103 protein-coding genes (2 of these 103 only partly in view) are annotated in these 114,109 nt (G+C 71.8%); 34 read left to right on the top strand and 69 right to left on the bottom strand.

Features of this window, described 5'->3' with window-relative positions; genetic code table 11:
• A protein-coding gene (locus tag BJ971_RS26835; RefSeq protein WP_184995972.1) for an amidohydrolase family protein crosses the window boundary here: on the top strand, positions 1-978 show its end. It extends 1,062 nt beyond the left edge of the window; 978 of the gene's 2,040 nt are visible here — the last part of the coding sequence; its start codon lies beyond the left edge, outside the window; the stop codon is at positions 976-978.
• Positions 979-1,367: 389 nt separating this feature from the next.
• Here the strand turns inward: BJ971_RS26835 and BJ971_RS26830 are convergent, their stop codons facing one another.
• Positions 1,368-1,640: a hypothetical protein gene (locus BJ971_RS26830; protein WP_184995971.1), complete on the bottom strand. Its 273-nt coding sequence runs from the start codon at positions 1,638-1,640 to the stop codon at positions 1,368-1,370.
• Positions 1,641-1,999: 359 nt separating this feature from the next.
• On the opposite strand from BJ971_RS26830, the gene BJ971_RS26825 reads away from it, so the two are divergent.
• Positions 2,000-2,449, top strand: coding sequence for a DoxX family protein (locus BJ971_RS26825; RefSeq protein ID WP_184995970.1), 450 nt, complete (start codon positions 2,000-2,002; stop codon positions 2,447-2,449).
• A gap of 342 nt (positions 2,450-2,791) precedes the next feature.
• On the opposite strand, the gene BJ971_RS26820 is transcribed toward BJ971_RS26825, so the two are convergent.
• From BJ971_RS26820 to BJ971_RS26790, 7 genes are all read right to left on the bottom strand, one after another.
• Positions 2,792-3,532 (bottom strand): ZIP family metal transporter, encoded by a 741-nt coding sequence (locus BJ971_RS26820; protein WP_203709089.1) that lies wholly within the window; start codon positions 3,530-3,532, stop codon positions 2,792-2,794.
• A gap of 43 nt (positions 3,533-3,575) precedes the next feature.
• Positions 3,576-4,760, bottom strand: coding sequence for a 3-hydroxybenzoate 6-monooxygenase (locus BJ971_RS26815; RefSeq protein WP_184995969.1), 1,185 nt, complete (start codon positions 4,758-4,760; stop codon positions 3,576-3,578).
• Positions 4,761-4,777: 17 nt separating this feature from the next.
• Complete coding sequence (locus BJ971_RS26810) at positions 4,778-6,694, bottom strand: anthranilate synthase family protein (RefSeq protein WP_184995968.1); 1,917 nt, start codon at positions 6,692-6,694, stop codon at positions 4,778-4,780.
• Positions 6,691-7,335: an isochorismatase family protein gene (locus BJ971_RS26805; RefSeq protein ID WP_184995967.1), complete on the bottom strand. Its 645-nt coding sequence runs from the start codon at positions 7,333-7,335 to the stop codon at positions 6,691-6,693. Before BJ971_RS26805 ends, BJ971_RS26810 begins: the two co-directional genes overlap by 4 nt.
• Positions 7,336-7,403: 68 nt before the next feature.
• Positions 7,404-8,189 (bottom strand): 2,3-dihydro-2,3-dihydroxybenzoate dehydrogenase, encoded by a 786-nt coding sequence (locus tag BJ971_RS26800; RefSeq protein WP_184995966.1) that lies wholly within the window; start codon positions 8,187-8,189, stop codon positions 7,404-7,406.
• A 25-nt stretch (positions 8,190-8,214) separates the two neighbouring features.
• On the bottom strand, positions 8,215-9,093 hold the full coding sequence (locus tag BJ971_RS26795) for an arylamine N-acetyltransferase family protein (protein WP_184995965.1): 879 nt from the start codon (positions 9,091-9,093) through the stop codon (positions 8,215-8,217).
• A gap of 380 nt (positions 9,094-9,473) precedes the next feature.
• Positions 9,474-10,019, bottom strand: coding sequence for a hypothetical protein (locus BJ971_RS26790; protein ID WP_184995964.1), 546 nt, complete (start codon positions 10,017-10,019; stop codon positions 9,474-9,476).
• Between the two features lie 192 nt (positions 10,020-10,211).
• Here BJ971_RS26790 and BJ971_RS26785 point away from each other — a divergent pair, with 192 nt between their 5' ends.
• Positions 10,212-12,344 (top strand): sensor histidine kinase, encoded by a 2,133-nt coding sequence (locus tag BJ971_RS26785; RefSeq protein WP_184995963.1) that lies wholly within the window; start codon positions 10,212-10,214, stop codon positions 12,342-12,344.
• Here the strand turns inward: BJ971_RS26785 and BJ971_RS26780 are convergent.
• Positions 12,319-13,281, bottom strand: coding sequence for a DUF808 domain-containing protein (locus BJ971_RS26780; protein ID WP_184995962.1), 963 nt, complete (start codon positions 13,279-13,281; stop codon positions 12,319-12,321). The genes BJ971_RS26785 and BJ971_RS26780 overlap by 26 nt on opposite strands.
• Positions 13,282-13,416: 135 nt before the next feature.
• On the opposite strand from BJ971_RS26780, the gene BJ971_RS26775 reads away from it, so the two are divergent.
• From BJ971_RS26775 to BJ971_RS26755, 5 genes are all read left to right on the top strand, one after another.
• Positions 13,417-13,794 carry a VOC family protein gene (locus tag BJ971_RS26775; RefSeq protein WP_184995961.1) on the top strand — a complete coding sequence of 126 codons (378 nt, stop codon included), beginning with the start codon at positions 13,417-13,419 and terminating at the stop codon, positions 13,792-13,794.
• A gap of 45 nt (positions 13,795-13,839) precedes the next feature.
• On the top strand, positions 13,840-15,012 hold the full coding sequence (locus BJ971_RS26770) for a calcium-binding protein (protein WP_184995960.1): 1,173 nt from the start codon (positions 13,840-13,842) through the stop codon (positions 15,010-15,012).
• 244 nt (positions 15,013-15,256) lie between these two features.
• A complete protein-coding gene (locus tag BJ971_RS26765) occupies positions 15,257-15,859 on the top strand; it encodes a carboxymuconolactone decarboxylase family protein (protein ID WP_203709091.1) in 603 nt (200 codons plus the stop codon).
• Positions 15,856-16,269, top strand: coding sequence for a VOC family protein (locus tag BJ971_RS26760; protein ID WP_184995959.1), 414 nt, complete (start codon positions 15,856-15,858; stop codon positions 16,267-16,269). Before BJ971_RS26765 ends, BJ971_RS26760 begins: the two co-directional genes overlap by 4 nt.
• Before the next feature lie 53 nt (positions 16,270-16,322).
• Entirely contained in the window at positions 16,323-17,261 is a 939-nt protein-coding gene (locus BJ971_RS26755) for an alpha/beta fold hydrolase (protein ID WP_184995958.1), read from the top strand.
• A gap of 44 nt (positions 17,262-17,305) precedes the next feature.
• Here BJ971_RS26755 and BJ971_RS26750 read toward each other — a convergent pair whose 3' ends face one another.
• Entirely contained in the window at positions 17,306-19,195 is a 1,890-nt protein-coding gene (locus BJ971_RS26750) for a WD40 repeat domain-containing protein (protein ID WP_184995957.1), read from the bottom strand.
• Positions 19,196-19,310: 115 nt separating this feature from the next.
• On the opposite strand from BJ971_RS26750, the gene BJ971_RS26745 reads away from it, so the two are divergent.
• Complete coding sequence (locus BJ971_RS26745) at positions 19,311-19,742, top strand: hypothetical protein (RefSeq protein WP_184995956.1); 432 nt, start codon at positions 19,311-19,313, stop codon at positions 19,740-19,742.
• Here the strand turns inward: BJ971_RS26745 and BJ971_RS26740 are convergent.
• Positions 19,737-20,303 (bottom strand): hypothetical protein, encoded by a 567-nt coding sequence (locus tag BJ971_RS26740; protein WP_184995955.1) that lies wholly within the window; start codon positions 20,301-20,303, stop codon positions 19,737-19,739. The genes BJ971_RS26745 and BJ971_RS26740 overlap by 6 nt on opposite strands.
• Before the next feature lie 88 nt (positions 20,304-20,391).
• On the opposite strand from BJ971_RS26740, the gene BJ971_RS26735 reads away from it, so the two are divergent.
• Entirely contained in the window at positions 20,392-21,054 is a 663-nt protein-coding gene (locus tag BJ971_RS26735; protein WP_184995954.1) for a tetratricopeptide repeat protein, read from the top strand.
• A 57-nt stretch (positions 21,055-21,111) separates the two neighbouring features.
• Here the strand turns inward: BJ971_RS26735 and BJ971_RS26730 are convergent, their stop codons facing one another.
• The 3 genes from BJ971_RS26730 to BJ971_RS26720 are packed head-to-tail and all read right to left on the bottom strand — an operon-like array spanning position 21,112 to position 22,681.
• On the bottom strand, positions 21,112-21,474 hold the full coding sequence (locus tag BJ971_RS26730; protein ID WP_184995953.1) for a hypothetical protein: 363 nt from the start codon (positions 21,472-21,474) through the stop codon (positions 21,112-21,114).
• Positions 21,474-22,388 (bottom strand): methyltransferase domain-containing protein, encoded by a 915-nt coding sequence (locus BJ971_RS26725; protein WP_184995952.1) that lies wholly within the window; start codon positions 22,386-22,388, stop codon positions 21,474-21,476. Before BJ971_RS26725 ends, BJ971_RS26730 begins: the two co-directional genes overlap by 1 nt.
• Complete coding sequence (locus BJ971_RS26720; protein WP_184995951.1) at positions 22,388-22,681, bottom strand: hypothetical protein; 294 nt, start codon at positions 22,679-22,681, stop codon at positions 22,388-22,390. Before BJ971_RS26720 ends, BJ971_RS26725 begins: the two co-directional genes overlap by 1 nt.
• Before the next feature lie 65 nt (positions 22,682-22,746).
• On the opposite strand from BJ971_RS26720, the gene BJ971_RS26715 reads away from it, so the two are divergent.
• Complete coding sequence (locus BJ971_RS26715) at positions 22,747-23,382, top strand: TetR/AcrR family transcriptional regulator (protein WP_184995950.1); 636 nt, start codon at positions 22,747-22,749, stop codon at positions 23,380-23,382.
• 8 nt (positions 23,383-23,390) lie between these two features.
• On the opposite strand, the gene BJ971_RS26710 is transcribed toward BJ971_RS26715, so the two are convergent.
• Both BJ971_RS26710 and BJ971_RS26705 read right to left on the bottom strand, forming a co-directional pair.
• Positions 23,391-24,545 (bottom strand): alpha/beta hydrolase-fold protein, encoded by a 1,155-nt coding sequence (locus tag BJ971_RS26710; protein ID WP_184995949.1) that lies wholly within the window; start codon positions 24,543-24,545, stop codon positions 23,391-23,393.
• On the bottom strand, positions 24,542-25,768 hold the full coding sequence (locus BJ971_RS26705; protein WP_184995948.1) for an ATP-grasp domain-containing protein: 1,227 nt from the start codon (positions 25,766-25,768) through the stop codon (positions 24,542-24,544). Before BJ971_RS26705 ends, BJ971_RS26710 begins: the two co-directional genes overlap by 4 nt.
• 73 nt (positions 25,769-25,841) lie before the next feature.
• Here BJ971_RS26705 and BJ971_RS26700 point away from each other — a divergent pair, with 73 nt between their 5' ends.
• The 3 genes from BJ971_RS26700 to BJ971_RS26690 are packed head-to-tail and all read left to right on the top strand — an operon-like array spanning position 25,842 to position 29,625.
• Complete coding sequence (locus tag BJ971_RS26700) at positions 25,842-27,071, top strand: hypothetical protein (RefSeq protein ID WP_184995947.1); 1,230 nt, start codon at positions 25,842-25,844, stop codon at positions 27,069-27,071.
• The gene (locus BJ971_RS26695) at positions 27,068-28,282 is read left to right on the top strand and encodes an ATP-grasp domain-containing protein (RefSeq protein WP_184995946.1); all 1,215 of its coding nucleotides are present in this window, start codon (positions 27,068-27,070) and stop codon (positions 28,280-28,282) included. Before BJ971_RS26700 ends, BJ971_RS26695 begins: the two co-directional genes overlap by 4 nt.
• Complete coding sequence (locus BJ971_RS26690) at positions 28,282-29,625, top strand: dipeptidase (RefSeq protein ID WP_184995945.1); 1,344 nt, start codon at positions 28,282-28,284, stop codon at positions 29,623-29,625. Before BJ971_RS26695 ends, BJ971_RS26690 begins: the two co-directional genes overlap by 1 nt.
• On the opposite strand, the gene BJ971_RS26685 is transcribed toward BJ971_RS26690, so the two are convergent.
• The 5 genes from BJ971_RS26685 to BJ971_RS26665 form a co-directional block, all read right to left on the bottom strand.
• On the bottom strand, positions 29,601-30,344 hold the full coding sequence (locus BJ971_RS26685; protein WP_203709092.1) for an esterase family protein: 744 nt from the start codon (positions 30,342-30,344) through the stop codon (positions 29,601-29,603). The genes BJ971_RS26690 and BJ971_RS26685 overlap by 25 nt on opposite strands.
• A 146-nt stretch (positions 30,345-30,490) precedes the next feature.
• Entirely contained in the window at positions 30,491-31,936 is a 1,446-nt protein-coding gene (locus BJ971_RS26680; RefSeq protein ID WP_184995944.1) for a peptide MFS transporter, read from the bottom strand.
• Between the two features lie 87 nt (positions 31,937-32,023).
• Complete coding sequence (locus BJ971_RS26675; RefSeq protein WP_184995943.1) at positions 32,024-33,274, bottom strand: prolyl oligopeptidase family serine peptidase; 1,251 nt, start codon at positions 33,272-33,274, stop codon at positions 32,024-32,026.
• A gap of 121 nt (positions 33,275-33,395) precedes the next feature.
• The gene (locus tag BJ971_RS26670) at positions 33,396-34,613 is read right to left on the bottom strand and encodes a carbohydrate-binding protein (protein WP_203709094.1); all 1,218 of its coding nucleotides are present in this window, start codon (positions 34,611-34,613) and stop codon (positions 33,396-33,398) included.
• Between the two features lie 69 nt (positions 34,614-34,682).
• A complete protein-coding gene (locus BJ971_RS26665) occupies positions 34,683-35,399 on the bottom strand; it encodes a DUF4386 domain-containing protein (protein ID WP_184995942.1) in 717 nt (238 codons plus the stop codon).
• A gap of 96 nt (positions 35,400-35,495) precedes the next feature.
• On the opposite strand from BJ971_RS26665, the gene BJ971_RS26660 reads away from it, so the two are divergent.
• Positions 35,496-36,224, top strand: coding sequence for a TetR/AcrR family transcriptional regulator (locus tag BJ971_RS26660; RefSeq protein ID WP_184995941.1), 729 nt, complete (start codon positions 35,496-35,498; stop codon positions 36,222-36,224).
• Positions 36,225-36,258: 34 nt separating this feature from the next.
• Positions 36,259-36,648 carry a DUF805 domain-containing protein gene (locus tag BJ971_RS26655; protein WP_184995940.1) on the top strand — a complete coding sequence of 130 codons (390 nt, stop codon included), beginning with the start codon at positions 36,259-36,261 and terminating at the stop codon, positions 36,646-36,648.
• A 22-nt stretch (positions 36,649-36,670) separates the two neighbouring features.
• Here BJ971_RS26655 and BJ971_RS26650 read toward each other — a convergent pair whose 3' ends face one another.
• Both BJ971_RS26650 and BJ971_RS26645 read right to left on the bottom strand, forming a co-directional pair.
• Positions 36,671-38,260: a glycoside hydrolase domain-containing protein gene (locus BJ971_RS26650; protein WP_184995939.1), complete on the bottom strand. Its 1,590-nt coding sequence runs from the start codon at positions 38,258-38,260 to the stop codon at positions 36,671-36,673.
• 240 nt (positions 38,261-38,500) lie between these two features.
• Positions 38,501-38,746: an SHOCT domain-containing protein gene (locus tag BJ971_RS26645; RefSeq protein WP_184995938.1), complete on the bottom strand. Its 246-nt coding sequence runs from the start codon at positions 38,744-38,746 to the stop codon at positions 38,501-38,503.
• A 185-nt stretch (positions 38,747-38,931) separates the two neighbouring features.
• Here BJ971_RS26645 and BJ971_RS26640 point away from each other — a divergent pair, with 185 nt between their 5' ends.
• Positions 38,932-39,621 (top strand): CBS domain-containing protein, encoded by a 690-nt coding sequence (locus BJ971_RS26640; protein WP_184995937.1) that lies wholly within the window; start codon positions 38,932-38,934, stop codon positions 39,619-39,621.
• A 103-nt stretch (positions 39,622-39,724) separates the two neighbouring features.
• Complete coding sequence (locus BJ971_RS26635; RefSeq protein ID WP_184995936.1) at positions 39,725-40,723, top strand: Acg family FMN-binding oxidoreductase; 999 nt, start codon at positions 39,725-39,727, stop codon at positions 40,721-40,723.
• A gap of 1 nt (position 40,724) precedes the next feature.
• On the opposite strand, the gene BJ971_RS26630 is transcribed toward BJ971_RS26635, so the two are convergent.
• Positions 40,725-42,341: a sensor histidine kinase gene (locus BJ971_RS26630; protein WP_184995935.1), complete on the bottom strand. Its 1,617-nt coding sequence runs from the start codon at positions 42,339-42,341 to the stop codon at positions 40,725-40,727.
• 217 nt (positions 42,342-42,558) lie between these two features.
• Between BJ971_RS26630 and BJ971_RS26625 the strand changes: the two genes are divergently transcribed.
• Positions 42,559-43,524: an Acg family FMN-binding oxidoreductase gene (locus BJ971_RS26625; RefSeq protein WP_184995934.1), complete on the top strand. Its 966-nt coding sequence runs from the start codon at positions 42,559-42,561 to the stop codon at positions 43,522-43,524.
• Positions 43,525-43,618: 94 nt separating this feature from the next.
• Entirely contained in the window at positions 43,619-44,233 is a 615-nt protein-coding gene (locus BJ971_RS26620; protein ID WP_184995933.1) for a CBS domain-containing protein, read from the top strand.
• Between the two features lie 26 nt (positions 44,234-44,259).
• On the opposite strand, the gene BJ971_RS26615 is transcribed toward BJ971_RS26620, so the two are convergent.
• From BJ971_RS26615 to BJ971_RS26500, 24 genes are all read right to left on the bottom strand, one after another.
• Entirely contained in the window at positions 44,260-46,050 is a 1,791-nt protein-coding gene (locus tag BJ971_RS26615) for an AfsR/SARP family transcriptional regulator (RefSeq protein ID WP_184995932.1), read from the bottom strand.
• 43 nt (positions 46,051-46,093) lie between these two features.
• Entirely contained in the window at positions 46,094-46,627 is a 534-nt protein-coding gene (locus BJ971_RS26610) for a GNAT family N-acetyltransferase (protein ID WP_203709095.1), read from the bottom strand.
• A 24-nt stretch (positions 46,628-46,651) separates the two neighbouring features.
• Positions 46,652-48,553, bottom strand: coding sequence for a RiPP maturation radical SAM C-methyltransferase (locus tag BJ971_RS26605; RefSeq protein WP_239087144.1), 1,902 nt, complete (start codon positions 48,551-48,553; stop codon positions 46,652-46,654).
• A 4-nt stretch (positions 48,554-48,557) separates the two neighbouring features.
• Positions 48,558-48,773 carry a hypothetical protein gene (locus tag BJ971_RS26600; RefSeq protein ID WP_184995931.1) on the bottom strand — a complete coding sequence of 72 codons (216 nt, stop codon included), beginning with the start codon at positions 48,771-48,773 and terminating at the stop codon, positions 48,558-48,560.
• On the bottom strand, positions 48,766-51,642 hold the full coding sequence (locus tag BJ971_RS26595) for an AfsR/SARP family transcriptional regulator (protein ID WP_203709096.1): 2,877 nt from the start codon (positions 51,640-51,642) through the stop codon (positions 48,766-48,768). The genes BJ971_RS26600 and BJ971_RS26595 overlap by 8 nt, the downstream gene beginning before the upstream one ends.
• Positions 51,643-51,815: 173 nt before the next feature.
• Entirely contained in the window at positions 51,816-52,667 is an 852-nt protein-coding gene (gene purU / locus BJ971_RS26590; RefSeq protein ID WP_184995929.1) for a formyltetrahydrofolate deformylase, read from the bottom strand.
• A gap of 13 nt (positions 52,668-52,680) precedes the next feature.
• Positions 52,681-53,442: a thioesterase II family protein gene (locus tag BJ971_RS26585; RefSeq protein WP_184995928.1), complete on the bottom strand. Its 762-nt coding sequence runs from the start codon at positions 53,440-53,442 to the stop codon at positions 52,681-52,683.
• Positions 53,439-54,290: a thioesterase domain-containing protein gene (locus BJ971_RS26580; protein ID WP_184995927.1), complete on the bottom strand. Its 852-nt coding sequence runs from the start codon at positions 54,288-54,290 to the stop codon at positions 53,439-53,441. The genes BJ971_RS26585 and BJ971_RS26580 overlap by 4 nt, the downstream gene beginning before the upstream one ends.
• A 13-nt stretch (positions 54,291-54,303) precedes the next feature.
• Positions 54,304-57,546 carry a non-ribosomal peptide synthetase gene (locus BJ971_RS26575; RefSeq protein WP_184995926.1) on the bottom strand — a complete coding sequence of 1,081 codons (3,243 nt, stop codon included), beginning with the start codon at positions 57,544-57,546 and terminating at the stop codon, positions 54,304-54,306.
• A gap of 25 nt (positions 57,547-57,571) precedes the next feature.
• Positions 57,572-58,873 (bottom strand): MFS transporter, encoded by a 1,302-nt coding sequence (locus BJ971_RS26570; RefSeq protein ID WP_184995925.1) that lies wholly within the window; start codon positions 58,871-58,873, stop codon positions 57,572-57,574.
• Positions 58,873-60,030, bottom strand: a complete 1,158-nt coding sequence (locus tag BJ971_RS26565) for a saccharopine dehydrogenase family protein (protein WP_184995924.1) — start codon at positions 60,028-60,030, stop codon at positions 58,873-58,875. The genes BJ971_RS26570 and BJ971_RS26565 overlap by 1 nt, the downstream gene beginning before the upstream one ends.
• Positions 60,023-61,066 (bottom strand): saccharopine dehydrogenase, encoded by a 1,044-nt coding sequence (locus BJ971_RS26560; RefSeq protein WP_184995923.1) that lies wholly within the window; start codon positions 61,064-61,066, stop codon positions 60,023-60,025. The genes BJ971_RS26565 and BJ971_RS26560 overlap by 8 nt, the downstream gene beginning before the upstream one ends.
• Before the next feature lie 28 nt (positions 61,067-61,094).
• Positions 61,095-62,210, bottom strand: coding sequence for a cytochrome P450 (locus BJ971_RS26555; RefSeq protein ID WP_184995922.1), 1,116 nt, complete (start codon positions 62,208-62,210; stop codon positions 61,095-61,097).
• An 11-nt stretch (positions 62,211-62,221) separates the two neighbouring features.
• Complete coding sequence (locus tag BJ971_RS26550; RefSeq protein WP_239087145.1) at positions 62,222-63,463, bottom strand: acyl-CoA dehydrogenase family protein; 1,242 nt, start codon at positions 63,461-63,463, stop codon at positions 62,222-62,224.
• Positions 63,464-63,546: 83 nt separating this feature from the next.
• The gene (locus BJ971_RS26545; RefSeq protein WP_203709097.1) at positions 63,547-65,721 is read right to left on the bottom strand and encodes an iron-containing redox enzyme family protein; all 2,175 of its coding nucleotides are present in this window, start codon (positions 65,719-65,721) and stop codon (positions 63,547-63,549) included.
• 23 nt (positions 65,722-65,744) lie between these two features.
• Positions 65,745-66,671: a beta-ketoacyl-[acyl-carrier-protein] synthase family protein gene (locus tag BJ971_RS26540; RefSeq protein WP_184995921.1), complete on the bottom strand. Its 927-nt coding sequence runs from the start codon at positions 66,669-66,671 to the stop codon at positions 65,745-65,747.
• Entirely contained in the window at positions 66,668-67,684 is a 1,017-nt protein-coding gene (locus BJ971_RS26535; RefSeq protein ID WP_184995920.1) for a C45 family autoproteolytic acyltransferase/hydrolase, read from the bottom strand. The genes BJ971_RS26540 and BJ971_RS26535 overlap by 4 nt, the downstream gene beginning before the upstream one ends.
• Positions 67,681-68,286 (bottom strand): GNAT family N-acetyltransferase, encoded by a 606-nt coding sequence (locus BJ971_RS26530; protein ID WP_184995919.1) that lies wholly within the window; start codon positions 68,284-68,286, stop codon positions 67,681-67,683. Before BJ971_RS26530 ends, BJ971_RS26535 begins: the two co-directional genes overlap by 4 nt.
• Complete coding sequence (locus tag BJ971_RS26525) at positions 68,283-68,543, bottom strand: acyl carrier protein (RefSeq protein ID WP_184995918.1); 261 nt, start codon at positions 68,541-68,543, stop codon at positions 68,283-68,285. Before BJ971_RS26525 ends, BJ971_RS26530 begins: the two co-directional genes overlap by 4 nt.
• Positions 68,533-70,038, bottom strand: a complete 1,506-nt coding sequence (locus BJ971_RS26520; protein WP_184995917.1) for an AMP-binding protein — start codon at positions 70,036-70,038, stop codon at positions 68,533-68,535. Before BJ971_RS26520 ends, BJ971_RS26525 begins: the two co-directional genes overlap by 11 nt.
• On the bottom strand, positions 70,035-73,286 hold the full coding sequence (locus BJ971_RS26515; RefSeq protein WP_184995916.1) for a non-ribosomal peptide synthetase: 3,252 nt from the start codon (positions 73,284-73,286) through the stop codon (positions 70,035-70,037). The genes BJ971_RS26520 and BJ971_RS26515 overlap by 4 nt, the downstream gene beginning before the upstream one ends.
• On the bottom strand, positions 73,283-75,499 hold the full coding sequence (locus BJ971_RS26510; protein ID WP_184995915.1) for a class I tRNA ligase family protein: 2,217 nt from the start codon (positions 75,497-75,499) through the stop codon (positions 73,283-73,285). The genes BJ971_RS26515 and BJ971_RS26510 overlap by 4 nt, the downstream gene beginning before the upstream one ends.
• Positions 75,499-76,530, bottom strand: a complete 1,032-nt coding sequence (locus BJ971_RS26505) for an NAD(P)/FAD-dependent oxidoreductase (protein WP_184995914.1) — start codon at positions 76,528-76,530, stop codon at positions 75,499-75,501. Before BJ971_RS26505 ends, BJ971_RS26510 begins: the two co-directional genes overlap by 1 nt.
• Positions 76,527-77,825 carry a lysine N(6)-hydroxylase/L-ornithine N(5)-oxygenase family protein gene (locus BJ971_RS26500; protein ID WP_184995913.1) on the bottom strand — a complete coding sequence of 433 codons (1,299 nt, stop codon included), beginning with the start codon at positions 77,823-77,825 and terminating at the stop codon, positions 76,527-76,529. The genes BJ971_RS26505 and BJ971_RS26500 overlap by 4 nt, the downstream gene beginning before the upstream one ends.
• A gap of 674 nt (positions 77,826-78,499) precedes the next feature.
• On the opposite strand from BJ971_RS26500, the gene BJ971_RS26495 reads away from it, so the two are divergent.
• The 3 genes from BJ971_RS26495 (at position 78,500) to BJ971_RS26485 (ending at position 81,679) form a co-directional block, all read left to right on the top strand.
• Positions 78,500-78,976: a polyphosphate kinase 2 family protein gene (locus BJ971_RS26495; protein ID WP_184995912.1), complete on the top strand. Its 477-nt coding sequence runs from the start codon at positions 78,500-78,502 to the stop codon at positions 78,974-78,976.
• 25 nt (positions 78,977-79,001) lie between these two features.
• Complete coding sequence (gene corA / locus BJ971_RS26490; RefSeq protein WP_221478846.1) at positions 79,002-80,036, top strand: magnesium/cobalt transporter CorA; 1,035 nt, start codon at positions 79,002-79,004, stop codon at positions 80,034-80,036.
• Between the two features lie 122 nt (positions 80,037-80,158).
• Positions 80,159-81,679 carry a PstS family phosphate ABC transporter substrate-binding protein gene (locus tag BJ971_RS26485; protein WP_239087148.1) on the top strand — a complete coding sequence of 507 codons (1,521 nt, stop codon included), beginning with the start codon at positions 80,159-80,161 and terminating at the stop codon, positions 81,677-81,679.
• On the opposite strand, the gene BJ971_RS26480 is transcribed toward BJ971_RS26485, so the two are convergent.
• Genes BJ971_RS26480 through BJ971_RS26470 form a run of 3 tightly spaced genes read right to left on the bottom strand, consistent with a single transcriptional unit; the run spans position 81,658 to position 84,459 of the window.
• A complete protein-coding gene (locus BJ971_RS26480) occupies positions 81,658-81,984 on the bottom strand; it encodes an arginase family protein (protein ID WP_184995910.1) in 327 nt (108 codons plus the stop codon). The two genes, BJ971_RS26485 and BJ971_RS26480, sit on opposite strands and share 22 nt — an antisense overlap.
• Positions 81,981-83,825, bottom strand: a complete 1,845-nt coding sequence (locus tag BJ971_RS26475; RefSeq protein WP_184995909.1) for a sensor histidine kinase — start codon at positions 83,823-83,825, stop codon at positions 81,981-81,983. The genes BJ971_RS26480 and BJ971_RS26475 overlap by 4 nt, the downstream gene beginning before the upstream one ends.
• A gap of 28 nt (positions 83,826-83,853) precedes the next feature.
• On the bottom strand, positions 83,854-84,459 hold the full coding sequence (locus BJ971_RS26470) for a response regulator transcription factor (RefSeq protein ID WP_184995908.1): 606 nt from the start codon (positions 84,457-84,459) through the stop codon (positions 83,854-83,856).
• 117 nt (positions 84,460-84,576) lie between these two features.
• Between BJ971_RS26470 and BJ971_RS26465 the strand changes: the two genes are divergently transcribed.
• The 3 genes from BJ971_RS26465 to BJ971_RS26455 are packed head-to-tail and all read left to right on the top strand — an operon-like array spanning position 84,577 to position 87,386.
• Positions 84,577-85,992 carry an MFS transporter gene (locus BJ971_RS26465; protein WP_203709099.1) on the top strand — a complete coding sequence of 472 codons (1,416 nt, stop codon included), beginning with the start codon at positions 84,577-84,579 and terminating at the stop codon, positions 85,990-85,992.
• Positions 85,989-86,825 carry an NAD(P)H-binding protein gene (locus tag BJ971_RS26460; RefSeq protein WP_184995906.1) on the top strand — a complete coding sequence of 279 codons (837 nt, stop codon included), beginning with the start codon at positions 85,989-85,991 and terminating at the stop codon, positions 86,823-86,825. Before BJ971_RS26465 ends, BJ971_RS26460 begins: the two co-directional genes overlap by 4 nt.
• 51 nt (positions 86,826-86,876) lie before the next feature.
• Positions 86,877-87,386, top strand: a complete 510-nt coding sequence (locus tag BJ971_RS26455) for a PadR family transcriptional regulator (protein WP_184995905.1) — start codon at positions 86,877-86,879, stop codon at positions 87,384-87,386.
• A gap of 50 nt (positions 87,387-87,436) precedes the next feature.
• Here the strand turns inward: BJ971_RS26455 and BJ971_RS26450 are convergent, their stop codons facing one another.
• Positions 87,437-88,042 carry a phosphatase PAP2 family protein gene (locus tag BJ971_RS26450; protein WP_184995904.1) on the bottom strand — a complete coding sequence of 202 codons (606 nt, stop codon included), beginning with the start codon at positions 88,040-88,042 and terminating at the stop codon, positions 87,437-87,439.
• Here BJ971_RS26450 and BJ971_RS26445 point away from each other — a divergent pair.
• From BJ971_RS26445 to BJ971_RS26435, 3 genes are read left to right on the top strand one after another with little or no spacing between them, the layout of a single operon-like run.
• Entirely contained in the window at positions 88,041-88,331 is a 291-nt protein-coding gene (locus BJ971_RS26445; RefSeq protein WP_184995903.1) for a GlsB/YeaQ/YmgE family stress response membrane protein, read from the top strand. The genes BJ971_RS26450 and BJ971_RS26445 overlap by 2 nt on opposite strands.
• Before the next feature lie 20 nt (positions 88,332-88,351).
• Positions 88,352-88,759, top strand: a complete 408-nt coding sequence (locus BJ971_RS26440; RefSeq protein WP_184995902.1) for a hypothetical protein — start codon at positions 88,352-88,354, stop codon at positions 88,757-88,759.
• Positions 88,760-88,800: 41 nt separating this feature from the next.
• Positions 88,801-89,283 carry a DUF1877 family protein gene (locus BJ971_RS26435; RefSeq protein WP_184995901.1) on the top strand — a complete coding sequence of 161 codons (483 nt, stop codon included), beginning with the start codon at positions 88,801-88,803 and terminating at the stop codon, positions 89,281-89,283.
• On the opposite strand, the gene BJ971_RS26430 is transcribed toward BJ971_RS26435, so the two are convergent.
• On the bottom strand, positions 89,277-90,056 hold the full coding sequence (locus BJ971_RS26430) for an SDR family NAD(P)-dependent oxidoreductase (RefSeq protein ID WP_184995900.1): 780 nt from the start codon (positions 90,054-90,056) through the stop codon (positions 89,277-89,279). The genes BJ971_RS26435 and BJ971_RS26430 overlap by 7 nt on opposite strands.
• Positions 90,057-90,060: 4 nt before the next feature.
• Positions 90,061-92,331, bottom strand: a complete 2,271-nt coding sequence (locus BJ971_RS42300; RefSeq protein WP_184995899.1) for a putative bifunctional diguanylate cyclase/phosphodiesterase — start codon at positions 92,329-92,331, stop codon at positions 90,061-90,063.
• A gap of 107 nt (positions 92,332-92,438) precedes the next feature.
• On the opposite strand from BJ971_RS42300, the gene BJ971_RS26420 reads away from it, so the two are divergent.
• Entirely contained in the window at positions 92,439-93,449 is a 1,011-nt protein-coding gene (locus BJ971_RS26420; RefSeq protein WP_184995898.1) for a hypothetical protein, read from the top strand.
• An 11-nt stretch (positions 93,450-93,460) separates the two neighbouring features.
• Here BJ971_RS26420 and BJ971_RS26415 read toward each other — a convergent pair whose 3' ends face one another.
• The 6 genes from BJ971_RS26415 to BJ971_RS26390 form a co-directional block, all read right to left on the bottom strand.
• Positions 93,461-94,651: a GNAT family N-acetyltransferase gene (locus tag BJ971_RS26415; RefSeq protein ID WP_184995897.1), complete on the bottom strand. Its 1,191-nt coding sequence runs from the start codon at positions 94,649-94,651 to the stop codon at positions 93,461-93,463.
• Positions 94,590-95,498, bottom strand: a complete 909-nt coding sequence (locus BJ971_RS26410) for a YhjD/YihY/BrkB family envelope integrity protein (protein WP_184995896.1) — start codon at positions 95,496-95,498, stop codon at positions 94,590-94,592. Before BJ971_RS26410 ends, BJ971_RS26415 begins: the two co-directional genes overlap by 62 nt.
• A gap of 162 nt (positions 95,499-95,660) precedes the next feature.
• Complete coding sequence (locus BJ971_RS26405) at positions 95,661-96,788, bottom strand: glycoside hydrolase family 12 protein (protein ID WP_221478845.1); 1,128 nt, start codon at positions 96,786-96,788, stop codon at positions 95,661-95,663.
• Positions 96,789-96,977: 189 nt separating this feature from the next.
• Complete coding sequence (locus tag BJ971_RS26400) at positions 96,978-97,508, bottom strand: hypothetical protein (RefSeq protein WP_184995895.1); 531 nt, start codon at positions 97,506-97,508, stop codon at positions 96,978-96,980.
• Between the two features lie 145 nt (positions 97,509-97,653).
• On the bottom strand, positions 97,654-99,927 hold the full coding sequence (locus BJ971_RS26395; RefSeq protein WP_184995894.1) for a beta-glucosidase: 2,274 nt from the start codon (positions 99,925-99,927) through the stop codon (positions 97,654-97,656).
• 148 nt (positions 99,928-100,075) lie between these two features.
• Complete coding sequence (locus BJ971_RS26390) at positions 100,076-100,531, bottom strand: hypothetical protein (RefSeq protein ID WP_184995893.1); 456 nt, start codon at positions 100,529-100,531, stop codon at positions 100,076-100,078.
• A 171-nt stretch (positions 100,532-100,702) separates the two neighbouring features.
• Here BJ971_RS26390 and BJ971_RS26385 point away from each other — a divergent pair, with 171 nt between their 5' ends.
• Together BJ971_RS26385 and BJ971_RS26380 are read left to right on the top strand one after the other, a co-directional pair.
• Positions 100,703-102,916 carry a hypothetical protein gene (locus BJ971_RS26385; protein WP_184995892.1) on the top strand — a complete coding sequence of 738 codons (2,214 nt, stop codon included), beginning with the start codon at positions 100,703-100,705 and terminating at the stop codon, positions 102,914-102,916.
• A gap of 90 nt (positions 102,917-103,006) precedes the next feature.
• Entirely contained in the window at positions 103,007-103,375 is a 369-nt protein-coding gene (locus tag BJ971_RS26380; protein ID WP_184995891.1) for an iron chaperone, read from the top strand.
• Between the two features lie 9 nt (positions 103,376-103,384).
• On the opposite strand, the gene BJ971_RS26375 is transcribed toward BJ971_RS26380, so the two are convergent.
• The 4 genes from BJ971_RS26375 to BJ971_RS26360 all read right to left on the bottom strand — a co-directional run bounded on the left by BJ971_RS26375 (position 103,385) and on the right by BJ971_RS26360 (position 107,766).
• Complete coding sequence (locus tag BJ971_RS26375; RefSeq protein ID WP_184995890.1) at positions 103,385-103,972, bottom strand: hypothetical protein; 588 nt, start codon at positions 103,970-103,972, stop codon at positions 103,385-103,387.
• Positions 103,973-104,204: 232 nt separating this feature from the next.
• Positions 104,205-105,218 (bottom strand): acetamidase/formamidase family protein, encoded by a 1,014-nt coding sequence (locus BJ971_RS26370; RefSeq protein WP_203709100.1) that lies wholly within the window; start codon positions 105,216-105,218, stop codon positions 104,205-104,207.
• Positions 105,215-106,606: an APC family permease gene (locus BJ971_RS26365; RefSeq protein ID WP_184995889.1), complete on the bottom strand. Its 1,392-nt coding sequence runs from the start codon at positions 106,604-106,606 to the stop codon at positions 105,215-105,217. The genes BJ971_RS26370 and BJ971_RS26365 overlap by 4 nt, the downstream gene beginning before the upstream one ends.
• A gap of 53 nt (positions 106,607-106,659) precedes the next feature.
• The gene (locus BJ971_RS26360; protein WP_184995888.1) at positions 106,660-107,766 is read right to left on the bottom strand and encodes a substrate-binding domain-containing protein; all 1,107 of its coding nucleotides are present in this window, start codon (positions 107,764-107,766) and stop codon (positions 106,660-106,662) included.
• Positions 107,767-107,814: 48 nt separating this feature from the next.
• Between BJ971_RS26360 and BJ971_RS26355 the strand changes: the two genes are divergently transcribed.
• Together BJ971_RS26355 and BJ971_RS26350 are read left to right on the top strand one after the other, a co-directional pair.
• Positions 107,815-108,252, top strand: coding sequence for a MarR family winged helix-turn-helix transcriptional regulator (locus BJ971_RS26355; protein ID WP_184995887.1), 438 nt, complete (start codon positions 107,815-107,817; stop codon positions 108,250-108,252).
• A gap of 9 nt (positions 108,253-108,261) precedes the next feature.
• On the top strand, positions 108,262-109,125 hold the full coding sequence (locus BJ971_RS26350) for a dioxygenase family protein (protein ID WP_184995886.1): 864 nt from the start codon (positions 108,262-108,264) through the stop codon (positions 109,123-109,125).
• On the opposite strand, the gene BJ971_RS26345 is transcribed toward BJ971_RS26350, so the two are convergent.
• The 5 genes from BJ971_RS26345 to BJ971_RS26325 form a co-directional block, all read right to left on the bottom strand.
• Positions 109,112-111,229 carry a CHAT domain-containing WD40 repeat protein gene (locus tag BJ971_RS26345; protein ID WP_184995885.1) on the bottom strand — a complete coding sequence of 706 codons (2,118 nt, stop codon included), beginning with the start codon at positions 111,227-111,229 and terminating at the stop codon, positions 109,112-109,114. The two genes, BJ971_RS26350 and BJ971_RS26345, sit on opposite strands and share 14 nt — an antisense overlap.
• A gap of 99 nt (positions 111,230-111,328) precedes the next feature.
• Positions 111,329-111,766: a tetratricopeptide repeat protein gene (locus tag BJ971_RS26340; RefSeq protein ID WP_184995884.1), complete on the bottom strand. Its 438-nt coding sequence runs from the start codon at positions 111,764-111,766 to the stop codon at positions 111,329-111,331.
• Between the two features lie 31 nt (positions 111,767-111,797).
• The gene (locus BJ971_RS26335; protein ID WP_184995883.1) at positions 111,798-112,439 is read right to left on the bottom strand and encodes a response regulator transcription factor; all 642 of its coding nucleotides are present in this window, start codon (positions 112,437-112,439) and stop codon (positions 111,798-111,800) included.
• A gap of 14 nt (positions 112,440-112,453) precedes the next feature.
• A complete protein-coding gene (locus BJ971_RS26330; protein ID WP_184995882.1) occupies positions 112,454-113,779 on the bottom strand; it encodes a sensor histidine kinase in 1,326 nt (441 codons plus the stop codon).
• A gap of 109 nt (positions 113,780-113,888) precedes the next feature.
• A protein-coding gene (locus tag BJ971_RS26325; RefSeq protein WP_184995881.1) for an ABC-2 transporter permease crosses the window boundary here: on the bottom strand, positions 113,889-114,109 show its final stretch. Its footprint extends 550 nt past the window's final position; the window shows 221 of its 771 coding nt (coding positions 551-771); its start codon lies beyond the right edge, outside the window; the stop codon is at positions 113,889-113,891.

The following is a 114,109-nucleotide window of genomic DNA, read 5'->3' as shown; positions in this document are numbered from 1 at the left end:
ACCATCGGGGTGGAGAACTCCGAGATCTTCGGGTGCCGGGAGGTCGGCGACGTGCCGCAGTGCACCCGGGCACAGGTCGACGCCGGCCTCGACGAACTGGCGGGCATGGGCGTCAGCGGCTTCTACCCGGTGCACAAGTTCGACAACGCGTTCGGCGGCACCCGCTTCGACAGCGGCGTCACCGGCGCCGCGGTCAACGTCGGCAACCTGATCTCCACCGGCCACTGGTGGCAGGCGACCTCCTGCACCGGCCCGTCCGACAACGAGCAGCCCCTGGTCAGCGACGACCTCGCCCGGCTGCTGCAACTCGGGGTCGGCCTGCCGGCCGGCGCGATCCTGCCGGTCTACCCGAGCGGCAAGATCTGCAACGTGCGCGGCCTCACCGATCTCGGCCGGTACCTGATCGAGCGGATGATGGACCGCGGCATGATCATTCACATCGACCACATGAGCGTGCGGACCGCGTCCGCCGTGCTCGACATGGCCGAGTCGGCCGGATACCCCGGCGTCGCCTCGGTGCACAGCTGGTCCGATCCGTCCCTGGTCAACCGGACGCTCGGGGTCGGCGGCTTCGTCGCCGGCTACGCGTTCTCGGCACACGACGACGGCCAGGGCACGCCCACCTTCCTCGACCAGTGGCGGGCCAACAAGGGCCTGGCCAACGGCTCGAAGATCACCGGGTACGGCGTGGGCACCGACGTGAACGGCCTGGGCTCGCAGCCCGCGCCGCGTCTGGACGCCGGCTCCAGCCCGCTCACGTACCCGTTCACCGCGACCAACGGCACCCGGGTCGCCAAGCAGGTCTACGGGTCACGCACGTTCGACCTGAACACCGACGGCGTCGCCCAGTACGGGCTCTACGCGGACTGGATCGTCGACCTGATCAACCAGGCCGGGCCTGACGCGGCGCCGCTGCGCCGGGATCTGCTCAACGGAGCGGAGGCATACACCGTGATGTGGGAGAGGGCGCGCGGCTAGGCAGCACCGCCTGTCGGCGGGTCCGCACGGGTGGTGCCCGTGCGGACCCGCCGTTGTCGTCGGGTCAATTCGGGGCGTGGATCTGATCGGCGAAGTTCGCCGCGTAGTCCTTTGTGGCGCCCTGGACGTTGACCACGTAGAACAGCGGCGCGAGGCGGAAGTTCAGGCCGGAACCGGCCACCTGGACGGCACCGGGTTGGGATACAGCGGGTCGTTCTGTGTGCGGCCTTCGCGGATCGCCTGGATGCAACCCGGCTCGGTGATCAGCCGGCCCAGCGATCTGGTGTCCGACGGCGAGTCCGCGGGCACCGGGGGCTGGACGTTGATGAACTGGCCGCCGAAACCGGGGCATTCGCTCGGACTGAATCCGCCTGCTCGGCCGAGTGCGATCAACGCGTGGTACCGGGCCTCGGTGACATGGCCGCTGGGCGTGGTGCACAGCGCTGGTTGAGGAGCAACTCGTGGTTGTTGCTGAACGCGTCCGGCGAGTGGGTGCCCTGGTGGAACTTGAGCAGGATGTCGCAGGTCGCGAGGGTGGGGCCGGACGGCGGGAAGAAGCTGGTGCCGTTGTCACCCTGGATCACGTTCGAGTTGTTCACGGCGAGAACCTTGTGCCCGACGTGGTCCTCGTGGCGGTGGCTGGCAATCGGCTGGCTGTCCATCAACACCTGGCTGGTGTATCCGAAGGGTGCCCAGCCATCGCCGTTGCAGGCGGTGACGTGTAGGCATGGGCTGCCCTCCGAGGGATCGACGGGGGAGGAGGGGCCGGTGCTGAAGGCACTGCGAGGCTGGCCCCCCCAGGGGACGTGAACCGGATCTGGGCTGGCGCGTAAAGAATGGATGCCCGGATGTTACGGCTGCGTTCCGGCATATTCAAGTCCATCCATGTCTTATTCTCGCCTGGTAGAAGATCTGCACGGAGGCGAAAATCGACTGCGGGTGGCCTGCTGAGGGCGACTATGCGCGAAAATCGAGCCCGGTAATTTCGGGTTCCTTCCGGAACATGAGTAGAGGAGCTTCCATGTCGTCCAGCCGCTTCGCCGCCCCGGTGTGGTCCGCCTTCCGCTTCGTCATCGGCCTGCTCTTCGCCTGCCACGGTCTGGCCGGCGTCTTCGGCGTCCTCGGCGGCAGCCGCGGCAGCGGCGAGCCCATCCCGGTCGGCACCTGGCCCTACTGGTACGCCGCCGTCATCCAGCTCGTCTGCGGGATCCTGGTGCTCGCCGGCCTGTTCACCCGTCCCGCGGCCGCGCTCGCGTCGGGCTCGATGGCGTACGCCTACTTCGTCGTGCACCAGAAGTCCGGCCTCATGCCGATCGAGAACGGCGGCGTGACGGCGGCACTTTACGCGTGGTCATTCCTGCTCATCGCGGTCCTCGGCGCGGGGCCCTGGTCGATGGACACCCTGCTCGCCAGGCGCGGAAACCGCGCCTCGTCGACCCCGGCCGCCACCGCGGCCCCGGCAAACGCCTGAGGATGGCGGGTCCGGGCGGTGGACGCCGCCCGGACCCCCGGCTTACGCCGCGGTCCAGGTGCCGGATCCGGTGACGGTGACCGAGGTGTTGTAGCGATCGCCCCAGACGGTGCCGGGTGTGATCGACGCCGTGCGGGTGCCGGCCGGCGGGGTCGTGGGGGTTGCGATGTCGGAGGGGAAGGGTCGCCGATGCTGCCGCCGAGTTGAAGGCTCGGAACATTGATGCATGTCAACCCCTTCTCATTTCCGCGGGGCGCTCCGATTTCGACGGTTGAGTGACCGACATTGCGGTTCCGGGCAGCGGGAATTTGCCGAGAAGTGCCGGAACTTCCGAGTGGCTACCTAGCCGACCGTGGTCAGCCACGCGGCGACGGAGAACCCGAGAACGGCGAGGAGGCCGGCCGCCTTGCCGCTCTTGCGGGCCGCCTCGGGAATCATCGAGTCGATCAGCATGACCAGCAGCGCGCCGGCGGCGAACCCGTTGATCACCCCTCGCCACCACCCGGACGTGACGTCGGCGATCGCGTAGCCGCCCACCGTCGACAGCGCGCAGATTCCCGCGATCGCCACCCACAACACCAAGATGTCGCGCCGCGACCGTCCGGCGGCGCGCATCTCGGTCGCCGACCCCACCGCCTCGGGCAGGTTCGAGACGAACACGGCCGTCAGCAGCCCCACGCTGACACCGCCGCCCATGGCGAGCCCGATGCCCAGTACCGCCTGCTCCGGGATGCCGTCGAGGCAGGCGCCCAGCGCCAGCGCGGTTCCCGAACCCGACTCGGCCGACGACGGACCCGCACCCGCCGGCCGGCCCTTGCGCTCGAGCCGGGAGTCGGCACCGAAGTAGGTGAGCGCACCAACGGCCAGCCCGACGGCGACGGCCGCCTCGCCACCGGCCTCGACGCCCTCGGCGGCGAGATCGAAACTGACTGCGCTGATCAACGCGCCGGAGCCGAAGGCGAGCACGGCACCGACCAGGCGACGCGGCCACCGGTGCACGAACGCCAGCAGCGCACCGATGATCAGGGACGACGACGCCAGCGCGCCCCAACCCAGCGCGGCAAACACTTCGCCCGGACTCAAACCTCACGCACCCTTCGCCACGGCCACCAGGTGCGGACCGAGCCTACCGGTCCCGGCTGAAGGTCCGGTCGCCGTGCAGCCAGCCGAGCGCATCGAGAAGACCCTCCTCGGTGAAGGCGGAGAGCATCGCGTTCCTCGCCCGGGCCTCGGCACCGGCCGGATGGTAGAGGCCGCTGCCGATCTCGCGGGACAACCGCTGGACCCGGGCGGTGCGCGCCCGGCGCAGCGCGCCGTACTTCGCGAACATCTGCGGGAACTCGTCGCCGGAGCAGTCGAGGAGGTCGCCGAGGACCACGGCGTCCTCGAGCGCCATGCAGGCGCCCTGTGCCGCGTACTGGAGCATGGCGTGGGCGGCGTCCCCCAGCAGGACCACCCGCCGGTCTGTCCATGTGTCCACCGGGTCCCGGTCGCACAGCACCCACCGCCTCCAGTTCGCACCCAGCTCGAGCAGTTCCCGCGCGATGGGTGCCAGCCCGTCGAACGCGCCGAGGACCTCGTCGCGGCCGGCGGGGCGATCGGCGACGGCCTCGCCTGCCGCGTCGTCGCGGGTGGCGGCGAGGTTGAGGCTGGCGCCCTCGTCGATCGGGTAGTGCACGAAGTGCCACATGGGCCCGGCCCACAGGGTCACGTGGTTCCACCGCAGATGTTCGGGTACCCGGTCCATCCCGATCACCGACCGGTAGATGGTGTGCCCCGACACCCGCGGATCACCGTCGCCGACGAGTTGCCGGCGAACCGCCGAACGGATCCCGTCCGCGCCGATCAGCGCCGCGCCCCGCAGGCGCTGCCCGGAATGCAGAACGGCGGTGACGGAGGCCGGATCCTGCTCGAAGGAGATGACGCCGCTGCCGGCGCGCAGCTCGATGGAGTGCGATGCCCGGCACGCCGCCAGCAGCGGCGCGTACAGGTCCGCCCGGCGTACGACGGCGTACGGGTTGCCGAAGCGCTCACGGTAGCTCCCCGTCAGGCGCAGGCTCTGCACGCGTTCGCCGGTGGCGCCGTCCATGAACCGCAGCTCGTCGATGTAGACCGCCCTGGCCCGTACGGCGCCGCCGACGCCGAGCCGGTCGAGGGCGTCGAATCCGTTGGGTCCGATCTGGATGCCCGCGCCGAGCTCGCCGAAGGCGTCGCGGCGCTCCAGGACGACCGCGCGGTGACCGTGGCGGGTCAGGCTCAGCGCGGCGGCGAGCCCACCTATGCCGCCGCCGGCGATCAGTACTGTCGACATCGAGGACCCTCCAGCGCTCATGTGCCGAGCAGGGACGGAACCGGGCGCACACCGGCGGTCAGCCGGACCAGCGCGTCGCGGATGACGCACAGGCCGTCCTCGGTCAGCACGGACTCGGCGTGGAACTGCATGGAGCCGAAGAGCGGCCCGCGCAGCGCGTGGACCTCGCCGGTCGCCGCGTCCCGGCTGACCTCGACTTCGCCGAACGCGGTGTACAGCTCCGTGGTCACCGGCGGGCAGCGCAGGGCGAAGGTGTTGTAGAAGCCGGCCCGGATGCGCCGGCCGAAGAGGTCGATCTCCCGTTGGGTGCCCTGGTTGGGGACCTGGCACCGGACGAGCTCGAGCCCCAGCAGCGAACCGAGGACCTGATGGCTCAGGCAGACCGCGAGGAAGGGCTTGCTCGTGCTGAGCAGTTCCCGTACGTCGTCGCGCAGCCGGGCGATCTTGGGATGGCCGATGTGCTGCGGGTCGCCCGGCCCCGGCCCCATGATGACCAGATCGTGCTCCGCGAACGTGTAGATCTGGTCGAAGCGGCGTACCTGCACGGTCAGGCCCAGCGAGCGCAGCAACTGGTCGAGCATCGCCGTGAAGGTGTCCTCGGCGTCCACGACGAGGACGCTGCGGCCGGCCAGTTCCGGTGCGAGCGGGCGTACGGCCGGGCCCGCCGACGTCGGGTGCAGCCAGTGCGCGGCGAGGTTCTCGTTGCGCCGCGCCAGCGCGCGGCGCACCTCGGGGTTCTCGGCGAACCGGCGCCCCGATCCGAGCGCGGCCAGCAGTCCCTCGGCCTTCGCGCGGGTCTCGGCGACTTCCGCCTGCGGATCGGAGTGACGGACCAGGGTCGCGCCGACCCCGATCCGCAGGTGGCCGGCGGAGCTGATGTCGGCGGTGCGGATCAGGATCGAGGAGTCCAGCCGCCGGCCACCCGTCGAGTCCCGGCCGATGAGGGCGGCCACTCCGCCGTAATATCCCCGGCCCTGCGGCTCGTAGCGGTCGATGACCCGGCAGGCGCTCTCCAGGGGACTGCCGGTCACCGTCGGGGCGAACAGGGTCTCGCGCAGGATCTCCCGTACGTCGCGCCTGGTGCGGCCCTCGATGTGATATTCGGTGTGCGCGAGCCGCGCCATCTCCTTCAGGCCGGGCCCGACCGCCCGCACCCCGTCGCAGATCCGGGCCATCATCTTCAGCTCCTCGTCCAGCACCATGTACAGCTCGTCGGTCTCCTTGCGGTCGGCGAGGAAGTCCAGCAGCGACACCAGGCTCGCGCCCGACGCCGGGTACCGGTAGGTGCCGCTGATGGGGTTCATCACCGCGACCCCGTCGGCGAGGCTGATGTGGCGCTCGGGGGTCGCGCCGACGAATGTCCGATCCGGCGTGTGGACGAGGAACGTCCAGTACGAGCCCTGTTCCTGCTCCACCAGCCGGCGGAAGAAGGCCAGGACCGCGCCGGGAGTGCAGTGGCCGATGTCGGCGAGGAACGAGCGCTTGATGACGAAGTTCGACCCCTCTCCCCGGCCGATCTCGTCGCCGATGACCTTCCGCACGATCTCGGCGTAGCCGGCGTCATCGGGCTCGAATCGTGCGCCGTGCAGGGTGACGGGTACGTCCTCGATCCGGCACAGCGCCTCCGCCAGCGGGAGTGAGGCCTGCGCGCGTACCGTCATCGCGAGCAGCGGGGTGCCGTCGTCGGGGGCGCGGTAGCCGCGTTCCCGGATCTGCCGGTAGGGAATGAGCGCCAGCACCTCGTGCCCGCGGCCGGGCGTGCCGCCCGCCTCCGGCGATTCCGGTATCGGCAGGTCGTCGAGGGTGTTCACCTGAGCCAGATCGCCCACCAGCATCTCCAGGCGGCCGGCCGCCTCCGACTCCGGCCGATGAAGCAGCGCGTACGCCGGGTGCTCTCCCGCCAGGACCCGGCGCAGAAGCTCGTGCCCGGTCATGTGTGCCTCCCGATGCCGGCCGCGACCGCGCTGTCCGCTTCCAGGCCGGTGAGCAGCCGGTCGGTGGTGGCTACCACGGCGCACCGTCCGGCGGCGTACTCCAGCGCCATCCGGTGGTGCTCCGGCCTGAAGTCGGCGACCGCGTCGGCCGCCAGGAAGGCCTGGATGTCGTTGGTGAAGGCCTCGCAGGCCGTCATGAGGACTCCCACGTGTGCGTACACGCCGCAGACGAGAAGTTGATCGCGCCCGGCCCGCCGCATCCGCTCCAGCAGGTCGGTCTTGTGGAAGGCGCTGTAGCGCCACTTGGTGAAGATCCAATCGTCCGGCTCCGGGGTGAGGCCGTCGGTGACCTCGCGGTGCGCCGCGTCGATGGTCATCCCCGGCCCCCAGAAGTCCACGAGCAGTCCGCGTTGTCGCGGAGTCATGCCGCCGGGCTGCATCGTGTACGCCACGGGCGTACCCGTGCGCGTGCACGCCCGCCGCAGCCGGATGATGTTGCTGGTCATTTCGGTGAGCGGCGAGCCGCCCTGTGGAAAGGGCCGGAGGAAGTACTTCTGCATGTCGTGGATCAACAAGACCGCCCGTGCGGGGTCGGGTTGCCACGTCGCGATCTGCTCGGGGAGCTCATCGGCGCCCGGCATGGGATACGACTCGATAATGGGTAGGCCTGCCACTGCCTCTTCCTTACTTCCTCTCACCTGATCCGGGCTCAGACGCCGAGCGACGCGCCGCCGTCCACCGTGAGGGTCTGTAGCGTGATGTGCCCGGCCCGGTCCGACAGCAGGAAGGCCGTCGCCTCGGCGATGTCCTCGGGGGTCGCTATCTTCCGCAGCGGGATGCCGACGCGGTACTCCGAGGGCGTCCCCTCGATGGAAGTCTCCGGACCCTGGTCCGCGCTCCACAACTGGCTGAGCATCGGCGTGTCGGTCGAGCCCGGAGCGATCACATTGCACCGGATGCCGTGACCGGAGACCTCCAGCCCGAGTGACTTGGTGAACATCGCGGCCGCGGCCTTGGACGCGGCGTAGGCGGACATGCCGGTACGTGGTGTTCCGGCGGCGTTGGAGATGATGGTCACCACCGTTCCCGAACGGCGTCGCACCATCTTGGCCACCACGGCACGGGATACGAAGAAGACGCCGTTGACGTTGGTGGCGAAGGTGTCGGTCCAGTCGCCGTCCGACAGCGAGATCCCCTCACCGGTACGCAGAATGCCCGCCGCGTTCACCAGCAGCTCGATGGGGCCGACGGTCCGTTCGGCCGCGGCGACCGCCGCATCGACCTCGGCGCCCGATGAGACGTCCGCCGCGAAGGCGTAGACGGGAAGCCCGTCCTCCGCCTGGCGTTTGACGGTCAGCCGGAGCGCTTCCTCGTCCTTGTCCATCGCCGCGACCGAAGCGCCCCGAGTGGCGAGGGTCCGGGTCACCGAAGCGCCGATACCACCCGCGGCGCCGGTCACCAGGGCGGCCTTCCCCGCGAATTCCAATATGGTCATATGTGGTCCCCCGTCGTATGTGGTGTTATGGCGTGCAACCTCGGCCGGCACCCGCGGGCACCGGTTCCGCCGGCCAGGCCGGCCACCGTGCGCCGTCCGGGACATCGATGGCGAATTCATCCGCCAGAACCCGGGCGAGCTCCTCCTGGCTGCCGAGTACGCGCTGCTCGCGCGTTCCGTCCGCGTTGAACTTGAACAGCTTCCGGCCGGCGAGGCCGAGATGTCCGTCGGGCCGGGCGATGCCTACATACAGGTCCTGCCGCGCCGGCGAGACGGGATTGGTCGCGACGTGCCAGTTGATGACGGAGATGTCGATCTCCTCGAACGGTTCCAGGGTGAACTCGTACTGTTCGACCCAGGCGCTGGGCCTCAGGGTCTGCAACACCCACGCGTCGGCGAGCCCGGTGCGCGGCGTGCGGTACAGACGGAAACGCCGGCCGTCCTGCACCGACTCGACACCGTCCAGCAGCGGAACCGCTTGCAGCAGCGCGGTCGGCAGTCCGAAGCCGACGTCGGCGAGGTACGGAACCTGCTCACCGGGCACGTGCACCAGCAACAGCATGTGGGTACGGGGCAGCCTGCTCTGGCCGAGCGCGAGGGCCAGTACCCGGCCGGTCAGGTAGGTGACCCGAAAGCCGATGCTCCGCAACGCCGCGGCGAGCAGGGTGTTGTGCTCGTAGCAGGAGCCGCCGCGGCGACCGCGCAGAACCTTCTCCTCCAAGGCGGACAGCGCCAGGGGCGGGACACTGTGAAAGAGAAAGACGTCCATGTTCTCAAAGGGAATGCTCAGGGCGTGTGCGCGATGCACCGCCCGCAACGTGGCACTGTCGGCGGCATATGCCCCGCGCCAACCGATGCGCCGGAGATAGCCGTCGAGATCAAAGTCATGGTTCTTTTCGGTCATGCCGCCCCCTCGTAGGATCCGGCCACAGGCCGACCGACACCCCAGGCCCTTGACGTGTCGCACCACAGGTCAGGGCATACGCCGGCCAGTGCGAAATCGAGCCTTGCCGCGAAGTCGTCGTTTCGAGAATCGGGGATGTCGGGTCTGTGGAATTGACGAACTGCAACGCAGGAACCGCGCTCCAAGCCACCATCAGCGTCGCGGTTCTACCGCGGCTGAATCGCGCCGCCGACCCGCCCAAGTCGGCCGCAGGCGATCCGCCACCAGGTAGACAACGCTGCCCCGCCGACGATAGCGGGGCAGCCTCGATCTGCAGTTGATCGACATGCCCGAAATGCTCAAAAAAAGACCTGTCTGGCGTTAATGGGGTATTCGATGCGTCAGGAACGGGCGATGCTGTCGTAGGCGGCCGTTGCCGAAGCGGCGTGCCGCACCATTGCGGAGATGGCGCGCTCCCGGACGAGGAAGACGACCCTGCCGCGCGGAACCACGGCGACGAAGGGGATGTTCCCGGCGCCGTCCTTGACGGCGACGGCTCCGGCCGGCAGGCCCTTCACGCGGATCCGGTTGACTCCGCTGTCGCAGGTACCGGTTCTGACCCCGTCCGCGTACGCCACCGGGCTCACCCCCGGGGTCTGGTTGACGATGACTACCGCCCGGTCCGCGCCGTCGGCGTTCTCGACGAGGTGGTACGCGGCCTGCCCGGCGGGGAACGCGGCGCCGCAGATCGCACCCACGCCCAGGTCGCCGGCGCGCGCGGTTGCCAGCACCTCGGTCTTGCTGCTGTCCGGGAACGCGACCGCGGCGACGACCTTCTTCAGCTTCGCGGCGGTCAGCGACCGGTACCCCGATGCGGCCTGAGCCGGCACGGAGAAGGCCACGGCGCACGCCGCTGCCGACGCGGCGCAGGCAAACCGAAAGGTCATGGTGGAGGTTCGCATGACGTCGTTCTCCCTTCAGTAGTCGGTGCTCTCGTTGTTGACCTTGGCGTACCTGAGGAGACCCGAACGCCGGGTGACGCCGGTCGTCGTTCGAACGAGTGATCGGACGCATGCCGGGCGATCACGCCCATCGCTCGGGTTCCGTCTCAGCGCCGGTGGAAACCGGCCGATAGGGATATGAAGACTGTCGAGCGGGGGATAGCGGTGGCACCTGGTTACGGGCGTTCGCTGGTCCGTACCACGTTGTTCGCCCTCGCCTACGCCGGCGCGTGCTACGTAGGCCGACGGTTCTGGCTGGGCTACGAGGTCAACCTGGTCTGGCCCGCCGCGGGCGTCGCCGTTGTCTGGTTCTGCGCACACCGCCGGGCGCCGACCCGCCGCCTCGACATGCTGCTGCTCACCGTGATCCTGGGCGGAATGGACTGGCTGACCGGATACGCCCCGGCGGGCGCCGTCGTCGCCGGGTTCGTCGGACTGATCCAGGTCACGATCTTCCTCTGGCTGTTTCACCGTTGGGGCCCGCACCTCTGGGGCGCGGGCGGCAACGCGCCGCTGCGCTCGCCGCGGGACCTGTGGATCCTGCTCGGGGCCGCCCTCGCGGCGACCGTCGCGGCCAAATCCCTCAACGTGCTGGGCCAGGGGTCGGTGACCGACGGGTTCCCGATCCTCGTCTCGGCCATGTCGGTGGCCCGGCACATGGCCAGCATCCTGATCATCGGTTCCGCCGGGATCTGCGCGGGCGCCGCGCTCACCCGGCTCCGGGCCGAGGGCCGTTCGATCGCCGATCGGTGGCGTGATCGCGGCCCCGCCTCGCCCTGGCGGGTCGCCGAGATCGCCGGGATCTACGCACTCGGCATCGCCGGGTATGTGGCCGTGTTCGCGTCCGAGAACCACTTCCCGCTGGCGTTCGCCCTCATCGGCGTCACCGTCCTGGTGGGCACCCGCCTGAGCACCCCGTGGGTGCTGGCGTACAACGCGCTGGTCTGGGTCGTCGCGTTGTGGTACACCGTGGCCGGTTTCGGCCCGTTCGCCCTGATCGATGACGTGGTCCTGCGCGCGGCCGTCGTGCAGCTCTTCGCCGTCATGGTCGCCCTGGTCGGGCTGGCTCTGGCGCTGGGCCGCGACGAACGGCGTGCGCTGCTGGGCGCCCTGGCCCAGGAGAAGGCCGAACTGGCCGCCCAGAAGATCGAACTGGCCACGCAGAAGGCGGAGATCACGCACCACGCCGACCTGCTCGCCGCGATCATCGACTCGATGGGCGACGGCCTCGCGGTGATCGGCCCGGACCGTCGCGTGACGCTGACCAACCCGGCCATCACCGAGCTCTTCGGCGGGCGGGCCGGCACGGACTGGTCCGGCCTCTGCCACGTCGACGGCACCAGGTACGCCGAGGGCGAGCTGGCGTACCTACAGGCGCTCGCCGGCGAGGACGCCCCCGGAGTCGACGTGCTGGTCCACCACCAGGGAGCGTCGGACGGCCGGGTGGTTCGGGTGACCGCCACCGCGCTGCCGCACCCCGACGGCACGTTCAGCACGGTGGTGCTCTTCCACGACGTGACCGCGGAACGCCGGCACCGCGACGAGCTGACCAACTTCGCCGGCGTGGTGGCCCACGACCTGCTCAACCCGCTCGCCAGCGTGGACGGGTGGACGATGGCGGCGCGGGACTCACTGGGGGACGTACCGGATCATCCCGACCTGGACCAGGCCCGCGACGACCTGGCCCGCCTGGCCCGCGCCTCCGCGCGGATGCGCGGCCTGATCGACGGCCTGCTGTCCTACGCGACGGTGCGGGAGGCGACGGTCGCGCCGGCCCGGGTGAGCCTGGCCGAGACGATCGCCGACATCGCCCTCGCCCGCACGGACGCGGCGGTGGCATCCGGTACGCCGGTGCCGCGCTTCGTCATCGGCGAGCTGCCCTCGGTACAGGCGGACCCGGTGCTGGTCCGGCAACTGATCGACAACCTGGTCGGTAACGCCGTCAAATACACCGCACCGGGGGTGGTACCGACCCTGCGCATCAGCGCCACGCAGGACGAGGCGACGGTCACCGTGAACATCGTGGACAACGGCATCGGCATTCCCGAAGGCCAGCATGAAGCGATCTTCGGCAACTTCTACCGGGCGCATGTCGACAGCGGCTATCTGGGCACCGGGCTCGGGCTGGCGATCTGCCGGCGCATCGTGGAACGGCACGGCGGCACCATCACGGCCACCGACGACCCCGGCGGCGGCACCCGCGTCACCTTCACCCTGCCGAACGGCGTCGTCGCCGATCGCCCGGTCAGTCGCGGGGTGCGTCGGGGGTGACAGCCTCGGTTTCGGTCCTGGACCTGCGGTGCAGCGTGAACGTCATGACCAGCACGATCAGCGCGCCGACGAGCAGGCCGAGCAGCGCGCTGGCCACCGTGTTGACGAGCCAGCCGGCGACGCCGCCGAGGGCGCCCGTCGCGTCGTGGACGGCCTCCTCCAGGTGGTGCACGGTCTCGTACATGAAGTGCAGGCCGAGTTCGTCGGTGCCGGCCAGCAGGATGTGACCGCCCACCCACAGCATCGCGGCGGTGCCGACCACCGTGAGCACGGTGAGCACCCGCGGCATCGCCTTCACCAGGCCGCGGCCGAGGGCGGCGGTGGCGCCGGAGCGCTGTGCCAGGCGCAGCCCGGCGTCGTCCATCTTCACGATGAGGCCCACCACGCCGTAGACCAGGACGGTCATGGCGACGGCGACGAGCGCCAGGATCGCCAGGCGCGACCAGAACGGCTCGTCGATCACCTCGTTCAGCGTGATGACCATGATCTCGGCCGAGAGGATCAGGTCCGTGCGCACCGCACCGGCGATCAGGACCTTCTCGTCCTTGGCGGTCTCGTCGTCCGCACCGTGTGCGTCCTGGTGTGCGATCCGGGCCCACACCTTCTCGGCGCCCTCGTAGCACAGGTAGGCGCCGCCGAGCATGAGGATCGGGGTGAGCAGCCAGGGCGCGAACTGGCTGAGCAGCAGGATGGCCGGCAGGATGACCAGGAACTTGTTGCGCAGCGAGCCGAGGGCGATGCGCTTGACGATCGGGATCTCGCGCTCGGCGGCCAGGCCCCGCACATATTGCGGCGTGACGGCGGTGTCGTCGATGACGACGCCCGCGGCCTTGGTGCCGGCCTTCGCGGCGGCCGCCCCGACATCATCGATGGACGCCGCGGCGGCGCGAACCAGCACCGCGACGTCATCCAGCAGGGCTACGAGTCCACCGGCCAAGGGATGGTCCTTCCAGGCATGAGCAACGTTCGTACCAGCTCATTGTCGCCTAGACAGGCTTCACGGCCGGGGCCCGGTCGGCGCCGGAGGCTGGTATCGTCCGCGATCCGGTCTTTTCCCTACAGGGAGACGAGCATGTCCGATCCCATCCGGCTCGCCTCGGTCACGCTGGACTGCCCCGATCCGAAGCTTCTGGCCGTTTTCTATGCCGAGATCACCGGTGGCACGGTAACGAATTCGGACGAGCACTGGGCCACGGTCATCAGCGGAAGCGGCCGCATGGACTTCCAGCGGGCGGCCGGCTACACACCACCGATCTGGCCCGGCCCCGCCTCGTCCATCCAGATGCACCTCGAGTTCTACGTCGACGACCGCGCCGCCGCGGAGGAACGCGTGCTGAGGGCAGGAGCGACGAAATACGAGTTCCAGCCCAACAGCGAGCAATGCTTCGTGTACGCGGATCCGGCCGGCCACCCGTTCTGCCTCACGACCTGGAGCGACATGAGGCCCTGAACGTATGCTGCGGGCACATGTGAAACGTCAGTGGGAAGGATCGATATGCCACAGGCTCTTTGGCGGGTGCGTGCCGTCGTGACCCTGGCCGCGGCCGTGGCTGTCTCCGCGCCGCTCTCCGTGGCCGCCTCGCCGGCGCAGGCCGTCGGCAAGGCCGGTCTGCTGGCCGTCGTCGACGGCACCGTCATCGAGTACAAGACGGCCAAGGGGAAGCAGAGCAGGATCACGCTGACCCGCAACGGCGACACCGTCACGGTCGACGACCGCGTCGCCATCAAGGTCGGCGCCGGCTGCAAGCGGGTCAAGGGCGACAAGACCAGGGCGCGCTGCACGCCGGCCACGCCGCCGACCCGGCTGCGCGTCTACGCATACGACCGAAACGACACGATCGTCGACAACACCGACCTTCCGATCACCGCCGACGGCGGCACCGGCCACGACAAGCTCACCGGCGGCCCGGGCCACGACCGGCTGTACGGCCGCTCCGGCAACGACGTCCTCAAGGGCCGCGGCGGCAACGACGCCCTCTACGGCGAGGCGGGCAACGACAAGCTCTACGGCGCCGCCGGCGACGACGGGCTCGACGACGGCCCCGGCACGGACGCGGCCTGGGGCGGAACGGGCAGCGACAGCTTCACCAACGGCGCCGGCAACGACAGGTTCTACGGCGAGTCCGGCGACGACTACTACAACTCGCGGCAGCACGCCGGCAGGGACGCCGACCGCTACCTGGGCGGCCCGGGCGTCGACTCGGCCGGATACACCCACTACAAGAGCGCGGTGAGCCTCGACCTCGACGGCAGGAAGGGCGACGACGGCCGCAAGGGCGAGGGCGACACCATCGGCGCCGACGTGGAGAACCTGCTCGGCGGTCTCGGCAAGGACCGGCTCGTCGGCAACGGCAAGGCGAACGTCCTCGACGGCCGCGAGGGCAACGACAAGCTCTACGGCGGCGGCGGGAACGACACCCTGCTGGGCCACCAGGGCGTCGACATGCTCTACGGCGGCGCCGGGAACGACACCCTGCTGGGCCACCAGGGCGTCGACAAGATCTACGGCGAGGCCGGCGACGACTGGCTCGACGGCAACGCCACACCCGGCGTCTACGACGAGTACGACGAGGTGACCGACCTGCTCGACGGCGGAACGAACACCGCCGTCGGCGACACCTGCGTAAGGCTCAACCTGGACCGGACCAAGGGTTGCGAGAAAGACTGACGACCCTGGTAAGGAAGATCGGAATGTCGGTGCCGTTGATGCCGCGGTGCCCGCCGCAGTTCGCGTTTCATAAGTTCCCCCGTACGAACATGGCTGCCCCTGGACGGGACCTGTGGCGCACAGTCTCGTTCGCGGCTGCCGTGCCGCATACCTGTAACGTCCCAGGTAGCGCGCGGGTTGTATCGGCGCTAAGAGACACCCCCGCCCGATGTCACATCCGTGGCCCGGCCGGTGTCTCCATGGCATGACGACCTACCTGGAGCACACGACCCGTATCGCCCCGGCCGAGATCACCGGCGTCAAGGGTGCGCTGATCAAGTGGATGATCGAGAAGAAGCTGGGCAAGGTGCCGACGGCGGTCGGTGTCTACTGGCACAACCCCAAGGTGCTGTTCGCCAGCTTCGGCCTCGGCGGCAAGTTGCAGAAGTGGGACGCCTGCGACGAGGGCCTGAAGTCGTTCGCCCACATGGCGGTCGCGTCGCTTGTCGGCTGCACGTGGTGCCTGGACTTCAACTACTTCGAGGCACGCAACAAGGGGCTCGACGTGGAGAAGGCGCGCGAGATCCCGCGATGGCGGGAGGCGGACGTCTTCACCGCGCTGGAGCGCGACGTACTGGAGTACGCCGAGGCGATGAGCCAAACACCGCCGACCGTGACCGACGAGCTGGTGCAGCGCCTCCACGCCGAGCTGGGAGCTCCCGCCGTCGTCGAACTCACCTCGGTGATCGCATTCGCGAACATGAGCACGCGTGGCAACGTGGCGCTCGGCATCGAATCCGACGGCTTCGCCGCTGCGTGCGGTTTGAGGCCGCTGGCCGAGCGACCGGAGGTAGCGTCCGCGTCATGAGTGAGGAGGCCGACAAGCCTGTACTAATGCACACCGTCCTCGACGCCACGGACGTCAGGGGCCTCGCCGAGTTCTATCGCGAGCTCCTCGGACTGCGATACCGGCCCGGCGACGAGCCTCCATCCGGCGAGGACTGGCTCGTCCTGGTCGACGGTGACGGCAACCGCAAGCTCGCCTTCCAGCGGGTTCCCACGTTGGCGCGTCCCACCTGGCCGTCGCACGACGTTCCGAAGCAGATGCATCTGGACTTCCGGGTGCCCACCGTCGAGGAGCTGGAGCGACACCGTCGACGAGCCGAGCGGCTCGGCGCCGGCCTGCTCCACGACCGCAGCGAGGATCCGGAGGAGCCTCTCTACGTTCTCGCCGACCCGGCGGGACATCCGTTCTGCATCCTCGTCGGCGCGAAATAGGCCGACGAGCGGACGGTTACGGCGGCGAAACGTCGGCTATCTATGCTTCGCGGATGGACGAGCGGCGGACGGTCGAGCTGCACGGGCACGCTCGCGCGTTCCGGTTGCTGGGCACCGGCCCGACCGTCCTGCTGCTCGTGCACGGCATCGGATCCGACGGCCTGACCTGGGACGCGGTCGCGCCGGCGTTCGCCGAGCGTTACACGGTGCTCGTGCCCGACCTACTCGGACACGGCCGGTCGGCGAAGCCGCGGGCGGACTACAGCATCGGCGGGTACGCCAACGGCATGCGGGATCTGCTCGGCGCGCTCGACATCGACCGGGTGACGGTGGTCGGCCACAGCTTCGGCGGCGGCGTGGCGATGCAGTTCGCGTACCAGTTCCCGGAGCGGACCGACCGGCTGGTCGTGGTCGCGGGTGGCGGGCTCGGCCCGCAGGTGAGCGTGGCCTTTCGCGCGCTGACCCTGCCGGGCGCCTCGGTCGCGCTGGGCCTGAGCCACCTGCCGCCGTCCCGCCTGGCCCTCGGCGCGCTGCGCGCGGCCGCCGGGCTGGTCGCGCCGGCCGCGCTCGCGGCCGACCTGAACGAGGCGTACACCGTGCACACCGGGCTGCGTGACCCCGCCGCCCGGTCCGCGTTCCTGCATGTGTTGCGGCACGTCGCGGACTGGCGCGGACAGCTGATCACCATGCGGGACCGCGCCTACCTGGCGCAGGGCCTGCCGGCGCTGGTCGTCTGGGGCGACCAGGACCACGTCCTCCCGGTCGGGCACGCCGAGGCCGCCGCCGAGCTGCTGCCCGGTGCGCGGTCGGTGGTTCTGCCCGGCGTCGGGCACTTCCCGCACCGGGAGGCGGCCGAGGAGTTCGTCCGCGCGGTGACCGACTTCATCGAGGAAACCCAACCGAAGAGCTGGGACGCCCGCCGCTGGCGCCACCTGCTTCAGACACACTCCGGAGTCGCCCGGGCCGTGGCTGTCGAGGACGCGGTTCAGTAGACCGATCGGCTCCTGCCGGCAAGCCATCCGGTGCCGGTCGGCGCTCATCTCCAGAACTCGTCGTTCGGTGATCCGTCCACGACGGGCTCCCCGCCCGCCGGCACGGTCGCCGATCCGCCGTCGTCGAGCGCGATCAGCATGGCCAGCCGCTGCCGGGATGCGGCGTCCCACAGGTGCACGGTCCCGTTGTCGCAGCCCACGGCCAGCAGCCGGCCGTCGGGGGAGTAGGCCAGCGACCGGATCAGGCCGGTGTGGCCCTCGAACGCCGCGTCCCAGTCGGCCGAGCCGGCGTCCGCGTGCACCCGCACGGCGCTCTCGTCGCTGCCGACGGCGAGCGCCCCGCCGGGCGAGTACGCCAGCGCGCCGATCGTGTGCGTGTACGGCCGGGCCGGTTCGGTGCCGGCGCTCCGATAGAGCGACAGGGTGGCACTGCCGTACTCGTCGGAGGAGCCGATCGCGAAGCCGTGGCCGTCGGGCGCGATGGCGACCGCGTCCACCCGGCCGGCGACCTCGGCGAGCGGAAGGACGAGCGCCCCGGTCGTGACGTCCCACAGGCAGACGGTCTCGTCGTCGGCGACCACCAGGTGCCGGCCGCCGGGGTGGAAGGCCGCGTACCAGGCGGGCCGGCCCTGTCCACTCAGGACGCCGACCGAAGTCCCGTCGGCGGCCCACAGATGGATGACGCCGTCCGCGCCGGCGGTCGCGAGCATCGCGCCGTCGGGCGAGTACGCCAGCGCCAGGACGGGTGACCCGGTCACCGCCAGGGCGCCGGCGGGCGCGGCGGTCGCGGCGTCCCAAAACCGCACGGTCTCGTCGTCGGCGACGGCGAGCGGGCCGCCGGGGCGGTACGCCACCGCGTGGACCTCACCCCGGTGCGCCGGCAGCCGGTACGCCGGCCGTGCCGCGCCGATCTCCCAGACGCGGACCTCGTTGTCGGTGACCGTGCTGAGCCGCCGCCCGTCGGCGCTGAACGCGAGCGCGTGCACCTCCCGGGTCACGCCGCTCAGCTCGTACGCGAGCCGGCCGGTGACGCTGTCCCACACCCGGATGATCGAGTCGTCGTCGTGGCCGGTGGCGACGTGCGTGCCGTCCGGGCTGAAGGCCAGCACACCCACCGAGCCGGTTTCCTCGAGCGTGACGACCGGCTTCCAGGTCGCCGTCGAGTAGATCACCACGTCCGAGCCCTCGTCCTCGTCCGCCTCGTCGAAGCCGAAGTCGAGGTCGTCTCCGCCGGTGACGGCGAGCCGGGTGCCGTCGCCCGACAGCGCGATCGTGGCCCCGTCGAGCCGGGCGACCACCTTCCCGGTGCCGAGATCAAACACCCGGGTGGTGTCGTCCCCGGCGACGGCGCACCGCCCGCCGCCCGGCAGGAACACCACCTCGGACACGTCGCCGCCGGGGAGCGTCAGGCGCTCGACCCCGTCCGCCGTGCTCCAGATCCGCACCGGCTCCTCCCGGTCCGAGAAGCTGTACGTCGCCAGCCAGACCCCGTCGGACGACAGCACGCCCCGGCCGATGCGCTCGCCCGCCCCCGACAGGGTGCAGCGCACGGCCCCGGTGCCGACGTCGACAAGCACCTTCTCGGCCTTGCTCGCGGTGACCAGGAACTCCGGCCGGCCGTCCAGGCCGGACATCCGGCACCCGAACTCGTACGGCCAGGGCTGCGACCGCGTCCGGCCGGTCCGCACGTCGGTGCGGTGCACGAGCCCGCCGGCGAAGTCCACGACGGTGCCGGGCTCGACGTCGAAGACGGGCTCGTCGCCACCCGCCCACTCCGCCAGGGGCGCCCGCGTCGCCAGGTCCCAGACCCGATGCCGGCCGCCGGCGTGCGAGCTCAGCAGGTACCGCCCGTCGGGGCTGAACTGGATCACGAAGGTGTCGCCGCCGGTCGACGGCCGCACCTGCGGCCGGCCGCCGTCGCTGTCGGTGAACATCGCTCTTCTCCACTCCGCCGCCGGGCACCGTACCGAAGCCGCGCATCGACCCGATCACCGCCATTGATCGTAGTGATTAGCATCGGCGCGGCACGCCGGATGGAGGGAGAGGCCGTTGGTGCGCAAGCACTGGCGTACGAAGGCACCGGACGCGCCGGCCGCCGGCCGCCGTACCGGGGGAGCGTTCGGCGTCCCGCAGGCCGCGGGCTACGCGGCGTTCCTGACGGCACTGGCCGTCTTCTTCGTCTCGACGGCCGGGGTGCCGGGCGAGCTCAGCGTCCGGGGGCACGTGGACGCCGCCTACACCCGTTCTCCCGCCGACGACATCGGGCGGGACGCTGTCGCGTACACGTCACCGCTGACACCGGCCCGGGTCGCCGGCGCCATCACCGACCGGTGGCAGCCGGGCCGCGCGCCCGCTGCCGACGGTCGGGTCCGACTTCTGGCGCGGGCGCCGCGACCTGCTACGGCTCGCGCTGCCGGTGTCGTTCCTCGCCCTCGCGTCGTACGTGGTGCTGGCACTCGCGCTCCGCCGCCGCCGTCATGATCGGGTGTCGGCGGTGTGACCCGCGAAATGGCCGCCCTCATCGAAGGTCCACGCTGGGAAGTTCTCGGTCAGGTATGAACGATGACCATCCCAGTCGGCCGGCCCCAGCAACCGTGGCGGCGAGACCCGCGGTCCGTCGGCCGCCGACTGCTGGTGATAGCCCCAAGCGAACCCGGCCAGGGGAACGACGAGTCGCCGGTCGACATCCCACGGCCCGATCGTCAAGAAGCTGTGTGCCTCCCACCGCACCGCTCCTTCATGCCGGCGGGAGGGCGCGTCGAACAGCACCGGCTGGATCCCGTACCAGGCGAACGGCGCGGTGGAATCCTCGAACAGATCGAAAGGGTCGACACTGAACCGCGCTTCAGGGTCCGGCTCGCGTACCAACTGCACCCAGCCCAACAGCGCCCGGTATCCCAGCGCGCTGAACTCGACGGACGCCGTGCACATCGGCATGCCGAGCTCCCGCTCGGACTTGCCGACGCTCACCGGGTCGGCATTGGCAGCCACCTCGACGAGGACGCGCCCCTGCTCGCCACCGAAACTGAAGGGAATCTCCACCAGGCCAGTCTTTCATCCCGTCAGCAGTCCCACGCTGTCCTATATAGGCTGCATCACCAGCACATAGAGGCTATGCCAGCGGGGGGCGATGGTCATCGAGGACCGGATCGAACAAGCCAGAGAAGCGTATGAGCGAACGGTATACATGGGCGACATCAGCGCGCTCGTGGACGCCGAAAAGGCATTGGACGCGGTCGAGGCGGATGTGGCGCTGGCGCGCGGGAAGATCCTGCATGCGCGATTTCAGAACGCTACCGGCGACGCCGGGCCCCCGCCCGCTGAGAATCCCGCCGAGCTGCCGTTGTTCGAACGCGCCCTCGAGCTCTACCGGGCACTGGGCGACACACGAGGCGAGGCCGAGGCCCTGTTCTGGATCGGCTGCCTGCATCAGTTCATCCGGCGTGACAACGAGACCGCCGTACCGCACCTGGAGCGGTCGTGCCGGCTGGCGGCCGAGACCGGCGACAAGTGGACACAGTCCGAGGCGCTGCGGCACCTCGGCATCGCGGCCCACGCGGCCAACCGGCTCGACGAAGCTCACGAACAGCTCGAAGAGTCATCTCGCCTGCGCCGGGATACCGGCAACCTCCCGGGCGTGGCCTCCAACATGATCGGGCTGGCCTACATCGCCGCAGCCCAGAACCGTCGCACGGAGGCGCTGGCAACACTCGACGAGGCGCGAGCCATCGCCCTCGCGCACGAAGCCCACGCCATCGTGCGGCACATCGAACAGGCGCGAACAACGATCTGAGCGATGTCCGCGAGTTCGACACGCTGCCCCTGCGGCCCGGCCTCGGCGTCGTCCGGGCTAGAAAGCGCTGAAGCTGTCCACGTCGATCAAGGTGAGCACCTCGGTGCGTACGACCGGGCATTCCGCTTTGGTCGCCGCGTCCAGGACGGCGCCGTTCTCCGGCTTGCCGTGGGACTCGAAGAAGGTGGCCAGCTTGCCGGCCAGGTTGGCGTGCCGCCCGACCGGGCTGCCGACCTCCCTCAGCGCGGGGATCTCGCCCTTCAGATAGGCGCAGACGTCCTTTGCCGAATAGGAGCCGGCTGCCGCCGCGGGTGGATTGCCGTTCGCCGGGGTTGCGCCGTCGGCCGAATCGGTGCCGCCGCATCCGGTCACGGCCAGCAGGACCGTGGCCGACAGGGTGAGCAAAAACGGTCTGGTCATCATGCCTCGTTCTCGTCGTTCGTACCGATGCCGGACGCCGTCGTCCGGCTGCTTCCGTCTGAGCGGGCGGTGATCAACCAAAGTCCGGTCGGCAGCCGGTAACCGGTGCCGGTCGTGCGGAATCGTTCGAGCAGGCGTGCCGCGCCGGCCCGGGCGTACCCCTGGGTGGTGGGTACGGCGTCCCGGTAGGCCGCACCGGCGGGGCCGATCTCGATGAGCCATTCGGTGACCGCTTCCGGATCGTCCGGCGCGTCCAGCGTGACGTCGTACGGATGGATGTCGATGTCGGCGAAGCCGGCGGCGGTGAGCAGGCGGGTCACCCGGGTCGCGTCGGCGAACGCGAAGGGCCCCGGCTCGTCGCCGATCGGCAGCGGCGGCAGCGGTCCCAGATGTGCCGCCGCGCCGAGCATCGCCGCGGGCAGCCAGGGGTTCGCGCGGCCGTCGCGGAACGCCGTCGCGGCCAGCCGGGCGCCGGCACGCATCGACCGCCGGACCGTGGTCAGGCCGGCGACCGGGTCGGCGAGCAGCATCAACGTCATCCGGGAGTAGACGGCGTCGAACGGCGCCCCGGGCACGGCATCGAGCGTCTCGACGTCACCGGCGACGAACCGCGGCCCCGCGCCGCCCGGCCCGCTGAACCGGTCCCGCGCCGTCGCCACCATCGCCTCGGCGAGGTCGAGTCCGACCGCGCTGCCCGACGGGGCGACGGCCCGCGCGATCTCGGCGGTCGTGCCGCCACACCCGCAGCCGACATCCAGCACCCGTTCACCGGGCTGGGGTCGCAGCCAGTCCAGCGCCACGGCGCCCAGCGGGCGGCCGATCTCGTCGTGCCGGTCGGCCTGGTTGACCCACCCCGGCGCCATCCGGGCCCAGAAGTCGGCGTTGCGGGCGCGCTGCGTGGCGGTGTCGGCCATCAGAACGGCATCTCGGCGCCGTCGACGGTCGCCGACCGGAAGGAGGCGGCCTTCGCCGGATCGAAGCCCTCCTCCTGGGCGGCCAGCCCCGCGGCTCGGACCAGGCGTTCCGACTGGAACCTGCGGAACGCGGCCTCGTCGGCCCAGACGTTGATGATCCGCCAGCCCTCGTCGGACGGGCCTGCCACGTGTGCCAGCAGGCCCGGCGGCCGGTCCGGGCCGAGGTGCTTCTCCACCTGCCGGTATTCCTGCTCGCTGACTCCGGGCATGTCCTGCACGACGCCGTACGGCATAGCCGCCCCCTTGATGCTTAGTCGATAGAGTGAAGCTCTATCGAATAGTGGACTACGCTGCACGCGTGACTGTCAACCGGCGTTACGTCTCACCCCGGCGTCAGGAACAGGCCCGACAGACCAGGCGAGCGATCCTCGACGCGGCCGCCAAACTGTTCGTGGACCCGGGTTACGCCGCGACGCCGCTGACCGCCGTCGCCGCCGAGGCCGGCGTCGCCGTGCAGACCGTGTACGCGGTGTTCGGCAACAAACGCCAGCTGCTCTCCGATCTCGTCGACGTCACCCTGGCCGGCGACGACGAGCGGGTGGCGATGGCGGACCGGTCGTTCGTGGCCGACATCCGCGCGCTGACCGGGCTGCGGGCGAGGCTCACCCGGTTTGCCCGGCACCTCGCCGAGACCCATGCCCGGCAGGTGCCCGTGATGCTGGCGCTGGCCGGTGCCGCGACCGCCGACGCCGACGCCGCGGCGATCTGGCGCAAGAACCTCGAGGACCGGCGCCGCGGCATGGTGATGTTCGCCGCCGACCTCGCGGCAACCGGCGAGGTGCTGATAAGCCAGGAGCGGGCCGCCGACGTGCTGTGGCTCGCGCAGGACATCCGCAACTACGACTGGCTGGTCCGCGAGCGCGGGTGGCCGGTCGAGCGCTTCGAGCGCTGGTTCGTGGACGGCGTCACCGCCGTGCTCTGCGCGCCGGACTGAGCAGGCTCTCAGCCGGGCGGGAGTGCCCAGGACAGTGCGTCGCAGAGGCGGTCGCGCCAGTTCACCCAGGTGTGGCCGTCGTGCGACTCGACGTAGCGTACGTGCATTCCGGTGGATCGGAAGGCCGCCAGCATCGAGGGTTGCCGGACGATCAACGGCTCGAAGGCGCCGCAGCCGACGAACACCCGGTCGGCCACCCGGGTGGGCCGCCGGCGGTAGTCGTCGACGAACGCGACCACCGGGTCGAACGTCGGGCCGCCGCCGTGCGGGGCGCCGTCGGGGCGCGAGGACACGAACGAGCCGGACAGCAGCGCCAGCGACCCGTACGTGCCGGGGTAGCGGCGCGCCATCGACAGCGACGCGACCGCCCCGAAGCTGGAGCCGAGCAGGCACCGGGTCGACGGGTCGCCGGCGAGCGGGAAGTCGTTCTCCAGCAGCGGGAGCAGCTCGCGAGTGACGAACTCGGCGTGCTCGGCCGAGTCGGCGTACTCGTTCAGCCGGTCCTTCGGATGCAGGAACGCGACCACCGTCTCGGCCATCAGCCGGCGGTGGATCAGGTTGTCCAGCACCGTCCGCGCGGCGGCGTACCGGAGGAAGTCGCCGCCGTCGTGCACGATCAGGAGCCGGTAGTTCCCGGTCGGGCAGCAGCCGGCCGGCCGGTACAGCGTCACCGGGTAGTCGCGGGTCAGCGTGTCGCTGTGCACCACCAGGTCGTCGAGCTGACCGGGCGGCGCCTCGGGATCCGGCACCGTCCAGTCCGGAACGACGTAGTCGGGTCCGGAGCAGACCGACGAGCTGCCGACCGGGCTGTGCGCCAGCCTGGGGTTGAGCGGGTCGTTGTGACACTCGGTCCGGCCGGCCCGGCCCACCTCGATCTGGTACTCGACCCGCGAGTCCGTGGGCATCTCGACGATCACGTACCACAGGTCCGTGCCGGGCAGCCGGTGCATCGGCAGGCGGTCGGGCAGGTCGATGATCCGCTGGGCCAGGCGTACGGTGTCGGCCTCACCGCGGTAGAGAAACGTGCAGAACCTGCCCTCCGACACCGGCGCACCGTGCCGGGCCAGGAACCGGTCGACGGTGGTGCCGTCGACGTCGGTCTGCCTCCGCAGGCGGTTGATCGCGAGATCCGGGTCGCCCTCCGCGACGGCGCGGACGTTCACCCGGCGTGCACCTGGACGGTGCGGCCCACGTCGTCGAGGAGTTCCCGCAGCGTGTCGTAGTCCGGGTGGCGCATCCGGACGTACGCGTTCGCCCAGTAGCCGGCCTCGACCGGCTGGGTCGGTGTGCCGGGCGGCGGCAGGTGCGCGTCGATCACCCACTGGCCGGAGCGGGCCTGCACGTCGTCGACGCCGGAGTAGCCGGTGATATTGCCGTCGCGGTCCGGGCGCAGCGCGACGATCCCGGTGGCGAACTGTCGCGACGGACGGGTGGCGATGTGCCCGTGCACCACCGCGTTCGCCCACTCCCGGTAGATGTCGAGGTCGTTGCCCGCCGAGTAGAGGTCCCAGGCACCGACGCCGGGCGGCCGGCAGCCGATCTCGGAGAACCGCAGGCCCTTCGGCCCGAAGAACCATTCCATGTGGGTGGCGCTGGTCCCGATCCCCAGTGCCTCGTTGACGCGGGCGCCCATCTCCCGCAGTTCGGCGTAGTCCGACGACGGCGAGTCGACCCGGTTGGTGGAGACGAACTGGGGCGAGATCCATCGCGTACGCATCGCCTCCAGCACGTTCGGGTAGTAGTGCGAGACGAAGTCCAGGGCGGCGTGCCCGTCGATCGACACGGTGTCGTAGAAGCCCTCGTGGCCCTCGACGAACTCCTCGACCGCGATCGACGACACGTGCTGGCCGCCGAAGCGGCCGAGCGCCTCGTCGAGCTGCTCCCTGTTGTCGACCCGGATGGTGTCCTGCGCGCCGGCGCCGGTGCGCGGCTTGAGGATCAGCGGGTACCCGATCGCGTCGGCGAACTCGTGCACCTGCTCGGCGGTCGACGCGGCGGTCGACGCCGCCGTCGGCACCCCGGCGGAGCGCAGCACCTCCTTCATCGACGGCTTGTCGCGGCACAGCCAGGCCGTGCGCGCCGACGTGCCGGGGATCGTGCAGTTCTCCCGCACCTGGGCGGCCGCGAGGGTGTGCGCCTCGATGGTGGCCTCGAGCCGGTCGACCCAGACCTTGTCCTGTATCCACCGGACGGTGTCGGTCAGGGCGCCGACGTCGGTCACGTTCGGCACCTGGTGATAGTGCGTCATCCAGCTCTTGAGCTGGTCGTCGAGGGCATCGACGTGGCGCTCGCCGACGCCGATCACCGTCGCACCGACCTCCGCCAGGGCGCGGGCGAAGTGGCGCTGCGTCGGGGGGAACGCCGGCTCGATGAGGACGATGTTCACCATGCGGATGCTACCCGTGGCACCCGGTGGTCGCTCGCGGGCGAAAACCGTCGAGGACCGGTAGCGTCCAATCGTGGTTGTCGCTGCGTTCGTCGCACCGTTCCTGCTGGAGGCCACGACCCGGTTCGTGGCCACCGCCGCCGCGCTGCCCGGAGTCCGGCTCGCGGTCATCACCTCCGAGCCGGCCGAACGCCTGCCGCCCGTCCTCAAGGAACGCCTCGACGGCCACTGGCGGGTCGACGACGCGTTCGATCCGCGCCAGCTCGCCGAGGCGGTCACCGGCCTCGGCCGTCAGATGGGACGGGTGGAACGCCTGGTCGGCGCCCTGGAGCAGCTTCAGGTGCCGCTCGCACACGTGCGCGAGGCGCTGGGCATCGAGGGCATGGACGTGCGGACCGCGCTCAACGTACGGGACAAGGCCCGGATGAAGTCGGTGCTGCACGCGGCCGGTGTGCCGTGCGCCCGGCACCAGCTCGTGACGAACCCGGGCGAGGCGCTGAGCTTCGCGGACGCGGTCGGCTTCCCGCTGGTGGCCAAGCCGCCGGCCGGCGCGGGCGCGCAGGCGACGTACCGGCTGGACGACCCGGCCGCGCTGCGGAGCTGGCTCGCGGCGATCCCGCCCGGCCCGGACGCGCCCGGCCTGCTGGAGGAGTTCCTGGTCGGCGAGGAGCACACCTTCGACAGCATCACGATCGGCGGGCAGACGGTGTGGTCGTCGGTGTCCGACTATCTGCCACCGCCGCTGGAGGTGCTCCGCAACCCCTGGATCCAGTGGACGGTGCTGCTGCCGCGGGCGATGACCTCCCCCGCGTACGAGGGAATCTGGTCGGCCGGGCCGGCCGCGCTGCGCGCGCTCGGCGTCCGTGACGCACTCACCCACATGGAGTGGTTCCGCCGCCCTGACGGGTCGGTCGCGATCTCCGAGGTCGGTGCCCGGCCGCCCGGCGCCCAGATCACGTCGATGCTGGGTTATGTCCACAATGTGGATTTCTATCAGGTCTGGGCGGAGCTGGTGTTGCTCGGCCGGTTCGATCCGCCGGAGCGCAGCTTCGCCGCCGGCACCGCCTACCTTCGCGGCCAGGGCCGCGGCCGGGTGCGCGCCGTGCACGGCGCCGAGAAGCTGCAGGCCGAGCTCGGCCACCTCGTCGTGGAGGCCCGGCTGCCGCAGCCCGGCCAGCCGGCGTCGTCGAGCTACGAGGGCGAGGGGTACGTGATCGTCCGCGATCCGGACACGGGGGTGGTCCAGGAGGCGCTGCGCCGCATCGTCACCGGAATCCGCGTCGAACTGGTGGAGCAGGAATGAACGTCGTGATGCTGTCGCCCGGATATCCGGCCGAGATGGCCTACTTCACCCGGGCGCTGGCCGCGGTCGGCGCGACCGTGATCGGCGTCGGTGATCAGCCGCCGTCCGAGCTGCCGGCGGCGGCCCGGGACGCCCTCGCACACTACGAGCACGTGTCGCTCGCCGACGACGACGCGGTGCTGGCGGCCCTGCACGGTCTCGCCCGGAACGCGCGGATCGAGCAGGTGGAGTGCCTCTGGGAGCCGTACATGGTGCTCGCCGCGCGGATCCGGGAGTCGTTCGGCCTGCCCGGCCTGACGGTCGCGCAGACCGTGCCGTTCCGGGACAAGGAACGCATGAAGCAGGCGATCGACGCCGCCGGCATCCGCACACCCCGGCACGCCGCCGCGACGAGCGTGCACGGGGTGTGGGAGGCCGCCGAGCGCATCGGCTACCCGATGATCGTCAAGCCGATCGCCGGCGCCGGCTCGGCGGACACCTACCGGATCGACGGCCCCGAGGAGCTGTCCACCGTGCTGCCGCTGCTGCGGCACGTCGCCGAGGTCAGCGTCGAGGAGTTCATCGACGGCGAGGAATTCACGTACGACACCATCTGCGCGAACGGCAGCGTGCTCTTCGAGAACATGCTGTGGTACCGCCCCCGCCCGTTGCAGATGAAGCAGCACGAGTGGATCAGCCCGGTGTCCATCTCGCTGCGCGACCTGGAGGTCCCGGACCTGCGGGCGGGGCGGGAGATGGGCGCGGCGGTCATCGCGGCGCTGGGCTTCACCACCGGCTTCACCCACATGGAGTGGTACCGCAAGGACGACGGCGAGGCCGTCTTCGGCGAGATCGGGGCGCGGGTGGCCGGCGCCCGGGTCGCCGACCTGATGAACTACGCGACCGCCGGCGACGTCTACGTCGCGTGGGCCGAGGCGGTCGTGCACGGCCGGCTCTCCCGGCCGCTGGAACGCCGGTACAACGCCGGCGCGGTCTTCAAACGGGCCCGGGGCGCCGGCGCGATCACCCGCGTGGAGGGCCTGGAGAAGCTGCTCACCGAGTACGGCGACGCGGTGGCGATGATCGATCTGCTGCCCGTCGGCGCGCAGCGGCGGGACTGGCAGGCCACCGTGACCAGCGACGGCACGGTCATCGTGCGGCACACCGAGCTGCAACCGGTGATCGAGATGACCGAGCGGTTCGCCGCCGACCTGCAGCTGTACGCCGGCTGATGCCGGATCTCCGCGCCGCGGTCGCACGGGTGCTGCCCGGCATCCGCGCCGACCTGGAGTCGCTGGTGCGCATCCGGTCCGTCTCGGCCGACCCCACGATGTCCGCCGCGATGGACGCGAGCGCGCGGGCCGTGTCCGGGTTGCTTGCCTCGGCCGGCCTGGACGTCGACGTGGTCCGGGCCGAGGGCGGGCAGCCGGCCGTGATCGGCCGCCGACCCGCGCCGGCCGGAGCACCGACCGTGCTGCTCTACGCCCATCACGACGTCCAGCCGATCGGCGACCCGGCGGACTGGGACAGCGACCCGTTCGAGCCGGTGGAGCGCGGCGGCCGGCTGTTCGGCCGGGGCGCGGCCGACGACAAGGCCGGCATCGCGCTGCACCTGGCCGCGCTGCGCGCGCTCGGCGACGACCTCCGCATCGGGGTGACCGTGCTCGTCGACGGCGAGGAGGAGATCGGCTCGCCGACCCTGCGCCGGATCCTCGACGATCACCGCGACCGGCTCGCCGCCGACGTCGTCGTGATCGCCGACTCGACGAACTGGCGGGTGGGCGTGCCGGCGCTGACCACCACGCTGCGCGGCGGCGTCGCGGCCGTGGTGGAGGTGCGGACGCTGCGGCACGCGGTCCACAACGGCGTATACGGCGGCCCGGTGCCGGACGCGCTGACCACCCTCGTGCGGCTGCTCGCCACGCTGCACGACGGGCGCGGCGACGTGGCCGTCGCCGGCCTGCACCGGGGTACGGCGGACCCGCTCGACCTGACCGACGAGCGGCTGCGGTCCGACGCGGGCCTGGTCGACGGCGTACGCCTGATCGGCACCGGAGCCCTGACCTCCCGCCTGTGGGCCGGCCCCGCGATCTCGATCGTCGGCATCGACGCGCCGGCCGTGGACTCCGCCGCGCTGACGCTGGTCCCGGTCGCCCGCGCCAAGGTCTCGCTGCGCACCGCACCCGGCGACGACGGCCCGGCGGCGCGCGCCGCCCTGGTCACGCACCTGCGCGCGCACGCGCCCTGGGGCGCAACGGTCACCGTGTCCGCGGGAGCCGCGGTCGAGTCGTTCGCCGCCCGCACCGACGGCCCGGCCTACGCGGCGGCGCGGGCGGCGCTCACCGAAGCGTGGGAGGTGCCCGCGGTCGAGATCGGCGTCGGTGGTTCGATCTCGTTCGTCACGACGATGGCCGAGGCGTTCCCGGCCGCCGAGATCCTCATCACCGGCGTCGAGGATCCCGACACCCGGGCGCACGGCGCCAACGAGAGCCTGCACCTGGCCGACTTCGAACGCGCCTGCCTCGCCGAGGCGCTGCTCCTGACCTTCATTCAGCAGAACCGCGGCAGGTGGTGAGCGAACTCCCGCCTCCACCACGGCCAGTCGTGCGCCACGTCGTGACCCCACACGTCCAGCTCGTGCGGGATGCCCTTTGCGGCCAGCACCGCGGCGAACGCGCGGGTGCTCTCCAGCGTGCCGGTGGTGTCCTCCCACATGCCCTGTCCGCAGACCAGGGTCAGGGACACCGTCGACCGCAGCCAGTCCAGGTGGTCGCCGTCCATGTTCGGCACGTAGTCCATCGGGTTGTTGAAGTACGCCGCCTCGCCCCGCTCACCCCAGCCGCTCCAGCGACTCGGGTCGTAGTTGCCGGACAGGCACAGGGCCCGCGACGCCAGGTGGCCGTGCTTGAGGGTGAAGTTGGCCGCGTGAAAGGCGCCCATGCTGCACCCGGTGGTCAGGACGTCGACCGGCCCGCCGCAGTCGCCGTGTATCCACGGCACCACCTGGTCGAGCAGCCACGACTCGTACGCGTTGTGCCGTCGCGCCCGCTCCTCTATCGGTGCTCCCTTGTTCGACCAGGACTGCGAGTCGATGCTGTCCACGCAGTACACCTTCGCCCGCCCGGCGTCGATCAGATCGGCGACCGCGTCGACCATGCCCCACGACTCGAAGTCGTGCGCCCCGCCCGCCTCGGCCGGGAACACCAGCACCGGCCGCCCCCAGTGCCCGTACGCGATCACCGTCCCGGCGGCTCCGATTGCCGGCGAGTGCAGGTGCTCGACACGCCGATTCACGACCCGACTCCCGTGTCCACGTCCCTAGTCTCCGACAGGTCGCGCGGATCTGCTCGGCCGCCTCGTTTCGCCCGCCCGGGCGGGCGCCGACGGCCGGCCTGATCGTTGGCCGTCGTGGCGTAGTCACCGTGCTGCCCGGTAGCAGGTCAGCGCACCTCGCCCATGAGCCGCTGGAGGGGGCGGCTGATCAGCCACAGGAGCACGCCGATCGCGATCGCGAGGATGCCGAGCACGCCGAAGTAGACGACCTCGTCATCGGCGCTGTAGTAGCCGGCCAGCGTGCCCGACATGGCGGTGCCCAGGGCGACGGAGAGGAAGAACAGCGCGACCATCTGGGTGCGGAAGGCCGCCGGGGCCAGCTTCGTCGACAGCGACAGCCCGACCGGTGACAGCAGGAGCTCGGCGATCGTGAAGACGAGGATGATGCCGACGAGTCCCAGCAGCGGGACGCCGTTGGCGCCGGTGCCCGCGAACGGCAGGAACAGCAGAAACGCGACACCCATGATGATCGTTCCGGCGGCGAACTTGACCGGTGTCGACGGCTGGCGGTCGCCGAGGCGCATCCAGAGCGCGGCGAAGACTCCGGACAGGATGATGACGAAGACCGGATTGATCGACTGCACCCAGGAGACCGGCATGGTCCAGCCGAACACTTCGCGGTCCAGGCGCGTGTCGGAGTAGATCGTGACCACGGTGAACTGTTGCTGATACAGCGACCAGAAGGCGGCGCTGGCGATGAACATGGGTATGAAGGCGAGGACCCGGCGGCGCTCGGTGCCGTCGACCCGACGGCTGGACAGAATCACGGCGAAGTAGGCGAGCGCCGTGAGGATGCTCAGTACGACGACGATGGTGGAGAGCCGGTCGGGGCGCAGCAGGCCGGCCAGCGCGAAGATGCCGACCAGGACGATCGCGGCGACCGCGATCAGGGCGACCAGGGGCCGGCGGTTGCGGGGGAGCGGATTGGGAACCGCGCGCGCCGCGCCGGTCAGTGCCCGCCGGCCGATCGCGTACTGGATCAGTCCGATCGCCATACCGATCGCCGCCGCGGCGAAGCCGTAGTGGAAGCCGAGTTCCTCCTGAAGCAGGCCGGTGAGCAGCGGGCCCAGCAGGGCACCCAGGTTGATGCCGAGGTAGAAGATCGAGAAGCCGGCGTCGCGCCGCTGGTCGCCGGGTGCGTAGAGGGTGCCGACGATCGCGGTGGCGGTGGACTTGACGCCGCCGCTGCCGAGCGCGATGAGGATGAGCCCGATGGTGACGCCGGCCAGCTGGGGAATCACGGCGAGTGCGACATGCCCGCACATGACCAGAATCGCGCTGCCGAACAGGACACGCTCCGGCCCGAACAGCCGGTCGGCCAGCCACGCCCCGATCACCGTGGCGAGGTACACGGACCCGCCGTACGCGCCGACGATGCTGGTCGCGGCGTGCTGATCGATGCCGAGGCCACCCTGGTCGGCCTCGTAGTACAGGTACAACAGCAGGATTCCCTGCATGCCGTAGAACGAGAACCGCTCCCACAGCTCGACCCCGAACACGTTGGCGAGCACCCGCGGCTGCCCGAAGAAGGTCGGCTCTCGCGTCCGCGTCATGGTCATCATTGAAGGCGATCGCGCCGCGTCGCGCCGCGAAACCCTGACATCGGGCCTCAGCCGATCACCTTGCCGCCGGGGAGGGAGCTAGCGTCGTCGGTGCGCCATCCACTGCCAGATGTGGGTTCCGCCGACGCTCGGATCGTTGCGGGCGACGTAGATCCATGACCAGTGTCCGGGGAACTGATGGCCGTTCCAGACGACGTGGTCGTACAGCGTCAACAGTGAGCCGGGGATGAGGTCGTGCGCGTGCACGGCGTTGGGCTCCGGCGGGACCGTGGTGTCGTCGCGGGAGGCGACGAGCCAGGTCGGCGTCTCGATGCTCCGCAGCTCGGCGTCGGTGATCATGGGCGGGCCGCCCGGGGTCCGGGGCGCGACGACAGGGCAGATCGACACGGACGCGGCGAACAGGCGGGGATATGTCGTGGTCATCTTCAGGCTCATGTAGCCGCCGTTGCTGGCGCCGGTCACGTAGATCCGGTCACGGTCGATGCGGTGCCGGCGTACGAGATCGCTGACGATCTCGAGGATGAGCGGGGCGAATCGGGGGCCGTCCTCCAGCCAGAACGAGGTGCTCTGCGGCGCGACGACGTAGGCGCCGGAGAAGATTCGTTGCGCCTGCGGGGTGGCGAAGCCGAGCGCACCGCGGTTGGCGCGCAGCGTGGTCTCGTTGTCGTAGTAGTTGTCCGGCAGCGAGGCGCCCTCACCCCCGCCGTGCAGCCAGACGACGAGGGGCCGCCGGCCCCGGGCGTCGTGGCCGGGCGTGAACAGCCGGTACTTCATGCCCGAGCCGGAGGTGTGGTAGCTGAACGCGTCCACCTCGGGGTCCGACAGCCGGCCCTGCGCGAAGCTCGAGATGGTGATCGAGCCGCCGCCGCGCAAGGCGATCGGGGCGGTCTGCGTGACGGTGTAGACCAGGTCGAGCTGCACGTTGCGGCTCCGGCTGACGACGTAGCCCAGGGTGTTGCTGCCGGCCTGGCCCTCGCCGTGGCTCAGCTCGAGCACGACGTTGCCACGGCGATCGAGCCGGACGGCGGTCACCGTGCGGTCGAGGTCGTAACCGACCTGGTCGCCGGGGGCCAGAGCGATCGGGCTGGTCGCCGTGGCGTGCACGCGGAAGGTATCGGTCGTCAGGCCGGCCGCATCGATCCGGCCCAGCCGGGCGGTGAAAATGGTGATCGAGGTTATCTGCTCGCCACCGTCCAGAACCTCCGCGTCCAGTCGGAATCCCACCCGAGTGGACGCGGAGGCATCGGCGGCGGCGCCGGGCAACGACAGGCCGGCGGCGGTGCTCGCCCCGGCGATCAGAAGGGTACGACGGCTGACGGAGTTAGCCATGCGGACTCCTTGATTCGGCCCCGTTCACATCGATCGCAGCGAATCCGGTCTATCACAGTCCAGGAGGAACCGCGCGCCGGGCGGGTCCGGGACGGAGCCCGCCCGGCGCCTCGAAACGGGATCAGCCGTTGTAGGCGGCGAAGATGCGGCTGAACTCGTACGGCTGCTGTGGGATGTTCGTGCACATGTACAGCGCGCCGGTGCAGGCGTTCTTGTCCCGGCCGAGCTCCCAGAAGCTCAGCATGCCGAGGTGCCGGCCCTGCGCGAAGGCGACCAGCTGGCGTGCGTCCGCCTGGTCGTAGACGCGGCCGTCGTCGTTCACGCCCAGCATCGGCGTCACGCCGACCATCTTCCAGACCTGTGCATCGGTACGGCCGGGGTACAGCGACTTCAGCTGGTTGAACGTCGCGTTAGCGGCGTCGACGGCGAAGTTGCCGTAGTCGCCGTTGCGGTAGTAGTCCATCGCCATGACGTTGACCAGGTCGACGGCGACGCCGGCGTCGCGTGCCGAGCGGATCACGTTCAGGCCGTCCGCGGTCAGGCCCTCGGGCAGCACCGGCAGGGTGAACGACACCCGCAGGCCGGGGTTGGCCCGTTGCAGGGCGGCCAGCGCCTGCGAGCGCCGGGCCACCGAGGCGGGTTCGGCGGTCGCGCTGCCCTCGATGTCCAGGTCGATGTACTTCAGCTGGTACGCGGTGACCACGGCCTGGTACTCGGCCTGGAGCGCGGCCACGCTGGTGCACGCCTGCGCCAGCTCGATGCCGGTCGCGCCGCCGAACGAGATCTTCACGTCGCCGCCGCGGGCGCGGACCGCGTCGATCTGGTCGCGGGCCCAGCCCTGCCGCGGGTCGTACGCGTTGAACCACATGGCCTTGCAGGCGGACGCCGTGATGAACGCCAGCGTCACGTGCTTGAGGTTCCCGCTGGTCACCATCGTGGGCAGGCTCGGCGACGGCCACGCGCCCATGTCGACGTACGGGGCATGCGGCAGCCCGGCCGTCGTCGGCGGCGGCGGCGAGGTGGGCGGGGTCGTCGGCGGGGTGGTCGGCGGGGTGGTGGTGTCGCAGGCGCCGAGGTCCTCCCAGAGGGAGGCCGCGGCGACGGGATTCCAGCCGGCGCCCACCGGCGGGGTGTGCGCCACCCGGGCCCGGTAGAGGCGCCCGGCGTAGGTCACCTGGGCGCCGGCGGCGTAGCTGGTGCCCTCGGCCCAGGCGGGGGCCGCGCAGGCCACCATGATCGCGCCGGTCGGCGCGGCGAGGACGGCGGGGGACGTCACGACTCCCGCGGCGATGGTCAGGGCGGCGGCGGCCAGTGCCGCCCAGCGGTACGAATGCCTCATCGCATCTCCTTGCTCGAAAATTAAATCGAGCGTGATGGATGTTACGTCAACTGTCAACACTCCTAATAGTTATTGCCGTCGAGCGCGTACCAGGAGAACGACGCCGACGACCAGGAGCCAGACGTACCAGATGGTGTAGGTCAGGGTTCCGATCGTGGCGACGGCGCCGACATGTGAACCGGTGAAGCCGCTCGCCGCGGTGAACGGCAGCCAGACCGCGGCGAGCGCGGCGCCGGCCATGCCGAGCCATCGCGGCAGGAACGTGGAGCGCGCGAGCAGGACGCCGATGCCGACGGCCCAGATGCCCTGGAGCAGCCAGCCGAGGTGCTCGCCGACGGCGCCGCCCGCGTACGCGTTGATGAGGTCGTAGGACGCGCCGACGGCGGCGCGTTCCGCGGAGCCCGGCGCCGCGGCGAGGTAGGCGTCGGCGAGCCGCGGTACGGCCAGCGGCCAGCGCACCCAGCCGAGGGTCTGTGCCAGCGCGCCGGCCACGCCGAACGCCGTGAGCGACCGGACCGCGATCGAGGCGGGGCCGAGCGCGGCCGAGAAGGCGATCGCCACCGGTATCAGCACCAGGCTGCTCAGCAGGTTGAGATAGAAGCCGAGCCTGATCGCGGTGGCGTGCGCGGCGAACGCGGGAAGCGCGTCGGCGGCACCGTGGTCGAGGCTGGCGGGCCAGTCGAAGGCGTCGCCCAGGATCGTGCTGCCCGCGGCGGCGAGCACCCCGGCGGCGACCAGCAACAGGCCGGTGACGGGCATTCGGCGGGCGGTGTCGACAGCTTGCATGTTCTCTCCTTGAGAGCGGTGTTCACGTCGAGAACAGTGTTCTCGAAAACTCCCGAACCGTCAAGAGCAGTGCTCTCGTTGTGTACGGTGTTCTGCATGACGGGCAAGGGGCTGCGCGAACGCCGGAGAGAGGAGCTGCTCGGCGATCTGCGCGCCATCGCGCAGCGGCACCTCACCGAGAACGGCGCGGCCGCCCTGTCGCTGCGGGCCGTGGCGCGCGAGGCGGGCATCGCCGTCTCGGCCCTCTACCGCTACTTCCCCGACCGCGACGGGCTGCTCACCGACCTGCTCGTACGCGCCTTCGACCAGCAGGCCGACGCGGTGGAGCAGGCCGGGGCCGCGGCGGCCGGCCCCGCCGTCGCGCTGACGGACGGGCTACACGCGTACCGACGCTGGTCGGTGGCGCATCCGGCCGAGTTCGGGCTGGCATACGGCACGCCGGTGCCGGGCTACCGCGCGCCCGGCGAGCAGACCATCCGTGCCGGTGCCCGGGTCGGCGACTTCCTGCACCACCTGCTCGTCACGGCGTACGACCAGGATCTGGTCGATCGCGCGGCGGTGGCACGACGGGAGGCGCGGCTGCGGCCGGAGACGGTCGAGCAGCTGACCGTGCTGCGCCGGCGGCGCGGGTACGGCGGGCCGGTCGCGTTGACGGCGCTGGCGATGGACACGTTCGTGACGGTGCACGGCTTCGTCGCCATGGAGGTCTTCGGCCAACTGCGCCCGGTCACGCCGGACGCCGCCGGGTATTTCGACGAGATCGTCGAGGCTCAGCTGCGCGCCATCGGCCTGACCGGGGCAGCGGCGACGCCGGTCGAGCCCTAGTGTCAACGATCTCGGAGTATCCAAGGAGGACACCGTGACCGTCGACACCCGGACCAGCGTCGGGCCGCTGGGCTACTGGGCGGGCTGCTACCGCAGGTACGCCACGTTCACCGGCCGGGCGACCCGCGCCGAGTACTGGTGGTTCACCCTCATCAACGGGATCATCTTCGCCGCGCTGATCGGGCTCGGCATCCTCGTCGAGGACTCCGGCGAGAGCAGTCCCGCCCTCGGCCTGCTGATCCTGGTGTTCTTCGTCGCCGGGTTCCTGCCGACCCTGGCGGTCACCTGCCGGCGGCTGCACGACGCCGGCCTGAGCGGCTGGTGGCAGCTGCTCGGATTCATCCCGCTCGGCAGCTTCGTCGTTCTCATCATGACGGTCCTGGCCAGCGACGGCCCCAACCAGTACGACCCGGATCTGCTCTGACCCCGCGACGTGCCAGGGCGGGTCATGCCATCGGGGTGCGGCCGGTGAAGCCGGTGGCAAGCCGGATCCGGGCCTGCAGGGTGGTGCCGTTGCCGGGGTAGAGGAACACGTAACCGGTGGACGTCTGCACCGCGGCGAGGTCCGTGCGGCCGTCGCGGTTGAAGTCGCCGGCGCCGACGAGGTCGCGCATGCCGTTCCAGCCGCTGATGCCGATCTGCCGGCGGGCCGCGAACCCACCGGTCCGGCCCGGGTAGAGATACAGCGCACCGGTCGAGGTGAGGCGTGCGGCGAAGTCCTGGTAGCCGTCCGCGTTGAAGTCACCGACTCCGGCGAGTTCGCTCATGGTGTTCCAGCCGCCGGTGCCGACCACCACCCGCGGGCCGAGCGTCACTCCCGCGGCACCCGGATACAGGTAGAGCTTCCCGTCGCTGGTCTTCGCGGCGAGCAGGTCCGGGTAGCCGTCGCGGTTGAAGTCACCGATCGCGGTGAGCTCCCGCATGCCGTTCCAGCCGCCGATGCCGATCCGCTTGCGGGTGCCGAAGCCGGACCCGGTTCCGGGGTAGAACCACAGGTCGCCGGTCGCGCTCTCGCGCGCGACGACGTCCTCACGCCCGTCACGGTTCAGATCACCGATGCGGATGATCGCGCTCATCGCGGACCAGCCGCCGCTGAGCGTACGGGCGGCTGCGGTGTCCAGCAGGGTGCCGTTGCCGGGGTAGAGCACGAGGGCGCCGCCGCTCGTCGTGCGTGCCAGCAGGTCCGACCAGCCGCTGGCGTCGAAGTCGGCGAAACCGGTCCGCGGCAACGGTGCGACGTCGAGGTAGTCGTTGTCGATGTTGATCGTGACCCCGCCCCACGTCTCGTCGTGGTCACCGCGGTACTGCTTGATCCGCCGACGCGGTGACCAGTACCCGGCGGGCAGCGCGGCATCCGTCACGGTGGCGACCTGGTCCCAGCGGGCGAAGTCGAGATAGTCCGGTCGTACGTAACCCGCGCGGTTGTATGCGTTCACCTGGTCGGCCACGCCCGAGCTCATGCTGCTGTAAAAGCCGGACAGGTAGCCGTTGTCGTGCAACCGGGCCGTCCACGCGCTCATGAACGACAGCACGCCTTCGCGGCAGGCGGCGTCGTCGGTGCGGTACGCCTCCATGTCGTAGATCAGCACACTGTCGGCCGGCAGACCGAGGGACCGCGCCTGCGTCACCGCGTCCTCCGCGGTGGCCCGTCCCTGCGCGGCGGCCTGCGTGTCGTCGATGCGGTACCGCTTGTTCGACGTGGTGCAGGACGCCTGCGGCCCGACGTACAGGGGAATCAGGTGCCAGCCGGCGGCCTGCTGCTCGGCGACCCAGGCGGCGGTCAGATTCGGCTGGGCGCATCCCCGGTTGTTCCCGCCGAAGTAGACGCCGACGGCCCGGTAGGGCGAGGACAGCCAGGCCTGCATGGCGGCGCTCGACGGCGCGGTGCAGGCGTCGAAGCCGTACCCGGTGAAGCTGCCGGGCTGCGCGGAGGGCGCCGCGGCCGCCGCCGGCGCCGCCCATCCGGCGGAGGCCGTCACCAGAACCAGTACGGACGACACGGTCAGCAGGGCACGTCGGCCGGGGCGCACAACCATGGCGGGATCCCCCTCTGTGGATGTCTTACGAGCGCAGCAGCCGGCGATGGGTCTGACCAGGGGCCGAATGGCTCATCGTGTGCACCTTCCGGGCTGGATCACCAGCCGGTGCGCCCGCGGCAGCCGCGCCCACCACGGGCGCGGGGCCGCGGCGGCGAGGCGGTCGACGTCGATCACGGGCCGACGGGACGCTCGCCATCCCGTACGGGGAGGACGGTGATCTGCCCGGGTGTCTGCGTGTCAGGGACGCGCCGCGCGCAGGGTTCGCAGCCGCTGTTCGTAGTCGTCGGAGTCGATCTCGCCGCGCGCGAACCGTTCGGCGAGGACGTCCTCGGCCGCGGCGCTGCGTGCCCCGGTCGTGGTCGGTACCCGCAGGGACCGCGCCACGAGCACGATCGCCGCGATCAGCAGTGCCCACAGCGCCGACGTCGACAGCAACATCAGAACCCAGCCGTCGGCGCCCATGCCGTTTCCGTAGAACATCATGGCGCAGGTCCTCTCCGTCGTCCCGCCGCCGCACCCAGCTTGGCGCCGCGCCGTGGCGAGGGTCAGGGCCATTGGTCCTGAGTGCGGCATCCCGGGTCATCGGTCCCGTCGATGGGTGCCGGCCGGCCCTGCCTCGTCCCGTCGGTGGCCCCTAGCGTTCGAGGTGACCGACAAGGAGGTTCGTGATGAAGACCTGGCAGGTGGAGGACGTCATGACCACGGCAGTGGTCACCGTTTCGCAGAGTGCCGCGTACCGGGAGGTGGTGGACCTGCTCGTGGGTCACCGCTTCAGCGCGGTGCCGGTCGTCGACGACTTCCAGCGCGTGACCGGCGTGGTCTCCGAGGCGGACCTGCTCCGCAAGATCGAGTACGCCGGTGACGAGGAGCCGCGGCTGTTCGACGGCCGCCGCCGTCGTGGTGACCGGACCAAGGCCTCGGCGCGCACGGCGGCCGAGTTGATGAGCGCACCGCCTGTGGTGGTGCCCGCCGGCGCCTCGCTGGCCGCGGCGGCACGGCTCATGGACCGCGAGGCCGTCAAGCGGCTTCCGGTCGTCGACGACCTCGGCCGGCTGATCGGCATCGTCTCGCGAGGCGACCTGCTCAAGGTGCATCTGCGCCCCGACGACGAGATCCGTGCCGACGTGGAGTCGGGAGTGCTGCGTACGTCCCTCGTGGAGGACGCCGCGAAGGTGCGGGTCGCCGTGCGGGACGGTCTGGTGACCCTGACCGGCCGCGTCGACAGGTTCTCCACGAAGGCCATCGCCGACCGGCTGATCCGGCGGGTCCCGGGGGTGGTCGCCGTCGCCGACGAGCTCGAGTACGACTACGACGACCGCGACGTCCTCGGCACCGGACTGGCGTACGGCATCGCCTGACATGCGGGCGTGACCTCCGTCCTGTCCGGCCGGGACCAACGGCACTGCTCGCTTTCGTCACGCCCTGACAGTTTGAGGGGATACGAGGATCGGAGGCCCCGCCATGAACGCCGACGCCAACGCCGTCATCCGCGCCGAGGCGCGCGTGGCCCTCGAGTCGGCCGCCCGGTCCTCCCTGCGCGCGCCGTCGGTGTTCAACACCCAGCCGTGGAAGTGGCGCGTCGCCGGTGACGTCGCCGAGCTCTTCTCGGACTCGGCGCGCCGGCTCGGCGCGACCGACGCGGAGGGGCGCCTGCTGCTGCTCAGCTGCGGTGGCGCGCTGCATCACGCGCGCATCGCCCTGGCCGCACAGGGCTGGTGCGCGGAGGTCGACCGTCTGCCGGACGATCGGCGCCCGGACCTGCTGGCCCGGATCCGGGTGACCGGCCGTGGCGCGCCGGACCCGGTCGCCGCCGGGCTGGCGGCCTCGGTCAGCCGTCGGCGCACCGACCGCCGGGCCTTCGGTGAACGCCGGCCGTCGGACGACACGCTGGCCCGGCTGGGCCGACTGGTCGAGGCGGAGGGCGCCCGCCTGCACGAGGTGCCGGACGAGCGGGTGCCGACGCTGGCCATGCTGGTGGACCAGGCGGCCGACGTGGAGTACTTCGACCCGGCCTACCGCAGCGAGCTCACCCGGTGGACGCATCGGCCGGCGTGGACGGGCGACGGGGTGCCACCCGCCACCGCGGTGCAGAACAGCCTGCGGCGGGTGCCGGTGCGTAACCTGCTGCCGTCCGGATCGGCGGGGCTGCTCGCCGGCGCGGGCGACGACGAGGGCGCGGTGTACGCGATTCTGTACGGCGCCGGTGACCGCCCGCTGAACCTGCTGTGCGGCGGGGAGGCGATGTCGGCGCTGCTGCTGGGTGCGACCGCCGAGGGCCTCGCCACCGCGCCGATCAGCGAGGCCGTCGAGGTGGCCTGGCCGCGCCGGCTGCTGCGGCGGCTCCTGCCCGACACCGGCGAGCCCTTCCTGATCGTACGGCTCGGCTACGTCGACTCCGACGAGGTGCTGCCGGTGTCGCCGCGGCGGGCGGCACACGACGCCATCCAGGTCGAGGACTGACTCATGCCTCGGTGGGTATCCGGATGACGAAGGTGGTGCCCGGCCCGTCGTGGTCGCCGAACGTGATGCTGCCGTGGTGGCGCTCGATGATGGCGCGAGTGATGACCAGGCCGAGGCCGACGCCGGGGATGCGCCTGTCGGTGGCGGTGGAGGCGCGGTAGAAGCGGCGGAACATCTGGGGTCGCTCGGCCGGCGGGATGCCGATGCCGGTGTCGGAGACCGTCCAGCGGATCCAGCCGTCCTCGGCGGTCGCGCAGACCGTGACCGTCCCGCCGTGCGGGGTGTACTTGACGGCGTTGGTCAGCAGGTTGTCGGCGACCTGGCGTAATCGGTCGGGATCGGCACACAGCGGCAGACGGCCGGACGGAAGGTCCACGATGACGGTCAGGCGTTTCGCGGCGGCGTCCGGACGCACGGCGTCGACCGCGGCGCCGATGATGCCGCTCAGCTCGGTGTCGGTGAGCCGGATCGCGAGGTTCCCCGATTCGAGTCGGCTCAGGTCGAGCAGATCGTCGGCGAGAAGGGTGAGCCGGTTCGCGCTGCGGGAGATGGTGCCCAGGTATCCGCGCTGATCGTCGAGGGTGAGGGTGTCGAGGTCCTTGTCGAACATCTCGGCGGTGCTGGCGATGATCGCCAGAGGGTTGCGCAGCTCGTGGGTGACCAGGGCCAGGAACTCCTCCTTGGTGTGTGCGAGCTCGACGGCCAGTTCCTCGGCGCGGCGACGTTCCCAGTACTGCCCCATCTGGGCGGCGATGCCGGTGAGGAACACGGTAAGCGTGTCTTCGGGGTCCTCGGCGCGGTTGCCGTAGACACACAGCGCGCCGATCGCGTCGCTACCGACGCAGATCGGCACTCCTACGGCGACGTGCAGGCCGACGCGGGCGGCGGCGCGGCCGCAGCGCGGCAGGCTGGTGTCCTCGGCCAGGTCCGGGATCCACCGGGGTTGCCCAGTTGCGTAGACCTGCCCGGGTAGGCCGGCACCCGGCTCGACGGCGGGAATCTCGAATTCGCTCAGGTCGCGGGCGGGCGCGGTGTGCCGGGCGGCACAGGACAGCGATGACCGTGGCTCGGTGGCCAGCCAGACCTCGGCCATGGGCCAGCCCATCGTGGTGCCGAGGACCTGCACGACCCGTTCGACGGCTGATTCGCTGGAGTCGGCCTCGGCGAGACCGCGGGAGACGTCGGACTCCACGGCGGTGAAGCGGCTCGCGCGGTGCGCCGCGGTGATGTCGTGGCAGAAGGCGTGGAAGATCCGGCCCCTCGGCCCGGTGGTCGCGACGACCGTCATCTCGACCTGGAACTCGTGACCCTCGGCGTCCTGTACGGGCATCCGCAGCCGCCGTCCGAGTACCGTGCCGGGTTCACCGGCGGCGAGTTGAGCCAGTCCGGCGCGGTGCGAGTCGCGGTGCCGGTCGGGAAAGACGAGGTCTATGACCGGTTCACCGCATACCTGCGCGTGGGTGTAGCCGAACAACGCCTCGGCCGCGGGATTCCAGCCGACCACACGCCCGTCGGCGTCGACGGCGACGTAGGCCTCCAGCGCGGCGGCCAGCACCGCTTGCGGCTCGTCCAGCACGCTGTGGTCACAACTGACCGATGGCCCAGTGGACTTGTGCATCCCACTCTCCGCCTCGTGGCGCGGCCCGATAGGCGCAGTACCGCACCAGTATCGACCTTCCAGGCCGCACGCGACACGAAACCCAAACGTCCGAGGGAGGCTCTGCCTCCAACACCGCGTCGCGCGGCAGGCGACGCCATTATCGTCAGCAGGTAGGTGAGTGCGACCCACGGCGTACTGGAGTGACGACAGCGACGTGAGGGGAAGGAGAGCCACGATGAAGGCCTACGCCGAGGCTGACCTGGTGCGAGCGGCTGCCGCTGGTATCCGTGCGCCTTCGCTGTTCAACACTCAGCCGTGGCTGTTCCGGCTGGGTGGCGGCGCCATCGAGGTGCTCGCGGATCCGACCCGGCAGCTTGCCGTCGCCGACCGGGACGGCTGGGCGGTGCGGCTCGCCTGCGGCGCGGCGGTGTACAACGCGCGCCTCGCGCTGGCCGCCGCGGGAACCCCGGCCGAGGTCGAGCTGAGCCCCGGCCCGGCCGCACCGGACGTCGTCGCCCGGCTCACCCCCGGGCCCGAGCGGCCGCCGACGTACGCCGAGGCCGACCTGTGCGCCGCGATACCGCGCCGCTACAGCAACCGGGCGCCGTTCTGGCCGAACCCGGTGCCCGCCGACAGCCGGGCCCGGCTCAGGGAGGCGGCGCGGGACGAGGGCGCCTGGCTCGAAATGCTCGTCGGCATGACCGCGCTCAGCGGCTTCGCCGAGATCGCCCAGAGCGCCGACCGCGTGCTGCGCCGCGACGCCGGCTACCGGTCCGAGATGATGTCCTGGACGCACACCGACAGCGCCCCGGACGGTGTCCTGGTCACGGCGGGAGCTCCCGTTTCCGAACCACAGGACCTCCTGCCGCAGCGCGCCCACTCCGACCGCAGGCGGGCACCCGGCCGCGACTACGAGCCCGAACCGCTCATCGGCATCCTCGGTGTCACCGGTGACCTGCCGACCGACCAGATCGTCGCCGGCCAGGCCATGCAGAAGGTCCTGCTGACCGCGACGGACGAAGGCCTCGCCGCCTCGATGCTCTCCCAGCCGATCGAGGTACCGGCCGCCCGCGACCAGTTGCGCCGCTCGCTCGGCCGCTCGGGCGTACCGCAGCTCGCCCTGCGGTTCGGCTACGGCCAGCCGGGGCGCCCCGCACCACGCCGCGACGTCGCCGAGTTCCTCCTGCCGCCCAGGCCCTGAGCGCGGACGGGACGTCCCGGCCGGACGGGACCGTGGACCCTGTTCGATCCTGGCGTGCGGGGAGAGGCTGGTGGTGACGGCAGGAGGTGACGCGATGCGCGCGAAGGACATCATGAGCAGCCCCGTGTTCACCGTGGGGCAGGGCGCGTCGATCGAGAGTGCCGCCGAGCTGATGACCGCCAGGGCGGTCACGGCGCTGCCGGTGGTGGACACGGGTGGTGCCCTGGTCGGCATGGTCAGCGAGAGCGACCTGCTGTGGCACCGGGTCCCGTCGGATCCGACCGCTCAGCAGCGGCGCGGTCCGGAGACGGATCCGCAGCGCCGGCCGGGCGCGGTCGTCGAGGTCATGTCCCGCTCGCCGGTGGCCACCTGGCCGGGGGCCGACGTCGCCGAGGTCGCCGACCAGATGTTGCGGAACGACGTGCGCAGCATGCCCGTCGTGGACGATGGCCGGCTGGTCGGGATCATCAGCCGCCGCGACATCCTGCGCGCGATGGTGCGCGGCGACGACGTGCTGGCGGCGGAGGTGCAGCACCGGCTCGACGCGTACGCCGACGGGCGGTCCCGCTGGACGGCCACCGTCGAGGACGGCGTCGCCACGGTGGCCGGCGGGTTCGCCGACGAGACCGAGCGAACCGTCGTCGCGGTGCTGGCCCGGACCGTGCCGGGCGTCGCCGCCGCCCGCGTCGGCGAGGTCACGTCGTCGTGACGGGCGGAGCCCCGTGTCGTGGGAAGTCAGCCGACGGCCGCAGCGCGGCGGTCCGGGGGTGTGGGGACGCATTCGCGGGCGTAGAGGCGGACGAGGGCGGGCAATTCGTAGCGGATGCTGCGCGCGGTGACCGCCGGTTCGGGGGAGAGCAGGGCGCCGGTGTCCACCAGGGACTCCAGGCGGCGCCGGGCCTCGTCGGGCGGGCAGGACAGCGTCGTCGCCGCGTCCTGGAGGGTCAGGGACGGTGCCGGCAGGGTGGCCAGTTGGCTGACGTCGGTGCGGTGCGCCCGGGACATCCCGTACCAGCTGTCGGCGATGCGGGGGCGTACCGCGAGGTCGCCGGCCACCAGCTCGTCCAGGACCGTACGGGAGCTCGCCAGCCGTTCGGCGAAGTCGCGCAGCGGCAGCAGGCGCATCGCCGCCAGTTTCAGGCCGCCGATGCGGACCGCGAGCGGCAGCCGGCCGATGGCCGTGACGACCGCGTTCGCCGCGGACGGGTCCGCGGTGGTGCGGTCGCGGCCGATGATCTGGGAGAGCAGGTCCACCGCCTCGGCGCAGGTCAGGCTCGGCACGTCGATGCGGTGGGCGTCGGCCAGGCCGGCCATCCGGCGGCGTGAGGTGACCACGACGGTGGCGGGGCCGGCGCCGGGCACCAGCGGGCGGACGGCGGTCTCGTCCGGTGCGTCGTCGAGCATGAGCAGCACGCGGCGCTCGCCGAGCCAGGCGCGCCAGTGGAAGCTGTCCTGGTCGGGGTGGCCGGTCATCCGGTCGGTCAGGCCGGTCAGCGCGGCGAGCTCGGCGAGCAGGTCGACCGTGGCGCGGGGCGTGCCGTCCGGTTCGCGCATGCGCAGCAGGATGCGGCCGCCGGGGAAGTCGTGTTGCAGGGTGTGCGCGAGCCGGACCGCGAGGGTGGTCTTGCCGATGCCGGCCGGGCCGGTCACCACGATCACCTGCCGGGTGCTGTGCCGCACGACGTCGGTGATCTCGCCGAGCTGTTCGGCGCGGCCGACGAAGTCCGGCAGGTCGTTCGGGAGGGACTGCGGTGGCGGCGCGGCGGCCGGGCGGAGGTGCCCGCGCTGCTCGGCGAGGATCGAGCGATAGAGCTTCTCCAGGGCGGGTGTCGGCTGGAGCCCGTACGCCTCGGCGAGCTGCCGGCGTACGTCCTCGAAGACCTGGAGGGCCTCCGCCTGGCGGCCGCAGCGGAACAGCGCGGTCATCTGCGCCGCCCGCAGGCGCTCGCGCTGCGGGTGGCGTTCGGCGTGCTCGGTGAGCGCGTCGGCGACCGCGGCGCAGTTTCCGATCTCCAGTTCGGTCTCCGCCCACTCCTCGAGGACCTGGAGGTGCTGGCCCTCGAGCCGGCGGGCCTCGGCGGCGAGGGGGTGCGAGCGGTGCAGCCCGGCGAACGGGGTGCCCCGCCACAGGCGCAGCGCGTGCCGGAAGTGCTGGGCCGCGGGCAGCGCCGCGCCGCGTTGGCGTGCCTGGCGGCCGGCCCGGGCCAGCGCGCGGAACTGGAGCGAGTCGAGTTCGTCCGCGTCGACGTGCAGGCGGTAGCCGCCGGCCTCGTGCACCAGCCGTTCGGCCCGGTCGTCCAGGAGGCGGCGCAGATTGCTGATGTACACCTGCAGGTTCTTGCGGGCGGTGCGTGGCGCCGCGGCCTCGGTCCACACCCCCTCGCACAGGGTCTCGACCGGCACGAAGGTGTCCGGACGGGCGAGCAGCATGGCGAGGGTGAGCCGCTGCTTGAGCGGGCCGAGTTCGACCGGAGCGCTGTGTGCGACGGTGAGCGCCCCGAGCACGAGAAATCGCAGTTGTGTCACGCTCACCATGGTGGCGGTCGCGCTGGACGCCGCGCTGGAGCGCTCACTGGAGCGGGTCGGGTATCTCCGCGCGCAGCAGCCCGTAGATGAGCATGTCCTGCCAGACGCCGTGCCGGAACCGCACCTGGCGCAGCACTCCCTCGCGGCGGAAACCGATGCGTTCCAGCGCACGCTGCTCGGCGATGTTGTCGGCGTCGGTCTGCGCCTCCAGCCGGTTCGCGAGCGTGAACTGGAACAGGTAGGTGATCAGCATGCGCTGGGCGAGGGTGCCCCAGCCGTTGCCGCGGTGTTCCGGCAGCAGCGCACACCCGATCTCGTAGCAGCCGCCGATCGGGCCGCCCCGGGTCCGGGCCTCCCAGCTGACGATGCCGATGACGACGTCGTCCGGCCCGACGACCGCCAGGGCGGTGGAGTGTGTACCGACGTAGCCGTCGGTCTCCCAGCGCCGCTGACGGCCGCGGGCGTCGGTGAAGCCGGCCCATTCGAACGGGCCGAGCGCGTCGGGGTCGACGGTGAGCCGTCGCAGGAAAGGTTCATCGGCGTCGAGGAAGGGACGCAGCGAGATCTTGTCACTCATGGACACCTCGGGGGGAGACGCGAATCAGCGCGGTGCGCCGGCGGGTAGCGCAAGTGACAGGGCGAGGTCGCCGTCGAGGACCATCAGGCCGCGGCGGGCGTACTCGATGAGGGTCTGCTGGATCGCCTCGGCCGGTAGCCGGCCGTCCAGGCGCCGGTACGCGGCGTTCGCGGTCAGCGGCCGATCGCTGCACGCGGCGTACAGGTCGGCGACGGGCCCTTCGAAGGTGTAGGTGCCCTCGGCACCGGCGTGCCGTCCGTCGTAGATCTGCACGAAGCCCGGCGCCGCCCAGTAGCGCAGGACGGGCTTATGTCCGTCGGCGCCGGCGGCCTTCCAGTGCGCCGCGCCGGCGGCGACCGCCGCATAGGCGGTGTCGGGCAGCGCGTCGGGCAGGTCGTACTCGAAGAAGTAGGCGACCTTGCCCAGCTCCACCGAGGGCGGGTAGATGTAGCGGTAGCTGTGCTCCGGCACCTTGCCGGGTGAGCCGCGGTAGAGCGGGCTGAACCGCTCGAGCCAGAGGCGCCCGGTGCCGTTCGGGGCCTGGAGGTGTGTCAGGTGCGGCATCAGGGCCGCCTGCTCGGCGTAGTCCTGCTCGGTCTCGCCGGGGAAACCCCAGATGATGTTCCAGGACACGTCGATGCCGTAATACCGGGCCCAGCGCAGCAGGTTGATGTTCTGCGCGGCGCGGACGCCCTTGTTCATCAGCGCCAGCACGTGCGAGCTGAGCGACTCGATGCCGGGCTGGATGGCGGAGACGCCGGCGTGTGCCAGGGTGCGCACCTGGTCGCGGGTCAGGTTCGCCTTGACCTCGTAGAAGAGCTCGAAGCCGGTCTCCTGCTCGATGAACGCGGGGAAGAGCTGCTTCAGATAGGACATGTCGACGATGTTGTCGACCGCCTCGAAGCGGAAGGTGCGGTAGCGGCGGGCCTGTGCCACCAGCTCACCGGCGACGCGTTCGGCGGACTTGGCCCGGAACTGCATCGTGCCGCCGTTGAGGCCGCAGAACGTGCAGTGATGCTTGGCGCCCCACCAACAGCCGCGGGCGGACTCGAACGGCAGGCGTACCCGGGTGGGGCCGTCGGCGGGCAGCAGGCCGAGGCGCGCTGACCGGTCGAAGAACTCGTCGTAGTCGGGGTGCGGCGACTCGTCGAGGCGGGCCAGTGCGGCCTCCGGCGCGGTGGTGACGACCGCACCGTCCACGCGGCACGCGATGCCGGGAATGCCCGCCGGACCGGCGCCGGTCGCCAGGGCGTGCATCAGCCGCGGCAGGGCGACGTCGCCCTCGCCGACCACCGCCACGTCGACGCAGTCGACGGCGCGGATCCACTCCGGACCCATCTCGCCGTCGAAGTTCGCGCCGCCGAAGACGGTGACGATGTGCGGGAAGCGCTGCCTGAGCCGGCGGGCGAGGGCGAACGACGCCGTGTTCTGCTGGAAGGTGGAGCTGAATCCGACGACGCGGACCTGGTCCCAGTCGTAGCCGTCGACAAGCGCGTCGAGGTAGGCGGGTACGTCCTCGTCGCGCATCCGCAGCAGGGTTTCGCGGGGGAGCTCCGCGTCGCCCAGGTAGGCCAGGTCGTCGGCGAAGTCGTCGAACAGCCGGCCGTGGTGGTCGGGCGCCTGGTCGCCGAAGGCGGCGACGGAGAACAGCCAGTCGGCCACCATGCGGCTGCGCCGCTCGCCGAGGCGGTGATAACGCTCAAGGCCGAGACGAGCGGCGAAGTCGAGGTTGGCGTGCAGTGTGTGTGCCGGGAACCCGTGCTCGCGCAGGATCGCCGCGAGCAGCCCGAGCTGGATCGACGGCCGGTTGGCGTCCATGAACGGCATGGTGACCAGCACCGCGGGCCACTGTGCCCGCAACCGCGGATCGGCCTCGGGCCGCTGGGCCGCGGCCGCGTTCAGCAGGGGCAGAGAGTACGCCGGCACAGCGTCATTCCACGCTGACGATGATGGCCGCCCCGCTGCCGGCGAACTCGACCGCGCCGGGCGTGAAGGCCGCGTTGAACTGCCGCAGGACGAAGGACGGCGCGTCGGCGGCCGGAGCGGCCGGCCCGGCCGCGGATGCCGCGCCGAGCATGGCACCGGTGGCGAGTAAGGCGCCGGCCGCGCGCCCGATCGGGTGTGCTGACTTACGCGGGTCAGACATGGTGGATCCCTTCGAAGGTTGAGGAGGACGAGGGTGGCTTCGCCAGCCAGGCGGACAGCTGCTCGCCGAGCGGGTGGCCCAGCTCGTCGAGGATGTTGCGGGCCTTCAGCCAGAGCTTGCGGGCCGCCTGGAGGTCGCCGGTGGTGTGCTGGGTGTTGCCCATGCGCAGGGTGGTGGTGGCGACCTCGTACCGGTCGCCGAGCTCGCGCCACAGCCCGAGCGCCTTCTCGTAGCAGGCCATCGCGGCGTCGCTGTTGCCGAGGTGATGGTTGGCGAAGCCCAGCGTGTTCCATGTGTCGGCCTGGCGCGGCGAGTCACCGAGCCGGCGATGCAGGTCGAGGGACTGGTGGCAGTAGTCGAGGGCCTGCTGGTGGTAGCCGGACCGGCTGTGGAACCAGCCGACCCAGTTGAGCGCGTCCGCCTCGCCGCTCGGCTCGCCGGCCTCCCGGAACAGCTCGAGCGCCAGCTCGGCCCGTTCGAGGCCGGCCACGAAGTCGCCCTGGCGTTCCAGCACCCGGCTGTAGTCGAGGAGCAGGCGGGCCTGCCCCTCCCGGTCGCCGAGCTCGTTCAACAGGTCGAGCGCCTGCTTGGCCTGCCCGTCCGCGTCGGTCAGCAGGCCCTGCTGCAGGCAGGCCAGGCTGAGCAGCCGGTGGGTGAGCGCCTGGCCGGGGACGTCGCCGACCTGTCGGCTCGCCGCCAGCGCGATTCGGAGCACGGTCGCCCAGTCGTGCCACTTGCCCTGGTAGTTCAGGAACGGCGTGATGGTCCAGGCCAGCCGGCTGGCGTGCAGGGGGAAGTCCTCGGCCTCGGCCTGCTCCACCGCGGCGAGCAGGGTGGCGTGCTCGCCCATGAACCAGACCAGCGCCTCGGCGGTCCCGTCGAGCCGTGGCACCACGGTGGCCGGATCGGCCGGCTCCACGTGGATCGGCTCCCGGTACGGATACAGCGTGCGGTCGGCCAGCCAGGCCGTGTGCAGGTAGTGATCGAGCAAGCGGAGCACGGCGGCGCGCCGTTCGGCGGCGCTGTCGATCTCCAGGGTCTGCTCCTTCGCGTACGCCCGGAGCAGGTCGTGGAACCCGAACCGGCCCGGGGTCGCCTCCTCGACCAGGTGCGCGCTGGTCAGCTCGCGCAGCAGGCGCCGGGCCTCGGACACGGTCACGCCGGCGAGGCTGGCCGCGGCGGCGGTCGCGATGTCCGGCCGGCGATGCAGGCCGAGCAGGCGGAACAGCCGGGCGGCGGCCGGACCGAGCCCGCGGTACGACCACGACAGGACCGCCCGGGCGTCGTTCGCCGGGTTCTCGCCGACGAACGCGTCGAGGCCGCCGGCCGCCTCACGCAGATCGGTGGCGAGCGCGGTGAGGCTCTGCTCCGGATAGACGGCCGCCCGGGCCGCCACGATCGCCAGCGCAAGCGGCAACCGGGCGCAGGCGGCCACGATGGCGTCGAACGCGACGGGCTCGGCCGCCACCCGCGCCGCGCCGACCCGGCGGCTGAAGAACTCGCGGGCCTCGCCCGGCGCGAGCAGGTCCAGCGACAGCACGTCGGCGCCGGCGGCCGCCACGCCGGCGAGGCGCCGGCGGCTGGTGACCACGACCGCGCAGCCCGGTGCGCCCGGCAGTAGCGGCCCGATCTGCTCGGAGTCCCGCGCGTTGTCGAGGACAACAAGTATCCGGCGCCCGGCCAGCAGGCTGCGGTAGAGGGCGGCCTGATCCTCCAACCGGGCCGGTACCTGGGCGTTGGGGACCGCGAACGCGTCGAAGAAGCCCCGCAGCGCGTCGCCGGGCTCGACCGCGGAGCCGTGTGCGTCGAAGCCGCGCAGGTTGACGTAGAGCTGACCGTCCGGGAACCGGTCGCTGACCCGGTGCGCCCAGTGCACGGCCAGCGAGGTCTTGCCCACCCCGGCCGTACCGATGATCATGGCGATCGGGGTGGCGTCCTCCCGGCCGAGCAGCTCGTCCAGCCGGGTCAGCTGGCGCTGGCGCCCGGTGAAGTCGGCCATGCCGTGCGGCAGCTGCGCCGGGGTCGGCGGGCGGTGCGCCGGCATGGTCCGTTGGGCCGGCGCCACCGGGGCCGCCGGCGTCGGCGCGTTCAGCTCCGGGTCGCCGTCCAGCAGCCGGCGATGCAGCTGCTGGAGTTCGGCGCTCGGCCCGACACCGAGCTCGGCGTAGAGGTAGTCGTGCGTCTCCCGGAACGCCGCGAGCGCGTCGGCCCGCTGACCGCTGCGGTAGAGCGCCTGCATGAGCAGCCCGCGCAGCCGTTCCCGCAGCGGATGCTCGGCCACCAGCCGGCGCAGCTCGGCGACCAGGTCCCGGTCGTCGCCGAGGGAGAGGTCGATCTCGATGCGGTCCTCGATCGCGCCGATGCGGCGCTCGGCGAGGCGGTCGCGCTCGGCGTCCAGCAGCGGGCCGGTCAGGCCGTCCAGGAGCGGGCCGCGCCACAGTTTCAGGGCGGCGTGCAGCGCCCGGGAGGCGGTCGGCAGGTCACCCGTCGCGCGCGCCGCGCCGGCCCGGGCCAGCTCCCGGTCGAAGTCGGCGAGGTCGAGGCCGCCGTCAGGCAGGATGAGCCGGTAGCCGGCGTCGCTCCAGGTGAGCACGCGGGACTTGCCGTCCGCCGGGCGCACGGGTTCCAGGCTGCGCCGCAGCGCGGAGACGTTCTTCTGCAACAGGTTGACGGCGTAGGCCGGGGGATCCTCGCCCCAGACGGCCTCGATCAACTGCTCGCGGCCGAGGGAGCGGTTCGCGTGCAACGCCAGGGTCCCGAGCACGACCCGCTGCTGCACCGGGCCGAGCCTCCTCGCCTCGTCGCCGCGCCAGGCGAGCAACGGCCCCAGCACCTCCAGCCGGATCCGTATGTCGCACGGATCGGTCACTGCCGGCCCTCCCGATGCATCCGCACTGTTGCTCCCCCGTCGACATGGCGTAACGGAGTATAGGAGGCGGGGGCGAGCCCTTTGATGCGGAACGGGCCGCCACGAGACAGTCGGGAAACCGACAGCCCTCGATCTGCCAATCGCACTATTGACATCGCAGCGGAGCGGCATGGTCAGAAGACCAGGACCGTGTTTTCGTGCTGTAGAAGGCGATCCTCGCAGTGCCAGCGCACGGCCCGGGCGAGCACCGTGCGCTCCACGTCGGCACCGAGCCGGGCCAGCGCGGCGGCGTCGTCGCGGTGCGACGCGCGGACCACGTCCTGCTCGATGATCGGCCCCTCGTCCAGCTCGGCGGTTACGTAGTGTGCGGTCGCGCCGATCAGCTTGACGCCGCGGTCGCGGGCCCGCTGGTAGGGGGCGGCCCCCGGGAAAGAGGGGAGGAAGGAATGGTGGATATTGATGACCGGCACGCCGATCTTGTCGAGGAAGGCGCCGCTGAGGATCTGCATGTAGCGGGCCAGGACCGCCACGTCGCAGCGGCCCTCCAGCAGGTCGGCCAGCTCCGCCTCGGCGGCCGCCTTACCGGCGGCCGGCATCGGCACGTGATGGAACGGCACACCGAACCACTCCACCGTGGAACGCAGGTCGGCGTGGTTGCTCGCCACCATGGTGATCTCCGCCGCGAGCTCACCGCGCCGCTGGCGCCACAGCAGGTCGACGAGGCAGTGGTCGGCGCGGGAGGCCAGCACGGCGATCCGCTTGCGGTGCTGTGAGTCGATGACGCGCCAGGTCATCCGGTACGGCGCGGCGACGGTCAGCCCGAACGCCTCGAGCAGGTCGCGCCGCTCGTCGGGCAGGACGAACTCCATGCGCAGGAAGAACGTCCCGCCCCGCGGGTCGGAGGTGTGCTGATCGGAGCGGACGATGTTGGCGCCGCGTTCGTGCAGGAACCGGGCGACGGCGGCGATGATGCCGGGCCGGTCGGGGCAGGACACGAGCAGGCGCAACGGTGCGGAGCTGGGCACTTCGCCTCTCCCTTCAGATCAGCAGGTCGGATTGGCCGGCGCGGGTGAGTTCCCGCAGCACGTCGAGGACGGGCTGTGGGTCGGCGCTGAGGTAGAAGTGGCCGCCGGGCGCCCAGCGGGTGTCGAGCGGCAGGCTCGTCTCGCCGGCCCAGCCGGCCACCCGCGCGGCGGTCACGTGGTTGTCGGCGACGCCGTTGACCAGCGTGATGCCGACCGGGAGCGGCGTGGCTGCCCGGTAGCGGTAGCCGGCGACCAGCCGGAAGTCGGCCTGCACGCCCGGCAGGAGGAGTTCGTGCAGCTCCTCCGCCGCCACCACCTCGGCCGGCAGGCCGCCGAACGCGCCGACCGCCTCCGCGAACGCGCGGCCCTGCAGGGCCGCGGCCCGGACCACCCGCTCGGAGGGCATCAGCTCCGGCGCCGCGGCTCCGGAGGCGACCAGATGCAGCAGCCGGGGATCGTCGCGGAGCCGGCGGGCGACCTCGAACGCCACGACGGCGCCCAGGCTGTGTCCGAACAGGACGAAAGGCCCGGTGGCGTGCGCCGCGATGGCCTCGGCCGCACCGGCGGCGAACGCGTCGATGGTCGGGGGCGCCTGCTCGGCGTAGCGGTGGCCCCGCCCCGGCATCGTCACGGTCGTCACCTGCGCGGCCGCGGCCAGCGCCGGCTGCCAGCGCAGGTACTCGGCGGTGTTGCCGCCGGCATGGGTGAAGCAGTAGACCCGGGGCAGGCCGGGTGCAGCCTCGGCCGCGCTGCGGAACCAGGCAGCTGAGTTCACGGCGTACTCCTCATGGTCGGTGCCGCCAGGACCGCCTCGGCGATCGTGGCGACGGTGGGTGGTCGCAGGCAGTCGTAGTGCCCGGCGGCGACGTGCAGGCGGCGCACGCCGCCGCCGAAGAGGCGGGCCCAGTCGGTCGTGGAGTCCGGCGAGCCGGCCGCGTGGACCAGCACCGCCGCCGCGGCGAGCGGCCCGGTCGGCCGGTAGCCGGCCAGGGCCGTCGTGTGCGCGACGAACATCGCGTGCCGGCGGGCCAGCTCGCCGGTGAGCGTGGCCCGCTCGGACTCCTCCTCCGCCAGCCGCTCGGCCACCTGTTCCAGCTGGCGGGCCACCGGCGCGGTGGGATCCGGTGCGGTCGGCTCGTGCCCGGCGCTGCGCAGAGCCTCGGCCACGAACAGGGCGGCGAGCCCCTCCTCGGAGTCGGCGTACCGCGCGACGGGCCGGCACGGCGCGTCGATCAGCGCCACCAGCTCCACCTCGCCGCCGCCCCCGGCCAGCCGACGGGCGGTCTCGTACGCCAGCACGCCGCCCATCGACCAGCCGATCAGCCGGTACGGCCCGTCCGGGTGCGCACCCCGGATCAGGCCGGCGTACCGGTCGGCCAGCACGGCGAGATCGGCGACCGGCACGTCGCGCGCCGCCTCGATACCGGACAACCGGTACGTGCCGTCGAGCTCCCGCGCCAGCGCGCCGTACTCGTGGACGGTGCCGCTGACCGCGTGCACCGCGAAGGCGTGCGCGCCCTCGCGGCCCAGCGGGACCACCGGGTCCGCCGCCGTGGAGGCGCGCCCGGACCGGTTCTGCCGGAGCCGGGCGGCCAGGGCCGCCCGCTGCGTCTCGGTCAACATCGTCGTCCTCCCGTCAGCTCAGAACCGCGTCGAGGTCCTCGTCGCCCAGATCGATGTCGTCCAGGCCGAACTTGTCGCGGAGCAGCACGGTGAGCTGCGCCGGCGTCGGCGCCAGGAAGACGGCGGTCACGTCGGCGTCCACTGCCAGGTCGGTCCTGAGCCTCGTGATCAGCCGCATCGCCTGGAGCGAGTTGCCGCCGAGATCGAAGAAGCTGTCCTCGACGCTGACCCGCTCGACCTTGAGCAGGTTCGCGTACATGTCGGTCACGGCCGTCTCGATCAGCGTGCGGGGCGCCACGAACGCGGTGTCCGCCTCGGTGACGTCCGGGTCCGGCAGCGCGGCCCGGTCGATCTTCCCGCTGGCGTTCAGCGGGAACGCGTCGAGCAACAGGATGTGCGTGGGGATCATGTACGCGGGCAGCATCTGGGACAGGTGCTGCCGCAGGTCCGGGATGCTCAGCGCCGGCCCGCCGGGTGCCACCCGCGCGTAGCCGACAAGCTGCTTGTCGCCGGCGGGATCGTCGCGCACCACGACCGCGGCCTGTAGGACCGCATCGTGCGTGGCCATCGCCGTCTCGATCTCGCCGAGCTCGACGCGCAGGCCACGGATCTTGATCTGCCCGTCGATCCGGCCGAGGAAGACCAGGTTGCCGTCGGGCCGGCGGCGGACCAGGTCGCCGGTGCGGTACATGCGGGCGCCCGGCTCGTCGACGAACGGGTCCTTGATGAACTTCTCGGCGGTCAGCTCCGGCCGGTTCAGGTAGCCGCGGGCCACGCCGGGTCCGCCCAGGTGCAGCTCGCCGGCGACACCGACCGGCACCGGATGCAGGTGGCGGTCGAGCACGTACGCCCGGTAGTTGGGCTTGGGCATCCCGATCGGCGGGGCCGCGACGTCCTCGGGACCCAGCTCCATGATGGTCGCGCCGATGGTCGCCTCGGTCGGGCCGTAGCCGTTGCACAGCCGCAGGCCGGGCCGCAGCCAGCTGCGGACCAGCTCGCCGGAGAGCTCCTCGCCGGCGGAGATCAGCACCCGCTGGTCGGGCAGCTCCGCCCCGCTGATCAGGTTGAGGACCGCCGGCGGCAGGCAGGCGAAGGTCACCCGCTCGTCGCGCATCAGGGCGATCAGCCGCGGCGGCGACATGAGCGTCTCCCGGCTGCCGAAGATCGCCGCGCCACCCGAGCCGAGCGCGAGGAACATGTCCATCACCGACACGTCGAAGTTGAGCGACGCGAACTGCAGGAAGCGGTCGTGCTCGTCGAGGCCCCACTGCGCCACCACGCCCTGCACGAAGTTCGAGACCTGCCGGTGCTCGACGATCACGCCCTTGGGACGGCCGGTGGACCCGGAGGTGTAGATCACGTACGCGGCGTTGGCGGGTTCGAGCGCGACGTCCAGGTCGGTGTCGGCGATCTCGCCGTCGTCCGGCCAGTCCCGGGCCGGCACGATGACCGTCGCGCCGAAGTCGCGGCCGCCGTCGTCGGCGAGGATCACCCGGACGTCCGCGTCGTCGATCATGAACTCGAGCCGGTCGGCCGGGTAGTCCGGGTCCAGCGGCACCCACGCGCCGCCGGCCTTGAGGATCGCGAGGATGCCGGCGAATCGCTCGATCGACGGGCGCATGTGCACGCCGACCAGCGACTCCGGGCCGACGCCCGCCGCGCGCAGGCGCCGGGCGCCGCGGTTGGCGGCGGCGTTGAGCTGGGCGTAGGTGAGCGCCCGGCCGTCCATCACCGCGGCCTGCGCGTCCGGCACCCGGGCGGCCTGCCGCTGGACCAGCTCGTGCAGCAGCGCCGGTGCCAGCTCCATGGTGTTCGAGTTCCAGCCGACCAGCTCCTGGTGCAGGTCGTGCTCCGTCAGCACGGGCAGGTCGGACAGCTTCCGGGACGGATCGGCGACGATGCCGCGGACCAGCACCTCCAGCGAGTCGAGCATCCGGGCGACGGTGGCGGCGTCGTAGAGCGCGGTCGCGTACGCCACCTCGACGACCAGGTCGCCGTGCGCCTGCATGAAGAAGTTCAGGTCGAACTTGGCGGTCGGCGCGTCGATCGGCTCGACGGAGACGGTGACGCCGCTGGCCTCGATGCGGTCCGGCTCGTCCTCGTTGATCGTGAAGCCGATCTGGAACAGCGGCGCCCGGCTGGCGTCCCGCTCCACCTTCAGCGCCTCGACCAGCCGGGGGAACGGCAGTTCCTGATGCGCGTACGCGCCGAGGACGGTCTCCTTGACCCGGCCAAGCAGCTCGGTGAAGGTCGGATCGCCGGAGGTGTCGGTGCGGATCGGCAGCGTGTTCACCAGGTAGCCGATCAGCGGCACCAGCTCGCTGCGGCCGCGGTTGGCGCTGGCGGTGCCCACCACGATGTCGTCCTGGCCGCTGTAGCGGTGCAGCAGCACCTGCAACGCGCTGAGCAGCGTCACGAACGTGGTGGTGCCCTCGGCCCGGCCCAGCTCCCGGAGCCCGGCGAGCACGTCGGCGCCCATCGCCTTGCGGGCGATCGCCCCGTCGAAGGACTGGAGCACCGGCCGGGGCCGGTCGGTCGGCAGCTGCACGGAGGCGGCGCCGTGCAGCGCCTCCTTCCAGTACGCCACCAGCTCGTCGACGCCCGCGCCGTCCAGCCGGCCGCGCTCCCACAGGGCGTAGTCGGCGAACTGGATCGGCAGCTCCGGCAGGCCGGCGGGCGCGCCGGCGACCTCGGCGGCGTACAGCGCGGCCAGCTCACGGACGCAGACGGCGAAGGACCAGCCGTCGAACGCGCTGTGGTGGACGTTGAGGTGCAGGGCGTGGCGGCGCGGCGCCAGGCGGACCAGCTCGGTCCGGATCAGCGGACCCTTCGCCAGGTCGAACGGCAGCAGCCCGAAGGCGACCGCCTCGGCGGCGAACGCGGCCTGACGCTCCGCCTCGGACAGCCCGGAGAGGTCGCGCACGGTCAGGGTGACCGGGTCCGGCGGCGCGTCGACGACCTGCACCGGCCGGCCGTCTACGGTGTCGATCCGGGTGCGCAGGATCTCGTGCCGGGCGACGAGGGCGTCGAAGGCCCGGCCCAGCGCGTCGGTGTCGAGGTCACCGTCGAGGTTCAGGGTGCCGGCGACGTTGTAGGTGGGCAGCCCCGGCGCGAACTGGTCGATGAACCACAGCTGTTCCTGACCGCTGGAGAGCGGCAGCTCGGCGAGGTTCGGGTCGCGGCGCGGGATCGTGGTCGTGCCGCGCCCCTGGCGCAGGCGGGCGGCCAGGGCCGCGCGCTGGGAGTCGGACAGCATCAGCTTTCTCCTCTTGAAGGGTGGGTCAGGCCGCGGGGACGGGAGTCGGTTCGGCGGGGGCGGGCGCGACCAGCGGGTCGTCCGGCCCGCTCGGCAGCGTCGGCAGCCGGAAGACGGGGGAGAAGAACGTCCAGGCGATCGGGGCGGTCAGCAGCACCACCGTGATCACCATGGCCGGGCGCAGGCCCAGGTACTGCGCGAGCGAGCCGCCGAGCAGCGCACCCAGCGGGATCGTGCCGAACAGCACCATCCGGTAGCTCGCGTTCATCCGGGCCAGCAGCCGGTTCGGGGTGACCACCTGGCGCAGCGAGACGGTGTTGATGTTGTAGATCATCAGCATGAAGCCGGCCGTGCCGTACGCGCCGGTGAGCAGCGCGACCGAGACGACGTCGCTGCCCCGCGCGAGCAGGAACGTCAGCGGTGCCAGCCCGGCGACGATGGTGGCCAGGCGCAGCGATCGGCCGTAGCCGACGGCGCGGGTGATCCGGGTGGCCAGCAGCCCGCCGGCCAGCGCGCCGAGCGACCCGATGCCCAGCACCAGCCCGAGCTCCCCGGCGGTGAGGCCGAGATAGCGCACGGTGTAGATCACGAAGACCGTCATCATGGCGTTCTGCGCGAGGTTGAACGTGGCGGACTGACTGAGCAGGTTGCGCAGCACCCGGTTGCCGAACACGGCGTGCAGGCCTTCGGCGATGGACGCCCGCACGGTGGGCCGGTCCGCCGCCGCCTGCGGCTCGGGCTCGCGGACGGTCAGCAGCAACAGCATGACGACGCTGAAGGCGTACGAGGCCGCGTTGACGCTCAGCGTGAGCGGAGCACCCATCGCGGTGACCAGGAAGCCGCCGACGCCGGGTCCCACGATCATGGCCGCCGAGAACGACGTCTGTAGCCGGCCGTTGGCGTCGGGCAGCTGCGGGCGGTCGACCAGGTTCGGCACCAGCGACAGCGAGCCGACGTCGAAGATCACGGTGAACGTGCCCAGCACCAGCGCGACGGCGCCGAGTGTCCACATGGTCAGGCCGCCGAGGGTCGCCAGCAGCGGCACGAGCCCGATGCAGGCGGCCCGGACGACGTTGCTGCCGATGAGGACCGGCAGCCGGCGGCGCCGGTCGAGCCAGATGCCGGCGAACAGCGACACGATCACGATCGGGACGTAGCGCAGCGCGTTGAGCACGCCGACCTCGAACGCCGAGGCGCCCAGGGTGAGCACGGCGACGAGCGGCAGCACGAAGCGGGTCACCTCGGAGCCGAACAGCGACACCGTCTCCCCGATCCAGAATTTACGGAAGTCCGGGTTGCGCAGGGCGCCCGGCACGGCTTCGGCCATCAGATCTCTCCGGTTCGGTCAGGAGTGCTCAGCGCGCAGTCGAGGCCCCGACCGCGCAGGAACGTGAGGCCGCGCCCGGCCGCGGCCGGGTCAGCGAGCGCCCGGTGCAGGCCGGCCGGGGTGGACCCGGCGAGGATCTCGAGGACGCCGTAGGCGAGCGGCAGGGACACGGTCCGGGCCATCGCCGTCTCGTGCTCGTCGCCGACGGCGTCGAGCAGGTAGCGCCCGGACCAGCTCCCGGAGCCGGTCGTGACGTCCAGCTCGACCGCGAGCACCACCCGATCGCGGTCGCCGGGACGCATCGGATAGCGGGCGGCGAGCTCGGTGGCCAGGGCGTCCAGGTCGGCGGGGCCGCCGTCGCGGACGACGGCGAACACGTCGCGCCAGGCCTCGCGCCAGCCGCCGAGGCGCAGGGTGCCCCGCACGAACGTCTCCGGCCGCCAGCCGTCCGGGAAGTCGTACTGGGCCACGAACGGCACGCTGTCGCGGTTGGGATAGACCTCGAACACCTCGCCGTCCAGGTCGTACTCCGTGACCGCCTCCCAGGGACGCTCGACCGTGCGCGGCTCGCCCTTCTCGATCGAGCGCGCGGGGGAGCCCAGCGCCGACAGCACGCCCCGCGGTGCCCAGCTGAACCGGTAGCGGAAGTCGTTGGGCTCGGCCGGCACGCCGCCGCAGAAGGACGTGAACCGTACGGAAGCCGGGCCGTCGCCGACCGCCTTGCGGGCGCGCGCCACCAGGTCGTGCGCGAACAGGTGGTCGATGCCCGGGTCCAGGCCCGCCTCGGTGAGCACCACCAGCCCGCCCGCGCGGGCCGGGCCGTCGGCGGCGGCGAGCTCGGGCGAGACGTAGCTGGTGCAGGCGAAGTGGGCACCCCGGTCGAGGCAGAGCCGCAGCAACGCGGCGTGCTCGGTGGCCGGCAGCATGGAGATCACGACATCGCCGGGTCCGACCGCGACCGGCAGCCCGGCGATGTCCGCGGCGGCCACCCGCCCGGACAGGCCGAGGTCGGCGAGGCGGCGCTCGGCCTTGGCGACGCTACGGCCCCACAGCGTCACCCGCCGCGCGGCGCCGGCCAGCTCGGCCAGGCCGCTGCCGGAGGACAGGCCCGTTCCGGCCCAGTGCACGTTGCCGCTGGCGGCGATCGGCTCAGACATCGGCGGTCCTCGAGGCGACGGCGAGCCGGAACTCGCCGGCGGCGCGCTCCCAGACCGGGTCGGCGGGGTCGTCGAGCCGGGCCAGCAGCGGGGTGAGCTGTGCGGAGAAGGCGATGCTCGCCTCCGCCGGCAGCAGCGAAGGCAGGTTGTCGATCGCGATCAGATCCAGCGGTTGCTCGCCGCCGCGCAGCCGGACCACCGGCTCCGGCCACGACGTGACCCGCTGATAGATCGGCAGCGTGTTGCAGTCGGAGGTGACGTCGCAGGTGACGTCGCAGATCAGCGACAGCCGGCGCGGGCTGTCGAGGTCGAGGTGGGTGACGAACGGCGGCACCGGCTCGTGCACCAGCACCGTGTTGATCAGCACGTCGTGGTCGAGCAGCGCCGCCTTGTCCAGCGCGCGGGTCTCGGCGAGATCCCAGCAGGTGGCGCCGAGGCCCGCCGCGGCAAGGGCGTCCTGCGCGCCCTGGCCGCAGCGGCCCTGCGCGCCGATGACCAGTACCCGGGGGACCGGGTCACCGGGCCTCGGCGCCAGGGCCGCGGCGAGCTCATCCTTCGTGTACGGGTGCAGCGGCGTCGTCAGCCGCCCGCGGTGCCGCAGGATCGTCAGCGCGGCGCCCAGATATCCGGCCCAGTAGCCGAACGAGGCCAGCCGCCGGCCGGACTCGTCGGTCAGGTACTCGGCGTCCAGCAGCATCCCGCCGCCGGCCGCGAACCGGCGCAGCAGCTCGGGGGCGCCCTCCTGGTTCTTGTAGGCGTGGCCGAAGTAGACGTGCCGGTGCCGCAGGGCGGCCGGCAGCACGGGAAGCTCCTTGAGCCCCACGACGACCACGTCGTCGGGTGCGTCGAACCAGCCGGCGGCCGGCACGATCCGGCAGCCGGCCGCGCGGTACCGCTCGATCTCGTCGACCCGCTGCGGCGACTCCTCGACGGTGACGGTCGCGCCGCCGCGGACGAGGCGCTCCGCGTCGACCGCGGTGATGGCGGTCCGGCGTTCGGTCTGCCGGGTCTCGTGTCGTAACCATAGGTGGGGCAAGGTGGGCTCCTTCGGCGATGGCGGACGGCTAGAACGCGGGAATCCGCGCGTTCGCCAATGGCAGGTAGGTAACCGGTCCGGCGGCGGCCGGTGCGATACCGGCGGACAGCAGAGCGTCGACGACCGCGGCGGCGATCGTGGTGGCGATCAGCCGGCCGGGGCATCCGTGCGCCCCCGCGCCGAACGTGAACACCGCGGGATCGCTGCGGTCGGTGCGGAACTCGGCGGGCGCCTCGTTGACGGCCGGGTCCCGGTTGGCCGCGGCCAGCACGACCAGGATCGCGTCGCCGGCGGCCAGCTCGGTGCCGGCGACCACGACCGGTTCGGCCGCGAAGCGCCGCGTGTTCTGGATGGGCGCGTCGTGGCGTGCGACCTCGGCGACGACGGCCCGGGTCGGGGCGGACCCCCGCAGCGAGGCGTCTCGGGCGAGGGCGACCAGCGTGTTGCCGATCAGCCCCGCGGTGGCGTCGAAGGTCTGCGACAGCAGCCCGAGGCCGTTGGCGAGCACCGCCGCCGGCTCGGCGTCCGGGCCGGCCGCGCGGACCAGCTCGGCAAGCAGCCCGTCGCCGCGGGCGTCGAGCGCCGGGCCGAGCAGGTCGCGCAGCGCGGCGGCGGCCGTTGCCGCCCGGGCGTTCTGCTCCGGCGTCGCGGTGGCCGGAATGCACTGCACGAAGTCGGCGATCAGCGTGCTCGCCTCGTCGGCGGCCGGGTCGTCCAGTCCGCTGAGGACCGCCACCACCTGGGCGGGCACCGCGAACATGAAGTCGCGCGGCGACGCCTGCTGCTTGATCGCGTACGCGGTGCGCTCGGCGGTCAGCGCGGCGACCCGGTCCGCGTCGGCCGTGGTGAGCGCCGCGACGACGGCCCGCTTCAGGCGCTGCTGCGGCTCGCCGTCGGTCATCCGGACCAGCCGGCCGAACACGTCCCCGGCGGGTGTGCCGACGATGCCCGGCGGTACCGGCGCCGCCGGCGGGCGTACCCGAAGGGCGGGTTCGCCGAGCACCGCCGTGACGGACGCGGCATCCGCGGCCACCCACAGGCCCAGGTCCTCGTCGCGGCCGAACGGGCGGTCGGCGACCAGGGCGGCGTAGTACGGGTACGGATCGGCGGCGGTCACCGCGGTGATGGGGTTCAGGTCGGGCACGGTGGGTCCTCTCACGACTCACGGTCAACGTCGAAGATCGCGCCGCATTGCTGAGCGCGTCGCAGGTCCAACGAGCCGGCGATGACGTCGCGCTGGACCTCCGAGGCACCCTCATAGATGCGGAGCGATCGGATCTGACGGTAGAGGCGTTCCGTGATGGTGTCAGCGACGAGGCCCGCGGCGCCGAACATCTGCACGCAGTCGTCGACGACGGACTGCGCGGCCTCGGTGGCGTAGAGCTTGGCGATCGCCGAGTGCTTCTGGTAGCGCGATTCCCGGTCGGCCTCCCAGGCGGCGCGGGCCACGAGCAGGCCCGCAGCGTTCAGGCGTACGTCCATGTCGGCCAGGGCCGCGCGGACCGTGCCCAGGTCGCTGAGCCGGCTGCCATAGATCGCCCGGCTCCGGGTGTGCCGCAGGGCGCTGTGCGCGGCCCGGCGCGCGAACCCGACGGCGGCGGCGCCGACCGTCATCCGGAACCGGTCGAGCACCTCAAGGGCGATCGCGAACCCGCCGCCGGAGCGGCCCAGCAGCGCGTCCGCGCCCAGCCGCACCCCGTCCAGGTGCAGGTGACCGAAGGCGCGCGGTGCGACCAGGTCCGCGGGCTCGATCCGGACGCCCGGCGTGTCCGCCGGGACGAGGAACATGCTGAGCCCCAGCGCGGCGGCGCCCTCACCGGTGCGGGCCAGGACCGCGTACACGTCGGCGGTGCCGGCGTTGGCGATCCACGCCTTGACCCCGTCGAGGACGAAGCCGTCACCCTCGCGGGTCGCCCGGGTCGCGGCGGCGGCCAGGTCGGAGCCCGCCTGCGGCTCGGAGACGGCGAACGCGCCCTGGAGCGTGCCGGCCGCGAGCCCGGGCAGGAACCGCTCGCGCTGCGCGGGCGAGCCGTGCCGCAGGATCGGTGTCGCCGACAGGGCCTGGATCGAGAACGCGAAGTCGGCCAGGTCGTCGGCGTAGGCGAGGGCCTCGCGGGCCAGGCACAGCGACCGGAGGTCACCGTCCGTGCCCGGCGCGGCCGGGTGCAGGAACGCCAGCAGGCCGGCGTCGCCGAGCTCCCGCAGCACGGTACGGCCGTGCTCGGCGGGCGGGCTCGGCAGGGGCCGCCGCCACAGTTCGGCGTGCCGGGCGGTCCAGGCGGTGACCCGCTCGGCCAGCTCGGCGTGGCGGTCCTCATAGAACGGCAGCCCCAGCATCGCCGGGTCGAGGCCGGCCAGGGTCGGTCGTTCGGTGCTCAGCAGTGAGCCTTTTTCCACGTGGCCCGGGCGGCAGCTCCCGGCGGATGTCGACGGCCCGGATACCTCTGGCCCGAGGCCAGGTTGAAGATCGCTCATAGTCATCAGATCGTCATCTCCGCGGTGGCGGCCGGTGCGCTCATCGCCCGGACCAGGTTCGCCTCGACGAAGTACGCGAACGAGGCGTAGCCGCGCCAGATCCGCCGCCACTCGGGCGCCACCGCGTCGGCGCCGACCGTGCGCGCCACCTCGTCGAGGTAGCCGACGATGATCTCCGCCGACTGTCGTGCGTGCCCGGCCGAGAAGTTGTCGATCGACAGGTGCGCCTCCTCGTAGACCGGGTCGAAGCCGTGATGCCGGAGCTTCTGCATCTCGTGCAGGCGCATCTCGCCGAGGCCGAACATCTCGATGCCCAGGTTGTAGCCGAGGATCTCCGGATAGAAGGTGTCCGGGAACAGCGCGAGGCTCAGCTGGTGGATCGAGAAGCCGTACAGGTGGTCGGGCAGGTCGCCCTGGTCCAGGAAGGCGTCGTCGCGGATGTGCGGTACGTCGATGTCCATGCTCTTCAGCACCTGCACGATGAGCGTGATGTGGTTCTTGCGGACGTCGCCGCGGCCCATCTCGTCGGCGTAGATCGACGCCAGCATGCCGTCGCTGATCCGGTGGTAGCGGCCGACGTTGCCGATCCGGTGTGCCCACGCGCCGTCGATGAGGCTGCCGAGGGCGAACGTCTTCTGGCCGAAGATGACCTCGTCCCGGTCCGGGATCTCGGTCAGCGGACGGAACGGGTCGACGAGCTTCTTCCAGTAGACCTGCTCGACCCGTTCGAGCAGCGCCTCGGGTGTGTAGTCGAACCAGCTCGCGTCGGTGAGCCGGCCGCCGGCGCCGAACGTGAACAGCAGCTCCGCCGCGGCCAGGTTCGCGGCCGCGTGGTCGCGGGCGATCGGCAGCGTGTTCGGGTACGACTCGATGTTGACGAGCCGGTGGAACAGCGCCCGGTCGTCGGCCGGCGCGGCGACCGCGTAGACGACGTCGGTCGGCTCGCTCGCGCTCAGCGCGGCCGCCCAGCGGGCCGCGGCCCGGTCACCGAGCCGGTTTACCGGCGGATCCGTGTCGGGCAGCGATCCCGCCTGTGCGGCCTGCGCCCAGGCCTTGAAGACGGCGGCCTCCCGCTCGTCGAAGATGCCGAACATCGGGCCGCCGAACTTGATGGCGCGCATGAACCGGCTGTCGCCGCCGCGGATCGCCTTGAGCTGCCGCGAGTTGCGCATCATCCGGACGAAGGCGCCCAGGTCCAGCTCCGGGTCGTCCAGCATGTCCGACAGCTTGCGCCCGGCGACGCGTACCTCGCCGTGCTGGCGGCCGGCGAAGCGGGCGTGCCGGCCGATGATCTCGCAGACCTTGCCCTCCAGCGGCAGCTCCGCGTACCAGCGGGCGGTCGACTCGAGCAGCTCCACGTGCTCGCGTTCCAGCGCGACGACGAGGTCGGCGGCGGCGAGCGTCCGCCGCCAGTCGGCCGGTCCGGCCGTCGTCGCGTATTCGAGCAGAACCTCGCCCAGCTCGGCGGCGCCGAGCACGCTCGCGCGGCCCAGCAGCAGGTCGTCGACGCCGAGCAGGTGATGGGCCACGTGCGCGCCGGTGGTCTCGGGCAGGAAGCTGGCCGACAGCCGGGACAGCGAGAGCTGGAACAGCCCGTGCAGCGCGGTCAGCTCCCGGGCCCGGGCCTGGACGAGGAAGTCGACGGCGTCGACCGCGGGCAGGTAGACACCGGCCTCCTCGAGGGCCCGGCGCCGCTGGTGGTGGATGCCGCGCTGGTGGTTGCCCTCACCGTGCAGCACGAAGTGCTGGCCGAAGAGCCGGTTCACGATCACCGCGGGCTGGGTGGCCGGCTGCGACAGCGTGTCCAGCCAGCAGCCGCCGATCAGGGCGAGCGGGGCGCGCTGGCGCAGCACGGCGTCGCGTACCTCGGTGTCCTCGATGGCCGCGAGCGCCCGCAGCCGGGGCGCGAGATCCTCGCGGACCTCCAGGATCCGGGCGGTGAGCGCCGCCGCGTCCTCGGCCGGGCCGTGCGGCGCGGCCGGCTCGCCGAGGAAGGCCGCGATGACGCGGCGGGCGACCAGCAGGCCGACCTGGCTCTCCTGGTCGCGCAGCAGCCGGTGCAGCGCCTCGGCGGGGCGACCGGCGAGGATCGCGCTCGCCGCCGCCGCGGCGGACGGGTCGAACTCGAACGTGCGAGCCGGCAGTGACGTGATCCTGTCCGGCAGTTCGAAGGCGGGCACTGGGTCCTCCCGGGAGACGGGTTCTACGAGGTGGGTCGGGCGCGCAGCAGGACGCCGTGGCGGGCGCCCGGCACGCTGACGGCGAGCAGGTAGGTGGAGCCGGCGGCGAGGTCGCCGCGGCCGGCCCGGTCGGCGAGGTTGATCAGTGGGTCGGCGGCGAAGCAGTGCCCCAGCCGGGCGATGTTGCCGGTGTCGAGCTGCGCGGCGGTGAAGCCGCCCTGACGCTCCTTCATGGAGAGCAGCGGCAGGAACAGATTGGCGGGCAGCAGGGCGGCCAGGTCGCCGGTCGCCACGCCGGTGACCTTGGCCAGCTCGTCGTTCACCTGCCGGGACAGCTCCGGGCTGATCTCGTGAGACCAGTCGAGCTGCGCGTTGTGCTGCGCGCTCGCGCAGCCGAGCACCTCGAAGGCGGGCTCGCCGGACGCGGCGTCGGCGACCAGGCAGCTCGCGGCGCCGTCGCTGAACAGGGCGAACTGCTCGAAGCGGTCCTCCTCGGCGGCGACCCGGTCGGCGGTGACGACCAGGACCCGGCGGTAGCGACGGGCGGCCACCCAGGCGGTGGCCAGGTCGATGCCGGCCAGCAGGTTGGTGCAGCGGTTGAGCGTGATCCCGGTGCAGGCGGCGCTCGGCAGCCCGAGGCCGTCCATCACCTCGGCGACGAAGCCGCCGTGGGTCTCGGGGCCACCCTCGAAGCGCGTGCAGCAGAGCAGGACGGCGTCGACCCCGGCCGGGTCGGCGCCGGCGGCGGCGAGTGTCGCGCGCCCGCTCGCCACGGCGAGCGCCGCGACGGACCGGTTCGTGCGCCGCACGCTGCCCCAGCCCCACAGGGCGGGCATGTCGGGCATCCGGTGCTCCCGGAGCCGGTCGGCGAAGCGCGGCAGCTCGTCGTGGGCGACCTCGATCTCGCCCAGCTCGTACGCGGCGCCGCTCAGCAGCACGGTCGTGGTCATCGGAGCGTGAACACCTCCGTGCTCGATCGCGACGGGTCGCCGGGACGCACGTGCAGCTCCCCGCGCTCGGGCAGCGCGACGACGGCGGCGACCGTCCGCTCGCGGCGGATGTCGCCGTCGCCCGGAACCGTGATCGGCGCCCGCGCCAGCAGGTCCAGGTGCGCCTCCGGGCCGGCGCCGGCCGGCAGGTCCGCCAGCGCGGCGCGGCACGCGTCCAGACGGCGCACCGAGGAGTTGCGGGCGAAGACGTTCAGCTCGTCGTGCGCCGCGAACTCCGGGTCCAGGAAGTGGTTGGTGTGCACCGGCCGCGCCGTCTCCCGGAACCGCAGCCGGCCGCCGAGCGCCTCGGCGAATCCGGCCCGGTCCCGGTCGCACACCACGAAGCACCGGGAACTCGCCAGCGGCAGCGACTCGAGCTGCTTGACGGCGTCACCGACGTTGTCGCAGGTGTCGAGCACGTGGCGGATGGCGAGATAGGGCGGGACGCCCGGACCCCACTGCCCGCCGAGGACCAGGTTCAGGCCGACCGCCAGGCCGCCGCCGTTGAGCCCGAGGTAGCCGAGCTGGCCACCGAAGCTGAGCAGCAGCGAGCGCCCGGTGCCGAGCACGGCGATCTGGTCGTCGAGATCACCGTTGAGGTCGATCGTCTGCGCCAGCAGCGGCTCCGGGCCGGCCATCGCGTACGTCGTGCAGTCGCCCATCGCCGGCACCCTGGAGTAGCCGAGCAGCTCCCGGCGCACCTGCAGCAGCACCGCCTCGCGGTGCGTGAGCCCGGCGCCGTCGGCCAGCCCGCGGATCTCCTCCGCCAGCTCGGGCAGCGCCTCGGTGATCGCCGCCGCGTAGCGGTCGAGCAGCGGATCCAGCTCGTCCCGGTCGACCGGCCGGGGCAGGATCCGGTCGAGCCGGGCCAGGCCGTCGTCCAGGAAGTCGCGCAGCGCCCCGGCCCGGGCGCGGCCGTGCCGCAGCCCGCGCTCGTACGGGCCGCCGGTCAGCGCGACGGCCGGGATGGTCATCGGGCCACCGCGGCCGCGGCGGCGGCCAGGATCCGGTCGACACCGGGCCACTCCGTGCGGAGCACGCTGTAGAAGATCGCGTCGCGGCGCCGGCCGCCCGGCATCGGGTTGAAGCTGCGCAGCACGCCCTCCTCGACGGCGCCGATGCCGAGCAGCCCCGCGCGGGCCTGCTCGTTGAGCACGTCGGTCTTGAACTCCACCCGCTCGGCGCCCAGCACCGTGAAGGCGAACCGCAGCAGCAGCCGCTTCGCGGGCCGGTTCAGGCCCTGGCCGCGGTAGTCGCGGCCGAGCCAGGACCAGCCGATCTCCATCCGCCCGTCGGGCTCGGCCAGGTTGCCGTAGCTCATGCTGCCCGCGATGCGCCCGGACGCCTTGTCGATCACGACGAACGGGATGCGCTTGCGCGCCTTCAGGTCGGCGAGCATCGTCTCGAAGAAGGAGTCGAACTCCTGCTCGGTCTCCACCCGCGACACGAAGTAGCGCCAGATGTCGGGGTCCATCGCCACGTCCTGCACCGCCGCCCGGTCACCGGCCTCGACCGGGCGCAGCAGGACGACGTCGTCCTCCAGCCGCGCGGCGGCGGCCTGCTCGGCCCAGCTCATGCCACGGCTCCCTGGTGTGCGGTCAGCGCGGTGACCAGGTCGTCGCCGCTGCGTACCGCGGCGACGTCCTGCTCGGTGAAGTGGGCGACGTCCACGCCGGACTCGTCGCACACCGACATCACCAGCAGCACCTTGTTCAGCGAGGTGAGCCCGTACTGGTCCGCCAGGTCCGCGGACATGTCCAGCTCGGCGGGGGTGACATCGGTGAGGACCTGCGCTATCCGGTCGCGCACCATCGTCTGAAGATCAGTGGACATGCACACCATCGCCTTTCGCCGTGATCGCCGTGGAGTACCGCGCGAGGATCTGTGCCCGCCGCGGCTTGTACTGGGAGGTCAGCAGCCCGTTGTCGATGCTGAACGGCTCGGCGGCCAGCACCACCCGGCGGATCTGCTCGTCGCGTTCCAACGCCTCATTGGTCCGGGCCAGGTGCCGCCCGATCTCCGCCGGGTCGGCGTCGCCGGCCGGCGACACCACCGCGACTAGGTGCGTCTGCGCCGGGCAGAACACCACGGCCTGGTCGATCAGCGGGCTGTCGCGCAGCCGCTCCTCGATCGGCCGGACGATCACCTTCTTGCCGTTGTCCAGCACGATCACGTCGTCCGCGCGGCCCCCGATCCAGAGGAAGCCGTCGGCGTCGATGCGGCCGAGGTCGCCGGTGCGCACCACGCCGTCCGTGCCGAAGACGCGCTCGGACTCGCCGGGCGCGGCGAAGGTGTACCGCATGCCGACCGGGTCGTCGCTGCGGACGCTGACCCGCCCGTCGTCGTCGATGAGAACGTGCTTGCCCGGCAGGACCTGGCCGACGCTGCCGCGCCGGTTAGCCTTCGGGTGGTTCTTGCTCACGATGCAGGTCTCGTTGAGCCCGTAGCCCTCGAAGATCGGCATGCCGCAGTCGTCGAAGAACTGGAGTGTCGCCGGGTCGGCGGGCGCGGATCCGGTCCACAGGTAGCGGATCCGGTCGCCGAAGAGCGCCCGCGCCGCCTCGGCGACGCCGATCGACCGGCGCGCGGCCTGCTCCTCGATGTGCCGCTGGGCCGAGGCGAAGAAGCCCGGCACACCCATGACCACCGTCGGGCGGGTCCGCCGCATGGCCGCGAAGGCCGCCGCGTACGAGCTGATCGTCACGTCGTGGCCGTAGATCAGCGCGGAGTAGACCCAGTACCGCTGCTGCAGCAGCGACAGCGGCAGGAACACGAAGATGTCGTCGTCCGGGCCGTGTTCGAACATCTCCTGCACCGCGCGCAGCGACGAGTCGATGCTGCCCACCGAGGCGGACAGGCCCTTGGGCCGGCCCGTGCTGCCGGAGGTGAACTTGATCGTGGTCGCCTCGTGCCGCTGCCAGGGCAGCGCGATCCCGCCCTGACGCTTGGCCAGCTCGTCGACCTGTGCGATCGGCCTGATCCGGGTGTCGCGGGCGCCGGTGGCGTCGGTGAAGAGCAGGGCGAGCCCGTACTCGTCGACCGTCTGCGTCGTGGCGTCGAACTTGCCCGGCTCGAACCCGCAGGTCACCGCCTTCAGCCGCAGCGCGGCGAGATCCAGCAGCACCCATTGCAGGCCGTTGGCGGCCAGGATGCCGATCCGGTCGCCGGGGCGTACCCCGTCGGCGTACAGGGCCGCGGCGAGCCGGTCCGCCGCGGCGTGCACCTCGGTCAGCTCGATGCTCTCGTCGCCGCCGAGCCGGGCGATCCGCAGCCGGTGCCCGGGTGCCGGCACGGCCGACACCAACTGGTTGATCAGGTTGTCGGTCATCGCGCGTCCGCTCGCAGTCGCCGCGCCAGCAGGCGTACGGTCCGGACCTCGTACATCTGCTCCAGCGGGATGGTGACACCGAAGTGCTTGCGTACCTCGGTGAGGATCCGGGCGGCGGCCAGGGAGTCGCCGCCGAGGTCGTAGACGCTGGCGTCCGGCGACACCGTCGGCACCCGCAGGATGCCGGACCACAGCTGGGCCAGCTCGGCCTCGACGGAGTCGGCCGGCAGGGCCGGCCCGGCCTCCGCCGGTTCCGCGACGGGCGCGGGTTCCGCGACCGGCGCGGTCTCGGCGAGCCGGCCACGGTCGACCTTGCCGTTGCGGGTCAGCGGGAGGCTCTCGTGCCAGACCACCCCGCTCGGGATCATGTAGTCGGGCAGGTGGACACCGAGCTGCTCGCGCAGCTCGCCCAGGGTGGGCCGGTCGGTGCCGGCGGCCACCAGGTGGGCCGTGAGCCGGTCGCCGTGCGAGCCGGAGCCCCGGACGACCACGGCCTGGCGCACCGCGGCGAGCGCGACCAGGCGGGACTCGACCTCGCCGGCCTCGATCCGGTAGCCGTTGATCTTGATTTGGAAGTCGCTGCGCCCGAGGATCTCGATCGATCCGTCCGGCAGGTACCGGCCCAGGTCGCCGGTGCGGTAGAACCCGCCGGCGAAGCGCTCCGCCGTCCGCTCGCCGTCGCCGTGGTACCCGCGGGCCACCCCGGTGCCGCCCGCCCAGATCTCGCCGGCCACCCAGTCCGGCCGGTCCCAGCCCTCGGGCCCGCGGACGAACGCCGTGTTGTTGCGATTCGGCCGCCCGTACGGCACCGGCCGGCTCCCGTCGTCGGCGACGCCGATCGGGTGCAGGATGTTCCAGATCGTCGTCTCCGTCGGGCCGCCCAGCGAGACGACCTCGAGGTCCGGCTTCAGCCGCAGCAGCGCGCCCGGCAGCTCGGCCGGGATCCGGTCGCCGCTCATCATCACCAGGCGCAGGCTGTCCAGCCGGGACGGGTCGGCGGCGGCCTGCTCGTGCAGCAGCGCGACGATCGCCGGCACCGAGTTCCACACGGTGACGCCGTGCCGGGCGCACAGGTCCAGCCAGTGCGCGGGATCACCGGCCCGGTCCGCGTCGGGCAGCACGATCGCCGCGCCGACCGACAGGGCGCCGAAGACGTCGTAGACCGACAGGTCGAAGTTGAACCCGCTGATGCCGAAGAACCGGTCGGTGGCGTCGACACCGAACCGCGCCGTGCAGTCCGCGACCACGTTGGCGACGTTGCGATGGCTGACCATGACGCCCTTGGGCTGACCCGTCGTGCCGGAGGTGTAGAGCACGTAGGCCAGGTCGTCGACGTGCGCCCGGGCGGGGGAGTCGACGGTCTCGGCCGACAGCACGTCGTCGAGCAGGAGCGCGTCGGGTTCCGCGCCGGGCGCGTTGGTCAGGATGTAGCGGACCTTGCCGTCCTCCAGCAGGAAGGCGCGCCGCTCGGCGGGCAGGCCGGCGTCGACCGGCAGGTAGGCGGCCCCGGTCAGCAGCGTGGCCAGGATGCCGACGATCTGCTCCGGCCCGCGCCGCATGACCAGCCCGACGAGGTCACCGCGGCCGACGCCGCGCTCGCTGAGCCAGCGCGCGGCGCCCTGCGCCCGGCGTACCAGCTCGGCGTAGGACACCGTGCCGTGCGCGGTGATGATCGCCGGTTCGGCGGGCCGCTCGGCCGCCCGGTCGAGGATGTCCTGCCAGAGCAGGCGGTCGGCCTCCGGCGCCGCGGTGGCGTTCGCGTGCTCCCGGCTCCGCCGCTGCGCGGCGGGCAGCAGGTCGACCCGCGCCGAGTCCCACGCGTCGTCGTCGCACAGGCCCTCCAGCAGCTGCTGGTAGCCGGCGACGAGGGCGGCCGGCAGGCCGTCCGGGAACAGCTCGTCGACGGAGTCGACCTGGACGATCAGGCCGCCGTGCTGCTCCATCGCGAAGACGTTGAGGTACACCTGCGGCGTCTGGCTGACCGAGAAGACCTCGGGCCCGAAGAGATCCAGGGCGGAGCCGTCGACGCCGGCCCGCACGTAACCGACGGCGCAGTTGAAGGTGTACGGCGCGCGGGCCGCCCGGCCGGCGCGGCCGAGCTCCTTGAGCACCTCGACGCCGGAGACGTGCCGGTTCTCCAGGGCCTGTCGCAGGTTCCGCTGGATCGTGGCGCAGCGTCCCGCGAAGTCCGCGTCCGCCTCGATGACGGCCTCGACCAGCATGACGTCGGAGAAGTTGCCGATCGCGTCGAAGACCCGGGGGTGGATCGGCGGACGGTTGGCCACCGTGGTGTTGACCGTGAACCGGTCGCCGGCACCCCAGTACGCCAGCGTCTGCGCGTACGCGGTGAGCAGCACGGCGTTGGGCGTCAGCCCGCGCCGCCGGGCGATGTCCGTGAGCCTCGCCCACTGCCCCGGCTCGAGGCGGACCTCCCGCTGGGTGAAGCGGGGTCGCCGCACCGCGGCGGGGTTCGCCACCAGCGGCAGCTCCGGCACCGGCGCCAGATCGTCGAGGCGCTCGCGCCACCAGCGCAGGGAACGCGCCGCGGGCGCGGACGCCGCGGCCTGCTCGAGCTCGCGGACGTAGTCGCCGAACGCCAGCTCGGGCCCGGCCGGTTCCTCGCCCTGGTACGCCTGCCACCAGGCCCGGAAGAACAGGAACATGCTGATCCCGTCCATTACCAGGCCGTCGTGGCTGACGTGCAGCACCATCAGGTCGTCGGTCATGACGCTGACCTCGGCGTGCACCAGCGGCGGCCGGCCCAGCGGCAGCACCCGGTGCGAGGCGCGCTCGCGGTACGCGGCGCGGGCACGCTCCCGGTCACCGGCCGACAGGGCGCGCAGATCGCGGACCCGGATATGCACCGGCACGTCGTCGTGCACGATCTGGCGCCCGCCGGAAGTGAACTCGGTGCGCAGCGCGGAGTGCCGGGCGACGACCGAGGCCAGCGCCGCCCGCAGGCGCGGGACGTCCCAGCTGCCCTCGAACTCGTGGTAGACGTGGCTGGCGCCGCCGCCCAGCTCCGCCACCTCGCCGCGGCCGACGAGGTAGCCGCGCTGGAGCGGGGTGATCGGGTCGCCCGGGGGCGTCTCGAAGTGCGCCAGCAGGTCGGTCTTCGCGGCGCGGATCCGGGCGACCAGCTCGGTGTCCATCCGCTCGGTCGGTCCCTGCAGGCGCAGGTCGCCGCCGGTGGCGGTGATACTCAGCCCGCGTTCGCCGATGTCGCGCAGCAGCTCCTGAACGCTCATGCCGGCACTGCCTGCCGGTCCATGAGCGCCGCGAGCTCGGTCACGGTGGCCGCGCCGAGCAGCTCGTCGATGCTGATCTCCACGCCACAGTGCTCGAGGATCTGGTACTGGAGGGTGACGGCGTGCAGCGACGTCGCGCCGAGCTCGGTAAGGGTGTGCCCGGCGACCTCCTTGCCGGGATTCAGCAGCGCCGTCACGGTCTCGCTCAGCCAACCGAGCTGCGCCGGCTCGGTGGTTGCGGGCGCCAGGAAGAAGACCCGGTCCGCGAGGCTGATCGTCGAGCCCGGCTCGACGAGGGCGACCGTGGTCGGCCAGGCCTCGATCGATTTCCCGCCGAGAGCCTCCGCGAGCGACGCGGCGAAGCGCGGCATGACCGGCGTCGCGCAGGCCGCCAGGAGCTTGGCCGCGGCCAGCTCGAGGGCGATCGCGGTGCGGGCCTCGTCGCGCCAGCCCGCCGACTGCGCCACCCGGGCCTCCTGCGCCACGAAGCGGCGCACGTCGGAGACGATGCCGTCCAGCTCGGCCGAGGCCTGGTTGAGGGAGAACCCGTCCGGGCCGAGAGCGCCGGTCACCGCGGTCAGGCGGGCGGCCAGCCGGGCCAGGAAGGCGGTGTGCTCCGGGGTCCAGTTGCCGGCGTCGGGCGCGACTCCGCCGTACGTCTCGGTGATCCGGCGACCGAGGTCGTTCAGCCAGTGCTGCCAGCCGCCGATCAGGGTGTCGCGCACCGCAGCCTCGTACGCGGAGAGCTCGAAGTTGGTCCGCCGCCCCTCCGAACGGATCCGGGAGAGGTAGTAGCGCACCGCGTCGACGGTGTCCGGGCCCAGGATCTCCTTGCCCCAGATGGCGTGCCGCCGGCTCGTGCTGAACTTCGCGCCGTCGAGCAGCAGGAACTCGTTCACGTGATAATCGATGTCCGGCGTCCATCCTGGATACGCCAGCTTGTACAGCACCGGGTAGAGGATCGCGTGGTAGAAGCTGTTGTCGTAGCCGAAGAAGTGGACGATCTTCCAGTCCGGCCGCGGCTCGTGCGCCTGCCAGCCGGTTCCGAGCCGGTCGCCGAGCTCGGCGATGCCGTGCAGGAACCCGTATGACATCTCGGGCCACACCCAGATGACCTGGTCGGTCACGTCGGTCTCGGCGGGCGGCACGCCCCAGGCGGACGGGTGGCTGACCGGCACGTCGACGCGGCCGCGGGCGAACAGCCGCTCGGCGAGCTCGCGCAGCCGGGCCGGAACCCGGCCGAGGTGATGGTGCTCGGCGACCGTGCCGGCGTGCTCGTGCAGCGGGAGCAGGTAGCGGCTCTGCGTGCCGACGACCGGCGGCACCGCGGAGTGCCGGGTGACCGGGTCGACCAGGTCGTGGCAGAAGTTCGGCTCCCCGCACTCCTCGCAGATGTTGCCGCCGGCGCCCGAGCCGCAGTGCGGGCAGCCGCCGGAGACGTCCACCTCGTAGAGGTAGCGGCCGGTCTCGCCGTCGAGCAGCGCCGGGGCCTCGCCGGGTGCGATGCCGCCCGAGTCGGCCAGCCGGGAGAAGAACGCTTGCAGCTGCTCGCGGTAGGTGGGGTCGGCGTCGGTCACCGTGTACTGGTCCAGCGGCACGTCGAGCAGCTCGAGGGTACGGGCGATCTCGGCGCTGTAGTGCGCGGCGGTCTCGGCTGGCGTGCGGCCCTCCCGGCGCGCGCACTCGACGACGTAGCTCTGGTAGTCGTCGCTGCCGGTCAGGTGCCAGGCCTCGTTGCCGACCAGCCGCTGGAAGCGCACGTACACGTCGGCGCCGAGGTACGGGCCGGAGAGGTGACCGAGGTGCAGGTCACCGTTGGGGGTCGGCGGGGTGGAGAAGACGAAGACGGGACGGTCACGCAGCCGGCCCCGCTCGACGGTGCCGGCCCGCTCGCCGGCCCGCTCGGCGTCCCGCCAGTACAGCGTGGCGAAGATCAGGTCCGTCTCGCCGTCGTTCTCGATGACGTGCGTCTCGAACGGCTCGAACTGGGCGACCGAGCCGGGCTGTACCCGGTGGCGGCGCCCGTCGACGATCAGTTCGCCGGTGCCGGCGACGATGACGAACGTCTCGGTCTCGTCGTGCTGGTGCGGATCGGAGCTGACACCGGGCCGCACCCGGCCCCAGCCCGCACCGACCCCGAGGCCGTCGATGCTGCTCATGTCGATGCCGAAGGCATCGGAGAGTTCGGAAACGTCGTAGGTGCTGAGAATCATCACAGGCCTTTCGCGTCGAGCAGGTCCACGGCCTCGGCGGCGATCGCCGGCCCGAGGCGGTACCCCGAACCGTTGGCGCCGCCGGCGAAGACGATGCGTCCGGCCGCGTCGAGGGCACGGACGGCGGGTTGACGGTCGGGGGTGTACGCGTCGCAGAAGACGCGCCCCGAGGTGCAGCGGCCGGCCAGCTCGGGCGCGTACCGCTCGAGCACGGCCTGGGCCTCGCGCAGGTGGTTCGGCCGCAGGGCGGGCGCCGCGGCGCCGGGGTCGGCGTCCCACTCCTGGCACGTGTAGCTGAACAGCCAGTCGCCGCGGTGCCGCAGCGGCAGCAGGAACGCGTCCTCGTCGTGCATGACTACGCACGGGTCGGCGGCCTCGACCGGCTCGTCGACGTGCAGCGCCACGACCCGCTTGATCTTGATCTCCAGCGGGGCGAGCAGCTCGCTCCACGCCGGGTCGCCGGTCCACGGTCCCGGGGCCAGCACGACCCGGCCGGCGACCAGCTCCTCGCCGGTGGACAGGCTCAGCCGGACGGCGTCGTCACCGGGCCGTACCGCGGTGACGGCGACGCCTTCGCGTACCCCGGGCGGCGCCAGCCGGGCGGCGAGCGCGCCGACCTCGGCGTAGTGCCCACCCTGGACCGTCCAGGCGAGACCGCCGGGCGGTACCGCGACGTCCTGCCGGCCCGTGCCGAAGGCCTCGGCCAGCTTCGCGCTGGGCAGGTACGCCTCCCGCACGGCATCGGCCGACCCGGCGTCGGCGATGATCGTCATGGCGAGCGGATGGATCGGGGCGCCGGGATCCTCCTCGGCGAGCCGGGCGTAGTAGGCCTCGCTGTACGCCGACATGTCCCGGACCCGGGCCGAGGCGCCCCGGGGGAAGTGCAGGCCGGCCGAGCGGCGGCTCGCACCGGAACCCGCCGCGTCGCGGTCGAGGACGACGACCCGGGCGGCCGGGTCGCGGCGGCCGATCTCGCGGGCGATCAGGGTGCCCACGATGCCGGCACCGACGACGGCGATGTCGGTGTTCACGACGCCACTTCCTGCTTGCTCGACCACTCGATGAACGAGGGGGTCTGGTTCTCCGTCCGGACGCCGCGGATCTTGTCGACGATCCGCTGTGCGCGCCAGGCGAGCAGGCTCAGGTTGGGGTCGGCCAGCCCGCGCTGCCCCCGCGCAGCGTTCTGGACGAAGATGTTGCGGTCCGCCGGGCCGTCCCAGGTCACCGCGAAGCTGTCGTCGATGCGCAGCTCGTCGCCCTCGCGCTCCAGCCGGTGCGCGATCGGTGCGAGGAAGTCCATCCGGGCCGGCCGGAAGCCGGTGGCCCAGACGATGACGTCGACATCGAGCTCCTCGCCGACGTCGTGCAGGTCGTTGTGGGCCAGTGTGATCTTCCAGCCGTCGTCCTCGGCGCCGGTGACCTGAAGCACCTCCCGGTTCGGGTAGAGGGCGAACAGGTCGACGCTGCCGTGCACGAACCGGTGCAGGTAGGCACGCTGGTAGATGTCGCGCAGGGTCGGCTCGGAGATGCCGTCGCTGGTGAGGATGTGGCGACGGCTGAACGCGTCGCGGGTGGTCCGCTCGAGCTTGGCGAAGTAGTCCGAGAAGGACGGCATGTAGTAGTCGTTGGTGAACGGTGAGTCGTCGATCGGCAGGAAGTTCGGCCGGCGCGAGACCCACGCCACCCGGCGGGGCAGCTCGTTGGCGGGACGGGAGATGAGGTCGAGGAACGCCTCGGCACCCGACTGCCCGCCGCCGACCACCGCGACCCGCTTGCCGGCCAGCTCACTCGCGCGGTACAGGAACTCGCTGACATGGAACTGGGTGGGCCCGAGTGCGTCCCGGGCATGCTGCGGCACCCAGGTCTCGGTGCCGACCCCGATCGCGATGTTGTCGGCCCGCATCGTGCCGGCGGTCGTGCGCACCACGAACTCGCCGTCGAAGTCGACCGACAGCACCTCCTCACCGAACGCGATGTTGGCGTTGCGCCGGCTGGCCCACTGCATGTAGTTGCGGAACTCCTGTCGCGGCACAGCGTCGAACTGCGCGTTGATGAAGTGGTACAACCGGCCCTGCTCGTGCAGGTAGGAGAGGAACGAGAACGCGTTCGTCGGATCCGAGAGGGTGACGAGGTCCTTCAGCGTCGACACCTGCAGGGTCGCGCCGGGCATCTGCTGGCCGTCGTGCCAGCCGAAGGTCGGCCGGCGCTCGAGGAAACGGTTCGTGATCTCGGTGTGCCCGTGCATCAGGCTGGCCAGGCTCAGATTCGCCGGCCCCGCACCGATGCCAAGACAGCGAAAGTGTCTGTCATCATCGTCTCGCGACATGGCTTCCACGCTCAGAATCACCTTCCTGGTGCTGGGAACGCGCATTCATGGTCCCGTCCGCATGCCGCCGCCTCAACGGCGTGGTGGAAAGCATTCTTTCTGCGGTTCCGGAAACCTTCGACGGGAAACGTAAGCCAGCCGCATAGGGGTGTCAACGAGCCTTATAGAGACGCTTAATTGCCGGTATGGTGCCGCTTAAATACGCTGGCACGGGGGCGTTTTCTGTCGCCCGCCCGACATCCAGGCGGCGCGGACCACCTGCGAGAGCGGGCCGCCTCAATCGCCTGAGTTCGCAACCAAACCGGCGAGCCGGACATCTCTCGCCGTCCGGGTGGCGTCGCACCACATCCTATTTCAATATCCCTATTTATTCACGAAAGTCAATTTGATGCACTTCGAGGTGATGTCTTTCTTTCTACTGTGGCTCACGGTGCGGTAGACGGCCGTTCATCTCGGATCCATCGCCGGTGGCGATGATCCCTCACCGGGTGGCGGACTTGGTCATACGGTGGACGGTGGCCGATCCGAAGCGTGATGACGTGTTCAACCAGCGAGGCATGGACCGTTGGTGCGGCCCTCGCTGACGGGTTTGTTGACGTGGACGAACACCAGCCGAGGGCGCTCGTTCACCTTCTCGCAACCGAAGTCGAGGCGCGTCGATCGATACTCCAGGGGTGATACGTGAGAACTTCCGCGAGTACCTGGACCAGTTGCTGCGTGAGGGTTACAGCGTGCGGCATGACGCGCACCTGTCGGATCCGGATCTGATCGATCCGGGTGGTAGTCCGGTGGAGACCTGGCGGCAGGATTATCCGTACGGCGAGCGCCTCGATCGTGATGTGTATGAGGAGCAGAAGTATCAGTTGCAGATCGAGTTGTTGAAGTTCCAGTACTGGGCGCTGGACACGGCGACGAAGCATGTCATCGTGTGTGAGGGTCGTGACGCGGCTGGTAAGGGCGGGACGATCAAGCGGTTCATGGAGCATCTGAATCCGCGTGCTGCCCGGGTGGTGGCGTTGACCAAGCGGGCGCGGATCAACGCGATGCGGTTCTTCCTGGACCAGTTCGACTACGAGGGCAAGGACACCGCGGTGGTCTTCCCCGCGGATCCTCTGCTCGTGCAGCGCGGCCGAGACTCGATCAAGGACTGACCACCCAGCTCCCGGAGGAGGCGTCATGCTCGATCGCGCCGAAGCGCACCTGCCGGAGCTGAGTCGGTCGGTGGTGGACTGTGCCCTCTACCGCGACGGTGCCCGCCAGCCCGGCGCGCCGGATGTGTCCGCGTTGTGCGAAGAGGCCCGTCACGCCGAAGGTGCGTTCGTGTGGATCGGTCTGCACGATCCGGACGAGGAGACGCTCGCCCGCGTCGCGGAGATCTTCGGCCTGCATCCCCTCGCCGTCGAGGACGTGCTGCACCAGGAACAGCGGCCGAAGCTCGAACTCTACGAGGACATCACGTTCCTCATCGTGCGTGCGGCGCAGTACGTCGAGCACGCCGAGCTCACCGACACGAGCGAGATCGTCCACACCGGCGTGGCCTGGATCTTCGTCTCCGAGAACTTCGTCGTGACCGTACGCCAGGGTGCGGTCGGTGAGCTGCGTTCCGTGCGCGCCGACCTCGAGACCAGACCGGAGCTGCTGGCGCAGGGCCCGTGGGCGGTCGTGCACGCCGTCTACGACCGGGTCGTCGACGGTTACGTCGAGATCGCCGATGCCATGCAGGTCGACCTGGACGCCGTCGAGGCATCGGCGTTCAGCCGGCACCCGAACCTCGGCATCGGGCAGATCTACCAGTTCAAGCAGGAGCTGATGGAGTTCAAGTCCGCGGTCATGCCGCTGCAACGCCCGCTGGCCGTCATCACCGACCGCCAGGCACTGACGCTGCCCAAGGAGATCCGCCGCTACTTCCGCGACGTCGCCGATCACCACGCCCGCGTCGTGGAGCAGGTGATCGGCTATGACGACCTGCTCAGCTCCATCCTGCAGGCGCACCTCGCGCAGGTCACCGTCGCGCAGAACAACGACATGCGCAAGATCGCCTCGTGGGCCGCGATAGCCGCCCTCCAGACCGCCATCGCGGGGATCTACGGAATGAACTTCGCCTTCATGCCGGAACTGCAATGGCGCTACGGCTACCCCGCGGTGCTGACCGTCATGGTCATCAGCGCGGTCCTGCTGTACCGGCGTCTCCGCCGTTCCGGCTGGCTCTGACCGGCGGAACCGGCCGTGAACGTTCGCTGAACCCTCGGTACGGCCCGGGAGCCGGGCCGCCGCGCCGTCCTACCATCGGGATTCTCGGCAGCGCGGAGGCGATCATCGAGGTCTGGTGGAGCGTGGCGCTCGCGTCCCTCGGTGTGATCATCCCCGGGATCGCGGCGATCTACGAGTTCGGCGTCAAGGGCCGCAAGCGGCTCGGCTACCGGGTGCAGATGGACACCACCGCGATGGACGTGGTGCAGACGCCGTTCCGCGGCGCGCTCGGCGACCTGCGCAAGGACGGTGTGCAGCTGACCGACCCCACGGTGGTGCTGCTGCGGATCGAGAACGCGGGCGCCACCGGCATCGACGAGAGCGACTACGCCGCGCCCGCCAGGTCCAAGGCCGGGATCACCGTGCGGTTCCCGGACCGCCGGGTGGTCGGCATGGTGGTGACCGAGCTCAGCAACAAGTACCTCAAGGCGTACTTCGAGGACTGGGACGACCTCACCGTCGGCGGCGACACGATCGAACTGCCCCGGGTACAGCTGAACAAGAAGGCGCACTACAAGGTGCTCGCCGTGCTGGACCGGGCGCCGACGGCCACAGTGCCGCCCGGGCAGTACCTGGACCCGGAGGTGTCCGGCGGCATCCGGAACGGCGTCGGCCAGGGCGGCATCGACCGGACCGAGAGCCGCACCGGCCCGCCCAGGGCGCTGTTCGCGCTGGTCGCACTGCTAGCCGCGATCGTCGTCGCGCAACTGTTCATCTTCGTGCGCAGCGACCGGGCAACGCCGCTCGACTGCGCGGCCGGCCGGCTCACCGTGACCGGCTCCACCGCCTTCGAGCCGATCGTGCGCGAGGCGGCCGAGTCCTACCGGGACCTCTGCCCGGGCGCGTCGTTCGCGTTCGACATGCGCGGCAGCGGCGAGGGCCTGCTGACGCTGGACCGGGCCGCCCGGTCGGCCGACGGCGAGGCGCCCGCCGCCGGCCTGCTGGCCTTCTCGGACGGGGAGAAGCCGTCCGGCATGCCCGGCCTGGTGCCGCGGCCGATCGCGTTCTTCCTGTTCACGGTCGTGGTCAACAGCGAGGCGGGTGTGCACGACCTGACCGGCGAGCAGATCCGGCAGATCTACCGCGGCGAGGTGACGAACTGGAAGGAGATCGGCGGCAGCGACCTGCCGGTACGGCTGATCAGCCGCAATCCGGGCTCGGGCACCCGGGCCGCGTTCCAGCGCCGGGTCCTCGGCGGCCAGCGCGAGCCGGGCAGCAACTCCGACGACTGCCGCACCCGCGACCCGGGCACAACGCCGGGGGTGGTCCGCTGCGCCCGCGACTCCACCGAGGCGGTGCTGCGGGCGATCGCCGACACTCCGGGTGCCCTCGGCTACAGCGAGCTGGGCGCGGCGGCGGTCCGCGACGACCTGGTGCTGGTGCGGATCAACGGCCACCGGGCCGAGGTGACCGGCGCCGACCACGGCACGTACCCGTTCTGGGAGACCGAGTTCGGCTACACCTACGGCGAGCCGGACGCCGAGTCCCTGGCGGCGAGCTTCCTGCGCTACCTGACCAACCAGGTCGGCGCCGACATCATCCGTGCGAACGGCGACCGGCCCTGCGCCGAACTGGCCAACCCTCAGCTCTGCCGCCCCACCTGACCGCGTGCGAGTGCGGCACCCAGGTCGCGGATCACCTCGGCCTCGGCCTCGTCGATGTCGCCGCCGACGGTGATCACCCGGTCGTCGATGCCGGCCAGCGCCTCCCGGGTCAGCCGCTGGTTCTCCACCAGCACGTCGAACGCGCGGATCCCGGCCGCCTTCTCGCCGGCCTTTTCCTGTACCGGCACGGTCACCAGCGCCTGCGCCGCGACGAGCCCGGCGGCGCTGCGGGCGCCGGCCATCAGCCGCGGCGCCGCGCTCGATGCCGAGCCCTGCCACTGCGGCACGCACAGCACGGTCGTCATGCGGGTTCCGCGAGGTCGGCGACGATGTGGAACCGGCCGTCGGCGCGGTGGCTGGTGAGGTGGCCGGCGGCGGCCTCGACGCGCGCCGTGAGGTTCGTCAGGCCGTGGCCGGCCGGAGCCTCGCGGTTCGGCTGGTCGGACACGCCGTCGTTGCTGACGCTCAGGCGCAGCATGCCCGGGGCGGTGCGGGCCGTCTCGATGACGCAGTGGCGGGCGCTGCTGTGCCGCAGGACGTTGGTGACGGCCTCCCGCAGCACCGTGGCCAGCACGGCGTCGAGCTCGGCCGGCAGCGGCCCGTCGGCCAGGTCGGCGCGGACGTCGATGCCGGCCGAGGTCAGCACCGAGCGGGCCACCGCGATCTCCGCGCGCAGAGACAGGTGCTGGATGCCGTCGGTGACCAGGCGCGTCTCGTCCCGCGCCGTCGTGCAGATCCGGATCGCCTCTTCGATCTCGGCGCGTGCCCGTGCCTCGTCGTGGTCGATCAACCGGTCGATGAGGACGATCTTGAGGGTGAGGACCGAGAGCCCCTGGCCGAGCAGGTCGTGCACGTCCCGGGCGGTGCGCAGCCGTTCGCGGTGCACCGCCATCCGGGCCGTCTCGCCGCGCAGGGCCTCCAGCTGGACGGCCAGGTCGGCCAGCCTGGACAGGCCGTACACCATGAGGCCGATCGCCGCCATGATCGCCGCCGAGTAGGTCAGGTACGCGACCGACGGATTCTCGTGGACCAGGATCGCGGAGAAGCCGGCCAGGACCACGGCGAAGCCGGCCCACGCCCATCGGCCGGGAATCAGCAGCAGGGCGGAGCCGGCGAGAAAGCCGACGAAGATGAGCGCGGGGTAGCCGATGGCCGGGACCAGCGCGTACACCAGCAGGGCCTGAAGGGCGAGCGTCCAGGCCCAGGCGCGCGGGCGGTCGCCGTCCCGGACCGGCCGGGAGTGACGCAGCTGCAGGGCCATGATCGCGAAGCCGTTGGCCACGGCCCCGGCCCGGACGATCGCGGTGGCGTCGAGGAACACGAGATAGGCCAGGTCCAGGGCGAAGAAGGCGCACAGCATGACGACCAGGACGGTCCGGGCCAGCCGCGGCGCCACGACGGCGTCGCCGCGCCGCGCGGGGGTCTCCACCGGCAGCGGGTCCGCGGTCACCGCCCGAACGTCGGTGAGCACCTGACGGGCCAGGACGCCCGCCTCCGTCATCTGCTCACGGGCCCGCTGCCGGTCGTCCGCCAGGGCACGCAGCGCGGCCCGGCCGTGTTCGGTGACCGCGCGGAGGCGTTCGTCGAGCGCGGCCCGCAGCCTGCGGGTCGCCTCGAGCCGCTCCCGCGCGACCGCCAGGCGCGCGAACTCCGCGCGGGCGACGTGCAGCTCCCTCACCACGTCCGAGAGGCGGGCCAGGCCGAAGAACGCCAGCCCGGTGGTCACGAAGGCGACGCAGAGCCAGACCACGGCGTGGACCGCCGGCGCGTACGGCAGGCCGACCACGCCCATCCACAGCACACACTCCACCACGAGGAGCGCGGCGAACAGCAGCCACGAGCCGGGCGCCGCGAGCGTGAGCAGCACCAGGCCGCCCAGCAGGCCCGACACGCCGCCGACCCAGTGGTTGCCGAAAACGGCGAACGGCAGGTAGGTCAGCGCCGCCTGCGCGGCCAGCAGCCAGAACCGGTGGCGTGTCCACACGCCCCGGGTGGCGGGGACGGCATACCCGAACGGCAGCACGAACGACGCCAGCACGAACAGGTAGCCCGGCCCGCCGTCGCTGAGGGCGTACGCCGTCCTCGCGACCAGCAGCAGGCACAGCACCGCGACGACGATCGCGCTGGCCCGGCGGGCAACCCTCATATCCTTCGACGCTAACGCCGCAGGCCGGTCACAGCCAGCCCCCTTCGGTGGCGATGCGGATGGCGTCGACCCGGTTGCGCGCACCGAGCTTCATCTCGGCGGCGGTGAGGTAGTTGCGCACCGTACCGGTGGACAGCGACAGCCGCCCGGCGATCTCCGCGGGTTCCGCGCCGGTCGCGGCGATCCGCAGCACGTCGACCTCGCGCGCCGTCAGCGGATTGGTGGCCGCGTCCAGCGCCGCGAGCGCCACCTGCGGGTCGACCACCCGGTCGCCGGCCGCGATCCGCCGGATGGCGTCGATCAGCTCCTGCGGCGGAGCGTGCTTGAGCAGGAACCCGCGGGCATGCGCCTGTAGCGCGCGGCGCAGGTGTCCGGGGCTGGCCAGGCCGGTCAGCACGAGCGTGCGGCAGCCGGGCAGCCGCTCGTGCAGTTCGGCGGCGGCGGTCAGCCCGTCCTGGCCGGGCAGGTCGATGTCGATCACGGCGACGTCGGGCCGGGTGCGCATCGCGGCGTCGACCACCGTGTCGCCCCGGTCGACGCTGGCCACCACGTCGAGGTCGTCCTCGAGGGCGAGCACGGCGACCAGGGTCTCGCGGAGCATTCGCATGTCCTCCGCCACCATGATCCGGATCATTCCGGCCTCCGTGAATTCCTCACCCTGGATTCGTGATCAGCGCACTACCGACGGCCACCCGCCGGTTGCGAGGCTACCTGCCAGGTCGATCTCACCTGGACACCTATGGGGGACCAGATGGCAGCAACCGAGACGCTCGCTCCGGCCACCACCGCGTACCGGTGGCGGTGGGTCGCGCTCGCGGTCATCCTCGCGGGTTCGGCGATGGAGCTGCTCGACGCCACCGTCACCAACATCGCCGGGCCGACCATGCGCGCCGATCTCGGCGGCAGCGCCGGCCTGCTCCAGTGGCTGGGCGCCGCCTACCTGCTGGCGATGACCGCGGGCCTGCTCACCAGCGGCCGGCTCGGCGACATCATCGGGCGCCGCCGGATGTTCCTGATCGGCGCCGGCGGCTTCACGATCGGCTCGCTGCTCGTCGCGACCGCGGGTACACCGGAGACGGTCATCGCGGCCCGGGTCGTTCAGGGCCTGTGCGGTGCCGCGATGGTGCCGCAGGGCTTCGGCCTGATCAAGGAGATGTTCCCGCCGACGGAGTCGCAGACCGCGCTCGCCGCGTTCGGACCGGTCATGGGCCTGGCCGCGGCCGGCGGCCCGGTGCTGGCCGGATGGCTCGTCGACGCCGACATCCTCGGCACCGGCTGGCGGATGATCTTCCTGATCAACCTGCCGATCGGCGTGGCCGCCGTTGCGGCCGCCGTGCGCTTCCTGCCCGCGTCCCGCGCGCCGCATCCGCTCCGGCTGGACCTCGTCGGCGCCGTGCTGGCCGCGGCCGCCGGCCTGCTCCTGATCTTTCCGCTGGTGCAGGGGCGCGAACACGGCTGGCCCGCCTGGGCCTTTGCGATGATGGCCGGCTCCGCGCTGCTCTTCGTCCTCTTCGGATGGTACGAGACGCGCACCGAGAGGGCCGGCGGCGATCCACTGGTGATACCCAGCCTCTTCCGCAAGCGGGCGTTCACCGGCGGCCTGCTGGTCGGGGTGCTCCTGTTCGCCTCGATGTCGGGCTTCATGCTGGTGTTCAACGTGTTCCTCCAGGTCGACGCCGGTTACTCGCCGTCGGCCGCGGGGCTCGCCATGCTGCCGTACCCGATCGGTGTGATCGCCGGAATGGGCGCCCTGCCGTCGCTGCGGCGGTTCGGCCGCGCGGTGCTGCACGCCGGCGTGCTCGTCAACGCCCTCGGGATTGTCGGCGTCATCGCCACCGTCGCCGCCGCCGGATCGGCGGTCAGCGGCTGGCGGCTGATACCGGCGTTGCTGGTCGGCGGGGTGGGTGCGGCGCTGCTGATGGGGCCGTACCTCGACTTCGTGCTGGCCGGCGTCGAGCCGGCGGAGACCGGCTCCGCCTCGGGGACCATCACGGCCGTCCAGCAGCTGGGCGGCGCCCTCGGCCTGGCCCTGGTCGGCACCGTGTTCTTCGACGCGCAGGGCTCCCTGACCCCCGCGCTGTGGTTGGCGGCCGGCCTGGTGCTTGCGGCCTTCCCGGCCGGCTACTTCCTGCCCGAGCACACCGCAGACAAGAGGAGACCATCATGATTCTGGTTACCGCGGCCACCGCGCCCGTCGGACGCTCCATCGTCGAGCAGCTCGTCGCCGCCGGCATACCCGTACGCACACTCACCCGCGACCCGGGCAAGGCGGACCTGCCGGCCGGCGCGGAGATCGTCGCCGGGGACCTCGGCGACCCGGACAGCCTGGCCGCCGCGCTGACCGGCGTCGAGGCCGCGTTCCTGCTCGCCGTCGTGCCGGGTGTCGGGCCGGGCTTCGTTGCCGCGGCGCAGCGCGCCGGGGTGAAACGCATCGTGTTCCAGTCCACGGCCGAGATCGACGACGACGCCGAGCGGCAGCGCGACGAGGTGGCCGCCGCACACCACGAGATCGAACAGATCATCGTGGACGCCGGACTGCAATGGACGTTCCTCCGGCTGGACGTCGCCTCGGCCGACGCGTTGCAGTGGGCCTTCGACGTGCCAGGGCAGCTGGCCGCCGGCGACGTGGTGCGCGGGCCGTACGCCGAGGCGGCCGGGTCGCCGATCCACACGGCCGACTTCGCCGCGATCGCCGTGGCGGCGCTCACCGGCGACGAACACGTCGGCCGGAAGTACCACGTGACCGGGCCCCGGTCGCTCACCCACCGCGAGCAGATCGAACTGGTCGGCCACGCGCACGGTCGCCACCTGCGCTACGTCGAGCTCGATCCCGCCGCGGCCCGGTCCGCGATGAGCCCGTACGCGCCGGCCGACCTCCTCTTCGCGGCCTGGGAACGGTACCTGGGCCGGCCGGCCCCGGTCACCGACACGATCTACCGGGTCACCGGCCGGCCGCCGCGCACCGTCGAGGAGTGGGCCGCGGCGTACCCGGCCTGCTAACTTCTACACCCTGTAGAAGAACCTGGTCGATGAGTAGGGGTGTCTGCTCTGATGGCGGCCGCATTGGGCGACATCCTGCTGGTGCTCCTCAGCCGCGAACCACGCAGCGTCCTCGATCTGCGGCAGGGCTACGCCGACCTCTTCGGCGACCGGCCGGTGCCGGACGTGATCCGGATCGTCGCCGCGCTCACCCGGCTGGAGCGCGGCGGCTTCATCCGGACGGTCGCCTGGGACCCGGGATCCCGGAGCGGGGCCCGGCGCGTCGTCGCACTGACCCCCGCCGGGCAGCGGCGCCAGCAGACCTGGTTGCTGGACCCGCCGCCGGACGTCGACCGGTCGGAGGTCTACGCGCGGGCCATGCTCGCCGTCGCCTACGCCGACCGCGACACCTTCGACGGTGCGATCGGCGCCTGCCGCAAGGTCGTCGACCGGCAGCGGTCCGCGATCGAGGACCGCACCGGCGCCGCGGGCCCGGTGCAGGGTGCCCGCGCGTCGTTCGAGGTCGCCGCACTCACCTCGCTCGGCGGCTGGCTGCACCACCTGCGCGACACGCTGCCGTGACCACCCTGTGCGGGGGTCAGCGGCGACGGCCGAACTCCTTGGCGAGGACCTCACGCGCCGCGGTAGTGCACCCCGGCCCAGATCCGTGCCCCCATCAGTTCAGTCCGGGCCGAGGAGAGGCTGTCGAAGTGCCGGGTGGTGCCGGACTCGGCGCTGTAGGCGCTGAACGACAGGTCGTCGCGGCCGAAGAACGTCCGCAGGGCGGCCATGATCGCGGAGGTGTAACAGGCGTGCCCGGAGGGCCACTCCGGCGACGGCGCGGTGACGCGCAACGGCGTCCAGGCCGGGTCGGCCACGGTGGCCGGGTTGCCGTCGATGGCGAACGGCTTCAGGAACGCGTACCCGGCGCCGGCCTGGACGAACCCGGGCGGAGTCAGCCGGTATGCGCCCGGGGCGGTGCCGACCGGCCAGGTCGCGTCCGAGAACGCGCCGTCGTCGCGGCGGTCCGCGATCGTGGCAGCGGCCGCGGCCTTGCCGACCCGGATCCCGCCGCGCTTCGCGCGACCGTCGGAGATCACGGCGAGCGCCTCGTCGTACCGTGCGCGCAGCGCGTCCGCCTGGGCCGGGAAGAGCGAGAGGAGTACGCGGTAGCCTGTTCGAGGATCATCCCTGGCGGATGATGCCGGCGCGGCGAGGAAGGTCGAAGCTGGCCACATGATCGGTGCATTACTGCTCGGCTTCGTCGCCGGCGTCATCGCGAGAGTGCTCATGCCAGGCGACGCGTTCCGCAAGATGAGCGGGCCGGCGTCGTGGCTGGTCTCGGTGGGGCTCGGTCTGGCCGGGGCGATGCTCGGGTACGTCATCTTCACCCTCGGGATGGGGATCGGCGACGACGACATCTTCGACTGGGGCGGGATCCTGAGCGCGATCATCGGCACGCTGATCGTGATCCCGATCGCCGGCTGGCTGCTGCACCGGTCGGGCCACGCACCGAAAACCGGGTAGCCGGCTCGTACGATCCCCGCATGCCTGATCTCTCCGCGCGGTTCGCCCGGCTCACCGACGACTTCGTGGTGTACCCGGTCGACCTGGAACGGAACCCGCCGACTGCCTGCCACCGGACCGCCTCGCCCGGTTCCAGGAGTGGGGCCTGTGAGGTGGCCGGTGTGAGGCCTCCGACGACCGAGGAGCTTGAGTCCTGGGCCGGGCGCGGGCACGTCGTGCGTGCGAGCGAGACAGACCTGATCGGCACCTGCTTCGCCGAGTCGGCCGTGCTCGACTGCTGGGACGAGAGCGCCGAGGCGGAGCACCAGGCATTCGCCGAACTGACCGATCTCCTCGGCCGGATCGAGGCCATCGATCCGGCCGCCATCGCGGACGGCGACCACGAGCGGCAGTTCTGGCCCGGTGTGCTCGACCGCTGGCTCTATTGACCGTCGGGGTCGGGTACCGTGCCGCCGTGGGATGTCGAGGGATGTTCTTTGCGCTGACGGCCGAGCAGGAGGCCGCGCTGGTGGCGACCCGCGACGACGACGAGGTACGGGCGTTCGTCGAAGAGGTCGAGATGGGCGACTGGGACGGCGAGCCGCTGGACTGCGAGACCGACAAGGCCTGGGACGCCATGCACCGGTGCCTGAGCGACGGGACCCTGGGCAGCGGCCGGCGCCTGTCCCCGCTCGACATGGCCGTGCTCGGCGGCGGCCACCACTACGAGGGCGACGACTACGTCGTGAGCCACGTGCTGGTCGACGAGGTGGCCCGGGTCGCCGCGGGCCTTCAAGTTGTGGACGAGGCGTGGATGCGGCAGCGGTACGACAGCATCGACCCCGCGAGCTACCAGGGCGTGCTCAGCGACGAGGACTTCGCGTACACCTGGTACTGGTTCACGCGGGTGCGCGACTTCTACGGCCGGGCCGCGGCCGCCGGGCGGGCCGTCATCTTCACCGTGGATCAGTAGACGGTGTAACCGCCGTCGATGACGAGCACGGAGCCGGTGACGAAGGCCGCCGCGGGGGAGCAGAGGTAGACCACGGTCGGTGCGATCTCCTCGGGCATGGCGTAGCGCTGCTGCGGGGCGTCCTCGATCCACATCCGGCGCAGTTCCGGCCGGTCCACCGGGGCCATCTCCGTCTTGACGTAGCCCGGCGCGACGGCGTTGACCCGGATGTTGTCCGGTGCCCACTCCGCGGCCAGTGACTTGGTGAGCTGGTGGACGGCGGCCTTGGAGGCGTTGTAGGGGGCCTGCGCCTGCGGCCGGTTGACGATCAGGCCCGAGATGGAGCCGATGTTGACGATGCAGCCGCCGCCGGTGGCGCGCAGGTGGCGGCCGGCGGCCAGGCTGACCTTCCAGACCGCGCGGACGTTGAGGTCGAAGACCTGCTGCCACTGTTCGTCGGTGGCGTCCCAGGCCGGGTTGTGTACGCAGGCGCCGGCGTTGTTGACGACGATGTCCAGGCCGCCGAGGGCGTGTACGGCCTCGTCGACGCCGCGCTGTACGTCGTCGTCGCGGGTCAGGTCGGCGCTGATGGCGTGTGCGGCGATGCCCGCGTCCGCGAGTCGGTCGACCGCCGCCTGGTTGGCGTCCGCGCCGCGCCCGATGAACGCGACCGAGGCGCCGGCGTCGGCAAGGGCCTGGGTGAAGGCGTACCCGAGGCCGCGGTTGCCGCCGGTGATCAGCGCCTTCCGTCCCTCCAGGGAGAATGCTGCCAGCCCGCGCGGATACTCGCTCATGCCTTCAGGATCGCACGACGGAACCCACCGCTATCACGGGTAACGGGCCGCGCTGCCTGAGCGCGTCGAGCAGGGTCGCGACGGGTGCCGGCCGGGCGAAGTGGTAGCCCTGCGCCAGGTCGCAGCCGAGGCCGTTGAGCCGGTCGGCCTGGGTGGCGGTCTCCACCGCCTCGGCGATGGTCTGCAACCCCAGGATGCGGCTCAGCTCCAGGATGGTGCGGATGAACGCGAGGTCCTTCGCGGCGCCCTGCTCGATCTGCTCGGCGGTGAAGGATCCGTCCATCTTGAGGATGTCGACGGGCAGCTGGCGCAGGTAGGCCAGCGAGGAGTAGCCGGTGCCGAAGTCGTCGATGGCGATCCGGACGCCGTTGTCGCGCAGGGTCTGTAGCTGTTCGGTGGAGGTGGCGGCGTCGACGACCGAGGTGATGAGCACCGTCTCGGTGATCTCCACGATCAGCGCCGAGCCCGGCACGTCGTTCTGCCGCAGCAGGTCGAGAACGCTCTGCGCGAACTTCGGGTCGCGCAGCTGGTGCGCGGAGACGTTCACGGTGACCGACAGCCCGTGCTCGTGGTGCAGGGTGGACAGGTCGGCGCAGACCTGGGCCATGACCCAGCCGCCGATGGCCACGATGGCCCCGCTCTGTTCCGCGAGGGGGATGAACTGCATCGGCGGGATGGAGGTGCCGTCGGGGCGGGTCCAGCGCAGCAGCGCCTCGGCGGCGACGATGTCGCCGGTGGCCAGCTCGACGACGGGCTGATAGTGGACGCTGAACTCCCCGGCGTCGAGGGCGTGGTGCATGTCGGCCACGAGCTGGGTGTTGGCGAGGCGCTCGGCGTGCACGGCGGCGTCGTACACGGCGTACTGCTTGCCGCCCTGGTGCCGCGCGCTGCGCAGCGCCAGGTCGGCATCGCGCAGCGCGTGCGTACGCGGGGCGCTCGCCGGCATGGGCACGACGCCGATGCTCGCGGCGAGGTGCCGGGCCGACATGCCCGGCAGCTGGTACGGGTGGTGCAGCGCGTCGAGGATGCGCTGTGCCACGGCCGGGCCGTCGACGCCGTCGCCGGTGGCGGCGAGGATGGCGAACTCGTCGCCGCTGATCCGTACCACGGTGGCGTGGCCGGGCACGACCGTGCGCAGCCGGCGGGCGGCCTCGAGCAGCACCGCGTCGCCGGCCTTGTGGCCGAAGCTGTCGTTGAGATCGCGGAAGCCGTCGAGGTCGACGAGCAGCAGCACCTCGTCGGGGGGAGCGGCGTTGTCCAGGCGCTCCTGGAGCAGGGCCCGGTTGCCGAGTCCGGTGAGGACGTCGAGCAGGGCGCGGCGGTTCAGGAGCGTGGCGAGCTGCGAGAGCCGGAAGATCAGCAGGACCGACATCGCGCAGCCGAGCAGCTCCAGCACGACGGTCCGGGGCGAGCGCGGCCCGAGGTCGGCGACCAGGCTGGTGACGGTCAGCCCGCTGATGGCCAGGATGAGCGACACGTAGATCAGCATTCGCCGGCGCGGCGCCGGTGACGGATTGACGGCGACGTTGCCGGTGCTGCGCGCCATCGAGGGGTGCAGCGCCGCGCCGCCGATGAGCACGTACGCGCCCAGCCAGCCGAGCGCGGTGAGCGTGTCGAGGTTCGTGCCGGACAGCAGGGCGGCGAAGTTCACGGTGTTGGTGATGATGAGCAGGCATGCCGAGGCGGCCATCAGCCGGTAGGCGGGCGTGCGTACCCGTGACACGACGACGACGCGTACCGTGAGCACGAGAATGACCAGGTCGATGCCGGCGTAGAGCAGATAGCTCCCCAGCCGCAGGCCGCTGAAGCGGCCGTCGAACAGCAGCGGTTCGATCACCAGCGCCCAGGAGAACGCGCCGCCGCCCAGCGTCATGATGGCGGCCTCGACGGCGCCGCGGCGCTGCCCGGGCCGCACCCACCAGTAGACGCTCAGCGCCAGCAGTACCAGCGCCGCCGCGTAGAAGAGGTCGCCGACCGACGGGAATCGCGGCACGCCGGCGGGGGTCAGCGCCATCGCCCAGCCGAGGTTGGCGAGCAGCGTGCTGCCCACTCCCGCGACGATCAGCCACCACGGTGCCGGCCATGCCGGCCGATACTTCCGTACGCCGACCGCGATGGCGATCATCACGGACGCCGTGACGGCCATGTAGACCCAGGGTCGCACCTGGGGGCTGACCAGTGAGCCGGCGGCCAGGACGATCGCGCCGATGCCGAGATACCAGCGGTGACCGACGGCTGAGGGGGCGACAGGGCTGGCCCGGGGGAGACTGGTCACACCTCATGGATACCGGCGGACGGGTGCAATCCCGTTGCCAACGCCGTGCAATACGTATGTCGTTTGCCAGATGTGGTTTCTCACAGGCTCCTGCGACGATGCCCGGCATGCAGGTACGTCGTCTCACTCTGGCCGCAGTCGTCACACTCGCCGCCGGCGCCGCGTCCGGGCCGTCGGTGGCGCGCGCCGACCCGCCGCCGGCTCCCGGCCGCATGATCGGGCTGCTGCACGCCTGGTCCGCGGACGACTCGACTCCGTACACGAAGGCGATCAACAACGCCAATGTGATCGTCGGCCAGTCCGGTAGCAAGGCCGTCAAGTGGGTGGACGGCCTGCCGCTGTACCTGACCGAGGTGCCCGGATACGCGGCGAGCGCCGCGACCGACATCAACGAGGCGGGCGTCATCGTGGGCTGGGCCGGCCCGAAGTCCGGTTACCTGAAGCGCAAGCCCGTGCGCTGGGACCCCGACGGCTCCTACACGCTGCTGACCGGTAACAACGAGAGTTCCTGGGCGGAGGCGATCAGCAACGACGGGCACATCGCCGGCCGCATGGCGACCTCGAACACCGCGGCCCGGCCGGTGCGCATCCGCGGCGGCCGCAACCTGCCGATCGGGGAGGGTTCCGGCACGGTGGCGGGCGTCGCCGCCGGCGGCATCGTCGCGGGTTCCTTCAACGAGTGCGGCACGTGCGCGACGACCGCCTTCGTCGACGGCAGCCGGGTCGGTGGTGGCACGGGGCTGTTCGGGCTCCCGGGCGGGAGCGACAGCCGGACGGTGGCGGGTGCGATGAGCGCCGACGGGCTCAAGATCTTCGGCGTGGCGAACGACGAGCTCGTCGCCTGGGCGTACGAGGCGAACCCCGCGGACGGAGTGCACTGGCGGCGTACCCGTATCGGCCGGCCGCCGCTGCCGGGCGTGCTGACGGTCTCCGCCGTCAGCTCCGACGGCGCGCGGGTCGGCGGGCACACGCGGACGGCTTCGCTCGAGCAGAAGGCGTGGATCTTCGAGAACGGGGCCTTCGTCGTCCTGCCCGCCTATTCGACCTGGGTCGAGGGCGTCAACATCCACGGTACGGTCACCGGCGCCATGGTCAGCGCGCCAGTCTTCTGGAAGTGAGCCGATCCGGCTCAGAAGTAGTCGTGCAGCGTCGGCGCCGGGCCGGCGGTCGCCGCGCGCAGCGCCTCGTCGGTGCCGGCGTCCCCGCCGGTCAGGAAACCGCTGCGGCGAAGCTGCTCCGGCGTCGCCGCGCCCGCGTACCAGGAGGCCAGGCCCCGCGGTGTCAGCCGGACGGTGCCCGCGCCGCCCGGCTCCAGCCGGGCGTCCCCGCCGGAGAGCACCAGCCGGTGGCGGCCCTGGTGCCACGGGCAGACGTCGTCGGTGAGCTCCAGGTCGACCTCGGCCGTCAGGTGCCGCGGCCAGCCGCGGGCGGCGACCGCGCCGGGTGCGTCGACGACGCGCAGCATCCACGGCTGTGCGGACTCGGGCCGGGCGTCGCCGCGCGCCAGCAGCGACCAGACCGGGTCGGCGGCGACCAGCCGGATCAGCGTGGTCGGCGCGACGCTGGCCCAGCCGCCGAGCATCGCCAGCAGGGTGCGCGTCGCCTCGGGCGTCAGTCCGATCAGGTCGTCGACGGTGAGCTTGCCGGTCGCGTCGTAGCCGGGACCGCGATTCCAGCGGGCGTACCCGACGACGGCGCCGGTGTCGTCGACGGCGACGGTGAAACCGTGGTAATCGGCAAGCAGCTCGGTTGGCGTTGCCCCGAACGCGGGCCCGGAACGCTCCATCATGCCGGTGCCGGCCCGCGCCACCTCGCGGTAGATCTCGTGCACGGCGGAGATGTCGGCCACGGTCGCCGGTCGCAACGCGGTCTTGGGGTCGAGACGGATCTCGGCGAGCACCCGGGTCGGCACCGCGTGGTAGACGAGCGCGCCGACCTCCTCCCAGCCCAGCGCCCGGTACGGCGCCGGGGTGGTGTCGAACAGGGTGCTGATCACCGCGCCCCGTTCCCGGGCGCCCTGCAACAGCCGGGTCAGCACCAGCCGGCCCAGGCCGCGCCCGCGCAGCTCGGCGGTGGCCGCGACGCCGGCGACGCCGCTGGCCGGTACTCTCCGGCCGCCGAACCACTGGCTCTGCTCGCGGTCCACCGCCTTGGCGACCAACTGCCCGGCCGGGTCGAAGACGCCGAGCGAACGCCGGCCGGGTGAGTCGGGGTTCCAGCCCTCCGGCTTGGCCTGCCCGTGGTACCCGAACGCGAGACTACCGAGGTCCCACGCCAGCTGATGATCCTCCGGCCCGAGCGGCCGCACCTCGTACGTCACTCGGGCCATCATGCCAGCGGTCCCGCCCGGCCTCACGCGATTTCGAGTGGCCGGGACGCCGGGCCGAGTGATTGCTCCAGGTCGCGGCGTAGCCGGCCAACAGGATCAGGTGGAGCAGGTAGAGCCACAGGCCGATTGCGATCATGCCTCCGATCTGATCGAAGCCGCCGAACGGGGCGCCCAGGTTCAGCGGCAGCGAGCAGAACAGCACGAAGCCGTGCAGGAACCCCGCCAGGTTCGCGGCCGTGAACGAGCCGATCAGCACGGTCGCCGTCCAGGCCGGACGGCCCGGCGCGATGTAGCGGTAGATCCAGATCACGACCGGGGTCAGCAGTAGCCAGCAGGCAAGAAAGGACAGTACGACCGCGAGCACCGTGTACCACCCGCCGCGTACCCATAGGGAACTCGTCGCGGGAAGCGCGAGAAACATCGCCAGGAGCAACGCCGGCGCCGCCGCGAGCAGCGGCAGCCCGAGCAGCCGGCCCTTCCAGCCCACCGCGGTGTCCTGGCCCTGCGGCTCGCGCAGCGAGACGAATGCCCGCCGCAGCCCTTCGCCGTAGAGCGTGGCCGGCAGGAGGCTGGCCAGTGCGAACAGCGGGGTCAGGTGCAGCCCCGCGTCGATCAGGGCGGCGAGCGCGCGCGGCGCGCCGATGTCGGATGGCAGCGACGCGATGGTGTGCCCGGTCAGCCGCCGCACCCGGTCGGCGCCCGCGACCCACCCGGCCACCCAGATCGCCAGCAGCGCGATCGGCACCACCGCGATGCCGCCGTAGAACGTGACCGCGGCCGCGCGCAGCGCCACGTCACGCCCGCGCAGCGGCCGGAACACCCTTTTCCAAACCCACACCGTCTTCCTGTACCCAGAAAAGCGTCGATCATTGGTCTGTGTGTTCGGCCGGGCTGACCGAACAAGTCCCTGACCTGCGCAGACAAGACAGCGGGTACCGGCGCGCCGGAGGAGTGACGGGCCCGTGGCGCCGAGGTGCCGCGGGCCCGCCGGGTGGTGTGGTCAGCCGAAGCTGAGGCTGTAGCTGTTGGTGGTGAAGGAGGACTGGCCGGCGGTGCCGGAGATCTCGTAGCCGAGCTGGAACTGGCCCAGGGTCACGTCACCCCACCAGTTGTTGGTGCGCAGCCAGTTCAGCATCGCGAGCACGTTCAGCGTGCCGGAGCTGCTGTTCGAGGTGCGGACGAACGAGAAGACCGCGTTGGCGCCGTTGGAGCCGCGGTAGATGTTCCAGGTGGCGCCGCCGACGCTGACGTTCGAGGCGGTCGGAACCGCGCCGTTCGCGTCGTACTGCTCCGCGATCGGACCGACCGCGCCCTGCTTGTTGGCCCAGATCATGATCTCGTACGCGTTGTTGTTGGCCCAGATGTCGTACGCCGTCACGTAGTCGCCGCTGGCCGGCACCGTCACGTTGTACGAGCTGTTGAGCGAGCTCAGCGAGCTCAGCGAGCGGTTGAGGGTGTAGCTCACGTTCGGGTAGGACTTGATGCCGCTGGTGCGCGGGTGGTTGGCCACCACGCCCCAGTTGCTCGCGGACCGCGCCCAGGTCGTCTGCGGGCCGGCGCCCGAGCCCCAGATGTTGTTGTAGATCGTGTAGCCGTTGGTGGTCCAGTTGTCCCACTGGCCCGAGCCGACCCAGACGGCGTCCGACGGCACGCCACTCGTCGGCGGGGGCGTCGTCGGCGCCGTGGTCGGCGCGGTGGTCGGTGCGGTGGTCGGCGTCGTGGCGCCGGTGCAGGCGGTCCCGTTCAGGGTGAACGCGGTGGGCACCGGGTTGCTGCCGGTCCACGAGCCGTTGAAGCCGAACGACACGGTTCCGTTGGTGGCGACCGAGCCGTTGTAGCCGGCGTTGCGGGCGGTGACCGTCGAGCCGCTCTGGGTCAGTGCGGTGTTCCACGCCTGGGTGACCGTCTGTCCGGCCGAATAGGACCAGACCAGCGACCAGGAGGTGAGCGCGTCGCCCAGGTTGGTGATCGTGACGTTGGCGCCGAACCCGCCCGGCCACGTGCTGCTCACCGCGTAGGCGACGCGGCAGCCGGCGGCGGCGGACGCGGGGAGGGCGGTGACGACGCCCACTCCCGCCGTGACGGCTACCGCGGCGGCCACGGAGAGCGCGATCTTTGGCCTTCTCATCTGCTTCCAATCTCGAGAGATGGCACCGCACTGGGATTCGTCGAAGCGCTTCGACGGTGGGTTCGCAACGTCGATGAGTGTCTATGCGGTATTGCGCAGATGTTAAGTCTCTGTGGCCGGTTGAGCAATGATTGCGCCGGCGGCGACAGCATCGCGCTGTCGCCGCCGGCGTGGGTGCTTCCCGCTCGGTCAGGTGGTGAAGACCGGCCAGTACGGGCCGGCGCCGACCGCCGAGGTGTAACGGTTGTAGGTGCCGGTGTACTGGTAGGGCACGCCGGACCAGATCTCGCCGTGGTCGACGTCGACGGCCCAGACGGCTCCCTCGGCGCTCTTGTACACCGCGCCGTAACACCCCGACTTGTCCCTGAACTTGCCGACTTCCTTGCTCTCGTTCGTGCCCCACTTCAGCAGGACGCGGGCGACCACGCCGCGCCCGTTGGCGAGGGTGTCCTTGACGCAGATGGTCACCTCGACGTTGTACAACGTGCCGGCGTACTCGCCGTACCAGTAGTTGACCTTCAGCTGATAGGTGCCGATCTGCTGGTGGCTGGAGTTGTACATGGGTACGACGTCGGTGCCCTCCGCGTTCCCGTCGTACGGCTGGCGCAGCGCACTGTTGTTGGGGAGGTCGGACCAGGCGTAGGCAGCCGACGGTGCCAGGATCGCCAGCGCCGCCGCGATGACCGCCACGACGCCGGTCCTGCGCAAGATTCTCTTCATGCGGTGATGATGAATGGACCGTTCGGACTCTGTCATCCACCATGCGGTGCAGCGCGACCTGCCGGTCAGGCGCCTCGGTTCTCCATCCATCCACAAAGGACCGGAACGTCTCTCCAATTAGGAATTGACTGGCCGGGCAGGCCCGTCAGCGGATAGTGAACCGGCCGGTCAGTGAGGTGTCGAAGGAGCCGCCGACGGTGACGCGGTAGGTGCCGTCGGCGGTGGTCCAGCGGCCGGTCCGGGCGTTCCAGTACTGCAACAGGTGCAGGTCGGCGAGGTCGGCCGCGGGAACGACGATGTCGACGGCGCGCGACCGCCCGGGGTCCAGCGTGACATTGCGCCAGGCGAGCAGCCGCTTCGACGGCTCGCCGGCCGGGCGGGGCAGCTCGACGTACGCCTGCGCCGTCTCCGTGCCGGTCCGCTTGCCGGTGTTCGTCAGCCGGAAGCGGATCCGCAGGTCGCCACCCTTCGCGGCCGGCGGCGCGACCCGCAGCCGGTCGTACCGGAAGCTCGTGTAGGTCAGGCCGTGACCGAACGGGAACAGCGGCTCGACGTCCCGCGCCGCGTACCACCGGTAGCCGACCCGCAGCCCCTCCTTGTACTCGACCTGGCGCGGCTCGTCGCTGCCGGGCGGCCGGACGATCGACCCGTCGGAGAACGTGCCGGGGTACCGCTCGGGGTCGCCGGCGGTCGGCAGGTCGGCCTCGGAGCGGGGGAACGTGTGGGTGAGCTTGCCGGTGGGCGCGGTGTCGCCCCACAGCAGCGCCGCGACGGCCGGGCCGGCCTGCTCACCGGCGTACCAGACCTCCAGGACGGCCGGGACCGAGTCGATCCAGGGCATGACCACCGGGCCGCCGGTCTCCAGCACGACCACCGTGGCGGGGTTGGCCGCCGCCACCGCGCTGATCAGGGCGTCTCCGTCGCCGTCCAGCGAGATGTTCGGCCGGTCGGCGAACTCGCCCTCCCGGTAGTAGCCGAAGACGACCGCCACGTCGGCGGCGGCCGCGAGGGCCGCCGCGGCGGCCGGGTCGCTGCCGTCGGCGTACGTGACGGTGCCGCCGGTCGCGGCGGCGCGCGCGGTGATGCTGTCCAGCGGCGCCACCGCGGTGCAGGGGACGCTCGGCGCGGTGTGCAGGCAGACGCTTGACGCGTCGATGTCGCCCGTCGCCGGCGTGTTCGCCGCGGTGGACCCGATCACCGCGATCGTCCGGGCGGCGCCGGACAGGGGCAGCACGCCGGTGTTCTTCAGCAGCACGGAGCCCCGCTCGGCCAGGCGGCGTGCCAGCGCCTCGCTGTTCGGGGTGGAGACGTCGGCGTCCGGTGCGGCGATCCGCGGCACGTCGAAGAGCCCGGCGGCGAGGTGTGCGCGCACGATCCGGTACGCGGCACCGTCCACGTCCGCTACGCGCAGGCGGCCCTGCCCGATCAGCTCCTTGATCGCCATCGGCGTCCAGTACCGCCACGCGTTCAGCTCCTGGTCCAGGCCGGCCCCCAGCGAGGGTGGGTCGTCGCTCAGGTAGTGCCGGGCGCCGAAGTCGGTGACCACCCAGCCGTCGAAGCCGATCTCCCGCTTGAGGATCCGGGCCAGCAGCAGCTCGCTGCCGCAGGCCCAGTCGTGGTCGACCTGGTTGAACGAGCACATGACCGAGCCGACGTCGCCACGGTCGATGGCGATCTCGTACGGCAGGGTGTAGATCTCGCGCAGCGTCCGGCCGTCCACGTTGGACGAGCTGTTGGCGCGGTCGGTCTCCTGCTCGTTGGCGACGAAGTGCTTGAGCTGTGACTGCACCGGCTCGCCGCCGTCGGCGCCGACGCCGCGGGTGTACGCCGCGGCCATCAGGCCGGACAGCACCGGGTCCTCGCCGAGGTACTCGGAGGTCCGCCCGCTGCGCGGGTCCCGGCCGGCGGCGATCCCCGGCCCCAGCAGCACGTTGCGCTGCTTGCGCCACGCCTCGTGACCCATGGCGACGCCCTTGTCGTACGCGAGCGCGGTGTCCCAGGACGACGACAGCGACACGTTCGCCGGGTAGACGGTGACGCCCGGGCCCGCGCCCGCGATGACCGACGGCGCGTCGGTGTACTGGATCGTCGGGGTGCACGGCACCTGCGGCGGCATCGTGAAGGTGACCGGGGTGAACTGGTCCGCGGGGATCTCGCGGGGGCGCGCGGTGGTGAACGTGGTCCGGGCCGGGTCGTTCGCCGAGTGCTCGTCGAGCCAGCGCAGCTTCTGATCCAGCGACGAGGCGGCGAGCAGGGCGCGGGCGCGCTGCCCGGGCGAGGCGTGCCGGTTCATCCACGGCACGGTGGCGCAGTCGTCGTCCGCGGCCGCGCCCGGCGCGGCGGCCACCTGGACGGCGGGGGTGAGCAGGGCGAGCGCGGCGACGGACAGCGCGATGCGGCGGCGGGCGGTGTGCGACACGGTGCGGCCTCCGGGAAGGGAATGGTCCGGCCGGCGGCGGAGCGTTCGTCCGCCATGGACCACATCCTTGGATTCCGTCGATGCCTGTCGCTAGGCCGTGGTGCACCGGTGATAGCACGGAATGCACCTTCGGCGGCGGCCTCCCGGCCTACCGCTCGTATCGGATGACGGCGTCCCGCAGGTGGTCGTCCGGGCCGCGGACGAACAGGCCGCGGATCTCGGTGAACGGGTTGCAGACCGGCGGGATGTCGTCCTCGTCCTCGTACTCGGCTCCGGGCTCCTCCGGCAGCTGGACGAACGGGGTCTTCGGCTGATCGGGGTGGGTGGGCTCGACCGGGTTGCGGTGCCAGGCGGTGCCGTAGTTGCGGTTGAGCACCTCGCCGAGGTACCACCCCGGCACCAGGACCTCGGGCCGGCCGGACTCCTCGGCCGCGACCAGCTCGGCCCGGCCGGCGAACCGCTCACGCAGGAGCCGCTCCAGGCGATCCAGCGAGTCCACGGTGAAGTCCCAGTCCTGCCTGGTCTCGCGGGACCAGGCCGGGAAGGCCGCCTGCTGGGCCGCCAGCCACGTGTTCAGCCGCGGGTTGTCGGCCCAGTCGCTCATGTCCTATCTCCACTCAGCGCTTGGTAACGAAAAGATATCCATACCGGTCGATCAGGCCGTATCGGGTCGCGCCGATACGGTTCCGTTCCATATGGTGCCACACGGCGCCGGGGGACCAGACGACTACAAACGGGGAGGCACCCGGCGTTTCCTCCCTGGACGGGGATCCACATGAGCTACCCCAGAGCCCGGCTCCGCGCACACCTGCTCTTCCGCGGCATGGTCGCGGCCGTCTGCGCCGTGGTGCTGGCCGCCGGCGCCCTGCCGGTCGCCGCGGCGGCGGCGCCGGTCACGCTGACCGGCAAGCGCTGCGACGCCAAGTTCAAGCTGACCGGCAACCCGTCGAAACCGGGGACGCTGCCGGGCGGTGACGCCAGCCGGATCAAGTCGGCGTGGGACACGTACGACTACACGAACCAGCGGCAGTCGATGGACGGGCTGGCGGCGCCGACGGCCGAGCAACTCGAGGAGTCCGGCACCGACTCGAAGAAGTGGAAAGAGGGCGACCCGCGCAAGGTCTACGCCAGCTACAACAACCGGCAGACCAGCGCGAACCCTTACAAGGGCACGTTCCAGGACTGGCTCAACGACGCGTACATCGACAACGCCGCCCGCCGCACGCGCGGCGAGGCCTTCCACAAGAAGGTCGTGCAGGACCTGAACCTGGTCGGCCCGGACTGGCTCTGCGAGGTCGAGGTCAAGGACGCGGACGGCAAGGTCATCCGCCGGTACGACGCGGTCAACCAGAAGACCAAGGAGTTCGTCGAGATCAAGTCGGGCGGCGGGATCGTCGACAAGCAGCTCCCGAACGACCGCCAGGTGCTCAAGGACACGCGGTTCAAGGACTACTCGCTGCGCTACGTCTACGGCCAGGAGCCGGAGGCCCGCACCAACGTCAAGCTGGGCGAGCTGCGCGCCGAGGCCGGGTCGCACCCGGACGGCAGGTCCCGGGTCACCGTCTACCAGCACCGCTCCACCCCGGTCGTGCGGTTCACGCCCGGCCCGCACACCAAGTTCGACCCGACGCTGAACCCGAACCCGCAGGCGAACTCCGGCTCGCGCGGCGGCCTCAACGACATGCTCAACCAGTCGAAGCCGACCCCGGAGAGCATGCGCCAGCAGATCGAGCGCATCCGGCAGGGCGACCCGACCGGCCAGCGCCTGCGCGGACCCGGCGGCGTCGACTTCTCCACCCTCGAGCTGCGTTTCGTCGGCGCCCCGGTCAAGGGCGAGGGCCTGGACTACTCGTTCACCGCCGAGAAGATGCCCGACCCGGACACCAAGCCCGGCTTCGGCGGCCAGGAGAAGGCCCAGCTGATCTCCGACTCGTTCTTCACCTGGCTGTCGCTGACCCCGGAGAAGTTCTGGGTGAACCTCAACCCGGACGAGCCGCAGCGGGTGATGGACGCCAAGTTCGGCAAGACCGACGCCGGACGGGTGCTGCTCGAGGCCGACCTGCAGATGAAGCACGACTTCGCCGCGTTCATGAACCCGAAGACCGACCTCGGAAAGAAGTTCTGGGACGAGAACCAGCTGAAGGACGGGCTGCCCTGCCTGCACGGCATCCGCAACTGGATCGAGCCGAAGCCCGCGCAGGTGCGCGAGCAGGACGGCGGCATCTACATCCTGGACGCCCCGCTCAAGGTCAACTCTGTGCCGCAGGAGGTCGACTTCGACCTTCCCGGCGACCCGTGCGAGCCCACCAAGGCGCAGATCGAGCACAACCAGAAGGTCGTCGAGAAGCTGATCGTTCCGGCGGTCGAGAAGAAGATCGCTGAGGACCCCGCGTACGCCGACCTGCGCCGCGTATATACCTCCCGGGTGGCGGCCGAGTGGATCCGGCTACAGGACGCGAAGAAGGCCACCGACTACCGCAAGATCATCAACAGCGACGACGCGTCGAAGTGGCCGATCCGCGGCGAGAAGTGGGACTTCAACGAGACCTGGCAGCGGTACCTCAAGTCGTTCCGCGACGGCGACTACAAGTTCGAGTGGGAGGCCGGCGGGCAGGTCTACGTCTACACGATGGGCGGCGTCGACTTCTCCAAGTCGCCCAAGCAGAACGTGTCGAAGCAGCAGTTCACGGCGAAGCACCAGTACCTGCCGCGTAGCACGAGGACGTCGGTGCAGACGATGACCGACGACGCGGAGAGCGACGAACTGCTGCTGCTCGGCGGCAACACCAAGGCCAAGCCGACGACCGGCGACACCGCCAAGCCACCGGCCGACGGCGCGAGCGGCGGCGGCCAGGCCGGCGGCCTGCCGATCACCGGCGACAGCGTTCCGGTGCCGGCGCTGGTCTCCGCCGCGCTCGCCCTGATCATCGCGGGCACGGCCCTGGCCTGGTGGGGACGCCGCCGCCGGCGGCGCACCTTCGTCAGCTAGAGCACCTGTACGCGCAGCGGCGGCACCGTTCCCGGTGCCGCCGCTGTGTCGTGCGGGCCGATCCGGTGGCGCGGGTGTCACGATGTCGGCATGGGTGAGGTGACCGACTACATCGCCGGCCGCGACGAGCCCGCCCGTACGGTGCTCGAGCGGTACCGGGTGCGGGCGATGGCCGTCGTGCCGGAGGCGGAGGAGGGCAAGGGCTACGGGATGGCGGCGCTGCGCTACCGCGGCCGGCCGCTGATCAGCGTCGTGTCGACGAAGCAGGGCTACTCGGTGTTCCCGTTCAGCGCCGACGTCGTCGCCGGCGTGGTGGCCGAGCTGGAGGGCTTCGACTCCACCAAGGGCGGCATCAGGTTCACCGACGAGCGGCACCTGCCCGACGCGGCGTACGAGGCGCTCGTGACCCGCCGGCGCGCCGAGATCGACGCCGCTCTCGAGCGACCCCGGCGCGCTTAGCCCACGGCCTCAGGCCGGGGGCCGGATCAACGCCCGGATGTCGGCGAAGTCGTCGCGCCGGTCCTTCGACGACCAGATGTTGATCGAGCCGACGCTTCCCGGCTCGGCCCAATGACACATCGTGATCACCAGGGGCCGGTTCGCCCGGTCGACCCCACACCTTCCGACCGCTCCCGCCACGCCGAGGTCGATCGGGCGCACATCCTCCAGCTGAACCGCCAGGTTCTGGGTGAGCAGCCGCAGCGCCACGTCGGGCGTGGCCACCTGGCCGGCCGCGGCGCTCACCTCGACCATTTCGGAGAGGTCCTTCGGATTCAGGTACACCGCGGCCACCGAGTCGGTCGGCCGAAGCACGCTCCGCTTGAACGACTCGGTCATGCTCTCCGGACCCTTGAGCCGCTTGGCCTCCTCCGTCCGCGGCAGCCCGTTGATCTTGGCCGGGGTCGCCAACCGGACCGCCGGCGCCGCCGACGCGCTGGGCTTGGTGACCGGCGCAGGGGGTGCCGGGTCGGACGCCGAGCAGCCACCGAGCACGAGAGCGCCGCCGAGCAGTGTGGCCAACGGTGCGGCCAACGGCCGCGAGACAAAGCTGCGCATGCACTTCCTTCGATGCGAGGAAGGTACACAGTACCGGAGGCGCAATTTGCGACAATCGACGCACGTGCATGGGGGCTGCTTGTCGCCGGAGCCGATCACATTCCGGGAGGTGCGCATGGCTGTTGAGATGGTCACGGCGGAGCAAGCTACCGCGACACCGAGACCTTCACCGGCGCCGTGAAACTGACCGTGCCCTTCTACATCGAGATCGACCTGGGTCAGGTCTGAGGGGTCACCGGGACGATAGGTGGTTCTGAGCCACTGTGCGCAGGCGGCTGTGGACGCCCTCGTAGGCCGGCGCCACGCCCAGGTAGCGCTTGGGGACCTTGGCCAGCATCGTGTAGTTGGGGTCGCAGACGTTGCCCACCGGGGCCTCGCCCGCCTGGCTGATCAGCTGATACGCGTCGAGGACGTCCAGACCGGTCAGGTCCGCCGCCCAGGTCACCAGGTCGTGCTGGCTCATCCGGTACGCGTCCTCCAGCGGCCGGGCCGAACCCGCCGACATCAGCGCCTCGTCGGTCTCGAAGCGCGGGGTCGGGGTGGCCGCGCCCTTGATCACGTCGACGATGAGCACGGTGTTCATCGCGGACTCGACGGCGGTGCCGCAGACCTCGCCCTCGCCCTGGCGGCAGTGCCCGTCGCCGAGGGCGAACAGCGCGCCCGGCACGTTCACCCCGAAGTACGCGGTCACGCCGGCCCGCAGCTCCGGGGTGTCCATGTTGCCGCCGTGCGCGTCCGGGACGATGGTCATCCGGCTCTCGAACGCGGCGGGCGCGACTCCCGCCGTACCGTGCATGGGGTCCAGGGGGAGCTCCATGCTGAAGTCGCCGCGCCGGGCGTGGTAGCGCACGAGGCCCGCGGGGACGTCGACGTCGTAGCGCCAGACCACCTCGTCGAGCGGCGGGTGCAGCATCGCCGTGGTGTGCGTGGTGGTCAGCGCCCCGAAGTGCGGGAACGTCGAGGAGACCGCCCAGTCGCGGGCCGGCACGATCTCGGCGAAGTGCACCGCGAGGGTGTCGCCCGGCTCGGCGCCCTCGATGTGGAACGGGCCGGTGACCGGGTTGAGGTAGGGGAACTCGCACACCTGCGACGGCAGGTCGTCGACGGTGCGGACCCGGCCGCCGAAGCAGTCCTCGGTGTACAGCTCGAGGATGGTGCCGGGCTTGACCCGGCGCACCGGCTCGCGGCCGCCGAACGTGTACGACAGCTCGTCCGCGGTGGGGCGGTAGCCGATCACCTCGGTCACGGCTTGGTCCCTTCGGCGAGGCCGGCCAGCTCGGGGCGGCGGCCGGTGAGGTAGAAGACGATCAGGACGATCACCCCGATGCCCAGCCACAGGAAGCCGAGCATCTGCGCGGCGATGTCCGCGTTGATCACCACGTAGAGCAGGATCAGGAAGCCGATCGCCGGGCCGATCAGGTGCCGCAGCCAGTCCCGGCTGCCCTGGCGCACCACGTAGTGGACCACCACGGCGACGTGCAGCGCCAGGAAGGCGGTCATCGCGCCGAAGTTCACCAGGGTGGACAGCAGCGAGATGCCGTCGTCGCGGCTCGCCATGTAGAGGCCGAGTGCCAGGGAGACGACGGCGACCAGCAGGGTGGCGTTGGCCGGCACCTTGTGCCGCTCGTTGATCCGGGCCAGGAACCGCGGCATCTGCCGGTCGCGGGCCATCGCGTAGAGCAGCCGGCTGGTGGCGGCCTGCGCCACCAGCGAGTTGGCGAAGCCCCAGGCGATCGCGGTGGCCAGCGCGGTCAGGTTCGCCAGCCAGCCGCCGCCCGCGGCGCGGGCGGCGTCGTAGAACGCGGTGCCCTCCGGGTCGCCGTTGGCAAGCAGCCCGGGCGCATCCGGTACGAGCAGCGCCGCCACCCAGGTCTGCACGATGAACAGGACGCCGGCCAGCAGCAGCGCGGCGACCATGGCCCGGCCGATCTGCCGGGCGTCCTCCCGGCTCTCCTCGGCCAGCATCGAGATGCCGTCGAAGCCCAGGAACGACAGCACCGCGATGGACACCGCGCCGAACACCACCGACCAGGAGAACGTGTCGGCGTTGAACAGCGGGCTGAACGAGAAGCCCGCGCCCTTGCCGGAGGCCAGCGCGCCGATGCCGATCACCAGGAAGATCGCCAGCACGATCAGCTCGGCGATCAGCATTATCTTGTTGACCCGCGCGGTCATCTGGATGCCGAAGTAGTTGACCACCGTGTTGAGCACGACGAAGGCGACGAGCCACAGCCAGACCGGCACGCCCGGCACGAGCGAGTGCATGGCCACGCTGGCGACCAGGTAGAGCAGGCCCGGCACCAGGACGTAGTCGAGCAGGATCACCCAGCCGGCGAGGAAGCCGACCGGCGGCGCGATGCCGCGGCCGGCGTAGCTGTACACCGAGCCCGCCATCGGGAACGCCTTGACCATCTGTGCGTACGAGAGGGCCGTGAACACCATCGCGACCATGCCGATCACGTACGCCAGCGCGACCATGCCGCCGGAGCCGGCGTACACGCTGCCGAAGATGCCGAACGGCGCGATCGGCACCATGAAGATGAGCCCGTAGATCAGCAGGTCGGTGAAGGTGAGCGAGCGGCTGAGCTCCTGGCGGTAGCCGTACCGCTCGATTCCCTGTTGCGGCTGTTCCATGGTCGGACGCTAATCCAAAAGCTTGAAACAGAAAAGGTTTCCAACGGAAGGATTTAGTTCCTGTCGATGACCTGGAAATCGAGGCCGTCGGCGCGGGCCAGGTAGACCGGCTGCACGGCGTGCCGATCACGCAGCACGAACCGGCCGCGGCCGCCGTCCACCGAGGTGCCCTCGGCAACGGCGTCGAGGGCCGGCGCGGCCAGGTGGCCGGCCCGCCCGGCCAGCGCGGCCAGCAGACGCACCCCGTCGTACGCGCCCTGGCCGTGCCCGTTGAGCACCGGGGCGTCCATGCCGAACCGCCCGGTGTAACGCTGCGAGAAGGCCAGCGCCGCGTCGGTCGACAGCGCGGCGAAGTAGCCCATCGCCGCGTAGAGCTCGCCGGTGGCGTCGCCGCCCGCGCCCAGCAGGCCGTTCTCCTCCAGCGCCGCGCACACCCGGGCCACCCGGCCGGCGGCCGCGGACCCGGCGAACAGCCGGTTGAACTCCACCAGGTCGCTGCCGACCAGGGTGAGCAGCACCGCGTCGACCCGGGCGGCGACCACGTCGGCCACCAGCGCCGCCGCGTCCGCGCCGCCGCGCGGCACATACCGTTCACCCACGACGGTGGCGCCGGCCCGGATCAGCCGGCGGCGGGCCACCGCGTGCACCCGGCGCGGCCACACGTAGTCGTTGCCCAGCAGGAGCCACCGCCGGGCCCGCCCGGCCAGCAGCCGGTCCAGCGCCGGCCGCAGCTGCCGCTGCGGCGTCTCGCCCAACAGAAAGACGCCGGGGGTACGCTCGCCGCCCTCGTACGGCGGGGTGAAGACGTACGGGACCCGGCCGCCCAGCACGCCCATCAGCGCCACCCGCACGTCGCTCGCGTGCGTGCCCACCACGGCGGCGACGGCGTTCGCCCGGACCAGCCCGGCCACCTCCGTCGCCACCTCGGCCGGCGGGCGCCCGCCGTCGACGAGCGTCAACTCCACCGGACGGCCGAGGATGCCGCCGGCGGCGTTCAGCTCGGCGGCGGCGAGCACGGCGCAGTTCAGCGCCGACGGCGCGAGCAGCCCGAGGGTCCCGGAGGTCGGCACCACGATGCCGATCCGCACGGCCTCGCCCGGGTCGGGAGCGAGCAGCCGGGCCTCCAGCGGATCGGTGACGAGAACGACGTCGTCGGGCATGCGCCGAGTATCTTCGCTTGCAGGCGTACGAAAAAGGGGGCACCGGAGTTGGCCGAGACCGGACTGCGCGCACACCTGTCGTACCTGCTCAGCGAGGTCGAACGCCAGATCAACCGGCAGCTCGCGGCGGGGCTGGCCGTCGAGGGCGTCAGCGTCGAGCAGTGGCGCATCCTGCGGGCGCTCTCCGACGGCCGCGGCCACTCGATGACCGACCTGGCCGAGGCCGTGCTCATGCCGCACCCCACCCTCACCAAGGCCGTAGACCGCCTGGTCGACAACGCGGTGATCTACCGCCGCCAGGACACGACCGACCGCCGGCGGGTCGCCGTCTACCTCTCCGACCTCGGCCGCGACCTGGTCGCCCGGCTGGACCGCCGGGCCGCCGAGCACCACAACGAGGTGGCCGCCGCGTTCGGCGCCGATCGCACCGAGCGGCTGATGCGCGAACTGGAGGCGCTGGCCGCCGCCTGCGGGGCGCGACCCTAGGAGCCCGCCATGGATTTCACCGTCGAGACCGCGACCGCCGCCGTCATCGAGAGCTTCCAGGGCGCCCCGGATCCCCGGCTGCGCGAGGTGCTGGAGAGCCTGAGCCGGCACCTGCACGACTTCGTCCGCGACATCGAGCCGACGATGGCGGAGTGGGAGGCCGCGATCGGCTTCCTCACCGCGGTCGGCAGGCAGTGCGACGACACCCGCCAGGAGTTCGTCCTGCTCTCCGACGTCCTGGGCGTCTCCATGCTGGTGGAGACGCTCAACGGCGCCGAGCAGGGCACCGAGAGCACCGTGCTCGGCCCGTTCCACATGACCGCCTCGCCGCGCCGCGAGCTGGGCGACACCATCGACCTGCTCGGCACCGGCCGCCCCTGCGTCGTCTCCGGCCGGGTGACGAGCGTCGACGGCACGCCGCTCGCCGGCGCCGAGCTCGACGTCTGGCAGTGCTCCGAGGACGGCTTCTACGACGTACAACAGCCCGGCGTGCAGCCACCGGGCAACGGCCGCGGCCTGTTCCACACCGGACCGGACGGCACGTACTGGTTCCGTACCGTGATCCCGTCGCACTATCCGATCCCCACGGACGGCCCGGTCGGCGACCTGCTCACCGCCACCGGCCGGCATCCGTACCGGCCGGCGCACATCCACTTCATCGCCGGCGCCGACGGCCACCGGCGGGTCACCACGCACGCGTTCGTCGGCGGCAGCCCCTATCTCGAATCCGACGCCGTCTTCGCCGTCAAGCGGGGCCTCATCGTCGACTTCACCGAGTCGCACGACCCGGCCGCCGCCGCCGGCTTCGGCGTAGACGCACCCTTCACCCACGCCACGTTCGACATCGTCCTGGCCCCCGCTACCGGGGCGTGACCGGTGCCCAGATCCGTATCGTGTGTGCGACGTCGAGGCTGGCGAGCAACTGTCCGTCGGGGCTGAATGCCAACGACCGCACCGGGTAGACGTGGCCGGTGAGGTTCGGGCCGGCGGGTAGGCCGGTGGCCGGGTCCCAGAGCCGGACTGTCTTGTCGTTGCCGGCGCTGGCAAGGACGCGCCCGTCCGGGCTGAACGCCACCGACCACACCCAGTCGGTGTGGCCGGTGAGGGGCTGGCCGGCGGGTAGGCCGGTGTCCGGGTCCCAGAGCCGGATTGTCTTGTCGTCGCTCCCGCTGGCGAGCAGCCGCCCGTCGGGGCTGAAGGCTATCGATCGCACCCAGTCGGTGTGGCCGGTGAGCGGCAGGCCGATGGCTTGGCCGGTTGCCGGATCCCACAGCCGCACGGTCCGGTCGGCGCCGCCGCTGGCGAGCAGGCGCCCGTCCGGGCTGAACGCGGCCGGCGCCACCCGGCCGGTATGGCCGGTGAGGGGTACACCGATGAGTTGGCCGGTGTCCGGGTCCCAGAGCCGGATGGTCTTGTCGTCGCTGCCGCTGGCGAGGAGCCGCCCGTCCGGGCTGAACGCCACCGATCGCACCCAGTCGGTGTGGCCGGTCAGGGGCTGGCCGATGGGCTGGCCGGTGGCCGGGTCCCAGAGCCGGACGGTCGTGTCGGCGCTGCCGCTGGCGAGCAGGCGCCCGTCCGGGCTGAACGCCGCCGACCACACCCGGCCGGTGTGGCCGGTGAGGGGATGCCCGGCGCGCCGGCCGGTGGCCGGGTCCCACAGCTGGAGGGTCTTGTCGCCGTTGGCGGTGGCGAGCACGCGCCCGTCCGGGCCGAACGGCACCGAAGCGCCACCGAGCACGAGGTTCCGCTTCCACCATCCGGCGGGTGCTCCCTGGATGGTCCTCAGGCAATGCCCTGGTGGGGGACCGGCGGGATCCGGTTCCTCCCGGGCTACCGGCTCGTCCAGGGCGGGGGCGGGGGCGGGGGCGGAAAGGGGAGCGGTGATGGAGAACAGGTGTGCGTTGTCGCCCCGTAGGTACAGCACGGGGGTGAGCCATTCGAGGGTGTGCCCGGCGGTGCCGAGGATACCGACCCGGCCGCTGTGCACGGCCTCGTCGACGCCGCGGCCGTGTGCGAGGGCGATGTAGAAGGCGCGGGAGAACGCGATCGCCGCGCGGTCGGTGACGGCGAACTGCATGGCCGCCACCGCGCGGATCCCGCTGCGTACGAGGCTGGCCGCGGTGCCGGAGAACAGATCATGAGCGCCGGACGTGGCCGAGGCGCACGAGTTCAGCACGACGAGCCGGGGCGTCGGCCGGGCCTCGCGCAGCAGGTCGGCGAAGCTGCCGGCCGAGACGCGGTTCACCCGCCCGTCGTGCCCGACCAGGGCGAGGATGCCCTCGGCGTCGTCGACGTCGAAGTCGCCGTGCCCGATGAAGTGCACGACGTGCCACCGCTCGGTGAGCAGGAGCTCCTGAATCGCCTCCCAGGTCGCGGCCGGTGCCCAGGTGAGCTCCACCGTGCCGGCGCCGATCGGCGCACGCAGCGCCGCCTCGAGCTGCTCACGTTCCCGGTCGACGTCGAGGGCGGCGAGCCCGCGCGGCGCCGAGACGATGCCCAGAATCCGCAGCGGCGCGGTCACCGACAGCGGGGTCAGCGCGCCGGGAACCGGCACCCGCCGCACGAGCGGCTCGCTGCGGCACAGGTATCCGCCGGCCTCGGCGTCGAACATCGCCTCCCACGGCAACGCCGCCAGCTCCGGCGGGTTGACCCGCAACACCACCCGCAGCGCCTCGCCGCGGTCCCGGGCCATGGCCAGGCTGGCCTGGTAGCGACCGGCCACGCCGGGCGAGGAGAACAGCGCCGCGAACAGCTCGGTACCCAGGTCCCGTACCGGCTTCTCCACCGAGGTCAGCCGGCCGCGGGTCGCCGCCGACGACGCCAGCAACGCGGCCTGTATCGGTTCGCGCTGGGCGAGCAGCGCCTCGACGTCCACGTCGAAGTCCGCCGCGGCCTCGCCCGCCGGCGAACGCACCACCTGCACGCCGTACGACCCGGACCCGGCCGCACGGTCGACGCTCAACTCGAAGACACTCATCCGCCGCATCCGCTCCACTCGATGCCCGACAGTATGGGCTCGGACGCCGCCGGCGACCATGTGGTCGCCACTACGACAGAGGAGCGAGCGCCGTCGGAGCTACGGCCGGCGCCCGCCGAACAGCCCGTGGAACCGCCTCCGGGGCGCCCGGGCGTGGTGCCTGGCGTCGGGCACCCGGTCGGTCATGAGGACGCCCCAGGTCAGCAGCGCCAGCGTCTCGGCATCGCCGCGATCGCGGGCCGCCGCCGGCCGGGCGTCGCCGTGCGGCCGCGCCCGGTCCTTCAGGGTGAGCCGCGCGATGGCCCGCATCCGGTACGCGACCGGATCGTCCGGATTCAGAGAGATTGACCGGTCGGCCGCGCTCACCGCGTCCCGTGACCGGCCCAGGCCGACGAGCGCGCCCGCCAGCCGGTGCCAGGCCCGGGCGTCGTCCGGATGCGCGCCGAGATGGTCGTCGAGCAGGGCCCGGCCCCGCGCGTACTGCCCGGACAGGACCAGCTCCTCGGCCTGGGCCACGAGGTCTTCGGTGATCTCCACACGGGCACAGTAGTGATCACCCCCAGCCGGCTCAACCGATGTGCCGCAGGACGGCGAGGACGCGGCGGTTGTCGCTGTCCGAGGGCGGCAGGCCGAGCTTCGCGAAGATGTTCGCCACGTGCTTCTCCACGACCCCAGGGGTGATGACCAGCGCCGCCGCGATCCCGGCGTTGGAGCGCCCCTCGGCCATCAGCGAGAGCACCTCGCGCTCCCGCGGGGTCAGCGACGCCACTCCGGCCGTGTCCTGCCCGGCCCGCAGGAGGTGGCCGACCACCTCCGGATCCAGCGCGGTGCCGCCGGACGCCACCCGGGTCAGCGCGTCCACGAAGTCGGCGACGTCGGCGACTCGGTCCTTGAGCAGGTATCCGACGCCGGCCGGGCGGTCGGCGAGCAGGCGGGTCGCGTAGCGGGTCTCCACGTACTGCGAGAACACCAGCACGCCGACGCCGGGGTGGTCGCGCCGGATGTCGATCGCGGCGCGCAGCCCCTCGTCGGTGTGCGTCGGTGGCATCCGGATGTCGATGACGGCCACGTCCGGTGCGGCGGCGGCGACCGCGGCGCGCAACTCCTCCGCGTCGGCCACCGCCGCGCACACCTCGAAACCGCGGTCGGTGAGCAGCCGGACCAGCCCCTCGCGCATCATCGCGGCGTCCTCCGCGATCACCACCCGCATTCCGTCGCCTCCGTTCACGCGTGTGTCGGCAGGTCGATCTCGACCCGGGTCGGTCCGCCGGCCGGGCTGTGCACCCGCATCCGGCCGTCCACGACGGCGATGCGGCGGGCCAGGCCGGACAGGCCGGGACCGTCCGGGTCCGCCCCGCCGACGCCGTCGTCGTCGGCGGTCAGCCTCAGGTGCTCGCCGGATCGGACCACGCCGAGCCCGATCCGGGTCGCCCGGCTGTGCTTGGCGGCGTTCGCGAGCAGTTCGGCGGCGCAGAAGTATGCGATGGTCTCGATCGCGGGCGCCGGGCGGTCGGGCAGTTCGACGTCGACCGCGACGGGGATGGCGCTGCCCGTCGCGAGCGTCGCCAGCGCGTCGCCGATGCCGTTGTCGAGGACCGGCGGGTGGATGCCGCGCACCAGGTCGCGCAGGTCGGCGAGGGCGTCCTTCGCGCCGCGGTGCGCGAGCGCGACCAGCTCGCGGGCCTGTGCGAGGTCGGGTGGCGGGCCGTCGGCGCCGAGCTTCTCGATCGCCATGCCGAGGTTCATTGCCAGGGTGGCCAGCCGGATCTGCGCGCCGTCGTGCAGGTCCCGCTCCAGCCGGCGCATCATCGTGGCCGCGTCGTCGATCGCGCGGGCCCGGGTGATCTGGAGTTCGCGTACCCGCTCGGCGAGCCGGCGCGGGCCGAGCAGCCGCCGCATCGCGGCCAGGTCCAGGGCCGTGCCGGCCCGCATCAACCACGGCGCGACGAGCAGCATGGCGAGGCCGGCCGCGGCGATGAGCAACGTTCCGGCGAACGTCCGCGCGCCGATGGTGCCGAACGGGGTCAGCGCCAGCACCGGATCGAGGCGCGTGCCGGGCGGGTGGTTGCGGAACAGCGGCCACCACACCGGGTAGGTGAGGTTGACCAGGCCGAACACGTAGCAGAACGCGCCGTAGCCCTCGGGGATGGCCAGCGGCACCTTGAGCAGGCCGTACCCGAGGGCGCGCCAGCCCGGCCCGTCGGAGACCACGGCGCCGATCCGCCTCGACGGCCGGGGCGGCGGGGCGTCGACGCGCACGCCGAGCAGCCGGTCCGCGAGGCGGCGCTGGGCGGCTCCCAGCGCGCGCCCGGCCGGGGCGGCCAGCACGACCAGGAGCGCGACGGTGAGCGGGAACAGGACCAGGAACAGCGGCGCGACGGCCGGTGCGGGCTCGCGGGACAGGGCTCCGGTCGCCCAGAGGATGAGGACGCCCAGGGCCGGGATGATCGCCGGGACGGCCAGGACCGCGGCCGCGCCGGCCACGCCGGCGACACAGAACACCGCCTGGCGCAGGGCCGAGGTGGTGAACGGTGCGCGCAGCGCGATCATCGCCCCATTGTCTATGAGCATTTTCAACCTGGCCTCGGGCCAGAGGTATCCGAGCCGTTGACCGCTGCCGGGAGCTGCCGCCCTGGCCACGTTGAAAAAGGCTCACTGGTCACGCGTCGCGATGGCGGAGCAGCACGCCGCCGAAGAGGATCACTACCGCCGCGTACCCGCACATCAGCAGCGCGCTGATCCAGCCGGAGAACAGCCCGGGTATGGGCGCGGTCACCGCGATCGAGTTGAGCAGCATCAGCAGCGGGACGAACCGGCCGACCTGGATCCCGCTCTCGCCGAACAGGCCGACCACGATCATCGGGACGAACGTCAGCGCGA

Origin of the sequence: Amorphoplanes digitatis (assembly GCF_014205335.1) — a bacterium.
Taxonomy (GTDB): domain Bacteria; phylum Actinomycetota; class Actinomycetes; order Mycobacteriales; family Micromonosporaceae; genus Actinoplanes; species Actinoplanes digitatus.
Note: the sequence above shows the minus strand (reverse complement) of the source record. Positions and strands in the feature narration are given on the sequence as shown.

Bases quoted from the DNA above. Each gene is read 5' to 3' on its own strand.
- BJ971_RS26830 (WP_184995971.1), bottom strand. From the start codon at position 1,640: ATGGACAGCCAGCCGATTGCCAGCCACCGCCACGAGGACCACGTCGGG.
- BJ971_RS26825 (WP_184995970.1), top strand. From the start codon at position 2,000: ATGTCGTCCAGCCGCTTCGCCGCCCCGGTGTGGTCCGCCTTCCGCTTC.
- BJ971_RS26815 (WP_184995969.1), bottom strand. From the start codon at position 4,760: ATGTCGACAGTACTGATCGCCGGCGGCGGCATAGGTGGGCTCGCCGCC.
- BJ971_RS26810 (WP_184995968.1), bottom strand. From the start codon at position 6,694: ATGACCGGGCACGAGCTTCTGCGCCGGGTCCTGGCGGGAGAGCACCCG.
- BJ971_RS26805 (WP_184995967.1), bottom strand. From the start codon at position 7,335: ATGCCGGGCGCCGATGAGCTCCCCGAGCAGATCGCGACGTGGCAACCC.
- BJ971_RS26800 (WP_184995966.1), bottom strand. From the start codon at position 8,189: ATGACCATATTGGAATTCGCGGGGAAGGCCGCCCTGGTGACCGGCGCC.
- BJ971_RS26795 (WP_184995965.1), bottom strand. From the start codon at position 9,093: ATGACCGAAAAGAACCATGACTTTGATCTCGACGGCTATCTCCGGCGC.
- BJ971_RS26790 (WP_184995964.1), bottom strand. From the start codon at position 10,019: ATGACCTTTCGGTTTGCCTGCGCCGCGTCGGCAGCGGCGTGCGCCGTG.
- BJ971_RS26785 (WP_184995963.1), top strand. From the start codon at position 10,212: ATGAAGACTGTCGAGCGGGGGATAGCGGTGGCACCTGGTTACGGGCGT.
- BJ971_RS26775 (WP_184995961.1), top strand. From the start codon at position 13,417: ATGTCCGATCCCATCCGGCTCGCCTCGGTCACGCTGGACTGCCCCGAT.
- BJ971_RS26770 (WP_184995960.1), top strand. From the start codon at position 13,840: ATGCCACAGGCTCTTTGGCGGGTGCGTGCCGTCGTGACCCTGGCCGCG.
- BJ971_RS26765 (WP_203709091.1), top strand. From the start codon at position 15,257: ATGACGACCTACCTGGAGCACACGACCCGTATCGCCCCGGCCGAGATC.
- BJ971_RS26760 (WP_184995959.1), top strand. From the start codon at position 15,856: ATGAGTGAGGAGGCCGACAAGCCTGTACTAATGCACACCGTCCTCGAC.
- BJ971_RS26755 (WP_184995958.1), top strand. From the start codon at position 16,323: ATGGACGAGCGGCGGACGGTCGAGCTGCACGGGCACGCTCGCGCGTTC.
- BJ971_RS26750 (WP_184995957.1), bottom strand. From the start codon at position 19,195: ATGTTCACCGACAGCGACGGCGGCCGGCCGCAGGTGCGGCCGTCGACC.
- BJ971_RS26735 (WP_184995954.1), top strand. From the start codon at position 20,392: ATGGTCATCGAGGACCGGATCGAACAAGCCAGAGAAGCGTATGAGCGA.
- BJ971_RS26730 (WP_184995953.1), bottom strand. From the start codon at position 21,474: ATGACCAGACCGTTTTTGCTCACCCTGTCGGCCACGGTCCTGCTGGCC.
- BJ971_RS26725 (WP_184995952.1), bottom strand. From the start codon at position 22,388: ATGGCCGACACCGCCACGCAGCGCGCCCGCAACGCCGACTTCTGGGCC.
- BJ971_RS26720 (WP_184995951.1), bottom strand. From the start codon at position 22,681: ATGCCGTACGGCGTCGTGCAGGACATGCCCGGAGTCAGCGAGCAGGAA.
- BJ971_RS26695 (WP_184995946.1), top strand. From the start codon at position 27,068: ATGAACGTCGTGATGCTGTCGCCCGGATATCCGGCCGAGATGGCCTAC.
- BJ971_RS26690 (WP_184995945.1), top strand. From the start codon at position 28,282: ATGCCGGATCTCCGCGCCGCGGTCGCACGGGTGCTGCCCGGCATCCGC.
- BJ971_RS26680 (WP_184995944.1), bottom strand. From the start codon at position 31,936: ATGACGCGGACGCGAGAGCCGACCTTCTTCGGGCAGCCGCGGGTGCTC.
- BJ971_RS26675 (WP_184995943.1), bottom strand. From the start codon at position 33,274: ATGGCTAACTCCGTCAGCCGTCGTACCCTTCTGATCGCCGGGGCGAGC.
- BJ971_RS26670 (WP_203709094.1), bottom strand. From the start codon at position 34,613: ATGAGGCATTCGTACCGCTGGGCGGCACTGGCCGCCGCCGCCCTGACC.
- BJ971_RS26665 (WP_184995942.1), bottom strand. From the start codon at position 35,399: ATGCAAGCTGTCGACACCGCCCGCCGAATGCCCGTCACCGGCCTGTTG.
- BJ971_RS26660 (WP_184995941.1), top strand. From the start codon at position 35,496: ATGACGGGCAAGGGGCTGCGCGAACGCCGGAGAGAGGAGCTGCTCGGC.
- BJ971_RS26650 (WP_184995939.1), bottom strand. From the start codon at position 38,260: ATGGTTGTGCGCCCCGGCCGACGTGCCCTGCTGACCGTGTCGTCCGTA.
- BJ971_RS26645 (WP_184995938.1), bottom strand. From the start codon at position 38,746: ATGATGTTCTACGGAAACGGCATGGGCGCCGACGGCTGGGTTCTGATG.
- BJ971_RS26640 (WP_184995937.1), top strand. From the start codon at position 38,932: ATGAAGACCTGGCAGGTGGAGGACGTCATGACCACGGCAGTGGTCACC.
- BJ971_RS26635 (WP_184995936.1), top strand. From the start codon at position 39,725: ATGAACGCCGACGCCAACGCCGTCATCCGCGCCGAGGCGCGCGTGGCC.
- BJ971_RS26630 (WP_184995935.1), bottom strand. From the start codon at position 42,341: ATGCACAAGTCCACTGGGCCATCGGTCAGTTGTGACCACAGCGTGCTG.
- BJ971_RS26625 (WP_184995934.1), top strand. From the start codon at position 42,559: ATGAAGGCCTACGCCGAGGCTGACCTGGTGCGAGCGGCTGCCGCTGGT.
- BJ971_RS26620 (WP_184995933.1), top strand. From the start codon at position 43,619: ATGCGCGCGAAGGACATCATGAGCAGCCCCGTGTTCACCGTGGGGCAG.
- BJ971_RS26610 (WP_203709095.1), bottom strand. From the start codon at position 46,627: ATGAGTGACAAGATCTCGCTGCGTCCCTTCCTCGACGCCGATGAACCT.
- BJ971_RS26600 (WP_184995931.1), bottom strand. From the start codon at position 48,773: ATGTCTGACCCGCGTAAGTCAGCACACCCGATCGGGCGCGCGGCCGGC.
- BJ971_RS26580 (WP_184995927.1), bottom strand. From the start codon at position 54,290: ATGTTGACCGAGACGCAGCGGGCGGCCCTGGCCGCCCGGCTCCGGCAG.
- BJ971_RS26575 (WP_184995926.1), bottom strand. From the start codon at position 57,546: ATGCTGTCCGACTCCCAGCGCGCGGCCCTGGCCGCCCGCCTGCGCCAG.
- BJ971_RS26570 (WP_184995925.1), bottom strand. From the start codon at position 58,873: ATGGCCGAAGCCGTGCCGGGCGCCCTGCGCAACCCGGACTTCCGTAAA.
- BJ971_RS26565 (WP_184995924.1), bottom strand. From the start codon at position 60,030: ATGTCTGAGCCGATCGCCGCCAGCGGCAACGTGCACTGGGCCGGAACG.
- BJ971_RS26540 (WP_184995921.1), bottom strand. From the start codon at position 66,671: ATGACCACGACCGTGCTGCTGAGCGGCGCCGCGTACGAGCTGGGCGAG.
- BJ971_RS26535 (WP_184995920.1), bottom strand. From the start codon at position 67,684: ATGACCATCCCGGCCGTCGCGCTGACCGGCGGCCCGTACGAGCGCGGG.
- BJ971_RS26530 (WP_184995919.1), bottom strand. From the start codon at position 68,286: ATGAGCTGGGCCGAGCAGGCCGCCGCCGCGCGGCTGGAGGACGACGTC.
- BJ971_RS26525 (WP_184995918.1), bottom strand. From the start codon at position 68,543: ATGTCCACTGATCTTCAGACGATGGTGCGCGACCGGATAGCGCAGGTC.
- BJ971_RS26520 (WP_184995917.1), bottom strand. From the start codon at position 70,038: ATGACCGACAACCTGATCAACCAGTTGGTGTCGGCCGTGCCGGCACCC.
- BJ971_RS26515 (WP_184995916.1), bottom strand. From the start codon at position 73,286: ATGAGCGTTCAGGAGCTGCTGCGCGACATCGGCGAACGCGGGCTGAGT.
- BJ971_RS26510 (WP_184995915.1), bottom strand. From the start codon at position 75,499: ATGATTCTCAGCACCTACGACGTTTCCGAACTCTCCGATGCCTTCGGC.
- BJ971_RS26500 (WP_184995913.1), bottom strand. From the start codon at position 77,825: ATGTCGCGAGACGATGATGACAGACACTTTCGCTGTCTTGGCATCGGT.
- corA (WP_221478846.1), top strand. From the start codon at position 79,002: ATGCTCGATCGCGCCGAAGCGCACCTGCCGGAGCTGAGTCGGTCGGTG.
- BJ971_RS26480 (WP_184995910.1), bottom strand. From the start codon at position 81,984: ATGACGACCGTGCTGTGCGTGCCGCAGTGGCAGGGCTCGGCATCGAGC.
- BJ971_RS26475 (WP_184995909.1), bottom strand. From the start codon at position 83,825: ATGAGGGTTGCCCGCCGGGCCAGCGCGATCGTCGTCGCGGTGCTGTGC.
- BJ971_RS26470 (WP_184995908.1), bottom strand. From the start codon at position 84,459: ATGATCCGGATCATGGTGGCGGAGGACATGCGAATGCTCCGCGAGACC.
- BJ971_RS26465 (WP_203709099.1), top strand. From the start codon at position 84,577: ATGGCAGCAACCGAGACGCTCGCTCCGGCCACCACCGCGTACCGGTGG.
- BJ971_RS26460 (WP_184995906.1), top strand. From the start codon at position 85,989: ATGATTCTGGTTACCGCGGCCACCGCGCCCGTCGGACGCTCCATCGTC.
- BJ971_RS26455 (WP_184995905.1), top strand. From the start codon at position 86,877: ATGGCGGCCGCATTGGGCGACATCCTGCTGGTGCTCCTCAGCCGCGAA.
- BJ971_RS26445 (WP_184995903.1), top strand. From the start codon at position 88,041: ATGATCGGTGCATTACTGCTCGGCTTCGTCGCCGGCGTCATCGCGAGA.
- BJ971_RS26450 (WP_184995904.1), bottom strand. From the start codon at position 88,042: ATGTGGCCAGCTTCGACCTTCCTCGCCGCGCCGGCATCATCCGCCAGG.
- BJ971_RS26440 (WP_184995902.1), top strand. From the start codon at position 88,352: ATGCCTGATCTCTCCGCGCGGTTCGCCCGGCTCACCGACGACTTCGTG.
- BJ971_RS26435 (WP_184995901.1), top strand. From the start codon at position 88,801: ATGTTCTTTGCGCTGACGGCCGAGCAGGAGGCCGCGCTGGTGGCGACC.
- BJ971_RS26430 (WP_184995900.1), bottom strand. From the start codon at position 90,056: ATGAGCGAGTATCCGCGCGGGCTGGCAGCATTCTCCCTGGAGGGACGG.
- BJ971_RS26420 (WP_184995898.1), top strand. From the start codon at position 92,439: ATGCAGGTACGTCGTCTCACTCTGGCCGCAGTCGTCACACTCGCCGCC.
- BJ971_RS26405 (WP_221478845.1), bottom strand. From the start codon at position 96,788: ATGAGAAGGCCAAAGATCGCGCTCTCCGTGGCCGCCGCGGTAGCCGTC.
- BJ971_RS26400 (WP_184995895.1), bottom strand. From the start codon at position 97,508: ATGAAGAGAATCTTGCGCAGGACCGGCGTCGTGGCGGTCATCGCGGCG.
- BJ971_RS26390 (WP_184995893.1), bottom strand. From the start codon at position 100,531: ATGAGCGACTGGGCCGACAACCCGCGGCTGAACACGTGGCTGGCGGCC.
- BJ971_RS26385 (WP_184995892.1), top strand. From the start codon at position 100,703: ATGAGCTACCCCAGAGCCCGGCTCCGCGCACACCTGCTCTTCCGCGGC.
- BJ971_RS26380 (WP_184995891.1), top strand. From the start codon at position 103,007: ATGGGTGAGGTGACCGACTACATCGCCGGCCGCGACGAGCCCGCCCGT.
- BJ971_RS26375 (WP_184995890.1), bottom strand. From the start codon at position 103,972: ATGCGCAGCTTTGTCTCGCGGCCGTTGGCCGCACCGTTGGCCACACTG.
- BJ971_RS26365 (WP_184995889.1), bottom strand. From the start codon at position 106,606: ATGGAACAGCCGCAACAGGGAATCGAGCGGTACGGCTACCGCCAGGAG.
- BJ971_RS26360 (WP_184995888.1), bottom strand. From the start codon at position 107,766: ATGCCCGACGACGTCGTTCTCGTCACCGATCCGCTGGAGGCCCGGCTG.
- BJ971_RS26350 (WP_184995886.1), top strand. From the start codon at position 108,262: ATGGATTTCACCGTCGAGACCGCGACCGCCGCCGTCATCGAGAGCTTC.
- BJ971_RS26345 (WP_184995885.1), bottom strand. From the start codon at position 111,229: ATGAGTGTCTTCGAGTTGAGCGTCGACCGTGCGGCCGGGTCCGGGTCG.
- BJ971_RS26335 (WP_184995883.1), bottom strand. From the start codon at position 112,439: ATGCGGGTGGTGATCGCGGAGGACGCCGCGATGATGCGCGAGGGGCTG.
- BJ971_RS26330 (WP_184995882.1), bottom strand. From the start codon at position 113,779: ATGATCGCGCTGCGCGCACCGTTCACCACCTCGGCCCTGCGCCAGGCG.